The sequence below is a fragment of the Mesorhizobium sp. M0898 genome (genome assembly GCF_040319695.1).
GTDB lineage: Bacteria > Pseudomonadota > Alphaproteobacteria > Rhizobiales > Rhizobiaceae > Mesorhizobium.
The window spans coordinates 1-112307 of sequence record NZ_JAMYOE010000019.1; the positions used below are offsets into that span (position 1 = coordinate 1).

General features: G+C 63.0%; 101 protein-coding genes and 2 pseudogenes. 64 read left to right on the plus strand and 39 right to left on the minus strand.

Annotated features, from left to right (window positions below; genetic code table 11):
* From NKH90_RS19585 to NKH90_RS19605, 5 genes are all read left to right on the plus strand, one after another.
* The coding region (locus tag NKH90_RS19585) for a pseudouridine synthase (protein WP_352820469.1) at positions 1–1730 on the plus strand (1730 nt) is incomplete at its 5' end.
* Positions 1711–2265: a 16S rRNA (guanine(966)-N(2))-methyltransferase RsmD gene (gene rsmD / locus NKH90_RS19590; RefSeq protein WP_352820471.1), complete on the plus strand. Its 555-nt coding sequence runs from the start codon at positions 1711–1713 to the stop codon at positions 2263–2265. The genes NKH90_RS19585 and rsmD, both read left to right, overlap by 20 nt.
* A 97-nt stretch (positions 2266–2362) precedes the next feature.
* Positions 2363–3727: a M16 family metallopeptidase gene (locus NKH90_RS19595; RefSeq protein WP_352820472.1), complete on the plus strand. Its 1365-nt coding sequence runs from the start codon at positions 2363–2365 to the stop codon at positions 3725–3727.
* 190 nt (positions 3728–3917) lie between these two features.
* Positions 3918–5276 (plus strand): M16 family metallopeptidase, encoded by a 1359-nt coding sequence (locus NKH90_RS19600; RefSeq protein ID WP_352820543.1) that lies wholly within the window; start codon positions 3918–3920, stop codon positions 5274–5276.
* Complete coding sequence (locus NKH90_RS19605) at positions 5273–6136, plus strand: patatin-like phospholipase family protein (RefSeq protein ID WP_352820473.1); 864 nt, start codon at positions 5273–5275, stop codon at positions 6134–6136. The genes NKH90_RS19600 and NKH90_RS19605 overlap by 4 nt, the downstream gene beginning before the upstream one ends.
* 166 nt (positions 6137–6302) lie before the next feature.
* Here the strand turns inward: NKH90_RS19605 and NKH90_RS19610 are convergent, their stop codons facing one another.
* From NKH90_RS19610 to NKH90_RS19640, 7 genes are all read right to left on the minus strand, one after another.
* Positions 6303–6839, minus strand: coding sequence for a dihydrofolate reductase family protein (locus tag NKH90_RS19610; protein WP_352820475.1), 537 nt, complete (start codon positions 6837–6839; stop codon positions 6303–6305).
* A gap of 211 nt (positions 6840–7050) precedes the next feature.
* The gene (locus tag NKH90_RS19615) at positions 7051–8781 is read right to left on the minus strand and encodes an adenylate/guanylate cyclase domain-containing protein (protein ID WP_352820545.1); all 1731 of its coding nucleotides are present in this window, start codon (positions 8779–8781) and stop codon (positions 7051–7053) included.
* 107 nt (positions 8782–8888) lie between these two features.
* On the minus strand, positions 8889–9197 hold the full coding sequence (locus tag NKH90_RS19620; protein WP_352820476.1) for a dihydrofolate reductase family protein: 309 nt from the start codon (positions 9195–9197) through the stop codon (positions 8889–8891).
* Positions 9198–9392: 195 nt separating this feature from the next.
* Positions 9393–10475 (minus strand): hypothetical protein, encoded by a 1083-nt coding sequence (locus NKH90_RS19625; protein WP_352820477.1) that lies wholly within the window; start codon positions 10473–10475, stop codon positions 9393–9395.
* A 1-nt stretch (position 10476) separates the two neighbouring features.
* On the minus strand, positions 10477–12675 hold the full coding sequence (locus NKH90_RS19630) for a sensor histidine kinase (protein WP_352820478.1): 2199 nt from the start codon (positions 12673–12675) through the stop codon (positions 10477–10479).
* 57 nt (positions 12676–12732) lie between these two features.
* Positions 12733–13497, minus strand: a complete 765-nt coding sequence (locus tag NKH90_RS19635; protein WP_352820479.1) for a hypothetical protein — start codon at positions 13495–13497, stop codon at positions 12733–12735.
* 57 nt (positions 13498–13554) lie between these two features.
* On the minus strand, positions 13555–15165 hold the full coding sequence (locus NKH90_RS19640; protein WP_352820480.1) for a DNA cytosine methyltransferase: 1611 nt from the start codon (positions 15163–15165) through the stop codon (positions 13555–13557).
* 80 nt (positions 15166–15245) lie between these two features.
* On the opposite strand from NKH90_RS19640, the gene NKH90_RS19645 reads away from it, so the two are divergent.
* The 8 genes and pseudogenes from NKH90_RS19645 to NKH90_RS19680 all read left to right on the plus strand — a co-directional run bounded on the left by NKH90_RS19645 (position 15246) and on the right by NKH90_RS19680 (position 24674).
* Positions 15246–15704 (plus strand): very short patch repair endonuclease, encoded by a 459-nt coding sequence (locus NKH90_RS19645; protein WP_352820482.1) that lies wholly within the window; start codon positions 15246–15248, stop codon positions 15702–15704.
* Between the two features lie 176 nt (positions 15705–15880).
* Positions 15881–16057: pseudogene (locus NKH90_RS19650) on the plus strand (LacI family DNA-binding transcriptional regulator); the annotation flags it as partial.
* A 181-nt stretch (positions 16058–16238) separates the two neighbouring features.
* Complete coding sequence (locus NKH90_RS19655) at positions 16239–17681, plus strand: DUF6600 domain-containing protein (protein WP_352820483.1); 1443 nt, start codon at positions 16239–16241, stop codon at positions 17679–17681.
* A gap of 316 nt (positions 17682–17997) precedes the next feature.
* Positions 17998–19053 carry a LacI family DNA-binding transcriptional regulator gene (locus tag NKH90_RS19660; RefSeq protein WP_352820484.1) on the plus strand — a complete coding sequence of 352 codons (1056 nt, stop codon included), beginning with the start codon at positions 17998–18000 and terminating at the stop codon, positions 19051–19053.
* Between the two features lie 83 nt (positions 19054–19136).
* A complete protein-coding gene (locus NKH90_RS19665) occupies positions 19137–20390 on the plus strand; it encodes an ABC transporter substrate-binding protein (RefSeq protein WP_352820486.1) in 1254 nt (417 codons plus the stop codon).
* A gap of 483 nt (positions 20391–20873) precedes the next feature.
* Entirely contained in the window at positions 20874–21803 is a 930-nt protein-coding gene (locus NKH90_RS19670; RefSeq protein WP_352452309.1) for a carbohydrate ABC transporter permease, read from the plus strand.
* The gene (locus tag NKH90_RS19675) at positions 21803–22660 is read left to right on the plus strand and encodes a carbohydrate ABC transporter permease (protein WP_023674366.1); all 858 of its coding nucleotides are present in this window, start codon (positions 21803–21805) and stop codon (positions 22658–22660) included. Before NKH90_RS19670 ends, NKH90_RS19675 begins: the two co-directional genes overlap by 1 nt.
* A 28-nt stretch (positions 22661–22688) precedes the next feature.
* Positions 22689–24674 (plus strand): glycoside hydrolase family 127 protein, encoded by a 1986-nt coding sequence (locus NKH90_RS19680; RefSeq protein ID WP_352820488.1) that lies wholly within the window; start codon positions 22689–22691, stop codon positions 24672–24674.
* An 18-nt stretch (positions 24675–24692) separates the two neighbouring features.
* Here NKH90_RS19680 and NKH90_RS19685 read toward each other — a convergent pair whose 3' ends face one another.
* On the minus strand, positions 24693–25472 hold the full coding sequence (locus NKH90_RS19685) for a response regulator (protein ID WP_352820490.1): 780 nt from the start codon (positions 25470–25472) through the stop codon (positions 24693–24695).
* A gap of 233 nt (positions 25473–25705) precedes the next feature.
* Here NKH90_RS19685 and NKH90_RS19690 point away from each other — a divergent pair, with 233 nt between their 5' ends.
* The 5 genes from NKH90_RS19690 (at position 25706) to NKH90_RS19710 (ending at position 31950) form a co-directional block, all read left to right on the plus strand.
* Complete coding sequence (locus tag NKH90_RS19690) at positions 25706–26620, plus strand: cytochrome-c peroxidase (RefSeq protein WP_352820491.1); 915 nt, start codon at positions 25706–25708, stop codon at positions 26618–26620.
* Entirely contained in the window at positions 26617–29133 is a 2517-nt protein-coding gene (locus tag NKH90_RS19695; RefSeq protein ID WP_352820493.1) for a two-component system VirA-like sensor kinase, read from the plus strand. The genes NKH90_RS19690 and NKH90_RS19695 overlap by 4 nt, the downstream gene beginning before the upstream one ends.
* Positions 29134–29302: 169 nt before the next feature.
* Positions 29303–30352, plus strand: a complete 1050-nt coding sequence (locus NKH90_RS19700) for a methyltransferase (protein ID WP_352820494.1) — start codon at positions 29303–29305, stop codon at positions 30350–30352.
* A 14-nt stretch (positions 30353–30366) separates the two neighbouring features.
* Positions 30367–30873, plus strand: a complete 507-nt coding sequence (locus NKH90_RS19705) for a hypothetical protein (protein ID WP_352474406.1) — start codon at positions 30367–30369, stop codon at positions 30871–30873.
* 189 nt (positions 30874–31062) lie between these two features.
* Entirely contained in the window at positions 31063–31950 is an 888-nt protein-coding gene (locus tag NKH90_RS19710) for a class I SAM-dependent methyltransferase (RefSeq protein ID WP_352474404.1), read from the plus strand.
* A 114-nt stretch (positions 31951–32064) separates the two neighbouring features.
* On the opposite strand, the gene NKH90_RS19715 is transcribed toward NKH90_RS19710, so the two are convergent.
* The 5 genes from NKH90_RS19715 to NKH90_RS19735 all read right to left on the minus strand — a co-directional run bounded on the left by NKH90_RS19715 (position 32065) and on the right by NKH90_RS19735 (position 37270).
* Positions 32065–32802 carry a gamma-glutamylcyclotransferase gene (locus NKH90_RS19715; RefSeq protein ID WP_352817402.1) on the minus strand — a complete coding sequence of 246 codons (738 nt, stop codon included), beginning with the start codon at positions 32800–32802 and terminating at the stop codon, positions 32065–32067.
* Between the two features lie 113 nt (positions 32803–32915).
* Positions 32916–33950 (minus strand): hypothetical protein, encoded by a 1035-nt coding sequence (locus tag NKH90_RS19720; protein WP_352817400.1) that lies wholly within the window; start codon positions 33948–33950, stop codon positions 32916–32918.
* Complete coding sequence (locus tag NKH90_RS19725) at positions 33950–34930, minus strand: hypothetical protein (protein ID WP_023674370.1); 981 nt, start codon at positions 34928–34930, stop codon at positions 33950–33952. The genes NKH90_RS19720 and NKH90_RS19725 overlap by 1 nt, the downstream gene beginning before the upstream one ends.
* 142 nt (positions 34931–35072) lie before the next feature.
* On the minus strand, positions 35073–35225 hold the full coding sequence (locus NKH90_RS19730) for a hypothetical protein (RefSeq protein ID WP_352474399.1): 153 nt from the start codon (positions 35223–35225) through the stop codon (positions 35073–35075).
* 662 nt (positions 35226–35887) lie between these two features.
* Positions 35888–37270 carry an FAD-binding oxidoreductase gene (locus NKH90_RS19735; protein WP_352541563.1) on the minus strand — a complete coding sequence of 461 codons (1383 nt, stop codon included), beginning with the start codon at positions 37268–37270 and terminating at the stop codon, positions 35888–35890.
* A 226-nt stretch (positions 37271–37496) separates the two neighbouring features.
* On the opposite strand from NKH90_RS19735, the gene NKH90_RS19740 reads away from it, so the two are divergent.
* The gene (locus tag NKH90_RS19740; protein WP_352820496.1) at positions 37497–38504 is read left to right on the plus strand and encodes an AraC family transcriptional regulator; all 1008 of its coding nucleotides are present in this window, start codon (positions 37497–37499) and stop codon (positions 38502–38504) included.
* Positions 38505–38636: 132 nt separating this feature from the next.
* Here NKH90_RS19740 and efp read toward each other — a convergent pair whose 3' ends face one another.
* Positions 38637–39203, minus strand: coding sequence for an elongation factor P (gene efp / locus NKH90_RS19745; RefSeq protein WP_023674374.1), 567 nt, complete (start codon positions 39201–39203; stop codon positions 38637–38639).
* 114 nt (positions 39204–39317) lie between these two features.
* Between efp and epmA the strand changes: the two genes are divergently transcribed.
* The gene (epmA, locus tag NKH90_RS19750; RefSeq protein ID WP_352820497.1) at positions 39318–40364 is read left to right on the plus strand and encodes an EF-P lysine aminoacylase EpmA; all 1047 of its coding nucleotides are present in this window, start codon (positions 39318–39320) and stop codon (positions 40362–40364) included.
* 126 nt (positions 40365–40490) lie between these two features.
* Here the strand turns inward: epmA and NKH90_RS19755 are convergent, their stop codons facing one another.
* Positions 40491–40625, minus strand: a complete 135-nt coding sequence (locus tag NKH90_RS19755; RefSeq protein WP_352820498.1) for a hypothetical protein — start codon at positions 40623–40625, stop codon at positions 40491–40493.
* Between the two features lie 89 nt (positions 40626–40714).
* Here NKH90_RS19755 and NKH90_RS19760 point away from each other — a divergent pair, with 89 nt between their 5' ends.
* The 7 genes from NKH90_RS19760 to lpxK all read left to right on the plus strand — a co-directional run bounded on the left by NKH90_RS19760 (position 40715) and on the right by lpxK (position 47241).
* Positions 40715–41404, plus strand: a complete 690-nt coding sequence (locus tag NKH90_RS19760; protein WP_352685493.1) for a DUF8692 domain-containing protein — start codon at positions 40715–40717, stop codon at positions 41402–41404.
* Positions 41405–41657: 253 nt separating this feature from the next.
* Complete coding sequence (locus NKH90_RS19765; RefSeq protein ID WP_352685492.1) at positions 41658–43001, plus strand: TldD/PmbA family protein; 1344 nt, start codon at positions 41658–41660, stop codon at positions 42999–43001.
* Positions 42988–43806, plus strand: a complete 819-nt coding sequence (locus NKH90_RS19770; RefSeq protein WP_352820500.1) for a 3'(2'),5'-bisphosphate nucleotidase CysQ — start codon at positions 42988–42990, stop codon at positions 43804–43806. The genes NKH90_RS19765 and NKH90_RS19770 overlap by 14 nt, the downstream gene beginning before the upstream one ends.
* 61 nt (positions 43807–43867) lie before the next feature.
* A complete protein-coding gene (locus tag NKH90_RS19775; protein WP_023674378.1) occupies positions 43868–44113 on the plus strand; it encodes a DUF4170 domain-containing protein in 246 nt (81 codons plus the stop codon).
* Between the two features lie 5 nt (positions 44114–44118).
* Positions 44119–44898, plus strand: a complete 780-nt coding sequence (locus NKH90_RS19780; RefSeq protein WP_023717166.1) for a lysophospholipid acyltransferase family protein — start codon at positions 44119–44121, stop codon at positions 44896–44898.
* Complete coding sequence (gene waaA, locus NKH90_RS19785; protein WP_352474386.1) at positions 44895–46211, plus strand: lipid IV(A) 3-deoxy-D-manno-octulosonic acid transferase; 1317 nt, start codon at positions 44895–44897, stop codon at positions 46209–46211. Before NKH90_RS19780 ends, waaA begins: the two co-directional genes overlap by 4 nt.
* A gap of 1 nt (position 46212) precedes the next feature.
* A complete protein-coding gene (gene lpxK / locus NKH90_RS19790; RefSeq protein WP_352820501.1) occupies positions 46213–47241 on the plus strand; it encodes a tetraacyldisaccharide 4'-kinase in 1029 nt (342 codons plus the stop codon).
* Positions 47242–47483: 242 nt separating this feature from the next.
* Here the strand turns inward: lpxK and NKH90_RS19795 are convergent, their stop codons facing one another.
* Together NKH90_RS19795 and NKH90_RS19800 are read right to left on the minus strand one after the other, a co-directional pair.
* Positions 47484–47717: a DUF2093 domain-containing protein gene (locus NKH90_RS19795; RefSeq protein ID WP_031211156.1), complete on the minus strand. Its 234-nt coding sequence runs from the start codon at positions 47715–47717 to the stop codon at positions 47484–47486.
* A 223-nt stretch (positions 47718–47940) separates the two neighbouring features.
* Positions 47941–48867, minus strand: coding sequence for a LysR substrate-binding domain-containing protein (locus NKH90_RS19800; RefSeq protein WP_352820502.1), 927 nt, complete (start codon positions 48865–48867; stop codon positions 47941–47943).
* Positions 48868–48957: 90 nt separating this feature from the next.
* Here NKH90_RS19800 and NKH90_RS19805 point away from each other — a divergent pair, with 90 nt between their 5' ends.
* Positions 48958–49851 (plus strand): DMT family transporter, encoded by an 894-nt coding sequence (locus NKH90_RS19805; protein ID WP_352474383.1) that lies wholly within the window; start codon positions 48958–48960, stop codon positions 49849–49851.
* Positions 49852–50058: 207 nt separating this feature from the next.
* On the opposite strand, the gene mutL is transcribed toward NKH90_RS19805, so the two are convergent.
* Together mutL and NKH90_RS19815 are read right to left on the minus strand one after the other, a co-directional pair.
* On the minus strand, positions 50059–51909 hold the full coding sequence (gene mutL, locus NKH90_RS19810; protein WP_352820503.1) for a DNA mismatch repair endonuclease MutL: 1851 nt from the start codon (positions 51907–51909) through the stop codon (positions 50059–50061).
* Between the two features lie 88 nt (positions 51910–51997).
* Positions 51998–52900 (minus strand): LysR family transcriptional regulator, encoded by a 903-nt coding sequence (locus tag NKH90_RS19815; RefSeq protein ID WP_352820504.1) that lies wholly within the window; start codon positions 52898–52900, stop codon positions 51998–52000.
* A 102-nt stretch (positions 52901–53002) separates the two neighbouring features.
* Between NKH90_RS19815 and NKH90_RS19820 the strand changes: the two genes are divergently transcribed.
* A complete protein-coding gene (locus NKH90_RS19820) occupies positions 53003–53992 on the plus strand; it encodes a zinc-dependent alcohol dehydrogenase family protein (protein ID WP_352820505.1) in 990 nt (329 codons plus the stop codon).
* Between the two features lie 171 nt (positions 53993–54163).
* Here the strand turns inward: NKH90_RS19820 and NKH90_RS19825 are convergent, their stop codons facing one another.
* Positions 54164–54373 (minus strand): hypothetical protein, encoded by a 210-nt coding sequence (locus tag NKH90_RS19825; RefSeq protein WP_352820506.1) that lies wholly within the window; start codon positions 54371–54373, stop codon positions 54164–54166.
* A 128-nt stretch (positions 54374–54501) separates the two neighbouring features.
* Between NKH90_RS19825 and NKH90_RS19830 the strand changes: the two genes are divergently transcribed.
* Positions 54502–54915 carry a hypothetical protein gene (locus NKH90_RS19830; protein ID WP_352820508.1) on the plus strand — a complete coding sequence of 138 codons (414 nt, stop codon included), beginning with the start codon at positions 54502–54504 and terminating at the stop codon, positions 54913–54915.
* Between the two features lie 72 nt (positions 54916–54987).
* On the plus strand, positions 54988–55410 hold the full coding sequence (locus NKH90_RS19835) for an ImmA/IrrE family metallo-endopeptidase (RefSeq protein ID WP_352820509.1): 423 nt from the start codon (positions 54988–54990) through the stop codon (positions 55408–55410).
* Positions 55411–55486: 76 nt separating this feature from the next.
* Here the strand turns inward: NKH90_RS19835 and NKH90_RS19840 are convergent, their stop codons facing one another.
* Positions 55487–56389 carry a LysR substrate-binding domain-containing protein gene (locus NKH90_RS19840; protein ID WP_352820510.1) on the minus strand — a complete coding sequence of 301 codons (903 nt, stop codon included), beginning with the start codon at positions 56387–56389 and terminating at the stop codon, positions 55487–55489.
* A gap of 91 nt (positions 56390–56480) precedes the next feature.
* Between NKH90_RS19840 and NKH90_RS19845 the strand changes: the two genes are divergently transcribed.
* The 6 genes from NKH90_RS19845 to NKH90_RS19870 all read left to right on the plus strand — a co-directional run bounded on the left by NKH90_RS19845 (position 56481) and on the right by NKH90_RS19870 (position 62961).
* Positions 56481–58031, plus strand: coding sequence for a trimethylamine methyltransferase family protein (locus NKH90_RS19845; protein ID WP_352569798.1), 1551 nt, complete (start codon positions 56481–56483; stop codon positions 58029–58031).
* 41 nt (positions 58032–58072) lie between these two features.
* Positions 58073–59722, plus strand: a complete 1650-nt coding sequence (locus tag NKH90_RS19850; RefSeq protein WP_352820511.1) for an ABC transporter substrate-binding protein — start codon at positions 58073–58075, stop codon at positions 59720–59722.
* Between the two features lie 105 nt (positions 59723–59827).
* Positions 59828–60307 (plus strand): DUF3828 domain-containing protein, encoded by a 480-nt coding sequence (locus NKH90_RS19855; protein ID WP_352820512.1) that lies wholly within the window; start codon positions 59828–59830, stop codon positions 60305–60307.
* 4 nt (positions 60308–60311) lie between these two features.
* On the plus strand, positions 60312–60869 hold the full coding sequence (locus NKH90_RS19860) for a hypothetical protein (RefSeq protein WP_352820513.1): 558 nt from the start codon (positions 60312–60314) through the stop codon (positions 60867–60869).
* Between the two features lie 11 nt (positions 60870–60880).
* On the plus strand, positions 60881–62065 hold the full coding sequence (locus tag NKH90_RS19865) for a mandelate racemase/muconate lactonizing enzyme family protein (protein WP_352820514.1): 1185 nt from the start codon (positions 60881–60883) through the stop codon (positions 62063–62065).
* 41 nt (positions 62066–62106) lie between these two features.
* On the plus strand, positions 62107–62961 hold the full coding sequence (locus NKH90_RS19870) for an alpha/beta hydrolase (RefSeq protein WP_352820516.1): 855 nt from the start codon (positions 62107–62109) through the stop codon (positions 62959–62961).
* Positions 62962–62975: 14 nt separating this feature from the next.
* Here the strand turns inward: NKH90_RS19870 and queF are convergent, their stop codons facing one another.
* Positions 62976–63437 carry a preQ(1) synthase gene (queF, locus tag NKH90_RS19875; RefSeq protein WP_023674394.1) on the minus strand — a complete coding sequence of 154 codons (462 nt, stop codon included), beginning with the start codon at positions 63435–63437 and terminating at the stop codon, positions 62976–62978.
* 113 nt (positions 63438–63550) lie between these two features.
* On the opposite strand from queF, the gene NKH90_RS19880 reads away from it, so the two are divergent.
* Positions 63551–65596: an oxidoreductase gene (locus tag NKH90_RS19880; RefSeq protein WP_352473628.1), complete on the plus strand. Its 2046-nt coding sequence runs from the start codon at positions 63551–63553 to the stop codon at positions 65594–65596.
* A gap of 140 nt (positions 65597–65736) precedes the next feature.
* Here the strand turns inward: NKH90_RS19880 and NKH90_RS19885 are convergent, their stop codons facing one another.
* On the minus strand, positions 65737–66144 hold the full coding sequence (locus tag NKH90_RS19885; RefSeq protein WP_023674396.1) for a hypothetical protein: 408 nt from the start codon (positions 66142–66144) through the stop codon (positions 65737–65739).
* Between the two features lie 117 nt (positions 66145–66261).
* Between NKH90_RS19885 and NKH90_RS19890 the strand changes: the two genes are divergently transcribed.
* The 3 genes from NKH90_RS19890 to NKH90_RS19900 all read left to right on the plus strand — a co-directional run bounded on the left by NKH90_RS19890 (position 66262) and on the right by NKH90_RS19900 (position 67464).
* Positions 66262–66687 (plus strand): MarR family winged helix-turn-helix transcriptional regulator, encoded by a 426-nt coding sequence (locus tag NKH90_RS19890; RefSeq protein WP_352473629.1) that lies wholly within the window; start codon positions 66262–66264, stop codon positions 66685–66687.
* A 79-nt stretch (positions 66688–66766) separates the two neighbouring features.
* The gene (locus NKH90_RS19895; RefSeq protein ID WP_352473667.1) at positions 66767–67009 is read left to right on the plus strand and encodes a type II toxin-antitoxin system Phd/YefM family antitoxin; all 243 of its coding nucleotides are present in this window, start codon (positions 66767–66769) and stop codon (positions 67007–67009) included.
* Positions 67010–67026: 17 nt separating this feature from the next.
* Positions 67027–67464, plus strand: a complete 438-nt coding sequence (locus NKH90_RS19900; RefSeq protein ID WP_352473630.1) for a type II toxin-antitoxin system VapC family toxin — start codon at positions 67027–67029, stop codon at positions 67462–67464.
* An 11-nt stretch (positions 67465–67475) separates the two neighbouring features.
* Here the strand turns inward: NKH90_RS19900 and NKH90_RS19905 are convergent, their stop codons facing one another.
* Positions 67476–69548, minus strand: a complete 2073-nt coding sequence (locus NKH90_RS19905; RefSeq protein WP_352473631.1) for a putative bifunctional diguanylate cyclase/phosphodiesterase — start codon at positions 69546–69548, stop codon at positions 67476–67478.
* Between the two features lie 265 nt (positions 69549–69813).
* Here NKH90_RS19905 and NKH90_RS19910 point away from each other — a divergent pair, with 265 nt between their 5' ends.
* From NKH90_RS19910 to NKH90_RS19925, 4 genes are read left to right on the plus strand one after another with little or no spacing between them, the layout of a single operon-like run.
* On the plus strand, positions 69814–71001 hold the full coding sequence (locus NKH90_RS19910) for a glycine C-acetyltransferase (RefSeq protein ID WP_352820517.1): 1188 nt from the start codon (positions 69814–69816) through the stop codon (positions 70999–71001).
* Between the two features lie 48 nt (positions 71002–71049).
* Positions 71050–72084 carry an L-threonine 3-dehydrogenase gene (gene tdh / locus NKH90_RS19915; protein ID WP_352452270.1) on the plus strand — a complete coding sequence of 345 codons (1035 nt, stop codon included), beginning with the start codon at positions 71050–71052 and terminating at the stop codon, positions 72082–72084.
* Between the two features lie 18 nt (positions 72085–72102).
* A complete protein-coding gene (locus tag NKH90_RS19920; RefSeq protein WP_352820518.1) occupies positions 72103–72465 on the plus strand; it encodes a DUF4304 domain-containing protein in 363 nt (120 codons plus the stop codon).
* A complete protein-coding gene (locus tag NKH90_RS19925; protein WP_352820547.1) occupies positions 72384–72716 on the plus strand; it encodes a hypothetical protein in 333 nt (110 codons plus the stop codon). The genes NKH90_RS19920 and NKH90_RS19925 overlap by 82 nt, the downstream gene beginning before the upstream one ends.
* A 30-nt stretch (positions 72717–72746) precedes the next feature.
* Here the strand turns inward: NKH90_RS19925 and NKH90_RS19930 are convergent, their stop codons facing one another.
* Entirely contained in the window at positions 72747–73184 is a 438-nt protein-coding gene (locus NKH90_RS19930) for a MarR family winged helix-turn-helix transcriptional regulator (RefSeq protein WP_352473669.1), read from the minus strand.
* A 153-nt stretch (positions 73185–73337) separates the two neighbouring features.
* Here NKH90_RS19930 and hmgA point away from each other — a divergent pair, with 153 nt between their 5' ends.
* The 8 genes from hmgA to NKH90_RS19970 are packed head-to-tail and all read left to right on the plus strand — an operon-like array spanning position 73338 to position 78361.
* Positions 73338–74651 (plus strand): homogentisate 1,2-dioxygenase, encoded by a 1314-nt coding sequence (hmgA, locus tag NKH90_RS19935; RefSeq protein WP_352501450.1) that lies wholly within the window; start codon positions 73338–73340, stop codon positions 74649–74651.
* A 10-nt stretch (positions 74652–74661) separates the two neighbouring features.
* Positions 74662–75525, plus strand: a complete 864-nt coding sequence (locus NKH90_RS19940; protein WP_352820519.1) for an MBL fold metallo-hydrolase — start codon at positions 74662–74664, stop codon at positions 75523–75525.
* Positions 75522–75875 (plus strand): hypothetical protein, encoded by a 354-nt coding sequence (locus tag NKH90_RS19945; RefSeq protein ID WP_352682142.1) that lies wholly within the window; start codon positions 75522–75524, stop codon positions 75873–75875. The genes NKH90_RS19940 and NKH90_RS19945 overlap by 4 nt, the downstream gene beginning before the upstream one ends.
* A gap of 17 nt (positions 75876–75892) precedes the next feature.
* The gene (locus NKH90_RS19950; protein ID WP_352682140.1) at positions 75893–76915 is read left to right on the plus strand and encodes a fumarylacetoacetate hydrolase family protein; all 1023 of its coding nucleotides are present in this window, start codon (positions 75893–75895) and stop codon (positions 76913–76915) included.
* Positions 76912–77205, plus strand: coding sequence for a hypothetical protein (locus NKH90_RS19955; RefSeq protein WP_352682138.1), 294 nt, complete (start codon positions 76912–76914; stop codon positions 77203–77205). The genes NKH90_RS19950 and NKH90_RS19955 overlap by 4 nt, the downstream gene beginning before the upstream one ends.
* A 4-nt stretch (positions 77206–77209) precedes the next feature.
* Entirely contained in the window at positions 77210–77758 is a 549-nt protein-coding gene (locus NKH90_RS19960; RefSeq protein ID WP_352682136.1) for a DinB family protein, read from the plus strand.
* A 50-nt stretch (positions 77759–77808) separates the two neighbouring features.
* A complete protein-coding gene (locus tag NKH90_RS19965; RefSeq protein ID WP_352820521.1) occupies positions 77809–78063 on the plus strand; it encodes a BrnT family toxin in 255 nt (84 codons plus the stop codon).
* A complete protein-coding gene (locus tag NKH90_RS19970; protein WP_352457131.1) occupies positions 78050–78361 on the plus strand; it encodes a BrnA antitoxin family protein in 312 nt (103 codons plus the stop codon). Before NKH90_RS19965 ends, NKH90_RS19970 begins: the two co-directional genes overlap by 14 nt.
* 19 nt (positions 78362–78380) lie before the next feature.
* Here NKH90_RS19970 and NKH90_RS19975 read toward each other — a convergent pair whose 3' ends face one another.
* Together NKH90_RS19975 and hppD are read right to left on the minus strand one after the other, a co-directional pair.
* The gene (locus NKH90_RS19975; RefSeq protein WP_352820523.1) at positions 78381–78605 is read right to left on the minus strand and encodes a type II toxin-antitoxin system Phd/YefM family antitoxin; all 225 of its coding nucleotides are present in this window, start codon (positions 78603–78605) and stop codon (positions 78381–78383) included.
* 50 nt (positions 78606–78655) lie between these two features.
* Positions 78656–79768 (minus strand): 4-hydroxyphenylpyruvate dioxygenase, encoded by a 1113-nt coding sequence (gene hppD, locus NKH90_RS19980; protein WP_352682130.1) that lies wholly within the window; start codon positions 79766–79768, stop codon positions 78656–78658.
* A 141-nt stretch (positions 79769–79909) separates the two neighbouring features.
* On the opposite strand from hppD, the gene NKH90_RS19985 reads away from it, so the two are divergent.
* A complete protein-coding gene (locus tag NKH90_RS19985) occupies positions 79910–80377 on the plus strand; it encodes an Lrp/AsnC family transcriptional regulator (protein ID WP_352682128.1) in 468 nt (155 codons plus the stop codon).
* A 262-nt stretch (positions 80378–80639) separates the two neighbouring features.
* Here NKH90_RS19985 and NKH90_RS19990 read toward each other — a convergent pair whose 3' ends face one another.
* The 4 genes from NKH90_RS19990 to aztA all read right to left on the minus strand — a co-directional run bounded on the left by NKH90_RS19990 (position 80640) and on the right by aztA (position 83752).
* Entirely contained in the window at positions 80640–80978 is a 339-nt protein-coding gene (locus tag NKH90_RS19990) for a protein tyrosine phosphatase family protein (protein WP_352473646.1), read from the minus strand.
* 122 nt (positions 80979–81100) lie between these two features.
* The gene (gene aztC, locus NKH90_RS19995; RefSeq protein ID WP_352473647.1) at positions 81101–82042 is read right to left on the minus strand and encodes a zinc ABC transporter substrate-binding protein AztC; all 942 of its coding nucleotides are present in this window, start codon (positions 82040–82042) and stop codon (positions 81101–81103) included.
* 22 nt (positions 82043–82064) lie between these two features.
* Positions 82065–82940 carry a zinc ABC transporter permease AztB gene (gene aztB, locus NKH90_RS20000; RefSeq protein ID WP_352457155.1) on the minus strand — a complete coding sequence of 292 codons (876 nt, stop codon included), beginning with the start codon at positions 82938–82940 and terminating at the stop codon, positions 82065–82067.
* The gene (aztA, locus tag NKH90_RS20005) at positions 82940–83752 is read right to left on the minus strand and encodes a zinc ABC transporter ATP-binding protein AztA (protein WP_352820524.1); all 813 of its coding nucleotides are present in this window, start codon (positions 83750–83752) and stop codon (positions 82940–82942) included. The genes aztB and aztA overlap by 1 nt, the downstream gene beginning before the upstream one ends.
* A 211-nt stretch (positions 83753–83963) precedes the next feature.
* Between aztA and NKH90_RS20010 the strand changes: the two genes are divergently transcribed.
* Positions 83964–84308, plus strand: a complete 345-nt coding sequence (locus NKH90_RS20010) for a RidA family protein (protein ID WP_023674415.1) — start codon at positions 83964–83966, stop codon at positions 84306–84308.
* A 168-nt stretch (positions 84309–84476) separates the two neighbouring features.
* Here the strand turns inward: NKH90_RS20010 and hutC are convergent, their stop codons facing one another.
* Together hutC and NKH90_RS20020 are read right to left on the minus strand one after the other, a co-directional pair.
* The gene (hutC, locus tag NKH90_RS20015) at positions 84477–85238 is read right to left on the minus strand and encodes a histidine utilization transcriptional repressor HutC (protein WP_352820526.1); all 762 of its coding nucleotides are present in this window, start codon (positions 85236–85238) and stop codon (positions 84477–84479) included.
* Positions 85235–86587, minus strand: a complete 1353-nt coding sequence (locus tag NKH90_RS20020) for a formimidoylglutamate deiminase (protein ID WP_352820527.1) — start codon at positions 86585–86587, stop codon at positions 85235–85237. The genes hutC and NKH90_RS20020 overlap by 4 nt, the downstream gene beginning before the upstream one ends.
* Before the next feature lie 99 nt (positions 86588–86686).
* On the opposite strand from NKH90_RS20020, the gene hutI reads away from it, so the two are divergent.
* The 8 genes from hutI to NKH90_RS20060 all read left to right on the plus strand — a co-directional run bounded on the left by hutI (position 86687) and on the right by NKH90_RS20060 (position 104934).
* Complete coding sequence (gene hutI / locus NKH90_RS20025) at positions 86687–87937, plus strand: imidazolonepropionase (RefSeq protein WP_352820528.1); 1251 nt, start codon at positions 86687–86689, stop codon at positions 87935–87937.
* Positions 87934–89469, plus strand: coding sequence for a histidine ammonia-lyase (hutH, locus tag NKH90_RS20030; RefSeq protein WP_352473653.1), 1536 nt, complete (start codon positions 87934–87936; stop codon positions 89467–89469). Before hutI ends, hutH begins: the two co-directional genes overlap by 4 nt.
* A 385-nt stretch (positions 89470–89854) precedes the next feature.
* A complete protein-coding gene (gene hutG, locus NKH90_RS20035; protein WP_352771513.1) occupies positions 89855–90673 on the plus strand; it encodes an N-formylglutamate deformylase in 819 nt (272 codons plus the stop codon).
* 32 nt (positions 90674–90705) lie between these two features.
* Complete coding sequence (gene hutU / locus NKH90_RS20040) at positions 90706–92376, plus strand: urocanate hydratase (RefSeq protein WP_352820530.1); 1671 nt, start codon at positions 90706–90708, stop codon at positions 92374–92376.
* 8 nt (positions 92377–92384) lie between these two features.
* Positions 92385–92972, plus strand: coding sequence for a HutD/Ves family protein (locus NKH90_RS20045; protein WP_352820531.1), 588 nt, complete (start codon positions 92385–92387; stop codon positions 92970–92972).
* A 267-nt stretch (positions 92973–93239) separates the two neighbouring features.
* Positions 93240–101810: a glycoside hydrolase family 94 protein gene (locus tag NKH90_RS20050; RefSeq protein ID WP_352820533.1), complete on the plus strand. Its 8571-nt coding sequence runs from the start codon at positions 93240–93242 to the stop codon at positions 101808–101810.
* A 363-nt stretch (positions 101811–102173) separates the two neighbouring features.
* Complete coding sequence (locus NKH90_RS20055) at positions 102174–103943, plus strand: glucan ABC transporter ATP-binding protein/ permease (protein WP_352614164.1); 1770 nt, start codon at positions 102174–102176, stop codon at positions 103941–103943.
* Positions 103944–104181: 238 nt separating this feature from the next.
* On the plus strand, positions 104182–104934 hold the full coding sequence (locus tag NKH90_RS20060) for a heme ABC transporter permease (RefSeq protein ID WP_352820534.1): 753 nt from the start codon (positions 104182–104184) through the stop codon (positions 104932–104934).
* Between the two features lie 226 nt (positions 104935–105160).
* Here NKH90_RS20060 and NKH90_RS20065 read toward each other — a convergent pair whose 3' ends face one another.
* Positions 105161–106219: a D-TA family PLP-dependent enzyme gene (locus NKH90_RS20065; protein WP_352820536.1), complete on the minus strand. Its 1059-nt coding sequence runs from the start codon at positions 106217–106219 to the stop codon at positions 105161–105163.
* 245 nt (positions 106220–106464) lie between these two features.
* Here NKH90_RS20065 and NKH90_RS20070 point away from each other — a divergent pair, with 245 nt between their 5' ends.
* Positions 106465–107151: a D-lyxose/D-mannose family sugar isomerase gene (locus NKH90_RS20070; RefSeq protein ID WP_352820537.1), complete on the plus strand. Its 687-nt coding sequence runs from the start codon at positions 106465–106467 to the stop codon at positions 107149–107151.
* A 668-nt stretch (positions 107152–107819) separates the two neighbouring features.
* Here NKH90_RS20070 and NKH90_RS20075 read toward each other — a convergent pair.
* The 5 genes and pseudogenes from NKH90_RS20075 to NKH90_RS20095 form a co-directional block, all read right to left on the minus strand.
* Complete coding sequence (locus NKH90_RS20075; RefSeq protein WP_352490118.1) at positions 107820–108608, minus strand: RDD family protein; 789 nt, start codon at positions 108606–108608, stop codon at positions 107820–107822.
* Positions 108609–108672: 64 nt separating this feature from the next.
* Positions 108673–109704, minus strand: coding sequence for a stage II sporulation protein M (locus NKH90_RS20080; protein ID WP_352820539.1), 1032 nt, complete (start codon positions 109702–109704; stop codon positions 108673–108675).
* Positions 109701–110960, minus strand: coding sequence for a DUF58 domain-containing protein (locus NKH90_RS20085; protein WP_352820541.1), 1260 nt, complete (start codon positions 110958–110960; stop codon positions 109701–109703). The genes NKH90_RS20080 and NKH90_RS20085 overlap by 4 nt, the downstream gene beginning before the upstream one ends.
* Before the next feature lie 44 nt (positions 110961–111004).
* Entirely contained in the window at positions 111005–111961 is a 957-nt protein-coding gene (locus tag NKH90_RS20090) for an AAA family ATPase (RefSeq protein WP_352449246.1), read from the minus strand.
* Positions 111948–112307 (minus strand): annotated as a pseudogene (locus tag NKH90_RS20095) (DUF4350 domain-containing protein); the annotation flags it as partial. The gene NKH90_RS20090 and the pseudogene NKH90_RS20095, both read right to left, overlap by 14 nt.

Below are 112307 nucleotides of genomic sequence, written 5' to 3' on the forward strand. Positions count from 1 at the left end.
TCAAAGGCGGCGACCGGCCATTCAGCAAAGGGCCGCGTCCGGAAGGCAAGCCTTATGAACAGCGCTCGGGTCCACGCAAGCCTTATGCGCCGCGCGGCGACCGGCCGGCAGCTGCCGAAGGCGAGCGGCCGAAGCGCGACTTCAAAGGCGGCGACCGGCCATTCAGCAAAGGGCCGCGTCCGGAAGGCAAGCCTTATGAACAGCGCTCGGGTCCACGCAAGCCTTACACTCCGCGCGGCGACCGGCCGGCAGCTGTCGAAGGCGAGCGCGGCGAGAGGCGCTTCGACCGTCCCAAGCGTGATTTTGGCGGCGATCGACCCCATGGGGCACAAACGGCACAGGCCGCATCGGAAGGCGGCTTCAAGCCGCGCCCGCGTCGCGTCGAGGCAACGGAAGAAGCCGGCGAACGCATTGCCAAGCGGCTGGCGCGTGCCGGCCTGGCCTCGCGCCGCGACGCCGAGGAACTGATTGCGGCCGGCCGCGTCAAGGTCAATGGCAAGGTGTTGTCCTCGCCGGCCTTCAACGTCATGCCCGGCGACATCATCCATCTCGACGGCATGGAGATCCCGCCGATCGAGCGCACCAGGCTGTTCCTGTTCCACAAGCCGGCCGGCGTGGTCACGACAAACCGCGATCCCGAAGGCCGCAAGACCGTCTTCGATGTGCTGCCGCCCGGGCTGCCGCGGCTGATGACCATCGGCCGGCTCGACATCAACACCGAAGGCCTGCTGCTGCTCACCAATGATGGCGGCCTGTCGCGCGTGCTCGAACTGCCGGCGACCGGCTGGTTGCGACGCTACCGCGTGCGCGTTCACGGCAAGGTCGAGGAAAGCGCGCTTGCCGGGCTGCGCGAAGGCATTGCCGTCGACGGTGTCTTTTATGGCGCCATCGAGGCGACGCTCGACCGCGAGCAGGGTTCGAACGCCTGGCTGACACTCGGCCTGCGCGAAGGCAAGAACCGCGAGGTCAGGAACATCCTGGGCGCGCTCGGTCTCGACGTGACGCGGCTGATCCGCATTTCCTACGGGCCGTTTCAACTCGACGATTTGCCGGAAGGCCATGTGCTGGAGATCAAGGGCCGCGTGCTGCGCGACCAGCTCGGCGAGCGCCTGGTCGAAGAGTCCGGCGCCAATTTCGATGCCGATATCGCCAAGCCGTTTTCCAACAAGCCGGTCAGGCGTGAGCGCGAAGAGGAGCCCGAGCGGCCGAAATTCACCCGCGACGGCGAACGCCGGCCGATCGGCGAGGGCGGCCTGATCAAGAACCGCAAGCGCCGCGAAGGCAGCCGCGACGAAGCGCTCGGCAAGCTGTCGACAAGCCCTGACAGGACCTTTGGGCCAAAAAAGAGCTTTGGCGAGCGTGGCCCCAGACCTGAACGCAGCGACTTCGGGGACAAACCCCGCGGCGACAAGCCTCGTGGCGGCTTCGGTGGGAAAAAATCCGAACGCGAGCAGCGGCCGATCGAGCCGCCGGGCCAGCGCAAGGCCAATGTCTGGATGGCGCCGGGCGCACGGCCGATCGGCAAGGGCAGGGCGGAGGCAGACGCCGCCAAGGCGGCGGAAAACAAGGCGCGCAAGGCATCGTTCAAGCCGTCTTACGGCAAGCCCGGCGGCAAGCCGCAAGGCGGCGGTGCAAAGCCGTTCGGCAAACCGCGCGGCGAGCGCCCGGATGGCGGTGGCGACCGGCCGCGCGGCGGCCCGAAGGGAAGCAATGCGGATCGTCGGCGGTGAGTTTCGCGGGCGTCCGCTGGCGACGCCCCGCACCTTTGCCATCCGCCCGACCACCGACCGCACGCGTGAGGCGGTCTTCAACGTGCTGGCGCATCGCTTTCCTGAAAAACTGGACGGCGCGCGCGTGCTCGACCTGTTCGCCGGCACCGGCGCGCTCGGCCTCGAAGCGCTGTCGCGCGGCGCCTCCTACGCTGTCTTCATCGAAGAATCCGCCGAAGGGCGCGGCCTGATCCGCAGCAATGTCGAGGCCTTCGGCCTCACCGGCCGCACCAAGATATTCCGCCGCGACGCGACGGGCTTGGGCGAGGCGGGCACCATCGCCGCATTCGGCCTGGTCTTTGCCGATCCGCCCTATGGCAAAGGCCTTGGCGAACGCGCGTTGCGCTCGGCCAAGGCCGGCGGCTGGCTCGCCCCCGGCGCGCTCTGCGTCGTCGAGGAAGCCGCGGCGGCGCCGTTCGAGGCAGGGCCGGGCTTTTCGGTTGTCGACGAGCGCAACTATGGCGAGACGGTCATCCGGTTCATCGAGGCCGCCTGAGTTCGGCTTCCACGGTGGCGCCTTCAAAATGACGAACAATTCGCTTTGCCTCGACCAGCAACCCCGCCTATCGTCCCACCACAAACCGGAGCCATCTATGACATTTCAGGCTGAATGGCTGCGCGGAACGCTCTTGGGACTGGCTCTGGTGATGGCCGCGCCGGCTCTGGCGGATAACAATCCTGACGATGGCGTCGTGACCGATTTCCTGCTCGACAACGGCATGGAGGTCGTCGTCATCCCCGATCACCGCGCCCCCATCGTCACCCATATGGTCTGGTACAAGATCGGCAGCGCCGACGAGCCGCCGGGCAAGTCCGGCATCGCCCATTTCTTCGAGCATCTGATGTTCAAGGCGACCAGCAACCATGCGGCGGGCGAACTCGACCGTGCCGTCGCCGCCATCGGCGGCTCGGACAACGCCTTCACTTCCTACGACTACACCGCCTTTCACGAGACGGTGGTGCCGCAGGCGCTCGGTGAGATGATGGGCTTCGAGGCCGACCGCATGCGCAATCTCATCCTCAACGACGATGTCATCAAGACCGAGCGGGACGTCATCCTCGAGGAGCGCCGCTCGCGCATCGATAGCAATCCGCAGGCAGTGCTCGACGAGGAAATCGACGCCACGCTGTGGCAGAACCAGCCGTACCGCATTCCGGTCATCGGCTGGATGCAGGAGATGGAGAAGCTGAACCGCACCGACGCGCTGGCCTTCTACAACAAATATTATACACCCAATAACGCCGTGCTGGTGGTGGCCGGCGATGTCGAGCCCGAAACGGTCAAGGCGCTGGCCGAAAAGACCTATGGCAAGATCGCGCGCGGCCCGGACCTGCCGCCGCGCATCCGACCCGTCGAGCCCGAGCAGAACACCAGGCGCACGGTGACGCTGACCGACGGGCGCGTCAGCGTGCCGAGCTTTACCACGCAATGGGTGGTCCCGTCCTATCACACGGCAAAGCCCGGCGAAGCCGAAGCGCTCGACGTGCTGTCCGAAATCCTCGGCGGCGGCAACCGCAGCCGGCTCTACCAGGAGCTTGTCGTCAGGCAAGGCATCGCCGCCGAGGCCGGCGCCTTCTTCCAGGGCACCATGCTCGACGACACCAATTTCACCGTCTACGGCGCGCCGCGCGGCGATGCCAAGCTTGCCGACATCGAGGCCGCGGTCGACGCTGAGATCGCCCGCATCGCGAAAGACGGCGTCACCAGCGACGAGCTGGAAAAATCCAAGGACCGTTTCGTACGCTCGATGATCTTTGCCCGCGACAAGCAGGAGGACATGGCCAACATCTACGGCTCGACGCTCGCCACAGGCGGTAACGTCCAGAACGTCCAGCAATGGCCGGACCGCATCCGCAAGGTCACCGCCGACCAGGTCAAGGCGGTCGCTGCCCGCTATCTCAATCTCGACCACGCAACGACTGGTTATTTGCTTCCCGAAACGCAAGCTGGGAATTGATTTGATGATGAGCTTGAGAGTTGGCGCTGCCCCTCACCTGCCTGCCGGCATCCTCTCCCCGTATACGGACGGGGAGAGGGGCGCCGCCACCGACGGTTTCGCCAATCTTCAGCGTTTGCAGAGCGAGCGCCGGGACAGCGGCCAGCCCCTTCTCCCCGTCACTATACGGGGAGAAGTGCCCGGCAGGGCGATGAGGGGCGGCGCCGACCTTGGCAATTGGCGCGCCGGCCCTCTTCTAGCAACCCTGTTCCTCTCCCTTCTCTTTCTCCTCCTGCCGGCGCTTTCCGCTCGCGCCGCCGTGAATATCCAGGAGGTGACCTCGTCGAAGGGCATTGCCGCCTGGCTGGTGGAGGATTATTCGGTGCCGATCGTCGCCATCCGCTTCGTCTTCGATGGCGGCGCGACGCAGGATCCGCCCGGCAAGGAAGGGCTTGCCAATCTGATGAGCGGCCTGTTCGACGAAGGTGCCGGCAACCTCGACAGCGAGGCCTTCCAGATCAAGCTCGACGACGTCGGTGCAGAGATGAGCTTCGAGGCGCAGCGCGACGGCATCTACGGCTCGATGCGCATGCTGGCCGACCAGCGCGACGGCGCCTTCGACCTGTTGCGCGTGGCAGTCAACCAGCCGCGCTTCGACCAGGTGCCGATCGACCGCATCCGCGCGCAGATCCTGTCCGGCATCATCGCCAACGAGCGCGATCCCGATACGCTCGCCCAGCGCAAATGGCTGGAAGCGATCTATGGCAATCATCCCTATGCGCGGCCCGACCAGGGCACCAGGCAAAGCATCGCGACGATTACGCCGTCCGATCTCAGCACCTTCCACAAGGCGAATTTCGCCCGCGACGGCCTGCATGTCGCGGTGGTCGGCGCCATCGACGCCGAGACGCTGAAGCAGAAGCTCGACCTGGTGTTCGGCAGCCTGCCGGAAAAGCAGGCGCTGACGCCCGTTCCCGACATCGAGCTGAAGCTCGGCCAGCAGCTCGAGGTCGTTTACGACCAGCCGCAGGCCTCGCTGCAACTCGCCTATCCCGGCGTGAAGCGGAATGCGCCGGATTTTTTCGCCGCGGTGCTGATGAACGAGATCCTCGGCGGCGGCACCTTCACCTCGCGGCTGTTCGACGAGGTGCGCGAGAAGCGCGGTCTGGCCTACAGCGTCAGCTCCGACCTCGTCGACCACCAGCATTCCGAGGCGCTGTCCATCACCACCTCGACCCGCGCCGACAGGGCGGCCGAGACGCTGGCCGTGGTGCGCGACGTGGTCAAGCGCATGGCCGAGGAGGGGCCGACCGAAGCCGAGCTGGCGGCGACCAAGAAATACATGATCGGCGCCTATGCCATAAACAATCTGAATTCCTCCGGGGCGATCGCCTCAACGCTGGTCGAGATCCAGCTCGGCAAGCTCGGCATCGACTACATGCAGCGCCGCGCCGCCCTGATAAACGCGGTGACGCTGGACCAGGTGAAAGCGGTGGCGAAAAAGCTGCTCTCCGCCGAGCCGGCCGTCATGGTGGTCGGGCCGAAGCTCGGCGCGGCCAACAAGGGATGAGCCCTAGCTTCGGCATCGCCTTTGGCGGCGGCGGGGCGCGTGGGCTGGCGCATATCCATGTCATCGAGGCGCTGGACGAGCTGGGCATAAGGCCGGCGGCAATCGCCGGCTCGTCGATCGGCGCCATCATGGGCGCCGGCATGGCCTCGGGCATGACCGGCAAGGACATCCACGACTATACGCGCTCGATCCTCGGCCGTCGCGCCGAAGTGGCGACGCGCATGTGGCGGGCGCGGCCCGGCACTTTTGCCGAGGCGATGCAGGGCGGCCTGCGGGTCAGCCAGTTCAATGTCGAGCGCATCCTCAAGGCGTTCCTGCCCGACGCCATTCCCGAGACCTTCGCCGAATTGAAGATACCGCTGAAGGTGACGGCAACGGACTTTTATGGCCACAAGCTCGCCGTGTTCGACGAAGGCGAGCTGCATTCGGCGCTGGCCGCCTCGGCGGCGATCCCGGCGGTGTTCCGTCCGGTGATGCGCGACGGCAGGCTGCTGATCGACGGCGGCATCTACAATCCCGTGCCGTTCGACCTGATCGAGCTCGACGCCGACATCATCATCGCCGTCGACGTGGTCGGCGCGCCGACCGAGGCCGGCCGCAAATTCCCGACCTCCGTCGACCTGATGTTCGGCGCCACGCAGCTGATGATGCAGTCGATCATCGCCAGCAAGCTGAACCAGAGCCGGCCCGACATTCTGATCCGGCCGGCCGTTTCGAAATACCGGGTGCTCGATTTCATGAAGGTCGAGGCGCTGATGGCAGAGACGGTGGCGATCAAGGACGAGCTGAAGCGCGAGATCGAGAAGGCGCTGAGGGCGCGGGAAGACGCTGCGGTCGAGGGCAGGCAGCGGACGGTGTAGGGGCGCTGCCAATCTCCCTCCTTGAGGGGGAGCGCCGAAGGCGACAGAGGGGGTCGTCTCGCGTAATGCGCCAACCCCCCACTGCCGCAAGAGAGGAGCCGAGCCCGGTCGAACCGCCCCCTCTGCCCTGCCGGGCATCTCCCCCTCAAGGGGGGAGATTGGCTCATCACGCCATCCCAGCCGCATACTCCAGCGCCACCACGCCGTTGCTGAATTGCGTGGCCGAGATCAGCTCGAGCGGCAATTGCGCGCCGGGCGGGAACAGCAGCTTGCCCTGGCCGACGGCACCGGGGTAGCTGAGCAGGCGGATGCGGTCGACCAGGCCGTGGCGCAGCAATTCCTGCGCGACGCTGAGGCTGCCATGCACATAGATGTTGCCGCCGCTGCCTTGCTTCAGCCCTCTGACCGCTTCCGGCAACGCGCCCTGCAGCAGCTCGGCCGGCTGCCAGTCGAGCGCCTGCAAGCTGGTCGAGGCGACATATTTCGGCAGCGCGTTGAACCGGTCGGCGAAGTCTCCGGTCTCCCTGGGCCACGAGCCGGCAAAAATCTCATACGTCGTGCGCCCCAACAGCATGGCGCCGCTGTCGGCAAGCTCGTCGTCCTTGAACTTTTGCATCTCATCGTTCCAGGCCACGCTCGGCAGCTTCTCGACCTCGGCAATGCCATCGACGCTGATGAATTCGGTGATGATGAGTTTTCTCATGGCGGGTTCCTTTCTGGCAGGGCCGAATGGCGCGGGCCTTATGCGACATGGGCCGTCAACTAGCGCGGCGCTCTTTCAGGGGGAGGGTTTTCCCTGGTCGCTTCCAAAGACCGATACCGTGGGAAAAGCTTGTCCGACCTGCCCGTCGTTCGGTCATGCCACAAGGTCCGCATCGGGGGCCGATTGGATCTGGTTCGTAGCTACCGGCTGCCTACAGGTTGGCAATTCCGGCTTTCAGCAGTCCTTCGCGGACGTGCTGCACATCAGACTCCTGGGCATAGTGCAGGGTGGCGATGAATGAATCGAGGTCGAATTGGGGATCGAGCGTTCTGATCTTGCCTAGATGCGCCGCGGCCGCGATTTCGTCGCCGAGCCAGCCGTAGCAGGCAGCGGCGAAAGCGTGCTGAGCCGAGTCCATGGTTGACAGATGCATGAAAGCTTCGATCGCCTCGCCATACTGGCGCGCGGCGAAATGCGCTTTTCCCAGATGGCTCCAGAACCTCTCCGGGTGGTGCGGGTTCAACTGCATCGCCTTGCGGATCCATTCAATTCCCTCCTCCGGCCTCCCCAGCCACGTCAATAACTCGCCTTGCTGCACCACCACGAGGTCGTAATTGGGATTGAGGGCCAGCGCCCGCTCTTGATGGTAGCGCGCTGTGGTCAGCTCATTGTTGTTCACGTTCACGGCCGCGAGAATGCGATGGACATCGGCATCGTTGTTGTCCAGCGCCAGCGCCCTGTCCAGCGCTGCCATGATGTTGTTCCAGATGGCATCCCTGTCTTCGCACCAGTTATGGACCCAGGCCTGGCCAAGAATGCAGGCCCGCCAGGCATGGGCATGGGCATAATCGGGGTCGAGCGTGACGGCCCTTTCTATCAAGGTTTGCGCGCGTTCATTATCTGCAATCGTGCTTCGGTGATGCAGCACCTTGGCAGCAAGCACACATTCATACGCGGCCATGTTTGCAGGTTTCGCCCGCGCGAGCTGGTCCCGCTGAGCCGCCTCGACGCGACCGGGCAGCGTGGCTGCGATCGCCGCGGTCACCTCATCCTGAATCGCGAATATGTCGTCCAGCTTCCGGTCATACTTGTCTGCCCAAATATGAGCGTCGTTCGCCGTGTCGATGAGCTGAACCGTCACGCGCACCCTGTCGCCGATCTTGCGGACGCTTCCCTCCACCAGGTATTGGACGGTGAGTTTCTCGGCCACCTCGCGCACATTCACGGCGCGGTTCTTGTAGACGAAGCTGGAATTGCGCGAGATGACGAACAGCTCATGGTGGCGGGACAGTTCGGTGATGATGTCCTCGGTCAGTCCGTCCGCGAAAAATTCCTGCTCGGGGTCGCCGCTCATGTTGGTGAACGGCAGCACCACTATCGAAGGTTTCGAGATGGATCGCTTTGCCTCGACTTCTGGCAGGGCAGGACTGTCAAACCCGACGCGATAGAGGCGAACCGGGCGGCTGATGTTCTTTAACGTCTTCTCGCCCAGGTCCTCCATGGCAATTTCGAGACGGTCGGCAATTTGGGTCGCCACCGCTGCGGTCACGCAGATACCGCCGACGTCGGCGAGTTGCTCGATGCGCGAGGCAATATTGACGCCGTCGCCGAAAATGTCCTCATCGTCGAAAATGATGTCGCCGAGATTTATGCCGATCCTGAATTCGATGCGCCGTTCCTGCGGCACATCCGAATTGCGCCGTTTCATGCGCTGTTGAATTTCCACGGCGCATTTCACGGCATCGGTCACGCTCTGGAACTCAACGAGCATGCCGTCTCCGGTGGTCTTGATGATACGGCCCTTGTTCTTCGCGATGGCGGGATCGACCAGTTCTATGCGATGGGTCCGAAGGCGTGCGAGCGTGCCGGATTCGTCGGCCTCCATCAGCCGACTGTAGCCCGCCATATCGGCAGCCAGAATTGCGGCTAGTCTCTGTTCCATCGCTGAACCACAAACCAAGCTTATCCTTCCAGAGCTGCCAAATCCAGCAATTTGGGCTTGTGGCTGAATCAAGAAGTCTTCCTACCGCCGCAGCAAGAAAGGGCGGATCAGAACCTTCCGCCTGGTGGCTGCGAACTCGATCGCATCAATCGCGGGAGGGATCCGCGCGGCGTCAAGCTCGTCGAGGCGACATGTTTCGGCAGGGCGCTGAACCGGTCGGCAAAATCTCCGGTCTCCTTGGGCCACGAGCCGGCAAAGATCTCATAGGTCGTGCGCCCCAAAAGCATGGCGCCGCTGTCGGCAAGCTCGTCGTCCATGAATTTTTGCATCTCATCGTTCCAGGCAACGCCCGGCAGCTTCTCGACCTCGGCAATGCCATCGACGCTGATGAATTCGGTGATGATGAGGTTTGTCATGGCGGGCTCCTTCTGTCCGAGGACGGACGGCGCGGGCATTTTGCGACAGGCTGCGAAATAGTGTGGCGCGTTGTTGTTTTACCGCGGCCGGCTGGAACGCCGACTGCGGCGCCTGCTCGAAAAGGACGCGGCCAAACCGGACCTGATCAAGACGATTCTCGATGTGGGACTTGCCCCCTCGCCGACTCAGCCACCCTAGCTAAAGTGACTGATATCTATATTGGGTTGGCCGATCCGACTGACGTAGGAACCAAATCGCTGAGTAAGGTTGCTAAGGAAGGGAGATGCCACCGAGGCTATTCTTTTCGCCAGGCTTTTCTGAAGGTCGGCTAGTGGAATCGTCCGAAGCTTCTTGAATTGTACTACTAGGGGCTTCCCGTCCTCAAGTGGGGGGAGGAAGTGTTGGGCTGGCTCGAACTGATTGACAAGCTTCCTGAAATATTTCTCAGCACCATCCCTTTTTGATTTGCTCGAGGCGGGCTTTAATGACGCCGCATGCTGTTTCCAATCTTCAAGTAGCGCCTCTGTGTCACAGTAAGCGAGTAATATTGGGTCGGTTTTCTGAGTGGCCATGTCGCATTGAGGCGTCAAAACGATCCACAATCCATCCTCAAATCTGAATACGTCGCCGGTATGGGGTCGAATCTCCTGAAGCGCGGGTTGAATATAGTTCTCAAACGGGTGCCATTTTACGCTATCCTCAGAATCAATTCCCAAGATGTCCGCTATGTGACTAGCGTACTGCCTTGAAACGATGCCAACGAGTTGTTTGGCGCCTATCCCCGCTAACGCCTCATAAGAATTCCAACGCGGCCACACCCGGCCGTAGAAGACAGATGCACCGCGCGCCTGAATATTCCTTCGTGTGCCATCGAGCACTTCAATCATTGGGGAAAGATCGGCGAACCATTTGATAGCCTTATCGTACGCGTCTGCATCTCCTTTGTCGAAGACGGCCAGCATTTCATGCCCTTCCGCCTTTCGATCAAAATCTGCAGGGTGTCCGCTGATAATTGCTGCAGGAATGCCGTACTGAAGAACACATAAATCCGCCAAACGGCTTCCGGCCAGTTTATCCTCGCCGCCCTTCAGACGCAGATCGAGAAGGGCGGCATCAAGACGAAGTCGGCTGAGTTGAGCGAGCCCTTCTTCGTATGTAGTCGCGACCATCAGTTCAAAAGACACCTCTGGGTGCGCTTCGTTCCATTCCTTTATGGCATCTTCGAACAGCGAGAGCTGCGCTTTGTCATCCTCAACGAACAATAAGCGAATTGACATTCTAACCCCCCAAGCAAGGAAACCGTATCTCGAAACGAGTGCCGTTCGAAAAATGCATATGATAGTGCAGAGACGCAGTCGATCTGGACAGTGCTTCTTTGGCGATGTTCAGGCCAAGGCCCGTGCCATTGTCCTTGAGTGTGAAGCCGACGTCGAATATCTGCTCGGCGAACTCGTCCGGAACTCCTGGACCGTTGTCGTCGACGTAGATGATCGCTTCGCTCCCCTGCCAGCGGAATCGAATGTTGATCTGTGGGCTTTGCGTCTTGGACTGTTCAAGCCAGTGAATAGAATTGCCTACTAGATTGACCAAGGCGGTTTTCAGATCGTCCTTATACCCGAACAATCGTTTGGGGGTGCCCTCTTGTTCGACCTGCATTTCAACATTATGGCTGTCGAAGATTCCAAGCACTTCGTGAACAGCATCGACACCGTAAAAATCTTCCGGTGGCCCTCTACGTGCCCCCGAAAGTGGGCGAAGTGTCTCAAAGAGTTGTCTTAGTTTCTCCCCGTTTTCCCGGACCAACGCAAGCTTATCAGGAAATTCTCTCTTGGTTTCTTCCGTGTATTTGCTGTTGTCGAAAAGGAACTGATATCGCGTCTGGAGTCGTTTTCCAGTGTTCGCAAGGAAAGTAGCGCTGGGGGCGCCCTCGTGAAGAATTTCTCCGATTATCTGCCCGAGCGACGATTGTGCTTCCAGAATCCTCTGGCGCTCTTCGAGGGCTTCAATCCTATCGACTAGGAGAGCAGACTGTTTGGCTATGAGCCCTTGAGCTGAAACTCTCTTATCGGGGGAAATATCAGATATGAGATTCTGGAGGGGCCCCAATTCGGAAATCTTCTTGACATCCTCGAAAGTGGTCCGCTTTCGCCTTGCTATTCCTGCATCCTCACGGAATTTCTGTCGTCGCGGTTCTACGCGTTCTGCCAATAGGTCTGTGATAATTCGGTGAAGCCGACGGAATGCCGCATTCTGTTCAAAACCCTCTCGGCTGCTTCGTTCCACCAAGCCAGAAGCGTCTTGATGCTGAACTGTAACATATCCGGCGATCTGGTTGTGCCCAATTCGAAGGCTTGGATTCTGAACTCGACGCTTGTCCAGTGTTAGCCAGTCATTTTCAGGATCACCATAAGGGCGGATTCTGAACCCGTCCCTGTAAATTGCGATCCCGGCAACACTGTCCAGAATCTGACGGGCCTCGGCGGCGTTCATATCCCCCAGCCCAGCCTTTTTGACAGCCTCGCGAACAACTGCCGCCTCTCGATCGAACAGGAACAGTTGGACAGTGACTACGCCACAGGCCTGCTCCTCATCCCGCAGTGGAAGGACAAGATCGATCGACTGAGGTGCTTGCCCTGCACGACGAATCTGCATTGTGCCGTGGAAGCGCCCCTCCACATCGAAATGACCCGAGACCTCGTAGTCGCTACTTGTCAGGATTGGGAATGGCTGAACCTCGAAAGCCTTCTTGGGATCAAGTGTGTCATTCGCGCTGTCTGGGTCGTACGTTGTCCCAACCACGCTCCAGCCGTCGAAACCTGCTGTTTTCTTCGTGCAGGCCGACAGGTCGAGATAGATGGAGAATTTGTCTTGTTCGTTCTGCTGGAGCGGGGATATTAGCCGCCGAAGCTCAAGGTAGAGTCGAGAGAGCTTCGTTTCTGTCCAGTCTTCTGAAAGTTCGCTGATCTCAATGGTCGTCCCCGTGGGCAGGGTCGTTTCCTGGGTCAGGTAGTCGATCGAAACGTCTGATAGATACGTGTCACCATCGAACACGCTCCAGTTCAGCTCCGGGATCAGAACTTCGGCTCGCGATCCTGTTCGGTCGCTGACAGAGTTAAGCGCCATCCGGTTGCCAAGCTTGGCCGCAGCGAATCGCCCGATGCCTTTGGAGCCCATCATGTGACGCCTTCGTATCGGCGACAGCCGCGTTCCTGATTTGGCAGCTGTGGCTGGCTCCATCCATTTGTCTTGAATGTCAGACAACGTCATTCCGTGGCCATTATCAACAACAGCTATTCTGCCCTTGCCGACTTGAAGAGGTGGGACAAATTTGATCGATACGAACGACGCATCCGCGTCGTATGCATTCTTGACCAGTTCTATGACGGCTGCTTCGGGTCCGCTGATAAGCTGGTCGCCGATGGTGCGGATGATCCTGGCGCGCGGCCTAAATTGAAGTTTCTTCTCGGCACTTGGCATTATTTTCTTTTCCAGCGATTTAGAATCGGGCTTTCAGTGGGCCAATAGATGCTTCAATCAATGAACCAGCGTCCGGGTGACTGCTTCGACCGCATCGACAATAGCAGGGACTAATCCAAACACCTTTATGACGACCACCGGCGCTGCGGCCACAAGCGCTGCGTCGGTGAATTTTGTGAATCGCTCCCCCGCCCATGTGGCGAGGGCGGTTGCAAAGCGGACGAGGCGAGATTTGCTTTGCTCGACGCTCGTCTTATCTGGGCTTCTTGTTTTCAGTTCTCTCTGAATCGTGTCGATGTCGGATAGTGCCTGCCGAAAATGCTCCCGCCCGATCTCCTTTGGTGCAGCTGTGTCCGGAGGATTGTTGTGCCCTATCCATGGCAGCTCCTGCTCAAGGTCGGCGATGCGATCGCGCAAGATTTTGAGTGCAGTCAGCGCATCCTGCCGTTCTTCCTCCAGCGAACGAACTTCTGGGTTGAGCAAACGCCCGAAATCCAGATTCTCCAGTAGCATCGCGCGTATGCGTGGCCGAACGCCGCTGCCTACGCTCTCGGCGGCCGAGAAGTCGATCAGCGCGGGAGCTCCGAATTCTCGCACAACCGCAGAGATGTTACGCATGCGGTAGCGGATTGCCGCATCATTCCGTAGCGCAAGCGGACCGCGCAGCAGTGCCTGCGCGATCGGCTCCGACTTTTGATCCATTCCCTGGATCTGCAGGCGCAGGAGCAGCACGTATGCGTCGACCGATCGACGAAGCTCTTCCTCACTCCAACGTGCATTTGCGCTTGTGGATGAATCGCCTTGGCGTCTCGCTTTGGTCATGTGTGGAGGCGGCATAGCCTATCCCTTGAGTCCCGGCCGAGACTGGCAATGTGGTACTCAGGCAACATCGCGTAGTCTCGCGCGGGCCGGTTCTGCGTCATCGCGCATGTGCCGCGCGTTGAGGATCGACCACAGTGCCTCTCCGATCCAGCGCGCGAGCAACGGCGGGACGGCATTGCCGACTTGAACATACTGCTGAGTCCGGTTTCCCTTAAAAAGATAGTTGTCGGGGAACGTCTGAAGGCGTGCGGCCTCGCGGACCGACAGACTGCGGCACTGCATCGGATCTGGGTGGATGAAATAGTGACCGTCCTTCGAAATGTGGCTCGTAACGGTGGTGGAGGGGCCGCTCGCGATCTGAACCCGGAAGCGGTCGGCGAATTTTCCTGTCGACCAGTTCTGATGCCGGGGGGCGAGTTCCCCGGGAAAGTCGGATGCCTTGGGTGATCGACCCGTGACCTCAGCGAATGCAGCCGCAAAAAAATAGCGCGCGAGATCGCTTGTCATATGGCCGCGCGTCACATGATTTGGCAGCGTCTTGAGCCGTTGGTCGATCAGCCAATTGCGTAGGTCGGCGGGGCAGTCCCGGGCGATGCCTGTTCCTCTAGTCTCTCGCTCTGGCACGTCGCTCAGGTTCTCGAACGCGGCGAGATGCCTTGCAGCGCGCGTCGTGAATGTGAGGTGCTCAGCATCGGGCAGGTTCGTTTCAACACCGGCCACGAAGGACATTGCGCTAGTGATGACGCGTTTCCATTCCTTCCCGGTATCTAACCCTCGGCTGAGCCCGCTCCGTAGCTTCGGCATACCATCAAGAACATGGCCGACCGTTGCTTTAAGAGCGTGACGGACCATTACGTCAGCAAGCGCGGTGTCAGGCAGATCGGCTGCGACATCGGCTCGCAGTCCGACAACAATAACCCGATGACGCGCCTGCGGCACGCCGAAGTCCTCGGCGCGGATCACGAAATCGGCGGCTGTTGGCTGAAACCTTCCGAAGTTGAGCTGCCTTCGACGGCGAGGAGTCAACGCGATGAGTCGGTAGCGCTCGCGCCCACTCTCTGCACCCCGAAGGTCCTTCAGCACTTGGTCAAATATTAGATTTTCTCCGTCAACCGACGAAGATAGCATGCCCTTGACATTCTCCATCACGAAGGCTGCAGGACGAAGACGCTCCAGGATTCTGATGTACTCTTGGTAGAGGAAGTGCTTATCATCCTTACTGGCTACATATCCTTGGATGCCGGAATTCCGTGCTCGCCCAACAAGCGAATAGGCTTGGCAAGGTGGGCCGCCGATCAGAATGGAGTTGCCGCCACTTTCCTCTCGAATGGCATCGATACGGCCGTTCAATCGCTCAGCAGGATTCTCCTTTCCGAGTTCGAACTGCCAAGCCTCCAATTCGGCAGCCGCCCACTGCTCGGGGTAGAGCTCAGACCAATTGGGCTCTGTGGCCCCTTCATTGATATGATTGTAATAGGCATCCGGAAACTTGCCATCGAACTGGCGTAGAAAGGCTCGCAATCTCAGTGTGGAATGGGCAGCAGAATCCTTTTCGACAGAGAGGGCGATATGGAATGCCCGCTTCCCGTCAGCATTGCGGACGCTCGAAAATCCCTCAGCCAGTCCGCCTGGGCCGGCAAAAATATCTACGATCGAATATACTGGCAAGAATCACGCCTTCTGGAACCCGCCTGATAAACCCCATCACAGAATAACGAGTTGTTGCAAGAAATACAGGCCTCCATACTGTGGTTGATGTAGTCCGCACAGAAATAAGATCGCGCATGATGGCTGGGATCAAGGCCGGCAACACGAAGCCTGAAATCCGGCTGCGAAAGGCGCTGCATAGTGCCGGTCTTCGCTATCGTTTGCACGTTGCAGGGCTGCCGGGCAAACCCGATATCGTACTTCCATCAAGGCGCGCCACCATCTTTGTACATGGCTGCTTCTGGCATCGTCATGCCGGCTGTCACTGGTGCACAACGCCTGCCGACAACGCGGAGTTTTGGGCGAACAAGTTCGTCCGAAACATTGAGCGCGACAGGGAGGTGATAGAGATGCTCGCCAATTCGGGTTGGCGTACCGGCATTGTTTGGGAGTGCGGGCTTCGGGTGCCTTATATCTCCGCCACCATCGAGGCTGTACGCGACTGGATAGCATCGGATCGATCAAATTTTGAAAGCGGGGTAGTTCGGCCAAAGGGATAGGATCTCAAGCTCACTTCTGCCGTCGTCCCCTCTTGCCATACCCGAATTCTCATCCTAATCTCCCTCTGAGAAAACCTTTTCCCAAATCGCCCCGCATCCGCTGACCTCACCATTCAGCACCCCGCCGGGCCATAAGAGAAAAGCTTTTCCCACCTGGGAGGATCGATATCCGAATCATGGCGTCCGACGCACAGCCTGTCTCCGCCAAGACCCCCGTCACCCTCCGCGAGGTGGCCGCGCTCGCTGGCGTCAGCGTTGCCACGGCCTCAAAAGCGCTGAACGGGCAGGGGCGGATGACCGCCGAAACGCGGACCCGCATTCGCGGGACGGCGCAGCGGCTTGGCTTTCGCCCGATACCGTCGGCCTTTTGACCAACGACTTATCGCCGCGCCTTCGGCGCGCATTTGTGACGGTCACCGCCTTCATGAAGCAACTCTGATCCCAAATATCATCGTGCGATGCCGAGCCGCTGCGGGAGGCGATGCGGGTAACGTCAGCAAAGTGGAACAATCCGGCAGCCGGCGGGTTTGTACGATGAAGGGCGATTTGTTTCGGAGGAAGATTACGATGAAACGCGTCCTTGCCCAACATGCGGTGCGACTGATGCTCGGCGGCGTAACCGCCTGCCTGCTCACGGTCGTCGAGATTCCCAACCCAATTGCGCCATTGTCGCTTTTGTCCGAGGCAAGGGCTGCCACCACCGTTTCGATCAGCACGTTCTACGAAGACCTGTCTTCCTATGGTGATTGGGTCTCGTATCACGGAGCGACCGTTTTCGTGCCGGTTGATGTGCCTGACGATTGGCGTCCGTATACGCTTGGACACTGGGTCTATACCGAGCAGTATGGCTGGCTCTGGGTGTCCGACGAGCCATTCGGCTGGGCGACGTACCATTACGGCCGGTGGGGCTATGCCGACGATATCGGCTGGTACTGGGTTCCGGGCACTCGCTGGGCGCCAGCATGGGTGAGTTGGCGTCGTGACAGAGAGCACATCATTTGGGCGCCGCTGCCGCCCCGCCGCGATCCGGATTTGATTTCAATCGAGGTGACCTTCGACACGACGCCGGATTATTACTGGGTTGTGGTCCCCACCCGCGAATTCCTTGCCGCGGACATTTCTGTAGTCGTTATTCGTGATGAGCCGGAGTTTGTGCGCATTGTCGAGGCGGCCGAACCGGCCGGCGACGTGACGATCCAGAACAACGTGGTGATCAACAAAGTCATTGATGTCGATGTGATCGAAAAGGAGACGAACCAGAAGGTGACTGCCGTCAAGGTCAGCAAGACCGACGCGCCCGAGCAGTCCGGCAAACTGGAAAACGATACGGTCGCTGTCTTTGAGGGCGAGGTGAAAGCCGACCCTAAGGCCAAACCAGCTAAGCTCAAAGACATCGAAGAGGTGAAGCAGGTTCAGGCTGGCCGGAAATCGAAGCCGACCGAAGGCGCTGCAACGACCGAGCAGGCCAAGCCCGAAGAAACCGCCAAGCCTGAGAAGCCGAAGACCAAGGAGCAGCCGGCCACCGAGCAGCAGCAGGCCGAGCCCGGCAAGGCGGCCAAGCCTGTGAAGCCGAAGGGCGCGGAGCAGCCCGCCGCCAAGCAGCAGCAGGCCGAGCCGGAACAGGCGGCCAAGCCTGAGAAGCCGAAGACCAAGAAGCAGCCCGCCGCCGAGCAACAGCAGGCCGAGCCGGAACAGGCGGCCAAGCCTGAGAAACCGAAGATCAAGAAGCAGCCCGCCGCCGAGCAGCAGCAGGCCGAGCCCGAACAGACGGCCAAGCCTGAGAAGCGGAAGGCCAAGAAGCAGCCCGCTGCCGAGCAGCAGCAGGCTGAGCCGGAGCAGGCTGCCAAGCCTGAGAAGCGGAAGGCCAAGGAGCAGCCAGCGGCCGAGCAGCAGCAGGCCGAGCCCGAGCAGGCGGTCAAGCCCAAGCCACAGAAACAGAAAAACAAGGCGTGCGATCCACAGACTGAGAACTGCTAGCCGTGCGGGAAGACTGCGGCACCGCGATTATTTGATCGCGGTGCCCGCTGAACGGCAATGCACGCCAAAGCTGCTCGCCCTCTTTCCTTCGGGCCGCCATGGCAGATCCTGGACCCAGGGCAGCGAGTCGTAGTTGACTGCCGAACATGCCTGTAACCAGGCCATTCTCTCTTGCCATCCTTGCATCCTTCCCCTAATCTTCCTTTTGAGAAAACCTTTTCCCAACTCTGCCGGCATCCGCTGACTTCACCATTCAGCGCCTCGCAGGCCGGCAAGAGAAAAGCTTTTCTCAAATGGGAGGATCGATATCCAAATTATGGCGTCCGATGCGCAGCCAACGCCCGCCAAGCAGCCCGTCACCCTCCGCGAGGTGGCGGCGCTTGCCGGCGTCAGCGTCGCCACGGCATCGAAGGCGCTGAACGGGCAGGGGCGGATGACGGCCGAGACGCGGACGCGGATTCGCGAGACGGCGCAGCGGCTTGGGTTTCGCCCGAACAGCCTGGCGCAGAGCCTGCTCAGGCGGCGCTCCTTTACCGTCGGGCTGTTGACCAACGACACCTATGGCCGCTTTTCGCTGCCGCTGATGGCTGGCGTTTCCGATGCGCTGGTCGATGCCGGCGTCTCGGTGTTTTTGTGCAATGTCGAGGACGACCCGCGCCTTGCCCAGCTGCATGTCGATGCCATGCTCGACAAGCGCGTCGACGGCATAATCGCCACCGGCAAGCGCATCGACCGCCATCTGCCGGTCGATCTCGCCAATCTCGGCATTCCGGCGATCTATGCCTTCACCGAGCCGGATCCGGGCGCCATCGCTTTCGTGTCCGACGATGCCGGCGGGGCGCGGCTGGCGGTCGAGCATTTTTGCCGGCTCGGGCGGCGGCGCATCGCCCATGTCAGCGGTCCGGCGAGCTTTGCCGTGGTGCACGCCCGCGCCGAGGCCTATCGCGCGGTGCTGGCCGAGAACGGCCTGCCGGTCATGGAGCCGCTGCTCGGCCCGTGGTCGGAGGCCTGGGGCCACGAGGCGGTGGCAAAACTGTTCGACGGCGAGGGGTTCGACGGCACGCGCGAAAAGCCCGATGCGGTGTTTTGCGGCAACGACCAGATCGCGCGCGGCGTCATCGACGCCTTGCGCGAGCGCGGTATTTGCGTGCCGGACGAGGTCGGCGTCATCGGCTTCGACAACTGGCAGATCGTCGCCGAGGCGACCCGCCCGCCGCTGACCTCGGTCGACATGAACCTTTCAGCACTTGGCCGCGAGGCCGGCCTTGCCTTGCTTTCGCTCGTCGGCGGCGAACCCGCTCTGCCGGGCATCAGAAAACTGCCGTGCCGGCTGGTGGTGCGTCAGTCATGCGGCCGTCCGCCGGACGGCTGAACGAAACGGGCCGTGTCGATAGTCACCCGCTTGGGGGCGCGGCTAAATTAAAACGCTAAATTAAAACCATGTGGAGGAGAAGCATGAGAACCACCATTACCGGGCTCGCCATCGCCGCGAGCATTTTGGGCACGCTGGCAACAGTCGGCTCGGCCGCCGCCGACACTGCCAACATCTGGGTTCGCGCCGACGGCTCGAACTTCATGCCGCGCATCGTCGATGCCTTCAACAAGGGGCATCAGAACCAGATCAAGCTCGACATCATCCCGAATGCCGAGATCATCCCGAAATATGGTGCTGCCGCTGCCGGCGGCACGGCGCCCGACGCGCTGTCGCTCGACCTGATCTACACGCCGTCCTTCGCCGCCGCCAGCCAGCTCGAAGACATCACCGACTGGGCGAAATCGCTGCCTTATTTCGCCAGCCTGTCGCCGGCGCATGTCAAGACCGGCACCTATAAGGGCCGCATCTACGGGCTGCCGTTCTCGGCGGACTCCTCGGTGCTGATCTGGAACAAGAAGCTGTTCAAGCAGGCCGGCCTCGACCCGGAAAAGGGCCCGACCAACTGGGCCGAAATCGAAGCCGACGCCGAAAAGGTCAACGCGCTCGGCGGCGACATCAAGGGCTTCTACTTCTCCGGCAATTGCGGCGGCTGCAACATCTTCACCTTCACGCCGCTGATCTGGGCCTCGGGCGGCGACATCCTGACGGAGGACGGCTCCAAGGCGACGCTGGACACGCCGCAGATGCGCGGCGCCATCGACCTCTACCGTTCGATGGTCAAGAAGGATCTGGTGCCATCAGGCGCGCAGACCGACACCGGCTCCAACTTCTTTGCCGCCTTCGCCACCGGCAATATCGGCATCTCGCCGTCCGGCGCCTTCGCCATCGGCGCGCTGAACACGCAATATCCCGACATCGACTACGGCATCACCTTCCTGCCCGGCAAGGATGGCGGCTGGTCGTCGTTTGCCGGCGGCGACAATTTCGTCGTCACCAAGGGCACCACGAAGGTCGCGGTGGTCAAGGAGTTCCTCGACTTCGCCTATTCGCTCGAAGGCCAGACCATATTGGCGAAATACGGCAGCCTGCCGGTGCGCGGCGACATCGCCAATGAGGCGCTGAAAGACCTCGACCCGCGCTACAAGGTCGCCGCCGAAGCCATGGCCAAGGGCCGCACGCCCTATTCGGTGGTGTTCAACGACCTGATCAACTCGGCCAACGGTCCGTGGAACCAGATGATGAACGAGGTCTTCTTCGGCGAAGACGTCGACGGCGCCATCGCCAACGCGCAGGAAACGATGCAGTCGATCATCGATTCGGCGCCGCAGAAGTAGGCGCCGGCTCCACCTCCCCCTTGAGGGGAGGTCGGACCGAAGGTCCGGGTGGGGTCGTTGCGGCAGTGCTCGACATTTCTGTCGGCGCGCTTCGCGGAGGGCCCCACCCCCGCAGCCCCTTAACCTCCCCCTTGAGGGGAGGTCGGACCGCAGGTCCGGGCGGGGTCATCGCGGCAGTGCTCGACGCTCTTTTGATGTCGGCGCGCTTCGCGGAGGACCCCACCCCCGGCCTTCGACCGGACCCTCCCCTCAAGGGGGAGGGGGACGTCCCGCCAATGGAACAACAGGCATGAGCACCATCACAGTACGCCGTCGCAACGTTGGCTCCCCCTTCTCCCCTTGTGGGAGAAGGTGTCGCCGAAGGCGACGGATGAGGGGTGCTCCAGCTTGGCTCGGACGGCATTCCTTCCAACACCCCTCATCCGTCTCGGCGCTTCGCGCCGATCCACCTTCTCCCACAAGGGGAGAAGGAGAAGGCCAGCGATGACCACCATCACAGCAACCACCGCCGCGCCAGCGCGCGCATACAAACTGGTCGGCGCCGGCCGCCGGCAGTGGATCGGCCTGCTCTATGTCGCGCCCGCCGTTGCCCTGGTCGTCGTCTTCTTCATCGTGCCGCTTTGCATGACCGCCTGGATGTCGCTGCACAACTGGCCGCTGATGGGCGCGCATAGCTTTATCGGCCTCGACAATTACTGGGCGATCCTGCGCGACACCCGTTTCTGGAACGCGCTGAAGTTCACCGGCTACTACACGGTGGTGGTCACGATCGCGATCTTCGCCGTCGCCTTTCCGCTGGCGCTGTTCATCGAAAGGCCGCGGCAGCTGACCGGCTTCTACCGCACGTCCTTCTTCATGCCGGCGGTCATCGGCTTCGCCTCGGCGAGCCTTTTGTGGTCGTGGCTGCTCAATGTCGATTCCGGCCTGTTCAGCCCGGCCGCCTTCGAGCTTGGCCTGACCGAGAAGAAATTCAACCTGCTGGCGACCTTCCAGCCGGCCTTCTGGTCGATCATCGCCATGGTGGTGTGGAAGGTGGCGGGCTTCACCATGATCATCCTGATGACCGGCCTGCAGTCGATCCCGCCGGACCTGCAGGAGGCGGCGATGATCGACGGGGCAGGGCCATTCGCGCGGTTCCGGGCGATTACCTTGCCCTTGATGCGCCGCACGCTGGCGCTGGCGCTGATCCTGTCGGTCGCCGGCTCGATCCTCGCCTTCGACCAGTTCTACATCATCCTGCGCGGCGGCCCGCGCAACCAGACGCTGACCGCCGTCTACTGGATCTTCAACCAGTCCTTCGTGTCGTTCAAGCTCGGCTATGGCGCGGCACTTTCGATGGTCCTGCTGGTCATCCTGGTGGCGCTCAGCCTGATCCAGTTGCGGCTGCTGCGCAATCCGGAAGGGGTCGATTGATGGCGCAGGCTCGCACCCGCAAACGCCGCATCGGCATGCAGATCGCCGAGCACTCGACCGGCATCATCGCGTCCATACTGTTCCTGGCGCCGATCGCCTGGACGGTGCTTTCGGCCTTCAAGCCGGCGCAGGAGGCGCGCCAGCCACCGCTGCCGCCGTGGCCGACCAGCGGCATCTCGCTCGAGAACTACGCCACGCTCAACACCTTCGGCGACGGCCTCTGGCTGCCGGCGCAAAACAGCATCTACGTCTCGGTCATGACCGTGGTGCTGTCGGTGATCGTCAGCGTGCTCGCCGGCTACGGTTTCTCGCGCTTCCGTTTTCCGCTGAAGAACCTGCTGTTCGTCGTCATCCTGTCGACGATCATGATCCCGTTCCAGTCGATCCTGACGCCGATCTTCCTGGTGCTGACCAAGATCGGCCTGCACAACACGCTGACCGGGCTGGTCTGCGTCTACGTCACGCTGCAGCTGCCGTTCTCGATCTTCATGATGCGCAACGCCTTCGATGCGGTGCCGCGCGAGATCGAGGAGGCCGCGCGCATGGACGGCGCCAACAACGTCACCATGCTGTTGAGGGTGATGCTGCCGCTGGTCTGGCCGGGCATCGTCACCATCGCGCTGTTCGCCTTCCTCGGCGCCTGGAACGAGTTTCTGGCTGCGCTGGTGCTGATGACGGACCAGTCGAAATTCACGCTGCCGATCATGATGACGGCGCTGCAGTCCGGCCGCTTCGGCGCCATCGACTGGGGTGCCGTGCAGGCCGGCGTCACCGTCATGATGGTGCCGTGCCTGGTGCTCTTCCTGCTGCTGCAGCGCTTCTACATCCGCGGCCTGATGGCAGGGGCCGTGAAGTGACCACAAGAAATCGAACGGGAGTAAATTGATGACCGCATCGCAATCCGCCAGTCAGGGCGCCAAGCCGAAACTCGCCTTCCGCCCGCTGCCCGTGCCGCAGGTCGATGTGCGCGGCTTCTGGGGCGACCGCGTCGATGCCGTCGCCTCAAAGACCGCCGGCATCCTCTACGACCGCTGCGTCGAGGCGCGCATGCTCGAGCAGATCGACCCGGACCGGCCATCGCCCGGCGTCGTCATTCCGTTCCACTCACCGTCGCCGGACGAGGCGGCCACCGCCGGCAATGAGTTCACCGGATCGACGGTGACGACGCAGATGTTCTGGGACTCCGATTGGGGCAAGACCATCGAGACCGCCGCCTATTCGCTCTATCGCCGCCGCAACGACGAGCTCGAGAAGAAGATCGATGCCGTCATCGACATGTATGGAAAGCTGCAGCAGCCCGACGGCTATCTGTCGAGCTGGTACCAGCGCATCCAGCCCGGCCTGCGCTGGACCAATCTGCGCGATTGCCACGAGCTCTATTGCGCCGGCCACCTGATCGAAGGCGCCGTCGCCTACTACCAGGCCACGGGGAAACGCAAGCTGCTCGACATCATGTGCCGCTACGTCGATCATATCGCCGAGACGTTCGGTCCCGAGCCCGGCAAGAAGAAGGGCTATTGCGGCCATGAGGAGATCGAGCTGGCGCTGGTCAAACTGGCGCGGGTGACGGGCGAGCGCAAATACATGCAGCTTGCCAAATATTTCATCGATCAGCGCGGCCAGCAGCCGCATTATTTCGACGAGGAGGCGCGCGCCCGCGGCGCCGACCCCAAGGCCTATCATTTCAAAACTTACGAATACAACCAGTCGCACAAGCCCGTACGCGAGCAGGACAAGGTCGTCGGCCATGCGGTGCGGGCGATGTATCTCTATTCGGGCATGGCCGACATCGCCACCGAATATGGCGACGACACGCTGCGGGTGGCGCTCGACCGGCTGTGGGACGACCTCATGACCAAGAACCTCTACGTCACCGGCGGCCTCGGGCCGTCATCGCACAATGAGGGTTTCACCGCCGATTACGACCTGCCCAACGACACCGCCTATGCCGAGACCTGTGCTTCGGTCGGCCTGGTGTTCTGGGCAAGTCGCATGCTCGGCATGGGTCCAAATGCGCGCTACGCCGACATCATGGAGCGGGCGCTCTACAACGGCTCGATCTCGGGCCTGTCGCTCGACGGCTCGCTGTTCTTCTACGAAAATCCGCTCGAAAGCCGCGGCGCCCACCACCGCTGGAAATGGCACCGCTGCCCGTGCTGCCCGCCCAATGTCGGGCGCATGGTCGCCTCGATCGGCAGCTATTTCTACGGCCTGTCGGACGACGCACTCGCCGTCCATCTCTATGGAAACGGCACGGCTCGTTTCGATATTGCGGGCCGGCAGATAGAGCTCACCCAAACGAGCAATTATCCCTGGGACGGCGCGGTCTCGATCTCTGTCGAACCGGAAGCTCCGACCGCGTTCACTTTGCACCTGCGCCTGCCGGCCTGGTGCCGCAAGGCAGCGCTCAAGGTCAACGGCGCCGATGTCGATCTGGCTGCCATCAGCAGCGACGGCTATGCCGCGATCCGCCGCGAATGGCGCAAGGGCGACCGCGTCGAGCTCGACCTCGAAATGGCCGTCGACCGCCTCTACGCCAATCCGCAGGTGCGGCAGGATATCGGCCGCGTCGCACTGGCGCGCGGCCCGCTGATCTATTGCGTCGAGGAGACCGACAATTCCAGCCAGCTGCACCGCATCGCTCTGCCGCGCACGGCCGACATCGAGGCGCATCAGCAGCCGAACCTTCTGGGCGGCGTTGTGACACTTTCGGCGATTGCCAAAAAGGAGGCTTTCGAAAACTGGGAAGAGGGGCTCTACCGCACCGAACCGCCGGCGGTCGAGGACGCGAAAATCACCGCCGTGCCGTACTTTGCCTGGGACAACCGCGACCCCGGCGAGATGCTGGTCTGGCTCAGAAGCGCGGAGTAGGCTGGGCGCGGCAGCGGCTCAAAGTACCTCGACCGCAGTCGCGAATATGTAGCCGGCGCCACGCTCCGTAACAATGAGCTTCGGCTCGCTCGGATTGACCTCGAGCTTGCGGCGCAGCCGCAATATCTGCACGTCGATGCTGCGGTCGAACACCTCTTCGTCGTGCACGCGGCTGGCAGCGAGAAGCTGCTCGCGGCTCAGGATCTGCTGCGGCGATTTCAGGAAGGCTGCCAGCAGGTTGAACTCGCCGGCGGTCAGCGGCGTCGCCTCGCCCGCCGCCGACCTTAGGCGCCGCATCCGCATGTCGAGCTCCCAGCCGGCAAAACGATAGCGTATGGGTTTCTTGCCGCGCGGCTGCGGCTGCGTCGACCGCGATCGCCGCAGCACGGCGCGAATGCGCGCCAGCAGCTCCCTGAGGCCGAAGGGCTTGGTGATGTAGTCGTCGGCGCCGAGTTCCAGGCCGACGACGCGATCCACCTCGTCGCACCTGTGGCCGGTGATGATGATGATGGGCGCTTCCGGCGGACTGCCGAGTTGCCGCATGATGTCGAACCCGTCCTCATCGGCAAGCCGCATGTCGAGGATCATCAGGTCTACGGGCTTTTCATTGAGGACGCGCGACATGGCCTGGCTGTCGGCGACCGCGCTGACCCTGAAGTTTTGGCTCTCCAGGTAATTGGTGAGCATATCGCGAATTTCGGGGTCGTCGTCGACGACAAGGATATGCTTCGGCGCCGCTGGCTGCTCGGTACTGCCTTTCGACTGCTGTTCGTGGCGAATGTTTTGTTCGGCTGACATCTCGCACCGTCCGCAAGCATGGAACTCATGACCGAGCCGTTGCTTTATTAAACGTCGATTTTCGGCGATTTATTGGTGAACGCCGATGATCTACGTGATCGCACACCCTGCCGCAGGCTCGCTCGATGGCACATCAGCAGATTGGTAAGGTTCGGGCGGGGCTTTTTGTTCCGCTTTGCCTGGCAATGGCGGCACCTTTTGCGTTGGCCCAGAGCAATCAGCCGGCCCCGCCGATGGGCGAGCCGATTGCACCGATCACGGCCAGCGGCCCCTCCGACCGGGCGAAGATCGCGCTTGGCGAGAGCCTGTTCAACGATGCCCGCCTGTCGCATGGCGATGTCGTCGCCTGCAGTTCCTGTCACAGGCTCGATCTCAGCGGCGACGACGGTCTGGCCCGTTCCGTGGCGGCGGATGGCAAGCCGCTCGATTTCAACACGCCGACCGTCTTCAACGCGGCGCTCGATTTCCGGCTGAACTGGCGCGGCAATTTCCGCACGTTCGAGGAGCAGAACGAGGCAGCCCTGCTCGATGACAGGCTGATGAATACGAGTTGGGAGGAATTGCTGACCAAGCTTCGCTCGAATGCTGAGTATTCGCAGCGGTTCGCGAGGGTCTACGGCGCCATTCCCGACCGGACAAACGTGCTCGACGCGCTTGTTGTCTTTCAACGGTCGCTGATCACGCCCGATGCCCGTTTCGACCGCTATCTCAAGGGCGAACGCGACGCCATCACGACCGACGAAGAGCACGGCTATCAACGGTTCAAAGCGTATGGCTGCGTCGCCTGCCACCAGGGCGCCAACGTAGGCGGCAATCTGTTTCAGAAATTCGGCATCTTCCGGGATCCCTTCGCTCGCCAGAAGACCCTGACCAAGGCGGATCTCGGCCGCTTCGCCGTTACCGGCGCCGAGAGCGACCGCCATGTGTTCCGCGTTCCCAGCCTGCGCAACGTCGCGGTGACGGCGCCGTATTTTCACGATGGCCGCACCGCATCGCTCGCAGACGCGGTGAAGATCATGGCGCGCAACCAACTCGGCCGGGAGCTCGACCAGCGCGATGCCGATCTCATCGTCGAATTCCTCGGGACACTGACGGGCGAGTATCGCGGCCGGCCGTTGACCAGCGCAGCCGATCGTCTGCAGCAATGAAGTCGCTACGCATCCTGGCGCCGATCGTTGCCTGCCTGCTCATCGCCCTGACCTACCTCCTGGTGCAGGGCACGGCTCCCGATGCGGCGCGCCACGAGCGCACGCTCGATGCGCTCAGGACCGTCATCCTCTATAACGCCGCGCTGCAGCGCGATGTGTTGCGGGCACGCGCGGGGCTGCTGCGCAGCTACGATCCGCTTGTGCGGTCGATCGAGAACCTGGATGAGGCGACGCAGACGCTGCCGGCTGCCCGCGACGCAGCAAGCGGCGAAACACGGGCGGACATCGACAAGCGGATCGCCGAAGTCATCGCCGCGATCCGCGACGAGGAAGCGCTCGTCGAGAGGTTCAAGTCCGATAACGCGCTGCTGCAGAACTCGCTGAACTTTTTCAACTATATGAGCGGTCGTCTCACGAGCGAGGGTGACGGCCTTCGAGCGGTCGAGATAGGGGCCCTGATGGTCGCAATGTCGCGGTTTATCAGCGATCCCCAGCCGGACGCGGCAAAAGCCGTAACCGCCGCACTCGACCGGCTGGCAAGGCCCTCCGTCGATGCCGTGCCTGCAAGCGATGTACTCTCGCTCGTCTCCCACGGCCGGCTTATCGTCACCAGGCTTCCGGCGGTCGACGATCTCGTCGCCCGCCTGCAGACCGCGCCGACGAGCGAGCGGGCTCGCGCGCTGCAGGACGTCTATCTCGGTGCGCATGGGCGGGCCGCGGCGCGGGCCGAACTGTTCCAGACGCTGCTTTATGTCGCCGCGTTGGGCCTCGTCGGCTATGTCGCCTACCTGTTCGCCCGCCTGCGCCGCAACGCGCGGATCCTGCGCGAGCGGCTGGAATTCGAGGACCTGATCGCCTCGATCTCCACGCAGTTCATCAATCTGCCGCGTGACCGCATCCGCGCCGGCATCAGCAAGGGCCTCGCGCGCCTGGTCGAACATGCCGGGCTCGACGGCGCCCAGATTTTCGTCAGCCACATCGCCGATCCTTCCGGCGGCTACTTCTATCGCCGTCCGGGCGGGAGCAGGCCGCCCCATCTGTCGAAGGACATGATCGAGCTGGCTTCACGCTGGACGCTGGCCGACCACGAGCGGCAGGGCTGCATCGACGTTCCCCGCGTCGGCGAGCTTCCCGAGGGGCGGGAGAAGGCATCGCTGCAGGCACACCAGTTTCGATCGTGGCTGTGCATACCGATGTGGCATGCCGGCGAGCGGTTGGGTTTTCTGGCTCTCGATACCGTCACGCACGAAAAGCATTGGGCCGACGACGACATTGCACTGCTGCGCACCGCGGCCGAGATTTTCGCCAATGCCATCGTGCGCGAGCACAACGAACGCGAGCGTGAGGCACTGCAGGCGCGGCTCAATCAGTCGCAACGGCTGGAAGCGATCGGGACGCTCGCCGGCGGCATAGCGCACGAGTTCAACAACATCCTCGGTGCCGTCCTTGGTTACAGCGAGATGGCGCTGGCGGTGCTGCTGAAGGAGTCGCGCGCGCGGCGCTACGTCCAGCAGATCATGCAGGCCGGCAGGCGGGCGCAGGACGTCACCGAGCAGATCCTCGCCTTCGGCCGTCGTCACGAGCGGCAGCATCACGCGCTGCGGGCGGAAGCCGTGGTTGCCGAAGCGATCGACCTGCTGCGCGCCTCGTTCCCCGCCACGCTTTCAGTGCAGACGCGTCTTGCAGCCGCGGATGCGGCGATGATGGGCGATCCGACCGAGCTTCAGCAGGTGGTGATGAACCTCGGCACCAACGCGGCGCAGGCGATGAACAACCGCGGCGCATTGGAAATCGGTCTCGACACGACGGAATTCGTCGAGGCGCGGATGCTATCGCACGGCAACCTGCCTGCCGGGCGCTACCTCCGCCTTGCCGTCAGGGACACCGGCAGCGGCATGGATCAGGCGACGCTCGAGCGTATCTTCGAGCCGTTCTTCACGACCAAGCCGGCAGGGCAAGGCACCGGGCTCGGCCTGTCGACGGTGCACGGCATCGTCATAGCGCACAGAGGCGCGGTCGACGTGAACAGCAAGCCCGGCGAAGGCACGACCTTCGAGATCTATTTTCCGCGGATCGAGGCCGCCGAAGCAACCCAGAACGAGGACGAGAGCGACGCCGCCGAGGTGCCGGTCAAGCATGGCAACGGCGAGACGATCCTCGTCGTCGACGACGACACGCCGCTGATGCAACTTGCGGAGGAAATGCTCGCCGCGCTCGGCTACGAGCCGGTCGGGTTCGACCGCAGCCCCGCGGCTCTCAGCGCATTTCGCACCGATCCGGAACGCTTCGACCTGGTGCTGACGGACGAGGTCATGCCCGACATCACAGGGATCGAATTCTCCGGCCGGTTGCACAAGATCCGGCCCGACCTTCCGGTCGTGCTGATGACCGGTTACGGCCGTCAGCTGCGGTCGCGCCAACTGACGGCGGCCGGCATAAGCGAAGTCATCAAGAAGCCGCTGCTGTCGGCCGCCGTCGCACAATGTCTTGCCCGCCATCTGCATTCAGGCTGATCACGGCCGGCCGGATTTCTTCGTTACAACCGTAACCAAAATCCCACCTGGCTGAAATCGACCCGTAGCCGGGCCAGTCGATGGTCCTCCCGCGCCCAGACCATGATCCCGAAAAACCGGGAACCGGCTTTTTGGAAAGGTCATGGTCTCTTGAGGAAGGAGAAATCTTATGGACGCAACCATCACCGAGGTAACGAAACAGGCGAATGACGTCGCAGAACTGTCGCCCGAAAGCCTTATGCAACTCGGCCTCGGCTTCTGGGCATCGAAGACGTTGCTGAGCGCCGTCGAACTTGACCTTTTCACGGAGTTGGCGGCCGGACCCCTCGAAGGGGAAACGCTGAGAAACCGGCTCGGGCTGCATGAGCGGGGAGCGCAGGATTTCTTCGACGCACTGGTTGCGCTGCGCATGCTTGAGCGCGAGGGCAACGTCTACTGCAACACGCCCGTGACTGACCGCTACCTTGACCGCAACAAGTCGACCTATGTTGGCGGGATGCTCGCCAGGGCCGGTCAGCTGCTTTACGCGAACTGGGACTCGCTCACCGACGCGCTCAGGACGGGCAAACCGCAAAACGGCACCCAGGACGGCGAAGATCTGTTCGACATGCTGTTTTCGGACCCGGACAAGGTAAAGATGTTCGCGCAGGCGATGACCGGCGGCAGCCTTCAGGTGGCGGAGGCGCTCGCCCGGCATTTTCCCTGGGCGGACTATTGTACCTTCATCGATATCGGCACAGCCGAAGGCAGGCTTCCGGTCGAGGTCGGCCGCGCCCATCCGCATCTCACCGGCGGCGGTTTCGACCTGCCGCCGATGCGGCCGGTGTTCGAGGCCTATGTGGAGCGGCACGCACTTGCAGACCGGCTTCGGTTTTATCCCGGCGACTTCCTTGCCGAGCCGCTGCCTTCCGCCGACGTGCTGGTGATGGGTCATATCCTGCACGACTGGAACCTGGAGGTGAAGCGCGCGCTGCTGGCAAAGGCGCATTCCGCGCTGCCGAAGCAAGGCGTGCTCATCGTCTACGACCAGATCATCGATGACGAGCGACGGGACAACGCTGCGGGTCTGCTGATGAGCCTCAACATGCTGGTCAACACCAATGGCGGGTTCGACTACACGCGCGCCGACGGCATGGGCTGGATGCGGGAGGCGGGCTTTGCGGAGGTCCGCTGCGAGCATCTCGCCGGGCCTCACTCGATGATCGTCGGCATCAAATAGCAGCGGAGAAGCTGATGACACGAAGAGCTCTCATCGCAATTGCCGCCCTTGGCCTGGCCGCAGCATTCACCGCCGCAACGCTCAACCAGGGTGAGGTCGGCGCGGCGTCCGCGACCGCTTCGATCGAGCACGGTCGATACCTGGTGAAAATCGGCGGCTGCAACGACTGCCACACGCCAGGGTACCTGGAGAAGGCCGGCAACGTTCCGCAGGATCGATGGCTGATCGGCGATTCGCTCGGCTTCAACGGGCCGTGGGGTACGACTTACCCGACCAATCTTCGCCAATTTTTGCGGACCATGGATGAGGACGACTGGGTACAGTTCGCGCGCACGATCGAGACGCGCCCGCCCATGCCATGGTTCAACCTGCGTGCCATGAGCGAGCCCGACCTGCGCGCCATCCACCGATATGTGCTTTCGCTCCCGGCAGACGATACGCCGGTTCCGGACTATGTGCCGCCCGGTCGTCCGCCGAAGACGCCGCATATCGTGTTCGTTCCGCGGGCGCCGAAATCATAGTGGCGTCCGAACGCCGGGCGCAGGGTGGTTCTCCGCTTGCGTGGTACCCCAGGCACGGGCGCCTGTTTCAGTCGTAACGCAATTCCCGATTCCGGAAATCACGTTGTAGCACCGATCTCCGATGGTGACGGTCGGGCCCCGGGCGGTCATCAGGCTGCCCAGCGGTCACAAATCCCGGATAAATCGATCATGGAGTCAAACATGTACAATCTGCTTGCCGAACATGCGCCGAAGACCGGCCGTGATCAGAGCCCCATGGATCCGCGTCCCTATGCGTTGGGTTACACGCAAAGCGAATTCAAGCGCCTGGAGCTGCAGGGAGCGCTCATTCACGACCTTACCGAGCATGTCCTGCGCAGTGCGGGCATAGGACCCGGCATGCGCGTGCTCGACATTGGCTGCGGCGTAGGCGATGTCTCCTTGCTGGCCGGAAGGCTGGTCGGACCGGCGGGAAGCGTGCTTGGTGTCGATCGCTCGGCAGAGGCTGTGGACATTGCCGAGCGGCGCGCCACTGAATCCGGCCAGTGTTACTGGACACGTTTCACGACGGCCGAGCTTGATACATTCTCGCCCGACGGGAGCTTCGATGCGGTGATCGGCAGGCTTGTCCTGATGTATCTGCCCGACCCGGCCGCAACCCTGCGCAGGCTTGCCGGTTTCCTGCGGCCTGGCGGCATCGTCGCCGTCCAGGAAATGGCGATGCCGCTCACCCGCAGTTTTCCAGAGGCGCCGCTGTTCGGCAAATGCCGCGGCTGGATCATCGACACGATCGAGCGCGCGGGTTTCGAGGTCGACATGGGTGGCAGGCTGCCCATGGTGTTCGCCGGCGCAGGGCTGCCGGCGCCGCGGATGAACTCCGCCGGCCTCGCCGGCAGCGGACCCGACTCGCCGATCTACGACTATATTGCCGGCACGTTGCGCAGCCTGTTGCCGATGGCCGAGGCAGTCGGTACCGCAACCGCCGCCGAGGTGGAAGTCGATACCCTCGCCGAGCGGCTGCGCAACGAGGCTGTCGAGCAGCAGACGTGCATCATGCTGCCGCCCTTTGTCGGCGCATGGGCGAACACACTGGCATAGAACCGAAGGGAGGACACACGATGCTCGATACTGCCATCGGCGAGCGCGCGGGACATCTCGTCGACCTGCACAACATCGATTTCGCCTGGGAGCCCGACGAGATGCTGGTCTGACTCAGGGACGAATGAAGCCCGACCGCGCCCGACCGATCTCCTCGGCCACAAGTTGCTGCAACTGCCAGAGATTGCGGTCGCGGATGCCGCAGGCGTCGAGATGGCGGATGGTCTCGAACAGATATTCGGCGCCCGAACCCCAATGGCCGACGGCCGTGGCCAGGGTCGCCGCTATCGCTCGCTTTTCGAGCTTGCCAGCGTAGCGTGGATTGGCGGGATCGACAACGAAACCAAGCGCTTGGCCCGTGCCGCCGCCTGTCCTGACCTGCAGCCAGCGCGGCACGTTGACGGCCGGCAGGATGGTCATCTCGCGGCGCAGCAGCGTTTCGAGATTGGCCGCCACGGGCTCGGCGACCTCGAACACCATGCCCTGACACTGGCCGCCGCGGTCGAGCGCCATCATCAGGCCGGGCTGCTCGACGGTGCCCCTGAAGCGCTGCACCGTAAAACAGAACGAACGGTGCCAGCCCGTCGCCACGGCCCGTTCGCCACCCCTGACCTCGCCGGCCGGCTTCCACAGCAGCGAGCCATAGGCGAACAGCTTCACCGGCCCGCCCGGCGCGCCGGCCAGCACCTCGTCGCGAATGCGCACGTAATCGGCATCGGTCATGTAGACCATGCCCGGCGTCGGCCCGGCATCCTCGACCGCACGCAAGGTGCGGGCGACCAGCGCCTCGGTCAGCGCCATCGGTGTCTTGCGCGGCGAACGCCGTGATGCGGCGGAAATGACCTTGCTCATCCTCATGCTCTCAGCCTCGCCGCCATGTTGCCGAAGGCTGAAGGATTCTCAAGGGCCGAGTAAACCAGCGCGGTATCGGGATTCGAACTATCGTGTCCAACAGCCTGACTGGCTTAGTGCGGAGGCTGATCTGGCCGGACGGTGTCGTTGCAGCCGTCAACATAGGGATGGACCGACCACCGGGAGCGGGGCCGGGCCTGTTGCGCCTTGGTGAGCGGATCCTGAGACTGCGCGTAGCCGTCTTGGTAGCCCCGAACGATTTCGTCGATATCGTCGGGCCAGTCGCCGTCCCATGGCCGTCCCAGAATCTGGGCCTGCTGGACCGGATGCAGTTCGTTGTGGCCTTCATGAAAGCTGTCGTGGATGTGTCCGGCATCATAGACCCACCGGCCGGTCACCCCCAGGATTGTCGCTCCGGTTCCGTCGCCCTTGTTGGTCTCGATGCTCGGCAAGCCGGCATCGCTCGGACTGGCGGTGTCCGAACTGCTGAAGGCCGCGCCGAGCAGCGAGGCGAGCAAGGCGAGAAGCGCCAGCACGTAGGCAACGACCGCGCCGACGCCCGACATGCATACCGCCAGCGCAATCAATGCCGCGGCTAGGGCGAGGATGTTGACGGTCTGCAGGTCATGGATCGATGCCCCTTCTAACTCCACATGCAGCGCCTCTGACTTTACTCCGGTCACCTTGTCCTCCGCCGGGTTCCCCGTGAACAGAAAGCCGTGCGAGGAGGTGATTGCGTTTTCGGCCATCAGATAGCCGAACGGGGCACTGGCGGCGGCAACGGCCTGGGAGACGCCCACCGGGTTGTTCGGCAGCAGCAAATTGAGGCTGTAGTCGGAGTCCAGGCTTCCTGGCCAGGTCTTTTCCGACGGCGGCTCGATGCTGATGACCATGCCGACGATACTCACCGGCTCGCCCAGGCAAACCAGCCGTTTGTTGAGCCACCAGTCGCAATAAGCGAGAATCCACACAATCTCAGTCACCACCAGCGCGATCGGTATGCACCACGGCTCGCCCATCGCGACCACCACCACGACCATCACGGCTGCGAATATGCCGCTGGTAATCGCCGCGCTGATGTACTGGTTGACCGAAATCACCTCGTCGGCGGTCGTGCACTTGGTCCAGGATTTGTCGTCGGTGGCCATCACGGCTCCAAGCTGCTGAGGACGGTCAAGGTGACGCCGCCGCTGGCGCGGTCACCCTCGTCAAACGCATTCAGATTGAGGGCTTGCCGGCCGGTCCAGCCGTCCGGCGGCGTAGCGACCGCCGTGATCGTCACCTGTTCGCCCGGCGCCAGCGACGGCAGGTCAGGCGAAATCTCGACCTTCCAGCCCGGCGGCAGGGGATGAGCTGACGGCAAGTGTGCCGCCAGCCGGCGCTTTTGCTCCGCCTTGGCGGTCTCTTCCGTTGGCTGCCGGTCGTCGCGACAGGGGCCGAGCGGCGGAATTGTGTAGGCATCGACGGTGAACCGGTACCGATGCGGCCGACGGGTAGCGTTGCGCAACTCGAATTGAAATGTTGCTGGCGACTGGGCCAGTCCGACATCGGTATTTTCTTGCCCGAGATTGTTGGCGAAGTTGGCGTCATCGGCCGGGTCGAGCAAAGCTTGCAGGCAATAGTGACCTGCTTGCCGCGGCGTATGCCAGTCGAAGGAGACGAACCCAGGCTGGCTGGCGGATCCGATCACCCCGACCGAGACCGGCCTGGTGGCTATCGGATTCGACACGGTTCCGATGCCAAACGACAGATAGGACAGATGGACCGGCATCTTGACGACGACGGCATCCGGGGAGGCGTTCCAGACGCGAACCCGCACCTCGTAGTCGGTGTCCGCCTGCAACCTGCCGGCGGGAACGGGCACACCACCCTGGCGTAGCTCGATATCGGGATTATCCCAGGTGACCGCGAGACCAAGGCCGATCAGGTAATACTGATCGTAGATCAGCGGGTCAGGCCGGCAGAAAGCAGGGTGATCGATCGGTACGCAATGCGCCCGGGACCCTTTCTGGTCGACCCGGCGGTCGCCCCCTAGCCGCCACCGGCGACAGAAACGGCGAGCCATCTCGATCAGTGCCGGAATCCAGGCGGAGAACAGTGCTCGCAGGATTGCCGCTATTCCTCGCATCGACTTCCCCTCTGAAGCTAACGCAGGGCAACGCTCTGATAACAACGGGATTCGCGCGGCAACAGTGTATTGGAGTGTCAGACGACTGGTGCCGTTTGTACTCTGGTCAGACGAATAAAGCTGGGCTCGAACGGTACGCGGGCTATTTCCGCGCGAAGAAACCGCGCGCGAACTGCACGATGTGCTTGTGGAATGCGAGCGCCAATATTGCGACAACGGCAAGTATGTAGAGAGCTTCGGTCGATCCGTCGCCGCCGTCAGGGGAAATACCAAACCAACTCTCGATGAAATCCATGAACAGATTCCCTCCGCGCAAACTTGCGACCGATGTTCAGCATAGCTCTTCAGCTTGTCCCGGTGTCAAGTAGGGATGCATTGCCATCCACATAAATCCAGTAAAGACCGTTGTGTCGAATTGTCTGCTGCCGAATTGTCTGCTGTTTGTCGATAAACCTGAGAATTTGCCTAAAGATTGCTAAAAATTGTCGCGGCTTATTGATGCACAACTGAAGGAAAGCTTTGTATCTCGGTCATTTCCGGGTCATTTTGTCGATCATGTGCGAACGATCAAGTCAATGATGGTGTCGCCAAACAGGTCCGGACTTGTGCATGGACAGTACGCGGCCCACCACGATCAGAAACGCGGGGTAGCCTGAAAAGCAGCCGGCATGGCTCATTGGACGCCATTCGGCGGTCGTCTGGCCTGGTTTCAAATGTAGTCAGCTCTCGAACGTGCCCCGCGGCGTCGTCACGCTGTCGGCTGTTGACAGGAAAGAGGCGTTTGAAAAATCACCGGCGGTCGAGGCAGCAGAAGTCACCATGCCGTATTTCGCCCGGGACACCACGATTCCGGCGAGATGCTGGTCTGGATCAGAGCGTCCTGACCGGCAAGCTATCGTACCGGCCGAGCCTTAGCTGGGCCGGCCGGTACGCTTGCCGGCCTGACGAGAGCCGCCGTCAAGCAGCCGGTCGAATGTTTTGGTTCACCCGGAAGAGGTTGTTCGGGTCGTATTTCTTTTTCAGCGTAGCGAGGCGCTCATAGTTGTCGCCATAAGCCGCCTTGAGCCTTGCATCGCCCTCGTCATCCATCATGAAGTTCAGGTAGGCGCCACCCAGATCGAACGGATGCACGGCCTCCCAGTAGGCCTTGGTCCAGCGCGTCACCGGCCCCGCTTTCTGTGGGTCCGGATCGATCCCGGCGATGACCATCGACCAGGTCGCATCACGGTAATTCCAGGGTGTCTCGTCTTTGCCGACGCGATGGACCGCACCATCGATCGGGTAGAGATGCATGAGCGATAGCTCGCTCGGCGTCTTCGCCGCCTGCTCGAGATGGGCGTCGATCGCCTCGTCGGACAGCGTCTTGACGAAATCGCCCCGCCAGTACCATTGCATTCCCTTCGGGTAGAGCCCATCGAACATGCTCTGCACCGCGGGATAGGGCATCGTTCCCATCCAGTTGAACCAGGGCGCGGGCAGCGCATCGAGCAGCGGGGCCAGTGCCTCTCTGCCCTTTTCCTCCGGGCCGTTGTAGCAGCACATCAGCAGACACATCCGCTTTCCCCAAAACTCTTCCGGGAAGGGTGCGCTCGAGAGGACGGTCTTGAGCCCGAGAAAGATCCCGAGTTCTTCGGGCGCGTTCGGCAGGAACTCGCGATAATGCTGCATGATGGTGCGGGCGTGGCGCTGATCCCATGCGATCGGCCCCGCAAAGACCATGCTGACCCGGTGGAGCCTGAACACAAAGCTGGTGACGATGCCGAAATTGCCGCCGCCGCCGCGAAGCGCCCAGAACAGGTTGGGGTTCCGCTCCTTGCTGGCGGTGACGAAGCTTCCGTCGGCAAGCACGACATCGGCCTCGACCAGGTTATCGATGGTCAGGCCATATTTGCGCGTCAGATAGCCATGGCCGCCGCTCAGCGTCAGTCCGGCGACCCCGGTGGTCGAGATGATGCCCGCCGGTACGGCCAGGCCAAAGGCATGGGTGGCATGGTCGAGGTCGCCCTGAGTGCAGCCCGGACCTACCCGCGCCGTGCGGGCATCCGGATCGACGCGCACGCCGTTCATCGCCGACAGGTCGATCACCAGACCGTCGTCGCAGCTCCCCAATCCTGGTCCATTATGGCCGCCGCCACGTACCGCAACCAGCAAATTGTTGTCGCGGCCGAAATTCACCGCTGTGATTACGTCGGCGACGTCGACACAGCGGGCGATGATCAGCGGCCGCTTGTCGATCATGCCGTTGTAGAGCTTGCGGGCCTCGTCATAGCGGGCGTCGCCGGCGCGGATGACTTCGCCTCGCAGGCTTGCTGCGAATTTGGTGATGTCTTCATCGTTCATGACATTCCTCCCTGTTATTGGACCTGTCGGCCGGCCGATGAAACGCTAATCCCGTCCGCTGTTCCCGCAAATGTCACATCGTCCATTTCTGTTGCCCGATCGTTCAGAGTAGGATTAGGCCGGATGGATAGTTGCTCGGGCGGCCATATTGCCGGATAGTTCGAGATGCCTGGCGGAAAAACTCGTTGTCAAAGGGAGTAGCCGATCGTTTCCGGAGGTGTAGTGCATGGATGTCCTTTCCGATGTGCTCCGAGCCGTTCGCCTCACCGGTGCGATCTATTTCGACGTTGACGCCAGCTCTCCCTGGGTCGGCGAGTCGCCGGGCACGGCCGACATTGCCGCCGCCATCATGCCGGAGGCAGAGCACATCATTTCTTTTCATGCCGTGATGTCGGGCTCGTGCTGGGCCGCGCTGGGAGACGATTCGGTGCCGCCGGTGCTCGTGAACGCCGGTGATGTCGTTGTCTTCCCCGGTGGTGTTCCGAACGTGTTGAGCTCCTCGCCGGGGGCGCGGGGCGAACCCAATATGGCGATGTATTATCGGCCGATAGACGAGAGCCTGCCGTTCGCGGTGATCCATGGTGGCGGCGGAGACGAGCGGACCCGGTTCATTTGCGGGTATCTTGGCTGCGATGCGCGTCCCTTCAATCCTCTCCTGGCCGCATTGCCGGCCATCCTGTGTGCCCGCAAGCCCGCCGATGGAAGCAGCTGGGTTATCGACCTTTTTCGGCTGGCGCTGGTCGAAGGTGGCAGTGGGCGGGCGGGCTGTGAAACGATACTCGCCAAGCTGAGCGAGCTGATGTTTGTCGAGATCATCCGCCGCCATCTCGAGACCCTCCCCGACGATTCGCGCGGCTGGCTGTCAGGCCTACGGGATCCACATGTCGGCGAGGCGCTCCGGCTCATCCACGCTCGCCCCAGGGAGGAATGGACATTGGACCGGCTCGCCCGCGAAGTAGGGCTCTCGCGCACGGCGTTTGCGAGCCGCTTTACCCACTATGTCGAGGTCTCGCCCATGCACTATCTTGCTCGCTGGCGTCTGCAACTGGCAGGACGCTTGCTCGAACGCCCTGAAATGAGCATCGCGCAAGCGGGTGCCGAGGTCGGCTACGAGTCGGAAGCCGCCTTCAATCGCGCCTTCAAAAAGTTCGTCGGCATTCCACCTGGCACCTGGCGAAAGGGACGGTCGGCGTTGCTCGAGGCTCAGAGATTGCCCGCTGGCGTCGTGCAATAGGAAAGAACTGGGCAGGGCGTTGACGCTTCGGTCCGCGTGCAGCGTCCCAATGCTCGAAAGCCCCTGGCACAAAGCGGTAGACGATGACCGGCCGCCGCGACGCCTTCGGCGAGGCGTGTCAGACTTCGCGCCTTAATCTTTCGCGCGCTCGACATAGGCGCCATCGGCGGTCATCACCACCACGCGGGTGCCGGCGCTGATGTGTGGCGGCACTAGGGTACGCACGCCGTTGGACAGCGTTGCCGGCTTGTAGGACGAGGACGCCGTCTGGCCCTTGGTCACCGGCTCGGTCTCGACCACCTCGAAAGTGGCGCGCTGCGGCAGTACCAGCGAGATGGCGATGTTGTTGTATTGCGAGATCTGCACCGGCATGCCTTCCACCAGATAGGGCGCCATGTCGCCGACCACGCTTTCCGGCACCGCGACCTGGTCGTAAGTCTCCGGATTCATGAAGTGAAAGCCTTCGCCGTCACGGTAGAGGAACGTGTGCTCGCGCTCCTCGACATAGGCGCGCTCGACCTGCTCGGTGGTGCGGTAACGCTCGGAAACCTTTACCCCGTCGGAGATACGCCGCATGTCGAGCTGGGTGACCGGCGTACCCTTGCCAGGATGAATGTTTTCGGCAAAGAGGATCACGTAAAGCTTGCCGTCCTTTTCGACGACGTTGCCTTTGCGTAAGGAGCTGGCGATGACCTTCACGGGTTTCCATCCTGATAAAATTTGTTGGCGCAAATCGGCTGGAGAGGCCGTTGCGTGCGGCCTAGCGCATCTTGGCCGCAATCGCCAGCCCTCTGTGCAATTCCCCTGAAGCCGATGACCGCCGCCTCGCCGTGGTGGACGCCGCATGTCCACGCCGACCGCCGGCCGCGGCTGATCCTGCGCAATGCCATTGCCGCCGGGATGCGCGACTGGTTCGCCCGCCGCGACTTCGTCGAGGTGGATACATCGGCCCTGCAGGTCTCGCCCGGCAATGAAGCGCACCTGTCGGCCTTTGCCACCGAGGCGATCGGGCCGGACGGGCAGCGCCAGCCGCTCTACCTCCACACGTCGCCGGAATTCGCCTGCAAGAAGCTGCTTGCCGCCGGCGAGGAGCGCATCTTCAGCCTCGGGGCTGTCTGGCGCAACCGCGAGCGCGGCCCCTTGCACCATCCTGAGTTCACCATGCTCGAATGGTACCGCGTCGGCGAGACCTATGAGAGCCTGATGCGCGATTGCGCCGAGCTCGTAGCGCTGGCGGCCGAACGGGTCGGAGCGAAGTGTTTTAGCTTCCGCGGCCGCGAGGCCGATCCGTTCGCCGGGCCGGAACGGTTGAGCGTCGCCGAAGCCTTCATGCGCCATGCCGGCATCGATCTGCTGGCGACGGTTGCAGCCGATGGCAGCACCGACCGCGCGGGGTTGCATGCCGCCCTGGTCCAGGCCGGATTGCGGACCGCGCCCGACGACAATTGGGCCGACCTGTTCAGCCGGGTGATGGTCGAAAAAATCGAGCCAGCGCTGGGGCAGGGGTGCGCTACCATTCTTTTCGGATATCCGATCTCGGAGGCGGCACTGGCCAGGCCGAGCGCCGACGATCCACGCACCGCCGAGCGCTTCGAGCTCTATTGCTGCGGCGTCGAGCTCGCCAACGCCTTTGGCGAATTGACCGATCCGGCCGAGCAGCGCCGGCGCTTTGCCGCCGAAATGGATGAGAAGCAGCGCGTCTATGGCGAACGCTACCCGATCGACGAGGATTTCCTCGCCGCGCTCGCCATCATGCCGCAGGCGAGCGGCGCGGCGCTCGGCTTCGACCGGCTGGTGATGCTCGCCACCGGCGCGCTCAGGATCGACGACGTGATCTGGACGCCGGTGGCTGGTCCCTGAGGAAGGTTGGACAAGCCGATCTCGCCCGGCTTGAAAGCCAGGATCAGATGGTCGGTCCAGGCCGCCGCCGGCTCCGTCGAGCCAGAAGATTGGCGACGACCAGGAGGATTATCGACAGCTCCATCATCAGCGTGGCGGCGGCGCTATTGCCGGGGAGAGCTTTTCGCGCAAGCCGATGAACATTTCGAGCGGCATGGTGCGTTGGTTGGCGCTGGCCAGGAACTGCACCGCGACGACCTTGTCATGTGCGAGACGCTGCAACCGTTCCGTGTGTTGCCACGATCATGGTGGGCCGGCATAGTGCTGGCGGGGTTCTCGGCGCCGCGGAGCTATCGGCCGTCGTACTCAGAATGGCCTTCGGCACAATGCCAGACAAAAACGCGCTGAACGCAAAACATAGCAGCGAATGGACAATGTCCTGGCGCCTGGTCATACTTGCGGCCGTGGCGATTAATGTTGTGATGCTCTTGGCCGCGCTGTTCGTCGCGCAAACTCTTGGTCTGGACGCTACAATCTTCTATCGAGATCCATCTGCAGCCGCGGATGTCGGCTTCTATACGGGGTGGATTTCGTCCCTAGGTGCTTCACTGTGGATCGGCACCGGCGCGGCGACCCTGTTTGCCGGTCTGCTCACGCACCGATGGGATTGCACGTTTCTCGGCGGCCTTACCTTGGTCATGGGCCTCGATGACCTGTTGTTGATCCATGAGGACGTGCTGCCGTTTGTCGCGATACCAGAGATTGTTACGATGATTGCCTACGCCGTCGCCGGGTTGTTCTGGTTCTTTCGGCTGCGACGGAAGACATTCGACGGCTCGATCGTATTTGTGGCCGCAGGCTTCCTACTCGCGATGTCAGCAGCGATCGACCAGCTGGGAGAGCTGTTTCCTAGCCCGGGTTCGGCGGTCGACATCGCCGAAGACGCTGTCAAAGAGCTTGGCATCTTCCTTTGGGCGGCAGGTGCCGTCGGGTACGCGGCGATGGTGACACGGTTGGGCCGCCCGTGGGTGGATCCAGCCGATCCCAACTCTACAGGCTGACGGTCGCACGCGCCGCATCTTCGACTCGTCGCCGGCAGCGGTGCCGCCGTCGCGGCTTTCGGTCACGGCCACCTCGGATCTAAGCCGTCCTTTGTGCGTCTGGAAGGACGCACCATCTCTGGATCGGTCGCGCCGACCTGGGGCTAGATGCCTCCTGATTGTCCGCTTCTCCCATTGCAGAAGCGGCATCGGGACAATAGATGGTGCAGCAGCGGCTGCCCTTCAGCCGGCCGGAAATAACAGGATCATGCGCATGACCGATACGCTCGACGCAGCGAAACTGACCGATCGCGTCGCGGCCCTGGTCGAGGCTGCCAAACGGGCCGGCGCCGATGCCGCCGATGCCGTTGCGGTACGTGGCCGCTCGACCGGCGTGTCGGTGCGGCTTGGCAAGGTCGAAGGCACAGAGGCGTCCGAGAGCGAGGACGTCTCGCTGCGCGTCTTCGTCGGCAAGCGGGTAGCCAGCGTTTCGGCAACAGCGGCATCCGACCCCAATATGCTGGCCGAGCGCGCGGTCGCCATGGCCAAGGTGTCCCCCGAGGATCCCTATCAGGGCCTCGCCGACTCGGCCTTGCTGGTCAAGAAACCGCGCGACCTCGATCTGTTCGACGCCACCGAGGTGTCGGCGGACCAGTTGAAGGAAGCAGCGCTTGCCGCCGAAGCGGCGGCGCTTGCCGTCAAGGGCGTCACCAATTCGGCCGGCAGTGGCGCCAGTGCCGGGCTTGGCGGCCTGGTGCTCGCCACCTCGCACGGCTTCGTCGGCCATTACGTCGCCTCGCGTTTTTCGCGCTCGACCAGCGTGATCGCCGGCGAGGGCACCGGCATGGAGCGCGACTACGAATTCTCCTCGCGCCAGCATTTTTCCGATCTCGACGCGCCGGAAGACATCGGCCGCAAGGCCGGTGAGCGCGCTGTACGCCGCATTGGCGCGCGCAAGGCGGCGACCGGGCCTGTCGACGTGGTGTTCGATCCGCGTGTGGCGCGCGGCATTGCCGGCCACCTTGCCGGTGCCATCAATGGCGCCGCGGTGGCGCGCAAGACCAGCTTTCTCCGCGACATGATGGGCAAGAAGGTGGCTTCGGCCGCAATCACCGTCACCGACGAGCCGCTCCGGCGCCGTGGACAGGCCTCGCGCCCGTTCGACGGCGAAGGCGTCGAGGGCGAAAAACTGTTCATGGTCGACAAGGGCGTGCTCAACCACTGGTTCCTGTCGACTTCGGCGGCTCGGGAACTTGGCCTCGTCACCAATGGGCGCGGCTCGCGCAGCGGCTCGTCGGTCTCGCCGTCGTCGACCAATCTCGCCATCGAGCCCGGGGAAAATACGCCGGAAGAGCTGATCAAGTCGCTCAAGACCGGCTTCTACGTCACCGAAGTGTTCGGCCAGGGCGTCGACATGGTGACGGGCGAATATAGCCGCGGCGCTTCCGGCTTCTGGATCGAAAATGGCGAGCTGGCCTATCCCGTCGCCGAGGTGACCATCGCCTCCAATCTGAAGACGATGTTCCTCAACATGGTTCCGGCGAGCGATCTCGACCGCAATTTCGGCACCGCCGCGCCCACGCTTTTGATCGAAGGAATGACCCTTGCCGGAGCTTGACCCGGCCGTCTCGGCCGGCGCTACTGAAGACCTGCAGCTGTTGCGCGATGCCGCCCGCGAGGCGGGGCTCATCGCCATGCAATACTTCAACAACAATCCGCAAGTGTGGATGAAGGGCGGCACCTCGCCGGTCAGCGAAGCCGATCACGCCGCCGACAAATATCTGCGCGAGACCTTGCTGGCGGCCCGGCCGGATTATGGCTGGCTGTCGGAGGAAACCGTCGACGACCCGGTAAGGCTTGTCGCGCGCCGCACTTTCGTCGTCGATCCGATCGACGGCACGCGCGGCTTCCTCGAGGGCCTGCCCACATGGTGCGTCAGCGTCGCGGTGGTCGAGAACGGTCGAACGCTTGCCGGTGTACTCGACTGCCCGGCGAAGGGCGAAATCTATTGGGCGCTGCCGGGCGAGGGCGCATTCCTGAACGGCAGGCGCATCAGCGTGCGTCCGCCGGCGGAAACGGCCGAAATCGCCGGACCGAAGGCGATGATCGACCTGATGCCGGCGAAATGGCACAAACGGCTGAAGCGCGGGCCCTATATTCCTTCGCTCGCCTACCGGCTGGCGATGATCGCCGGCGGCCAGCTCGATGCCACCTTCGTCAAGGCCAACGCACATGACTGGGACATCGCCGCGGCCGATCTCATCCTGCGCGAGGCAGGCGGCGCCTTGCTCGATCGGCATGGCCGCGCGCCGCTCTATGCCGGCGAAGTGATCCGTCACGGACCGCTCGCCGCCGGCAGCGGCGAACTCCTCGCCGTGCTCGCCGGCGTCATCGCCGGGCTGACAATTGACCACTATCAATAGTTCCAAAGTCGGCGGCTTTGGTCTAGACCTGTCCCAAACTCACGATATGTGAAGGATCGACATGGCCGCTGAAGACGGAAAGAAGCAGCTTTTGCACCTGGTGTTCGGCGGCGAACTCAAGAAGCTGGGCGGCACCGAATTCCGCGATCTCGACGCGCTCGATATTGTCGGCATCTATCCGGACTACCAATCGGCGCACGCCGTCTGGAAGGCCAAGGCGCAAGCTAGCGTCGACAACGCCCATATGCGCTATTTCGTCGTTCACCTGCACCGCCTCCTCGACCCCGAAAACAAGGCTGTCGGTTGACATCGATGAACCATGAAGCGGTCAAGCGATCAGCCCCGCGGTCGGCGGTCAGACGTCGCAAGCCGAAGACGTTCTGGCGCAAGATCCGCGAACCGCTGGCGCAGTCGCGATTCGTCAAGAATGCGCTTGCCGCGCTGTTTGCGTATTTCGTCCGCCTTGTCCGCTTGACCAACCGCATGGTTGACGGATCGGCCAAGTTTTCCGGCGGCGCCTATGCGCAGCTCGAGCCTGGCATCATCGCGCTCTGGCACGGCCAGCACCTGCTGACCCCGGCCTACTATCCCAAGGGACGGCCGCTGGTTGCCATGGTATCGCGCAGCGCCGATGCCGAGCTCAACGCGTTGATGGTCGAGAAATTCGGCATCGAGGCGGTGCGCGGCTCTGGCGGGCGCGAAAGCGCAAGGCATCTCGACAAGGGCGGGGCCAAGGCGCTCATCGCCCTCAAAAAGTCGCTCGCCACCGGCAAGAATGTCGCCATGATTGCTGATATTCCCCACGGCACGCCGCGCGATGCGGGGCTCGGCGTCGTCCTTCTGGCGCGGCTGTCCGGCCGGCCGATCCTGCCTGCCGCGATAGCCACCAGCCGCCGCAAGGTGATCGAGGGCAGCTGGGACAAGACGACGATCAACCTGCCCTTCGGCCGCTCCTCGATCGTCGTCGGCACGCCTGTCTTCGTGCCGGCCAACGCCGACGCCGCCGAAATGGAACGCAAGCGCCAGGAGGTCACGGCCTCGCTTAATGCCGCGACCGCCGAGGCCTATCGCCTTGTGGACGGTTCGAAATGAGTGTGCGCTGGGCGCGCGCCTTCCTGACCGCATACCGTTTCGCGGGGGCGGCCGCCTACCCGTTGGCCGGGCCTTATGTCGCCTGGCGCACTTCCAGAGGCAAGGAGGATCGCATTCGCCGGCGCGAACGCTACGGCGTCGCCGGACGCGAGCGCCCCGAAGGCCCGGTGATCTGGATCCATGCAGCCAGCGTCGGCGAGACCATCGCCGTCGTGCCGCTGGTCGAGAGCATTCTCGATTACGGCGTCAACATCGTGCTGACGACGGGCACGGTCACCTCGGCGCAGGTCGCCGAAGAACGGCTGGGCGACCGCATCATCCACCAATATGTGCCGCTCGACCTCAAGCCGGCGGTCAGCCGCTTCCTCGACCATTGGCAGCCGGACCTGGCGATCATCGCCGAATCGGAGATCTGGCCGATGACCATCCTGGAACTCGGCGCCCGCCGCGTGCCGCAGGTTCTGGTCAACGGCAGGCTGTCCGACCGCTCCTTCAAGTCCTGGAAGAAGCGCGCCAACATTGCCGAAGCATTGTTCGAAAATCTCGCCCATGTCGTTGCCCAGTCGGACCTCGATGGCGAGCGCTTCCTTTCGCTCGGCGCCAGGCCGGTCACTGTATCCGGCAATCTCAAGGTCGACACCGCGCCGCCGCCGGCCGACGAGCGGGCACTGGCGGCGCTGAAACGCCAGATCGGCGGCCGCCCGACCTGGGCGGCGATCTCGACCCATGACGGCGAAGAGGCGGTCGCCGCCGAAGTTCACGCCATGCTGCACAAGCGCCACCACGGGCTTTTAACGATCATCGTGCCGCGCCATCCCGATCGCGCCGGGCAACTGGCCGCCCAGATTTCCGGCATGGGCCTGAAGCTGGCGCAGCGCAGCAAGGGCGACAGGATCACCGCCGACACCGATATTCTGCTCGGCGACACGATCGGCGAGATGGGGCTTTATCTAAGGCTGACGGAAATCGCCTTTGTCGGCCGTTCGCTGACTTCCGAGGGCGGCCAGAACCCGCTGGAACCAGCCATGCTGGAGACAGCGGTGCTTGCCGGCCGCAACGTCCAGAATTTTCGCGAGGCCTATCAGCGCCTGCTCGATAGCGGCGGCGCCAAGCTGGTGCGCGACCGCGATATGCTGGCCGGCGCCGTTAATTTCCTTTTGACCAACGAGGCGGCCCGCCATGAGATGATGGCGGCGGGTGCGGCGACGGTCGACGAGATGCGCGGTGCGCTGGCGCATACGCTCAGGTCGCTCGAGCCCTATATCCAGCCGCTGGTCGTCAAGTCGCGCCTGAAGGGCGCGAACGGGCGCTGACGTGACCTCGGAAGCGCCGCCCTTCTGGTGGGAAGAGCCGGACTGGCGGGTCACGGCGCTGTCGCCGCTCTCCGCCGTCTATGCGCTTGTCGCCGGTCGCCGCATGCGGCACGCGCCGCGTGAAAAGGTCGAGGCGCCGGTGCTCTGCGTCGGCAACTTCACCGTCGGCGGCACCGGCAAGACGCCGGTGGCGATCGCGCTGGCCGAGCAGGCCAGGCGCATGCAGCTTAATCCGGGTTTCCTGTCGCGCGGCCATGGCGGCTCCTTCGCGCAGCCGCATATCGTCGATCCGCACCACGATGCCGCCAAGCATGTCGGCGACGAGCCGCTGCTTCTGGCCGAACACGCCCCGGTCGCGGTGACGCCGAACCGGGCCGCCGGCGCCAGGCTTCTGCTGGAGAAGCTCGGCTGCGATTTCCTGATCATGGATGACGGTTTTCAGAGCGCGCGCATCCACATCGACTATGCGCTCGTCGTCGTCGACGCGCGACATGGCATCGGCAATGGCCGCGTCATCCCCGGCGGGCCGCTGCGGGCAAAGATCGTCGACCAATTGGTCTTCACCAGCGCCTTGCTGAAGATGGGCGAGGGCACCGCGGCCGATACGGTCGTGCGCCAGGCAGCGCGCGCCGGCAGGCCGATCTTCGAGGCGCACACTGCCCCGAGCAGCAAGGTGACGCTGGCCGGCAGGCGGTTCCTGGCGTTCGCCGGCATTGGCCATCCCGACAGGTTTTTCGACACCGTAGCCGAGGCCGGCGGCGAGCTTGCGCTGACCCGACCGTTTCCTGACCATCATTTCTACAGTGCGGACGAGCTTGCCGAATTGGCGGCGACAGCACGTAAAGCCGGGCTTGGTCTCATTACCACCGCCAAGGACGCTGCCCGCCTGCGTCACGGCGCGGCACCGCCGGAATTCCTCGAGGGGCTCGATGTGCTGGAGATCGACACCGTCTTCGAGCTCGACCATGTGCCGCAACGCATCATCGACGAGACGCTGGATGCCTGGCGGCAGCGCCGGCTTAAAGGCTGACCAGAAGCGTGAGCACCGAGGCAATGCGGGACTGGAATTTGCAGCTATCCGCCGGTCGAGCGTATTTTGTTCTTGCTTTGTGCCGGCAGCTATGCTAGTAATTTGGGTATGGTGATGATTCGCCGGTGGCCCGCCCTCGAGCTTGAGGCGGGTTTTTTATTTTCATGGCCTCTAAGGTTGCCGGCCTGACGCCGCGGCAGAGGGCGCAGGATCGCAACGGGGCGGCTTACATTTGCGCTGGACTAGCGTCGGCGGCGCAGTTCCGGATGCGCTTCGATCTCGCGGCGCAGCGAGGCGGCGGCGTTCACATAGGGTTCCTGCCTGGCGACACTCCAGTATTTGAGCTCGTCGAGCGGGATGCTCTCGCCGGTCACCGCACAGCGCACGAAGGCGCCGGGGCTGGTCACCTGGAAGTCGCCGTCGAGATAGCGGATGCGGGCTTCCTTGCCGCCGGGTCCTTCGAAACGGTTCATCATGGGGTGGTGCCGAAATTCATGACGATGTCATCGCCACAAATTGCGGCGAGGTCAAGCTCGGTTGGCCTCGCCTGGTTCTGTTTCTGGTGACACTTGCTCGAACAAGCCGGCAAAGCGGATGCCAATGCATGTCGCGCAAAAGTGTGCAGCGGTTTTGCGCGACATGCATAAACACAAGAACCTGAAGCGCGTCGCATGAGGCCGGTCGAACGCGACGCGCTTCTCATTCCTCGGCGGTGATAAACTGGTCGATCTTCTTCGCTGGCAGCCCGGCCTGGACGGCGATGCGCCGGGCGAGTTCGGCGGCGGCGGCGCGCGGGCGCCCCAGCGGCCGGTCGAGCCAGTAGGATATCGGGCTCAGCGCACTGCGTTCGTCGACGGCGACGATGCGGCCCGATTTCAATTGGTCCACCGTCAACGGCGGACGTGCCAGCGCAATACCGAGCCCGTGCGCGGCGGCGTCGAGCACCAGATTGTAGTCCTCGAAACGGCGGTCGTGCGGCCGCGGCCGATAGTCCATCTCCTGCGCCGCAAACCAGGCGCGCCAGGCCGAAGCGTCGGAATCGTTGATCAGCGGAAATTCGAGCAGCCGGGCAGGATCTCCGCGGCCGATCTCCCTGGCCAATTCCGGCGAGGCGACCGGGAACACATATTCTTCGAAAAGCTGCACCGAGATCCGGCCCGGAATGCGACCGCGCCCGCAGCGGATCGACAGGTCGATGCCCTCGTCGGCAAGATCGCCTTGGCGGATGTCGACGTCGAGCACTATACGCAGCTTGGACGGGTGGTTCTCCAGCGCCGCCATACGCGGCATCAGCCACAGCCCGCTGACCGAAGGGATCGAGGTCAGCCGCACCACCGCCGTGCCGCGCGGCTCGACCCAGCGATCCGAATTGCTGGCGATCAGGGCAAAGGCTTCGGTGGTGCGCAGATGCAGCCGGTTGCCCTCGATGGTCAGCGAGACGCCGCGCGCGCCGCGATCGAAGACTTTCAGCCCGAGCCAACCCTCGAGCTTGGCGATCTGCCGGCTGACGGCGCCGTGAGTGATGTTGAGCTTCTCGGCCGCCGCCGAAAAGCTGCCGGTCCGAGCCGCGGCGTCGAAGGCGCGCAGCGTTTCGAGCGGCAGCATCGGGTCTAAGCTGTGATCCATAGTCACAGGTGATCCTCGATTTGTTCGTTTGTCAACCGACCCGCAATAGCGTTTCTCTACTTCATGGCATTGGATCGCGAGGACACCCAGATGAGCGCTTACACCGGCACGTTGAATACGACACAGCGCATGGATGCCACGGCTGCCATCGCGGTGGCGCTGACGGTGGTCGGCTGGGCCTCCGCCTTTCCGGCGATCCGCGCCGGCCTTGCCGCTTTCGGGCCGCTGGAACTTGGCGCGCTGCGCTTTGCCATCGCCGCGGTTCCGGCGGCGATCTTCCTCGCGGTCAAGCGGCCGGCGCTGCCCAGGCTCGATGAACTCTGGCGCTTTGTCTTCGGTGGTGCCGTCTTCGTCGCGCTCTACACGGTGATGCTCAATTTCGGCGAGCTGACCGTTTCGGCCGGTGCGGCCGGCTTCATCATCAATGTCAGCCCGATCTTCACCGCCATCATGGCCATGGCGCTGCTCGGCGAACGCTTCTCGGGCCTGGCCTGGGCCGGCACATTCCTGTCCTTCGCCGGTATCGGGATCATCGCCATGGGCGAGGGGCAAGGGCTGCATTTCAACAATGGTGCGCTGCTTGTCCTCGGCTCGGCGCTGTGCTCGGCCGTCAACACCATCGTCCAGAAGCCGCTGTTTGCCCACCATCACCCGCTGACGATCTCGGCCTCGAACATGGTGCTTGGCGCGCTCTGCCTGTCGCCGTTCCTGCCGAGCGGTCTGGCGCAGGCGGCGGTCGCCGACACCGCCGGGCTCGGCGCCGTCATCTTTCTCGGCATCGTACCCAGCCTGATCGCCTACGCTGCCTGGGCAACAGCGCTTTCCCGCCTGCCCGCGGCGCGTGCCTCGAACTTCCTCTATCTGGTGTCGCCGATGGCGACGCTGATCGGCTTCTTCTGGCTGGGCGAGGTGCCGACGCTGCTTGGCATCTTCGGCGGCGCGCTGGCGCTGGGCGGCGTCATCGTGGTGAATTTGAAGAGGTGAGCAAAGGGTTTGGGGCTGTGCCTGACTCGAAAAGAGCCGCTGTACAGCGGCTCTTTTCGTACCCCCCACCCCGCTGCTTCGCAGCGACTCTCCCCACAAGGGGGAGGGTAAGCTCCTCGCGAGGCGTCGGCGGGTAGGGCTCCCTACCTCCCCCTTGTGGGGAGGTCGGACCGAAGGTCCGGGTGGGGGCTGCGCCCTGCGAGTTTCTTATCGCCGCCCGAACAATCTCTCGATATCCGCCAGCTTGAGTTCGATATAGGTCGGGCGGCCGTGGTTGCAGGTGCCGGAGCCGGGCGTCGCCTCCATCTGGCGCAGCAGCGCGTTCATCTCTTCCGGTTTGAGCAGGCGGCCGGAACGTACCGAGCCGTGGCAGGCCATGGTCGCGGCTATTCTGTCCAGCCGCTCCTTCAGCGTGTCGACCGTGTCGTTGTCGGCGATCTCGTCGGCGAGATCGCGCACCAGCTGCTGGACGTTGGTCTCCCCGAGCATCGATGGCGTCTCGCGCACCGCGACGGCACCGGGGCCGAAGCGCTCGATGCCGAGGCCGAAGCGGGCCAGCGTCTCGGAATGCCTGGCAAGCCGCTCGGCATCCTCTTCCGACAGATCGACAATCTCGGGCAACAGCAGCATCTGCGACGGCACCGCGCGTGAGTGGAGGGCGTTCTTCAAGGCCTCGTAGACCAGCCGCTCATGCGCCGCATGCTGGTCGACGATGACAAGAGAATCCCTGGTCTGGGCGACGATATAATTCTCGTGCACTTGCGCGCGCGCCGCGCCCAGCGCCGTGCCGAGCAGCGTTTCCGCCGCTTCGTTTTGCCCGGCGCGCGCATCGGCGCTGTGCAGCGGCCCGGCGTCGAAGGCCGCCTGCTCGTCCTCGCCGAACCCGTCGCCCATATCGAGCGGCCGCTGTGGCGAACGGCCAGGATCGAACCCGGCAAAGCCTGAGGCCCGGTAAGCGGCCCCGTAGCTGCGGTGACCGTTGGCCGGCCCGCCATGCGCATAGGATGCCGCGCCTGGCCGGAACGCCGCCATCATGCCGGCGGCCCCTGTGGTGGCGGGGCGGATGCCGGCATTGGCCAGCGCTTCGCGAATGGCGCCGACGATCAGCCCGCGCACCAGCCCCGGGTCGCGGAAGCGCACGTCTGCCTTGGCCGGATGGACGTTGACGTCGACGATCGCCGGATCGAGCGTCAGGAACAGCACGGTGACGGCATGGCGGTCGCGCGGCAGCACGTCGGCGAAGGCGCCACGAATGGCGCCGGCGATCAGTTTGTCACGCACCGGACGGCCGTTGACATAGGCGTATTGCTGCAGCGCGTTGGCGCGGGTGAAGGAGGGGACCGAGACATGGCCGGCGAGATGCACGCCGTCCCGCATCGCGTCGATGGCGATCGCATTGTCCGGAAAGTCGGCGCCCATCACCTGCGCCACCCGGCGCAGCCGGCCTTCCGGGCTGTCGTCGGTCGCCGGCAGTTCCAGCGTCGAGCGGTCCGGGCCGGCCAGGGTGAAGCGCACGGCGGGAAAGGCGATGGCGATGCGCTTGACCACGTCGCCGATGGCCGTGCTTTCGGCGCGCTCGCCCTTCATGAATTTGAGCCTTGCGGGCGTGGCGAAGAACAGGTCGCGCACCTCGACCGTGGTTCCGCGATTGGCCGCCGCCGGCCTGACCGCGGAGACGCGGCCGCCGTCGATGCCGATCTCGGCGGCGTTTTCACTGGACGCGGTGCGCGAGCGGATCGACAGCCGCGCCACCGAGCCGATCGACGGCAAAGCCTCGCCGCGAAAGCCGAGCGAGCGGATGTCGTGAATGTCGTCGGCGAGCTTGGAGGTGCAATGGCGCGCAATCGCCAGCGCCAGTTCCTTTTCCGGAATGCCCGAGCCGTCGTCACTGACGCGGATCAGGTTCAGCCCGCCGCCGGCGGTGACGATCTCGACTCTCGCAGCACCGGCATCGAGCGCGTTCTCGACCAGTTCCTTGACCACGCTTGCCGGACGCTCGATGACTTCGCCGGCGGCGATCTGGTTGATCATCGTTTCGGAAAGCTGGCGGATCGGCATGGGGCACTATAGGCGGATTCGTGGTCGATGCGGGAGGGCGGAATTGAGGAAATCCACGCAGCTGATCGCGACTGGCCGCTCGTGCACTTCAACTCATGAGCTTGGGCAGCGCTGCCGACAGTGCATCGACGGCAAGGCGGACTTTCATCGGCAGATGAGGCGTCTGCAACCACAGGGCATGAACGTCGTAGAGAAACCAGGATTGTTCCGACAACAGCGGGACAAGTGCGCCCGCCTGGATGCGCTGGCAAACCAGCCAGTATGGCAGCCAGGCGAGCCCCATGCCGGCGGCCGCGGCATCGGCGATGGCATCGAGGTCGTCGAGCCGCAATCTGCTGACTGGTCTGATCTCAATCGCGGGGTGGCCATTGCGCGGAAACAGCCACGGCTGAACGGCACGCCCGGAACGGCGGTAGATGATCGCGTGACGGCTGCCGAGGTCATCTATTTCCTGCGGCTGGCCGTGCCGGTCGAGATAGGACGGCGACGCGCAGACGACCATGTGCTGGCGCGCGATGCGACGCGCCATCACCCCGGCCTGGTCCTCCAGGTCGCCCGTTCTAATGGCAAGATCGCAGCCGTCCTCGGCGAGGTCGGCGATGGCATCGCTGAACGACAGGTCAAGTTCCAGCGCCGGATATTGCTGCGCAAACCCGAACAGGATCGGGGCAACGCAGCGCCGGCCGAAATGCACCGGCATGAGGACACGCAGCTTTCCGCGCGGTTCGGCAAGCTGGTCGGCGGCGAGTGCATCCGCGGCCTCCGCTTCGGCAAGCACCAGCCGGCAGCGTTCATAATAGGCGCGCCCGAAATCGGTCAGGCTTTGGCGGCGCGTCGTCCGGTTGATGAGGCGCACGCTCAGGCGCTCCTCGAGAAACCGGACATGCTTGCCGACCATCGGCCCGGACAGATCGAGAGCCGCCGCCGCGGCTGCGAACGAGCCCAGGTCGACGGCTTTGACGAACACGGCCATGCTCGTAAGGCGATCCATATTCAAAACCTGCAGTTTCTGCTGATCTACTCAAGCGGCTATTTATCCGCCTGATGAGCGCTGGCATAGCTGATTCAGTTCAAATATTTTGGAGTTTGACCGATGGCACGTGTCGTTCGCTTTCATGAGCTCGGTGGTCCCGAGGTCCTGCGCATCGAGAATGTTGACACGCCTGCGCCCGCGAGCGGTGAGATTCAGATCCGCGTCAAGGCGTTGGGTATAAACCGCGCCGAGGCGCTGCTGCGTTCGGGGACCTACATCCAGACCGCGCCATTGCCTTCCGGTCTTGGGCTCGAGGCCGCGGGTATAGTCGAGATGGTCGGCGAAGGCGTGGACGGGTTTGCGCCTGGCGATGCCGTCAGCATCGTGCCGCCATTATCGATGGCCCGCTGGCCTGCCTATGGTGAGATTGCCACATATCCCGCCGAGCTCGTCGTCAAGCATCCACCATCGCTGAGCTGGGAAGAAGCCGCCGCAGCGTGGATGCAATATCTCACGGCCTACGGTGCGCTGATCGACATTGCCAAACTTGGCAGGCAGAACGTTGTCGTCATCATTGCGGCCTCGAGCAGCGTCGGACTTGCCGCGATCCAGATCGCCAACATGGTTGGCGCGACCCCGATCGCGGTCACACGGACATCCGCCAAGAAGCGGGCTTTGCTTGAGTTCGGCGCGGCCCACGTCATCGCCTCGGCAGAGGAGGACCTGGAAGCCGGGCTGAAGCGGATCGCCGGCCCGGACGGCGTGCGCGTGGTGTTCGATGCCGTCGGCGGCCCGATCTTCGAGCCACTGACGGCGGCGATGGCACCGGGTGGCATTCTCATCGAATATGGCGGCTTGAGCCTCGACCCGACACCCTTTCCACTACCTGCAGTGCTGGCAAAGACACTGACGCTGCGCGGTTATCTCGTCCATGAGATCGTGCGCGATCCGGTCCGGCTGCAGGCCGCCAAGGCGTTCATCCTTGACGGACTGAGCTCGGGTTCGCTGAAGCCGGCAATCGCCAGAACCTTTCCGTTCGACCAGATCGTCGAGGCGCACCGCTATCTCGAATCGAACGAGCAATTCGGCAAGATCGTCGTGACGGTTTGACGACCATTATTGCGGATGTACATGTAAGACTGGTGCCAACATGCTAGTGCATGAATCAGAACGATTTCGACACGCGCACGGCATCCGAGATGGCTGGAATGTCCCCGGCCGGTTGTACGGCATCTGAGGCGGCTGGACTGGCTCCGGCCTCTTGCACCGCTTCTGAGGCTGCTAGCGCCTTTGCGCCATCATCTTATAGAAACCATCGAAAAGGCTCACCAAGCGTTCGATATTGTGATCGATTGCTGAGAGCGATACAGCGATGTGCTCGATAGCTTCCGTTTGCCGTTGGTCGGTTGATAGCTTGGTGGCGACTTCGAGCGAAGGTCTAAATGGCCTCACTACATCTTGCGGTCCGGATTCCTTGATATCTATCGTCATTTCATGCCCCTCCGCTGGTTAACTCAGAAAATACTAACCTGAGTCGCCGGTTTCCCTGCCTCTATTCCCATCTGTTCACAATTTGTAGATAATGGGCGTAAGTGACACCACATGAGTCGGGAGGCAACGTGTCGGATTGGTCGTTTATTTCGATCACCGTGCCGTCCGATCGGATCGATGACGCGATTGCCCATCCCGATGCATTACAGATCGCATATGACGTCGGCGTTCTGGAACTTCTCGGGATAGCGCTTTCAATTCTAGGCGTGGCCTTAGTCTTGATTGGATTTGGCGCGTACTTTTCTATCCGGCGATCTGCTCAGCAGGCCGCCAGGGATGTGGCGCACAAGAACGTCCCTGAGTCCGTCCAAGAACACATTCGAAAGGATGGCTTCGCCGTTATAAAGGAGGTTCTGAAGGATCCGCAGGCGTTGGCTGCTCTTCAGGCTCAGATGGAAAGACTTGGACTTACAGACGTTACGGATGCAGGCGATGTGGAAGGGAACATTTTGGACGCGTACAATGGCAAACCCAGTCGATAAACTCGATACCTACATTGACGAGGTTCCGGTGCGCATCGAGGATGCCATCCGGGACCTGGGATCAAGCTTGTCATGAATGCTGCGCTGCCGCCCGATGTCTCGGGTCAGATTAAGCTCCTTGATGACGGTACATATGAGATTTCGTCCGCTGCGGGAGAGCCTATCACCCGCCAGCGCTTTACGATTGCGCATGAACTTGGGCATTACATATTGCACAAGGGGATGCTGGGTAAGGGTGTGAATGACGACACAAAATATCGAACGCTGCGCGACAGCAATCTTTATAACAGCCAAATCGATGATGTTCACGAACGTCAAGCTAACAGCTTCGCGGCAAATATCTTAATCCCCGAAGCGACGATAAGGCACAACATTGGCTGGTATAAGTTCGTTTCGGAGGCTGCCCGAGTCTACAACGTCTCCAAATCCTCCATGCGATGGAGGCTGAACAATCTGGGGCTACTAAATTCGAAAGTTATTGATGACACGACATGATGGGGTGCGGAGCATCGCTTCGACCGATTTCTCTAAAGAGATGGCTACCAAGCCCGCACTTATTGTTGGGATAGCCTCACGCCTGCGCCGCCAGCCAGTCCCGCACCTTGCGGGCGTTGTCGCTGAGTTCGCGGTTCTTCGACCAGATGACATGAAAGCCCTTGCCGGTCGTCATCGCGTGGCCGGTGACGCGCACCAGCAGCCCTGATGCCAGCAGCCGCTCGGCGAGGTGACCCCAGCCGAGCGCGATGCCTTGCCCTTCCATGACTGCCTGGATCACCAGCGCATAGTCGTTGATGCGCAAGCCGCGTCCGGCATCGGCGATGTCGACACCGGCCGAGGCGAACCATTCGTCCCAGCTCGCGGCCTCGCGAAACGGCTCTTCGAGATGGATGAGGCGGTGCGATTGAAGGTCCGCGACACCCTCCGGCAGCCCGAACCGTGCCACATAACTAACGCCGGCAACGGGGAATATCACCTCATCGGCCAGCGGCAGCGAATGATAATCCGGCCATTCCCTGGGCTCGCCGCCGCGGACGCCGAGCGGGATGTCTTCGGCGATGATGTCAAGATCGCGGTCGGCGGTCTGGATGCGCAGGTCGATGCCCGGCAATTCGTCGCGAAACTGCTGCAGGCGCGGCATCATCCAGAACGAGGCAAAGGCGGTCGAGGCGGCGAGTGTCACATGCGCGCCGACGGCGATCTGGCGCAGATCCTCCGCCGACTTGCGAATGTGCGACAGGCCGAGCGAGACGTCGGCATGGAAGCGGTCGCCGGCCTCGGTCAGGCTGACTTGCCGGTGGCGGCGCTGGAAGAGTTTGGCGCCGAGCTGCTCTTCGAGCCCACGGATCGCATATGAGACGGCAGCCTGCGTCATGCCGAGCTCCCGCCCGGCGGCGGTAAAGCTCGACAGCCGCCCGGCGGCCTCGAAAACGATCAGGCTGCCGGCCGACGGCAGCAGGTGGCGCAAGCTTCGCATAAGCTGAGCTTATACAAGAGATCAGGATTTTCCAGCGTCACAGCCGCATTTTGTCTGGCTAGATTGGTCGAGACTGGAATATGGAGCCTTCATGAACGCACCGGCCGTTGAAGTGAGCGAACACACCAACCGCCGCAGCGGCGGCCGCCTGGGGCGCAAGGCGCTGCGGGGCGCACCCATAGCGTCGTTTCCAACCCTGGTCCGCCAGATTCCCGTCTATCAGATGGTTCCGGACGAGGCGGTTGAGCTGATCCACCAGGAGTCGCTCTCCATCCTCGAAGAAGTCGGATGCGAGTTCCGCGACGACGAGGCGATCGCAATGTGGAAGGCGGCGGGCGCCGATGTCTCGGAGACAAGGGTCCGGATCGACCGCGCCCTGCTGATGGAGCTCATCTCGAAGGTCCCGTCGGAGTTCACGCTCAATGCGAGGAATCCCCAGCGTTCCGTACGTGTGGGTGGAAACAACTCCATCTTCGTGCCGATGTACGGGGCGCCTTACGTGCGCGACCTCGACAACAACCGGCGCTACGGCACACTCGCCGACCTCAACAATTTCCACAAGCTCGCCTACATGGCGCCGGCGCTGCATTCGTCGAGCTCGATCATCTGCGAGCCGATGGAAATCGCGGTGCCGAAACGTCACCTCCACATCATCCATTCGGCGCTGAAGCACTCGGACAAGCCGTTCATGGGCATCGTGACCTCCAGGGATCGAGCCGAAGACACGATGGCGATGGCAGGCATCGTGTTCGGCGAGGATTTTGTCCGCGACAACCCGGTCCTGGTGTCGATCACCAACTGCAATTCGCCGCTGGTGTGGGACGCCACCATGCTGGACGCGATGAAAGTCTATGCGCGCCACAACCAGCCGCTGATTCTCGCCCCCTTCGCCCTTTGCGGCGCCTCGACTTCGGCCTCTGCCGTCGGTGCGGTCGCGCAGGTCAATGCCGAAGCGCTGGCGGGCGTCGCGTTCACACAGCTCCTGCGTCCGGGTTCGCCGCAGATCTACGGACAGTTCATGGTGACGGTCGACATGAAGACCGGCGCTCCCATGGGCGGCACGCCGGAGGCGGCCCAGATGATGTATCTCATGGGCGCGCTGGCGCGGAAGTATCGTCTGCCGTGGCGCACGTCCGGTTTCCATGTCGGCTCGAAGCTGAACGACGCCCAGGCGGGCTACGAGGCGAACATGCTGATGCATGCCGCCATCCTTGCCGGCGCCAACTACATCTGGCACTCTGCCGGTTGGCTCGAGGCCGGCCTGACCTGCGGCTATTCGAAATTTGCCACCGACTGCGAGCAGCTTGTCGGCTGGTACAAATATGCTGGCGGGCTGCCATTCGACGATTTCAAGGAGGCTATGGCGGCTATCCGCGAGGTCGGACCGCAGGGCCATTTCCTCGGCACCCAGCACACGCTTGAACATTTCGAGTCCGCCTTCTTCATACCGAGCATCATGGACTTCAATTCATTCGAACAGTGGAAGGCGGAAGGAGCAAAGGACCACGACACCCGCGGCCGCGAGAAAGCGCGCAACATGCTCGCCGATTATGAGGAGCCGAAGCTCGATGAGGGCATCGCCGATGGTCTCAAAGATTTGATTGCGCGGCGCGAGGAGAAACTGCCGGACAGCGTTAGTTGATCACGGGCGAAGACCCGATGCGAACCATAAGGGAGGAAAAAATGACACTCTTCAGAAGCAACGGCGATAGCGTACCGAGCGCCATCGAAGCAATGGCCAGCGAGGCGCGCGCCGGTCGCGTCGACCGGCGGGAGTTTCTGGCCCTGGCAAGCGCTTTCGGCGCATCGACGGCCCTTGCCTACGGCATGATTGGACTTGCCGTGCCGGAGCGGGCTTTGGCTGAAGAGCCGAAGAAAGGCGGAACGCTGCACGTTTCGATGTCGGTGAAGGCGCAAAAGGACACGCGCACCTACGACTGGGTGGAACTTGCGAACATTTCACGCTGCTGGCTCGAGCCGCTCGTACGCTACACCCGCCAGTTCACATTCGAGCCGGTTCTGCTCGAAAGCTGGGAGGTCAACGACGACGCCACCGAATACGTGCTGCATGTGCGCAAGGGCATCGCCTGGAACAACGGCGATGCTTTCAACGCCGATGACGTGGCCTACAATCTGACGCGCTGGTGCGAGAAGGCTGCCGCCGGCAATTCGATGGCCGCGCGCGTCGGTGCGCTGATCGATGCAAAGACCGGCAAGGCCAGGGAAGGGGCGATCACCAAGGTCGACGACAACACGGTGAAGCTGAAGCTGAACGAGCCGGACGTCTCGCTGATCCCGAACTTCACCGACTATCCGGCGCTGGTGGTCCATCGCAACTTCGACGCCGACGGCACCAATCCGATCGAGAAGCCGATTGGCACCGGGCCGTTCGAACTGGTGTCTTATGCGGTCGGCCAGAAAGCGGTCGTCAAGCGTCGTGAGAATGGCAAATGGTGGGGCGGTGAAGCGCTTCTCGACGGCGTCGAATTCATCGACTACGGAAGCGATTTCAACGCCTCGATAAATGCATTCGACTCCGGCGAAATCGACCTCAATTTCGAGACGCCGGCCGACTTCATAGACATTCTCGACAAGATGGGGCTGGTCAAATCGGAGGTTGCGACAGCGACCACGCTCGTCGCCCGGACCAACATCACGAACAAGCCCTATGACGACAAGCGGGTTCGCAACGCCCTCCAGATGGCCGTCGACAACAAAGCGGTGCTCGAACTTGGCTACGCCGGGCGAGGCACTGTTGGTGAAAACCACCACGTCAGTCCGATTCATCCGGAATACTACGCGCTGCCCAAGAAGACACGCGACGCCGCGGGCGCCAGGAAGCTTATGGCCGATGCCGGGCAGGACGACTTCGAGCATGAACTGATCACCGTCGAGGACGATTGGCAGAAGAACACCGGCGACGCTATTGCCGGCCAGCTGCGCGATGCCGGGATCAAGGTGAAGCGCACCGTGCTGCCGGGATCGACATTCTGGAACGACTGGACGAAATACCCCTATTCGATGACCATCTGGTACATGCGCCCGCTTGGCGTACAGGTGCTGGCGCTCGGCTATCGCACCGGCGAGGCCTGGAACGAAACCGGCTACTCGAACCCTGATTTCGACGCCAAGCTCAAGCAGGCTCTTTCGCTCATCGACGTGGAAAAGCGCCGCGAGGTCATGAAGGACATCGAGCAGATCCTGCAAGATTCGGGCGTCATCATTCAGCCGTTTTGGCAGAAGCTGTTCAGCCACATGAACGAGAAGGTGAAGAACTACGGTGTCCACCAAACCTTCGAGATGGATCTCCAGAACGTCTGGCTGAACGCCTGAGTTGCCAGCAGAGGACGCGTTGCAGGATTTCATGGACCGCAAGAAGGCCGACGGGCAAGATGCGTGGTACTGATAGCTTCCGTCAGTGAACAATCGGGGACACCCATGAAACTGCCACTTTTTGTTGCCGCGCTTTCGATGGCCGTGCCGGCGGCCGCGTTTGCCGGCCCTGCTGCCAACGCCGTGAAGTTCTTTTATGTCCCGTCGGTCAAGTTCGAGGCCGATGCGCAATATCGCGACCGCTTCACCGAACCGGTGACGAAACTGTTCGAACTGAACGACAATGCGGCAAAGAACCATCCGGATGAAGTTCCCTGCATCGACTTCGCCCCTGGTCTCGATGCGCAGGACTATGACGAGAAGACCGTGGCCAAGACGCTGACGCTGGCCGAAACGCTGGATGGCGACAGCGCCGAGGTGACGGCGACGTTCAACCTTTTTCCGGAAGGCGATGGTTCCAAACGCGAAATGGTCTGGTCGTTGAAGAAGATCGACGGCCAGTGGAAGGTCGCCGACATTACCTCGAAGACCAGCGGCTGGACCCTGAGTGCGCTCGAATGCCTGGCCGGGCAGTCGCCGGAGTGATGCCGTGCTTCGCTGCCGTCCCTGGATTTTGGCGACTGCGTGCCTGCTGGCCGGATTGAGCAGCGCCGCCGCTCAGGACCTGTTCGGCGCGCCGCCCGCAAACGCGCCGGCCGACAGTGCGGCACCTCCGCCGGCAGTTTCGCCGCCGGCAGAAAACGCGCCGGCCGCAGCCGTGCAGCCGGGCTCGCCGACCGCGGTGGTGAAGCCGTTCTACGAGCATGCCGGGCTCGAGGTCGATCCGGCTCAGCGGGGCCATTTCACCGACCCGGCAAAGTCGGTGCTGGACAAGAGCGACGCGCTGCGGAAGTCGGGGCAGGGCGAGTGCCTCGATCCCAACATGGCGCTCGACAATTCCGAATACGACAAGGCGGAGATCGACAAGAGCCTGAAGACCATCGAAGCGATCAAGGGCGACGAGGCCAAGGTCGTCGTCGCTTTTGTCGTCGCCGGCAATCCGCACCGGCTGGAATGGAAGTTCAAAAAGATCGATGGCGACTGGAAGATATCGGACCTGCTCTCGGTGACCGGCGAATGGGCGCTAAGCCAATACCAGTGTGAGTGAGAACGGAACCGATGAAGATCACCAACATCCGCGTCACCCACGTCAACGTCCCGCTCGATGCTCCGTTCTGGTGGACGGCTGGTCTCTACGGCGGCGCCTCGAAATCGATCATCGAGGTCGAGACGGACGAAGGCGTGGTCGGACTGGGCGAGGCGCCATGGTGGCATTTCGGCGAGGTGATCAAGGCCGAGATCGCGCCGGCGCTGATTGGCGCCGATCCCCTCGACATCGCCGACTGCGAGGCGCGCTGCGTGCCGCCCTGGCAGATTACCGCCAACACCGGCGAGAATGCAGCCACGGTGGCGTTCGGCGCCGTCGAACTGGCGCTGTGGGATATAAGAGGCAAGGTCTTCGGCATGCCGCTCTACAAGCTGCTCGGCGGCGCGGTGCGCAAGGACATTCCGTTTTCGGAATATTTCGCCTTTCGCCCCGCTCACGGCGGAGCCGGCGGCGAGATGACCGCCGAAGCGATCGTCGACTACTGTCTCGGCATGCGAGAACAGCACGGCTCGACGATTTTCGAGGGCAAGCTGATCATGGGCGATCCCGAGCACGAGATCAGGACAGTGCGCATGCTGCGCGAGGCGCTTGGCGATAAAGCGCAGATCAAACTCGATTCCAACATGCAGTGGTCGCTGACCACAGCGCGCTGGGTGCTGCGCGAGATCGAGCCGTTCAACATCCGCAACTACGAGGATCCGGTCGCGACCTTCGAGGAGATGGCTGCGCTGCGCCAGCATTCGCGCATTCCGTTCTCGACGCACATCCCGGATCTCAGACGGGCAGTCGCGCTCGGTGCGCCGGATTACTTCGTCTGCAATTTCGCAGCACTCGGCGGATTGTCGAAAACTCTGAAATTCATCGCCGCCTGTGAGGCGATGGGCAAGGGGTTCTGGTGCTATTCGAACGATCTCGGCATCATGACATCGGCTTATCTGCACGTCGTGGCGGCGACACCGTGGATCACCGAGGCGTCGCAGTCGTTGTTTCGCTGGCAGATCGGCGATGTCATCAAGGACGGTCCTTTCCGCCAGACGGGCAATACGGTGCGCGTGCCGGAGGGTGACGGGCTGGGCGTCGAACTCGATCCGGCGGCAATGAAACGCTGGTCAGCGCACTTTGCCGAACACGGGCCGATGCACCATTTCAGCGACCCGAACAGCCCCAGCCGCTACCGGCGGCTGCCGCTCAACTGATGCGAAGTGCACGTGACCGATCGATGAGAAGAGGTCCTGTCGTGGTTGCTTTATTCGCGGCGGTTTGCGTCCTGGCCTGCGCTGTCACCTGGGAGGCAGGAAGCCACGCGGTGGCCCGCGTCCCTCAGCAAAGCTTCACGCTGCCTGTGGGGTTACCGGTGGAGCGCATCGTTCTGAAGCGGGAGGGCGCGCCCGACCTTGCCGGTTGGGTGGCGGATCGGCAGGACAGTTGCGGAACAATCGTGCTGTTACACGGACGTGGTTCAAACAAGCTGGCCATGGTTCCACGAGCGAAGCTGCTTTTCGAAAGCGGCTACTCGATCGTGCTGTTCGATCTGTCGGGACATGGCGAAAGCGGCGGCGATATCAGAGGCTTTGGTTACATCGAACGGCAGGACGCCAGCCGCATCCTCGCCTTTGCCCGGCAACGCTTCGCCGGTCGCAAGGTGGCGGCCATCGGCTCGTCGCTCGGTGCGGCTGCTTTTGTATTTGGCGCTCAGCAGGAGCATGCCGACGCCTATGTCCTGGAGCAGCTCTACGCGACTTTGCTGGAAACCACGGCGTTGCGAGCGCCCTTGCCTATGTTGCGCGACGTACAGGCGACCATCCTCTTGGCGCAGATGCAGCTCCGCCTTGGCTTCGGGGTAGATGATGTCAGGCCGGTCGATCGCATCGGCGCGATTGATCGGCCGATTTTGCTGCTAGCAGGCAATTCGGATCCGTTTGTCGCTCGCAGCCAGACACTGGCGTTGAAAGATGCGGCAGGCGCTGACGCAAAGCTGGTCTGGTTCGACGGCGCGCGGCATGTTGATCTCTATCGCTATGACCAACAGCGGTACCGCGACGCGGTGATGCCTTTCCTGGAGACCAACCTGTGCCGGACCGGGATCAGGTGAGCCGCTCCGTCCGATCAGCCGCGCCCGCGATAGGGGGCGACGCCGGTGTCGGGCAGCCACACACCTTCCGGCGGCGCGCCGGTTTGCCAGAACACGTCGATCGGAATGCCGCCGCGCGGATACCAGTAGCCGCCGATGCGCAACCACAATGGCTTGGTCGCGGCGATGATGCGGCGGCCGATCATGACGGTGCATTCTTCGTGGAAGGCGCCATGGTTGCGAAACGAGGTCATGAACAGCTTGAGCGACTTCGATTCCACCAGCAGCGCATCGGGTGCGTAGTCGATGACGATATGGGCGAAGTCCGGCTGGCCGGTGACCGGGCAGAGCGAAGTGAATTCCGGGCAGGTGAAGCGAACGATGGCCGGCGGGCCGTCGCCGCGCGAAAACGGCACGGTTTCCAGGACTGCCGCTTCAGGGCTCTGTGGCGCCTCGACGTTGGTGCCGAGCTGGGTGAGGTTTTTCGTATCGGTCATGAGCAGGTTCCTTGCTGCATGTCGCCCAAAACTGCGCAGCGATTTTGGGACAGCGACATGCGTAAAAACAAAATTTGCCGCTCATTAGCACAATTTGAAACAGCAGGAAGACGATGACCAGCAACGACCCGCTTCTCCAGCCCTATCAGCTCAAGCATCTGATGCTGAAGAACCGGGTGATGTCGACCAGCCATGAGCCGGCCTATTCCGAGGACGGCATGCCGAAGGAACGCTACCGGCTCTACCATGCCGAAAAGGCCAAGGGCGGCATGGCGCTGACCATGACCGCCGGTTCGGCGATCGTCTCGCGCGACAGCCCGGCCGCTTTTGGCAATCTGCATGTCTATGACGACCGCATCGTGCCGTGGCTCGCCGAGCTTACCGATGCCTGCCACGAGCACGATTGCAAGGTGATGATACAGATCACCCATCTCGGCCGCCGCACCGGTTGGAACAAGGCCGACTGGCTGCCCGTGCTGTCGGCTTCGCCGGTGCGCGAACCGGCCCATCGCGCCTTTCCCAAGACTATCGAGGACTGGGATATCGAGCGCATCGTAGCCGACTATGCGGCGGCCGCGCAGCGCTGCCAGGCTGCCGGCCTCGACGGCATCGAGTTCGAAGCCTACGGCCATCTGATGGACGGTTTCTGGTCGCCGGCCACCAACCAGCGCGACGACGATTTCGGCGGCTCGCTCGACAACCGGCTGCGCTTCACCGGAATGGTGCTCGACGCGGTGCGTGCCGCGGTCGGCGAAAAGTTCGTCGTCGGCATCCGCATGGTCGCCGACGAGGATTTCGAGAAAGGCCTGTCGAAACAGGAGGGCGTCGAAATCGCCAGGCGGCTGGCCGGCTCCGGCAAGGTCGATTTCCTCAACATCATCCGTGGCTCGATCGAGACCGATGCGGCGCTGACCAAGGTCATCCCGGTGACCGGCATGCGGTCGTCGCCGCATCTCGACTTTGCCGGCGAGATCAGGGCAGCGACGAAATTCCCGACCTTCCATGCGGCGCGGATTTCCGACGTCGCCACCGCGCGTCACGCCATCGCCACCGGCAAGCTGGACATGGTCGGCATGACGCGCGCCCACATTGCCGACCCGCATATCGTCAAAAAAGTGATGGAGGGCCGCGAGCACGAGATCCGCCCTTGCGTCGGCGCCACCTATTGCCTCGACCGCATCTATGAGGGCGGCGAGGCGCTGTGCATCCACAATGCGGCGACGGGCCGCGAGGCTGATATCCCCCATATTATTCCGAAAACCGAGGGACCGAAGCGGAAGGTGGTCGTCGTCGGTGCCGGCGCCGGCGGGCTGGAGGCGGCGCGCGTCGCCGCCGAGCGCGGGCACCAGGTGACGGTGCTGGAAGCATCGAGCCAGGCCGGCGGCCAGGTGCGGCTGGCAACGCAAAACCCGCGCCGCAAGGAATTGATCGGCATCATCGACTGGCGCCTGGCCGAACTCGACCGGCTGGGCGTCGAGATCCGCTACGACAAATGGGCGGAGACGGACGACGTGCTGGCGCTGTCGCCGGACGTGGTGGTGGTCGCCACCGGCGGCCTGCCGCAGAACCCGCCTCTGACGGCGGGCGACGATCTCGTCACCTCGAGCTGGGACATCATGGCCGGCAGCGTCAAGCCGGCCGAGAACGTGCTGCTCTATGACGACAATGGCGGCCATCAGGGCATGGGTGCCGCCGAACTGATCGCCAATAGCGGCGCCAGGCTGGAGCTGGTTTCACCAGAGCGCTTCTTCGCCCCGGAAATGGGCGGCATGAATCATGTGCCCTACATGCGCGCCTTCCAGGAAAAGGGTGTCACGGTGACCATCAACACACGGCTACGTTCTGTGCGGCGTGAAGGCAACCAGCTGATCGCCGAGCTCGCCTCCGACTTCGCCGATGGCTGGCGCGGCGAGCGGCGGGTCGACCAGGTGGTGGTCGAGCACGGCACGCTGCCGCTCGACGATCTCTACCTGGCGCTGAAGCCGCTGTCGAAGAACGCCGGCGCGATCGATTACGAAAAACTGATCAATGGCGGCGACATCTTTCCTGCGCGCAATCCGCAAGGCGGTTTCGTCGTCTTTCGCATCGGCGACGCGGTAGCTTCACGCAATATCCACGCTGCGATCTATGACGGCATCAGGTTCGGCTTGCGAATCTGAGGAATATTTTGGATTGATTGGTGGCGCGCAGCCGAACCTCCGTACGGAGAGCCACCACGGTACGTCGGTCCGGTCTGCGCGCCGCGCACGCCGCCGGCCATCGCCGGGCACCGTACGATCTTGCGATTGCGGCAGGACGTTCAAAACATCCTGGCGGTGGCCATGCAGAACACGGTGATGACCAGCAGGCCGCCGGCGATGCGTTCGCCCTTTGTCATCTTGGCGCGCAACTGGGTTTGCTTCGCCGCATCAGCGCCGGCCAACTGCCTGCTGGCGGAACCCACCAGCGCGCCCTGAACCCCGGCGGCGATTAACGCCGTCAAGATGCCGAGCGCCAAGACCTTCTCCATCGAGCCGAAAGAGCCGTTGTGGAAGAAATACCACAGCAGCAAGCCGGTGAGGAAAACCACGCCGGCTGCGCCCATTTGCGGCCGGAAGAAACGTTCCGCCCTGATCTCCGGTTCGCGGGCGACCGCGATGGTGGTGCCGGCCCAGAACACGCCCGCCATGACGTGAAGGCCGAGGACGATGATGTAGACATATTGCATGACCGCATTTCCTCTCTTGCCCACCGCCAGGCATATCGATAGATATCAAATGATTAGATGTCAACGCATAAGCTCGAGCCGGTTCCATAGGCTTTGCCCTTGTTCTAGTGTCGGATCATGACGCCCTTTGACCGCCCGCCGATCGGGATGAATCTCGCGCGCACCGCCAAGCTGGTTGCGCAGGCTTTCGACGCTGCCTTGGTCGAGGCAGGCGGCACGCTGCCGGTCTGGGTCACGTTGCTGTCGGTCAAGTCGCGGGAGCTGGCCAATCAACGCGAGCTCGCCGGCATGATCGGCATCCGGGGCGCAACGCTGACCCACCACCTCAACGCCATGGAGACGCAAGGCCTGCTGATGCGCCGCCGCGATCCCGAGAACCGCCGGGTTCACCAGGTGGAGCTGACCCAAGCCGGAGAAGCGCTGTTCCTGCAATTGCGCACCGCCGCGTTAGCCTTCGACAAGCGGCTGCGGAAAGGACTGTCCGACGACAGGCTGGCAGAGTTTGCACAGGTGCTGGCCGCGTTGCGGGCCAATGTCAGTTGATACCGATTGGACCGCAACCCTTGTTCCAAGCCGTCTGCAATGTTATATGACCATGGTAGTCATATGCGAGGGTGGCAACATGCGCGAAATTCAGTTGAAAGACGCCAAGGCGACGCTTTCGGCAGTCGTCGATCAGGCAGTTGCAGGAGAGCCTGCCATTATCACACGCCACGGTCGGAAGCAGGCCGTCATCCTGTCGTTCGAAGATTATCAGCGGCTGTCTCGGGTGCCGAGCTTCGGGCGGCTGCTGGCGGCTTTTCCCGGGGACAAGGACGACATTCCGCCTCGTTCCCGTAAGCCGGCTCGCAAGGTTGCGTTGTAGCGCGGCGACCAGCCCTGATGTTTCTGCTGGACACCAACATCATCTCGGCAATGGCTCCAGCCAGGAAGGTTGATCGGGCGGCGCTGATGGCATGGCTCGATATGGCGAGCGAATACCTGTTCCTATCCGTTGTGACTGCGTCCGAAATCGCGGCGGGGATAGCGAAGGCGGAGCGCGACGGCGCGACCACAAAGGCCGCGCTGCTACGCGACTGGTGGCAGGCAGTCGAGCACCTTTACGGGGCAAGGATTCTGCCCTTCGATTTGCGAGCCGCGCATGCCGCGGGTTCTATTCTTGATCGCGCAAGGGCTCATCGGCCGGGATTTGAAGATATAGCGATTGCTGCTACGGCCGAGGTTCACGGCCTGGTGATACTGACGGATAACGAGCGTCATTTCGCACCACTTGGGGTGCCGATGCTCAATCCGCTGAGAAACCTGCCGCCATTGCAGTAGTTCCGACTTTCCTACGCCCGGCAGCCCTGCAGCACCGTCAGCCTGGCCTTCTTGGGCGTTCGCGCCACCAGCCATTCGCGCACGCTGTCCGGCGGCATCGGGAAAGCGATGGAATAGCCTTGCACCTGGTCGCAGCCGATCGCCATCAGCGAGTCGAGCTCGGCTTCGGTTTCGGCGCCCTCGGCAACGATCGAGATGCCGAGACCGCGGGCGAGCTCGGTGAGGGCACGCACGATCTTGGTGTTGCCGCTGTTCTCGTTGATGTTCTGGACGAACCGGCGGTCGATCTTCAGCCGATCGATCTCGTTTGGATTGACATGGCTGAGCGATGCGTAGCCGGTGCCAAAATCATCGAGCTCGAGATGGATACCGGCGGCGCGAATGTGCCGCAGCTTTGCCGCGATACCGGTCTTCTCGTCGTCGAGGATGACGGATTCGACGATCTCCAGCGACAGTTTGTGCGCTGGCAGGCCAGCCCTCTCCAGCATGTCGAACAGGAAGACTTCGAAATCTGTCTCGCGCAGCTCCGAGCCGGATACATTGACGGCGATCCGTCCGAAGGCGATGCCTGCGCGGTTCCATTCGGCTGCTTCGTCGATCGCCTTGGCGATGACGATGCGGCCGATCTCGGGCATGAGACCGCATTTTTCCGCGATCGGAATGAACTCGCCCGGCGCGATCATGCCGCGCTCGGCATGTCTCCAGCGAACCAGAGCCTCGATGCCGCTGATGGCGCCGTCCGACAGCGAGACTTGCGGCTGGAAATAGACTTCGAACGCCTTCTCCGAGATAGCGGTCCTGATATCGAGCTCGAGCTGCTTGCGATAATCGAGTTCGTGCCTCAGCTCCTCGGAGAAGAACGACAAGCTGCCGCCGCCCTGCTTCTTGGCGGAATACAGCGCCAGATCGGCATGGACGAGCAGATCCTGCGCATTGTCGGCGTCGACAGGGTAGACCGCAATCCCGGCACTTACGCCCGGATGGATTGTCGTGCCTCGAAAGACGATCGGCTTGTTGAGCTTGGTCAGGATGCGCCGGGCGACGGTATCGATGTCCTCGGTGCTGCCGGCACCGTTGAGAATCATGACGAATTCATCGCCGCCGAGCCGCACGTTGAGATCCGACGTACGGCACGAATCACGCATGCGCTGCGCAGCCGCCACCAGCACATAATCGCCGGCGGCGTGGCCGAACGTGTCGTTGATCTGCTTGAACCGGTCGAGATCGAACTGCACCACGGCAACCCGTTCACGCCGTCGCCGCGCGGCATTGATCAGCGTATCGAAATGCTCGGTCAAAAAGGTGCGGTTGTGCAGGCCGGTCAGCCCGTCATGCACGGCGATAAAGGCCATGGAATTGCGCGCATCGACCAGCTCGCGCGTCCTGCGCAGGATGGCATTCGACATTGGCCTGAAAATGAAAAGCGCCACCAGCACGATAACGCCGATGGTCGAGTAGAACAATGTGCGGTTAAGATCGAGAAGTGTTTCGGATCGCTGGTCTGCAAAGGCACTGATGCGCTGGCCAAGTGCGGCATAGCCCGACAATGTTGCGTTGGCAACGGAAGCGTTCAGGTTGACGCGCTCCTCTCCGCCTTTGTAGCCACCATTGCCGGCCATGTTGAGCCGCGATTCGAATGACGAGATCAGGCGTTCGCCGTTGGCGATAAGCCCGACCGAGAAATAGTCGAGATGGTACGGCTTGGCGAAAAGTACGCTCTCGATCGATCTCGGATCGAACCTTGCCGGCGACGCCGGATCGGCGGCGGTCCGTTCGAGCAGCAGATCGTAGTTCTCCTCGAACTCCACCGTCGCTTGCTTGAGCGCGCTAACCAGGGCCGGCTGCTGGTCGCGTGAGGCGGTACCGGTGGCGCCGGCAAGGAAGACGATGCGCTGCGATAGGGCTTTTTGTGTGCTGACCACATCGAGCAGTGCCTGGTTGTGCTGCTGGGCCGCCATCATCTGCTGCAGCAGGATGAAGGAGGCCACGACCATGGCGGCGATGATCAGCAGAGCCAGCCAGTAGCCGGATTTGATCAGGAGTATGAGCCTGCCCGAAACGGCGTGCACCGGCTGCTGTGACATTTTCTGAGGCGGCCCTCTCGCCAACGAATTCTTGTGCGACAACCTTTGGCTTCAAAGTGTTAACAGGTTTGGGACGGCAGCATGCCGGCGGCGGCGACCGTGGCGAGAAACCCGCAAAGTGGTTATTGCAATCTTTCGCGGCGCCTCCGCATTTGAACATCGTGGCCTCTGCCGTGCCATTGCCGCCACCGAAGCGGTCGCTTTTGCGATGGATTTTTCGTCCGCGCGGCGCGACAGTCCTCATCGATCTCAACAGGGCCTGATCATGACCGAAGCATTCCTTTCCCACATCGACAGCGAGCTTGAAGGACTGAAATCGGCCGGCCTTTACAAATCCGAACGGGTGATAACCTCGACCCAATCGGCCGAGATCGAGGTCGGCGGCGAGAAGGTGCTGAATTTCTGCGCCAACAATTATCTCGGCCTCGCCGACAGCGCCGAACTGCGCGAGGCGGCCAAGCAGGCGCTCGACCGGTACGGCTACGGCATGGCATCGGTGCGCTTCATCTGCGGCACGCAGGAAGAACACAAGCAGCTCGAGGCGACCATTTCTGACTTCCTCGGCATGGAGGACACCATCCTCTACGGCTCCTGCTTCGACGCCAATGGCGGCCTGTTCGAGACGCTGCTCGGCGAGGAGGATGCGGTCATCTCCGATGCGCTGAACCACGCCTCGATCATCGACGGGGTACGGCTGTCGAAGGCAAAGCGCTTCCGCTACGCCAACAACGACATGGCCGATCTGGAAGCGCGGTTGAAAGAGGCGCGCGACTGTCGGTTCCGGCTGATCGCCACCGACGGCGTGTTCTCGATGGATGGCATCATCGCCAATCTGAAAGGCGTCTGCGACCTCGCCGACAAATACGATGCGATGGTCATGGTCGACGACAGCCATGCTGTTGGCTTCGTCGGCAGGAACGGCCGTGGCTCGGCCGAACATTGCGGCGTCGAGGGCAGGGTGGACATCATCACCGGTACGCTGGGCAAGGCATTGGGTGGCGCGTCGGGCGGCTACACGTCGGGCAGGAAGCAGGTGGTCGACTGGCTGCGCCAGCGCTCGCGGCCCTATCTGTTTTCCAATACGCTGATGCCGGCGATCGCTGGCGCTTCGATCCGGGTTTTCGAGATGATCCGCAATGGCGATGCGTTGCGTCAGCGCCTATATGCCAATGCAGCGCGGTTTCGCTCCGAGATGGGCAGGCTCGGCTTTACACTGGCCGGCGCCGACCATCCGATCATCCCGGTGATGCTGGGCGACGCGACGCTGGCGCAGGAAGTGGCGGCGCGGATGCTGAAGCGCGGTATCTATGTCATCGGCTTCTCGTTCCCGGTGGTGCCGAAGGGCCAGGCGCGCATCCGCACGCAGATGTCGGCCGCCCATTCCGGCGCCGACATCGAACGCGCGGTTGAGGCGTTCGCCGCAGTTGGTCGCGAACTCGGCGTGATTTCCTGAGCGGCCGGATCAAGAGATTCAAGCGACTAAGGTTCTGGGGACAAAAGAATGTCGAACATGATGAAGGCGCTGGTCAAGGCCAAGGCCGAGCCGGGCATCTGGATGGAAGAAGTGCCGGTGCCGGAAATCGGTCCGAACGACGTGCTGATCAAGATCAGGAAGACGGCGATCTGCGGCACCGACGTACACATCTACAATTGGGACCAGTGGGCGCAAAAGACCGTGCCGGTGCCGATGGTAACCGGCCACGAATTCGTCGGAACCGTCGCCGATTTCGGCACGGCGGTGACCGAGTACAAACTCGGCCAGCGGGTTTCCGGAGAAGGCCATATCGTCTGCGGCCATTGCCGCAACTGCCGGGCGGGCAGGGGGCATCTGTGCCGCAACACGCTCGGCGTCGGCGTCAACCGGCCGGGCGCCTTTGGCGAATACCTTGCGATCCCGCAGCACAATGTCGTGCCCATCCCCGACGATGTGCCGGACGAGATCGCCGCCATCTTCGATCCCCTGGGCAATGCCGTCCACACGGCCTTGTCTTTCGATCTGGTCGGCGAGGACGTGCTGGTCACCGGCGCCGGGCCGATCGGCATCATGGGTGCACTGGTGGCGCAGTGCGTCGGCGCGCGAAAAGTGGTCATCACCGACATCAACCCGGTGCGCCTGGCACTGGCGAAAAAGCTCGGCGTCCAGCATGTCGTCGATGCGTCGAAGGAAAAGCTGCGCGACGTCATGCCGGCGCTCGGCATGACCGAGGGTTTTGACGTCGGCCTCGAAATGTCGGGTGCCGCACCTGCCTTCCGCGACATGATCGACACCATGAACAATGGCGGCAAGATTGCCATTCTCGGCATCGCGCCGACCGGCTTCGAGATCGACTGGAACAAGGTCATCTTCAAGATGCTGCATCTGAAAGGCATCTACGGCCGCGAGATGTTCGAGACCTGGTACAAGATGATCGCGCTGGTGCAGGGTCCTCTCGATGTCAGCGGCCTGATCACCCACCGCATCGGCATCGACGACTATATTTCGGGATTTGAGGCGATGAAGAGTGGCAATTCCGGCAAGGTGGTGATGGATTGGTGAGGCATATAGGGGTGCAAGATGGCGGATAGTGAGCACGGTCGCATCATTGCCTCGCAGGCAAAGATCGTACTGAAGCCCGCCGGATTTCAACGCAAAGGGAAGTCTCGAATCTGGATCGCCGATCGCGGCTTCTGGCTAAGTGTAGTCGAGTTCCAGCCCAGCTCTTGGTCCAAAGGCACTTACCTTAACGTAGCAGTCCACTGGCTCTGGGGTTCGCTCCCTGAAACAGTCGTCCTCAGCGCATTGGACAGTTCGTTCCGTTCGAGAGCCCGGCACAGTTTCTGCTCGCGGTTGATCAAATGGCCAAGAAGGCCGTCGAAATCGATCGGGTTCACCGATCAATGTTCCCTTCCGTGCAGGCGACAGCGACAATCCTCGTGAATGAATTGCAGCCGGGCGCCTACGGCGAGTGGGCGGCCTTCCACGCCGGGGTGGCGGCCGGTTTGGCTGGTGATTTTGAAACGGCAAGGCAGCTGTTTGAAAGCGCTCAGAGACATGCGGCTTCGCAGGCGCAGCTTCTCTTGGGCTACATCGATGATCCGATAGCATTTCGAAGCCGTGTCAGAGGCTTCATTGTAGCCGAACGCGCCTACTACGGTCTAGGAGCGTTACCTGCCGCAATAGCGATCTGATTTCTACGACGGTCAAACCCATGGAGGATTTCAACCCACTGTGAGTTTTGCCTCCAGCGCCGCTACCCCACTGACAATCGCCGCCCGCTCTTCCGCACCAAGCCTCTCCAGCAGCTCCCGCTCGAACTCCTTCGCCAGCGGCACCATTTCGCGATAGGCGGCAAGCCCCGCTTTGGTCAGCGTCAGATGCTCGACGCGACGGTCTTTCTCGTCTGGCGTGCGGGTCAGCCAGCGGCGCCGCTCGAGTTCGGCGACCGCGCGCGAAACCTTGGTCTTGTGCATGGCCGATTGCTCGCCGAGCGCCGTCGCCGTCATCGTGCCGTGCTGTCCAAGTCCCGCAAGCGTGCGCCATTCGGGCCGGGTCAGGCCGTGGCGGTCCTTGTATATCCTTGAGAATTCGCGGCTGACGGCATCGGCAAGCCGATAGAGCCGGTAAGGCAGGAAGGATTCCAGCTCGAGGATTTCCATGGTTGGCCCTGACTGGCATGCTGGCGGCTCATGCCGAAATCACCGTTGATGGTTACATTTTCAATGGTTACAAATGAAACCGGTATGGTCAACTCGGAGCATCCTTGCGGATGCGCAAACGATGCTCCGAGACCATGAATTCGGGAGGATTCCATGGCCTATTCCTACATGCCGGGTTTCGGCAACGACTTCGAGACCGAGACTCTGCCGGGCTCGCTGCCGCAAGGGCGAAACTCGCCGCAGCGGCCGGCCTACGGCCTCTATGCCGAGCAGCTTTCGGGCTCTCCTTTCACCGCGCCGCGCGGCACCAATGAGCGCTCCTGGCTTTATCGGATAAGGCCGAGCGTCAGGCACACCGGTCGCTTCAAAGCGGCGAATTATCCGCTTTGGAAAAGCGCGCCGAACGTCGGCGACCATCAGCTCGCACTCGGCCAGTATCGCTGGAGCCCCGTGCCGATGCCGAAGGAACCGACCGATTTCATCGCCGGCATGCGCTCGATCACCACCGCCGGCGACGTGCTCGGCCAGACCGGCATGGCGGCACACGTCTATGTCGCCAATCGCTCGATGGTCGACGATCATTTCTTCAACGCCGACGGCGAGTTGCTGGTCGTGCCCCAGGTTGGAGCCTTGCGCTTCGTCACCGAGATGGGTGTTATCGAACTCAGGCCGGGCGAGATTGCCGTGCTGCCGCGCGGCCTGGTGTTCAAGGTCGAACTGGTCGATCCGCAAGTGCGCGGCTATGTCTGCGAAAATTACGGCGCCAAGCTGACGCTGCCGGATCGCGGCCCGATCGGCGCCAATTGCCTGGCCAATCCGCGCGATTTCAAGACGCCCTGCGCCTGGTTCGAGGACAAGGACACGCCCTGTCGGCTGATCGCGAAATGGTGTGGCCAGTTCCATGTCACCGAAATCGACCATTCGCCGCTGGATGTGGTGGCGTGGCACGGCAATTATTCGCCCTACAAATATGATCTTGCGACCTTTTCGCCGGTCGGTGCGATCCTGTTCGACCACCCCGATCCGTCGATCTTCACCGTGCTGACCGCGCCGAGCGGCGAGGAAGGCACCGCCAATATCGATTTCGTCATCTTCCCGCCGCGCTGGCTTGTGGCGGAAAACACTTTCCGCCCGCCCTGGTATCACCGCAACATCATGAGCGAGTTCATGGGCCTGATTCATGGTCAGTACGATGCCAAGGAGGAGGGCTTCGTGCCCGGCGGCATCAGCCTGCACAACATGATGCTGGCTCACGGACCCGATGCGTCTGGCTTCGAAAAAGCCTCGCGAGCGGAGCTGAAACCGGTCAAGCTCGACAACACCATGGCCTTCATGTTCGAGACACGCTTTCCGCAGATGGTGACCCGCTATGGCGCCGAGCTCGAAACCCGGCAGGACAATTACATCGACTGCTGGGCCGGCCTGAAGAAGCGCTTCAACGGCACGCCAGAGGGCGACTGGTCTTGAGCGCCGTCGCGTGACGGATCGTCTGGTGCTTCTGGGTTCGAAGGGTGGCCCGGCGCTGCGACCCGGCGGCCCGTGGCCGAGTTCGTCGCTGCTGGAGATTGGCGGCCGCACCATCGTCGTCGATTGCGGGCTGGGCGTAACGCGCGGGCTGACCGATGCCGGCATCAGCCTGAAGGCGCTCGACCTGATCTTCATCACGCATTTGCACTCCGACCATGTTCTGGAACTCGGACCTCTCATCCACACCGCCTGGACCGCCGGCCTGGCGGCGCCCGTCACTTTGTTCGGCCCGCCCGGCATCGGCCATTATTGGCAGCGCTTTTGCCAGGCGATGGAGTTCGACATCGAGATCCGCATCGCCGATGAAGGCAGGCCGGATCTCCGCGACCTGGTCTCGATCGTCGAGTTTGGTGAAGGCCAGGTGGCCGAAGAGCGCGGTCTCAAAATATCGGCGCTGCGTGTCGACCACCCGCCGGTGACGGACTGCTTTGCGCTGCGCTTCGATCATGCGGGGCAAGGCATCGTCTTTTCGTCGGATACGGCGTTCTTTCCGCCATTGGCGGATTTCGCCGAGGGCGCCGACATTCTGGTCCACGAGGCCATGCTGGAAGAAGGCATCGAGCGGCTGGTCGCGAAGACCGGCAACGGCGCAAGGCTGAGGGAACACCTGCTTGCCAGCCATAGCTTTGCCGAAGAGGCGGGCCGCATTGCTAGTGATGCCAAAGTCAAAAGGCTAGTCGTCAACCACCTCATTCCGGCCGACGATCCCGAGATCGGCGAGGCCGACTGGATTGCCGCCGTCAGGAAAACATGGGCCGGCGACTTGACGATCGCCCGCGACGGCCTTGTTGTGGGGCTTGGGAGTGAGACGTGACCAAAGACAAGCTTTGGGAAGAGGTGGGCAAATCCGAGGAGACATCCTGGGCGCAGCTCTCCTTGTTTCTCGACAGAGTGGAAGACTTGCCGTCTTTTGTCCGGTTCCTCGATGCGTTGAGGAGGGATCGGGAAGACGCCGACCGCAAGGAGACTGCGATGCCGGGACCATCCGATCCCGGCTGGAACGGTTGGTACAACGGCTCGATCAGCACCTTTCTCGAATCGGCAGTCGCCTGGGCCGTCACCTGGACCGAAGACAGTCGGCGCGGCGACCCGGCGTTGCTGGCAAATGACAATCCCTGGAGAGCCGCGGCCAGAATTATCTATGCCGGCAAATACTACGAATAAACGCATAGGGAGGACGCATGAAGCTTGCCACATTGAAGGACGGGACGCGCGATGGAAAGCTCGTCGTCGTCTCGCGCGACCTGACGCGGTTTACCGATGCTTCGTTCCTGGTGCGCACGCTGCAGGCCGCGCTCGACGACTGGCATCGCATCGCCCCGCATCTCGCTGCCATGGCGGAATCGTTGGAAAACAATGCGGTACCGTCCGCCCGCTTTCACGAGCACGACGCCCATTCGCCGCTGCCGCGCGCCTACCAATGGGCCGACGGCTCGGCCTATGTGAACCATGTCGAGCTGGTGCGAAAGGCGCGCGGTGCCGAGATGCCGGCAAGCTTCTGGACCGATCCGCTGATCTACCAGGGCGGCTCGGACGCTTTCCTCGCACCGCGCGACCCGATCCGCATGGTCGACGACACCCTTGGCATCGACATGGAAGGAGAGGTCGCCGTCATCGTCGACGATGTGCCGATGGGCGCAAGCCTCGATGAGGCGCGGGCGGCGATCCGGCTGGTCATGCTGGTCAACGATGTAACGCTGCGCGGCCTGACCGGACCCGAGCTCGCCAAGGGGTTCGGCTTCTACCAGTCGAAACCGTCATCTGCCTTTTCGCCGGTTGCGGTGACGCCGGACGAGCTGGGCGATGCCTGGGACGGCGGCAAGGTCAGCCTGCCGCTGCTGGTCGATCTCAACGGCAAGCCGTTCGGCCGGGCGAACGCCGGCATCGACATGACCTTCGACTTTCCGGCGCTGATTGTTCACGCCGCAAAAACGCGGCCGCTGGCCACCGGCACCATCGTCGGTTCGGGCACCGTCTCCAACAAGCTCGACGGCGGGCCGGGCAAGCCTGTCTCGGCGGGCGGCGCCGGCTATTCCTGCGTCGCCGAGCTGCGTATGATCGAGACCATCGAAACCGGCGAACCGAAAACGCCGTTCCTGCGCTTTGGCGATAGCGTGCGCATCGAGATGAAGGACAGGGGTGGGCATTCGATCTTCGGCGCCATCGAGCAGAGGGTCGAGAAGTACGAGGGGGCAAGAGAATGACGGGCGAGACATTCTATCTGCTGTGCGGTGTCTGGGCCCTTGTCATGCTGGCGATCTTCATCCAGGCGATCCGCCTGAGCTATCGCATCGAGGCGCGCTCGCCCGGCCTGACCAACCGCAGCGGCCTGCCGCGCAAGGCGATGATGTTTCACACCGTCACCAACACGAATGTCGCGCTGGACCAGGAAACGCAAGCCATGCGGCGGCACATGATCGGGCTGCTGCTGATTGTTTTGGCTGGGTTTGCGCTTCTATGGGCGGGTGTGTCGCTATTCCGGGTCGCGCCGTGAAGTCATGGACCTGCTGAACCATTTCCGCCGCATGGCAGCCAACAATCTGTGGTCGAACGACCGGCTCTACCGCGCCGTGCTGCAGCTTGAGCCCGGCGAATTCGAAGCCGAACGGACGAGCTTCTTTCCGTCGATCAAGGCAACGCTGAACCACATCCTGGCGGTCGATCACCTCTATCTCGATTTTCTCGAAGAGGGCGGCGTCGGCGCCGCCGCCCATGACGATTTTGTGCCGTTCAATGATGCCAAGGCGCTTTTTGTTGCACAGGCGGAGGCCGATCGGCGGCTGATCGCCTTTTGCGGCCGCCTGTCGGCGGACGATCTCGAGCGCCGCGTTCTCACCGACCGGCGCGAGGACGGCATGATACCGGAACGGATCGGTGACCTGCTCGCCCATCTCTTCATCCACGACATCCATCATCGCGGCCAGGTGCACGCGATGCAGTCCGGCACCTCGGTGAAACCGCCGCAACTCGACGAGTTTTTCCTCGATTATGATCTGACACTCAGGAAAGCCGAGGTCGAGAGGTTGGTGCTCGAAGGTCGCAATTAGTTGTAGTTACGAAAATTATTGACTTAATTATTGTAGGTACATAAATTCTGATGAAGATCGTTTGGAACGAACCAAAACGGTTGGCCAACATTGACAGGCACGGCTTGGATTTTGCGGCGCTTGGTGACGAGTTTTTTCTTGCCTCGACAATCCGCACTGCCAAGGCCGGACGTCTCATGGCAATTGGCGGGATCATCGATGGCATCGTTGCGGTGGTTGCCCGGCTCGGTTCCGAGGGCATCTCGATAATTTCGGTGCGCCCGGCAAGTCCCGCGGAAAGGAGATTGTTCAATGGCAAAGCGTAAGGTGCGCACCGAGTTCGAAGCTGGTCGCGGCTACAGCAAAGAAGATTGGGAAGCCGTTTCGGAGAATCCGGAATGGACAGAGGAGGATTTTCGAAACGCTCGTCCTTTCGCCGAAGCGTTCCCTGAGCTTGCCGAAAGCATTCGCCGTTCGCGCGGCCGGCCGGCTCTCGATAATCCGAAGAAGCAGGTAACACTCCGTCTCGACAGTGACGTAGTCGCCCGCTTTCGTGCCGGCGGCCCCGGCTGGCAGAGCCGCATCAACGAGATTCTGCGCAAAGCCGCCGGCCTCGCCAAATAGACGTTTGCCTGTGATAGCGTCATTTGGCATACCCGTCCCATTCGGGACCGAGTTCGTCAAAATCGTCGGCAATCCTGATTTTGCCGTTCATGGCGCCGATACGAGGGAGGGACTCGGGCACGGCCGGCGGCACGAGGCGAGCCGCGACTTTGCCGTAACGGGTAATCACAATCTCTTCGCCAGCTTCCGCGCGGCTGACGAGTTCCGACAATCTTGCCTTGGCCTCTGCGATAGGAATGTTCATGGCCAGAGTCTGAGCTACTACTGACCGAATCGCAAGAAATCTGGTGCAGCCTACTCCGCCGCCTGCACCTTCAGCACGCCGCGCTTGATCTGGTCCTGCTCGATCGATTCGAACAAAGCGCGGAAATTGCCCTCGCCAAAACCTTCGTCGCCCTTCCTCTGGATGAACTCGAAGAAGATCGGGCCGATCACCGTCTTGGAAAAGATCTGCAGCAGGATCTTGGTGGTGCCGCCGTCGACGACGCCTTCGCCGTCGATCAGGATGCCGTGCTTTTTCATACGTTCGATCGGCTCTTCATGGCCGTTCACGCGGGCATAAGACATGTCGTAATAGGTCTCCGGCGGGCCCGGCATGAACTTCAGGCCGTTGGCGGCCAGCCTGTCGGTGGCGCCGTAGATGTCGTCGGTGCCGACGGCGATGTGCTGGATGCCCTCGCCATTATACTTCTTCAGATATTCGGCGATCTGGCTGGTCTCGTCCTTGGACTCGTTGAGCGGAATGCGGATCTTGCCGCACGGCGAGGTGATGGCGCGGCTGACCAGGCCGGTGATCTTGCCGTCGATGTCGAAGAAATGGATCTGTTTGAAGCCGAACAGGTCGCGATAGAAATCCCACCATTTGTCCATCTGGCCGCGATAGACATTGTGGGTGAGGTGGTCGAGGTAATAGAAGCCGACGCCTTCCGGCTTCGGGTCACGCTCGCCCAGCCAGTCGAACTCGGCATCATAGGCCGAGCCCTTCTCGCCGTAGGTTTCGATGAAATAGAGCAGAGACCCGCCGATACCGACGATCGCCGGCACATCGAGCGTCTTGTCGTTGCCTTCATAGGGCGTCGCGCCCTTGGCCACCGCGTGATCGAAGGCATGCCTTGCATCGACCACCCGCCACGCCATCGAGGCGGCGCAAGGGCCGTGCTTGTCGACGAATTTCATGGCATGCGAGCCGGGTTCGGCATTGACGACATAGTTGATGTCGCCCTGCCGCCAGACGGTGATGTCCTTGCTGCGGTGCTTGGCCACCGGCACATAGCCCATGCGGGTGAACAACTCGGCGAGCTTTTCCGGCTTGGCATGCGCGAATTCGACGAACTCGAAGCCGTCGGTACCGGCGGGATTGGTTTTGCTGATCGTGGCGGGCGGTGCGTCGTGCGGGAAGGGACCCATGGCAGTATCCTCCAAAGCTGTTGTTGGCCGGGAAAAGCCATCTCAACACAATGATAACGCGGACGCGGTGCATGGTGCTTGCATTCAAACGCTTGAAATGATCAGATAATGCGTGAATTGTGCATATGTTTGGAAAAATCCATGGATGACGCGCGCATCGACCGGTTTGACCGCAAGATAATGGCTCTGCTGCAGGGCGATGCACGGCTGACCAACAACGATCTGTCGGAACGGGTGAACCTGTCGGCGTCGCAATGCTCGCGCCGTCGCCAGCGGCTGGAGGAGGACGGTTATATCAAGGGCTACCGGGCGGTGCTCGACCGCGACAAGCTCGGCTTTTCCCTGGTCAACGTCATTTCGGTGACGCTCGCCACCCACAACCGCGACAATGCGCGGCGTTTCGGCGAATTGGTGGCGCGGCTGCCGCAAGTGCAGGAAGCGCACGCGCTGACCGGCGAGATGGATTATATATTGAAAGTGGTGACGCCCGATCTCAAATCATTGTCGGAGTTCGTCAACGGCGTGCTGCTGCCGCACGAATCGGTGCAGCATGTGAAGACGGCGATCGTGCTTGAGACATTGAAGGAAACCGGCGCGCTGCCGATTTAGCCCAGACGGCTTTTCGTTAGATATGGCGGAGGGACAGCACCCAGGACAGCACCCCCCTCTGGCCTGCCGGCCATCTCCCCCTCAAGTGGGGAGATTGGCAGCTCTGACCTCGCTGCCCACTCCGCAACGCTGAAAATTGGCGAAAGCCAACGCGACATCCAATCTCCCCACTTGAGGGGGAGATGTCCGGCAGGACAGAGGGGGGTGTGAAGGATCGCCACAGTGCGGAACTTGACTTCCTCCGCTCGGAACGTGAGGCCTCTCACCCCTTCGACTGCTTGATCAGCCCATAGAGATTGGTGCAGCGGGCGCCGGAGCGGCAATAGGCGAAGACCGGGCTTTCGAGTTCGTCAAGCGCCTCGGCCTGGTCTTCGACATTCTCGGCCGTGATCTGGCCGCTGATGACAGGGATGTAGCGGAAGGCGAGCCCGGCGCCCTCGACCGCCGCTTTGACGGTGTCGGCCGATGGCTGGCCGGGCTGCTCGTCGTCCGGCCGGTTGCAGATCACGCTCTTGAAGCCGGCGGCCTTGATGGTCGCGACATCTTCGGGCTGGATCTGGCCGGAGACCGAATAGTCCTCGCTGATCTGACGGTATTCCATGGCGGTGTCCTCGCAATCTGGCTAGCGGCAGTCTTGCCACTCCCGGACCCGGTCGGCAACCGCCGTTAGATAGAAATCCGGCCGGGCAATTTCAGCCCGACCGGATGGAGTGACTAGACAGCTCAGCTGCCGAGGATCGCGCCTTTGATCTGGGCGATGTTATTGTGCATCAGGTCGATATAGGTCGCGGCCGGGCCGTCGGGCTGCGACAGCGCATCGGAATAGAGCGTGCCGCCCACCTTGATGCCGGTCTCGCTGGCGATCTGCTCGATCAGCCGCGGGTTGGTGATGTTCTCGACGAAGATCGCCGCCGCCTTGTCCTGCTTCACCTGGCTGACCAGCTTGGCGACGTCGGCGGCGGAGGGCTCCGACTCGGTCGACACGCCTTCCGGGGCCAGGAACGTCAAGCCGTAGGCCTGCTCGAAATAGCCGAAGGCGTCATGCGAGGTGATGACGACGCGCTTCTCCTGCGGGATCGACTGGATCGCCGCCTGCACTTCGCCCTCAAGCGCCTCGAGCTTTTGCGTATAGGCGGCTGCATTGGCCTTGTAGCTGTCGCAACCCGCAGCGTCGGCCGTGCAAAAGGCGTCGGCGATGTTCTTCACATAGATCTTGGCATTGGCGATCGACTGGAAGGCATGCGGATCGGTGACCGTCTTGCCGCCATCGGTTTCTGCGCCTTCGGCGGCATCGGCCTCGGCGAATTCGGGTTTGAAATTGATCGGCGTGACCCCCTTGGTCAGCACGGCAATCGAAGCCTTGGTGGCGCTGGCGTCGACCAGGCGCTGCAGAAAACCTTCGAAATGCAGGCCGTTGACCAGCACGATGTCGGCCTTGGCCATCGTCACAGCATCGGCGGGGCTCGGCTCGTAGACGTGGGCGTCGCCGTCAGGCCCGACGATGGTGGTCAGATCGATGCGGTCGCCGCCGACATTCTTGGCGAAATCGGCGATGATCGTGAAGCTGGCGACCACCTTCAAAGGCTCTGCGAAGGCCGAAGATGCGCCAAAGGCGGTTAATGTTATAACGCTCACGGCCAAAGCGGCGCGGATCGATTTCAGCATGGACAGTTTCTCCTTGTTGGGATCAGGCAGTTCTGTGGCGGTGATGGACGATGCGGGCGCGCAGGATGCCGCGCGTGCCGAACAGGATCGAGGCGAAATAGACGACGCCGGCGGACAGGATGATGGCCGGGCCGGACGGCAATGACGCATGGTAGGACAACAGCAGCCCGGCAATACAGGAGGCAAAGCCGATTACTGTGGCCAGCACGCACATCGGCTCGACGCGCGAGGTCCAGAAGCGGGCCGCCGCTGCCGGCAGCATCATCAGCCCGACCGACAGCAAGGTGCCGAGCGCCTGGAAGCCGCCGACGAGGTTGAGCACGACGAGGCCGAGAAAGATGAAATGCACCGGGCTGCCCATCCGGCTGACCGAGCGCAGGAACAAAGGGTCGAGGCATTCGGCGACCAGCGCCCGCCAGAAGATGGCGAGGCTGACCAGCGTCACCACAACGATGCCGCCGATCAGCGTCAGCGCCTCGTTGTTGAGCGCCAGCACGGTGCCGAACAGCACATGCATGAGATCGACGCTGGAGCCGCGGATCGACACCATGAGCACGCCGATGGCCAGCGAAATCAGATAGAAGGCCGCCATGGAGGCGTCTTCGCGCTGGATGGTGAAGCGCGAGACGGCGCCGGCGCCGAGCGCCACGATGATGCCGGCGATCAGTCCGCCGATGGTCATCGGCAGGATCTCCAGGCCATAGAACAGGAAGCCGGCGGCGGCACCCGGCAGGATGGCATGCGCCATGGCGTCGCCGGACAGGCTCATGCGCCGCAGCATCAGGAACACGCCGACCGGGCAGGCGCCGAGCGACAGCATCATCGAACCGGCAAGCGCCCGCTGCATGAAGGCGTAGTCGGCGAAAGGAGCGACGAACAGACCGTAAAGCACCTCCATCATGCCGCCCTCGGCCCGGAGCCGTGATAATGGTCGTGGTCATGGCCGTGCTCGTGGCCACCGTGCTCGTGATCATGCTCGCCGGGCTCACACCATGGCGCGTTGTCCTCCCAGGCTTCGTGGAAGCGGCGCGCGCGCAACAGATTCTCCGGCTGCAGCGTCTCCCTGGTCTCGCCCCAGGCGATCGGCTGGCGCGCCAGGAGCAGTGTTTCGGGGAAATTCTGCCGCACCAGATCGAGATCGTGGACCACAACCATGATCGTGCGTTCCTCGCCGTGCCAGCGCTTGATCAGCGCGATCAGGTCGCCGACCGTCTTGGCATCGACAGCGTTGAACGGCTCGTCGAGCAGGATGAGCTCGGCATCCTGCAACAGCACGCGGGCAAACAGCGTGCGCTGCAGCTGGCCGCCCGACAGTGTGTCGATCGGGCGCTTCTCGAAGCCGCCGAGGCCGACGGCCATCAGCGCCTTGCTGACCGAGTCGCGGTCTTCCCTCGTATAACGGCCGAGCATGCCGCGCCGCGGCCACAGGCCAAGCGAAACCAGGTCGACGACCCGGGCCGGAAAGGAGCGGTCGAGCTCCGATTGCTGCGGCAGATAGGCGGCGCGTACGCCGGGCGCCCGGATCACCGCGCCGGCCATCGGCTTCAGGACGCCGACAATGCCCTTCATCAGCGTCGACTTGCCGGAGCCGTTGGCGCCGACGACCGCCGTCAGCGATCCCTTGCGGATCGTACCATTGAGGTGGTGGACCGCAGGATGGCTATTGTAGCCCAGCGTCAGGTCGCGGAAGGTCAGGCAGGTTTGGCTCATGTGACGATCCATGGGGCGATGATCGGTACTGCAGGGGCGGATTCGATATGTGATGTTATTACATTAGTCAACAAGCCAATCGGGCGGAATTGCGGCCGGGCCGTCTTGTTGTGTGCTTTGGCTTGGCTCAAGAAGTTCCGCTCGAGCGGCCTTGCCCCCGGCGAACCCGGCCCCTAAACAGGCGCAGCGACAAGAGGAGAAGGAATATCCAATGAGCATTCGTCGTATCGATGTAGGCCCGCGCATGAGCCAGATCGTCATCCACGGCAACACCGTCTATCTGGCCGGTCAGGTCGGCAAGCCGGGCGGAAACGTCGGTGCCCAGACCAGGGACATTCTGGCGGCGATCGACGAATTGCTGGCCAAGGCCGGCACCGACAAGACCAAGATCCTGCAGGCGATCATCTGGCTGGCCGACATGAGCACCTTTGCCGAGATGAACGCGGAGTGGGACAAATGGGTACCGCAAGGCAACACGCCGGCCCGCGCCACCGGCGAAGCCAAGCTTGCCGGACCGGAATATCTGGTCGAGATTATTGTTACCGCGGCGATTTGAGAGACGGCTCCTAACCCTCCCCCTCGAGGGGAGGGTCGGCGAGTGGTCGGAGCGAAGCGGAGACTGCGAGACGGGGTGGCGTCGGCGAGGTTGCACCGACCCCACCCCGCGTCACAAAATGCCGCCATGCGGCAATTTGCTCCGCGACCCTCCCCTCGAGGGGGAGGGTTACCCCCTTGACGGCGTGAACCGCGCCACCAGCGTGTGGTTCTCTGCCGCATAGGTGAAGCGGACATGGGTGACGGGGTGCTCGGCGCTCCATGTCCGCCGCTCGATCACCAGGCACGGCGCACCGGTCTGGATGTCGAGCGCCGCCGCGATGTGCTTTTCGGCGGCAACCGCGCGAATGCGATGCTCGGCGGCACTCCACGGCACGCGCCCGATCAGCCACGGACCGGGCGCCGTGTCGAAAAACGCCTCTTCGGCAGCCTCCGGCACGGCGGCCAGGTTGATCAGCCGCTGCTCGTGGGCGAACGGCCGCTTGCCGGCGAAATGCCGGCATTCCAGCACCAGCACCGGCCCGGCGACGTCGAGTTCCAGCAGGGCGCGGTCGTCGGCGCTGCTGCGCCTTCTGTTTCGCGCCATGCGCTCGTAGCGGTAGGGCAGGCCAAGTGCCTCGACCTCGATCCGGATGTCGTGGATTTCGAGAACGGCTGCCTGCGACTGCGGCTGGCGGACAAAACTGCCGGAGCGACGCCGGCGCTCGATCAGCCCGGCCTTGGCCAGTTGCGACAGTGCCTTGTTCACTGTCATGCGCGAACATCTGTATTCGGCCGTCAGTTCATGCTCGAACGGGATGCGGTGGCCGGGCGCCCAGGCACCCGACAGGATCCGTTCGCTGATGTCCGACAGGATGCGCTGGTGCAGCGAAAGAACCTCGCCGCCGTCCGCGCTTCCGGAATCCGCGCTTATTGTCCCGATTATGCTCATGCCGAAAGCGCCGTCATCACCTTGCGGAAGCGCTCGGCGATGGCATCGCGCCTGGCATGCATGCCGCCGCTGACCAGTTTCTTGCCATGCACCCAGACGCAATCGACCTTGGTGCCGTTGGCAAAAATCCAGGCATCAAGGATTGCATCGCCCGTCTTGCCGGCCAGCGATGGATGCTTGCCGTCGAGCGAGACGAAATCGGCCGAGGCACCTGCTGCGATCTGCGAGAGGCCGGCGCCCAGCGCGGCACTGCCACCATCGAGCGCGGCATCGAACAAAGCACGGCCGGTCGAGCCGCCGGCCACCGCCAGCACGTTGCGGGCGCGGTGGGCGAGGCGCTGCGAATATTCGAGCTGCCGCAACTCGTCCGGCAGGCCGATCAGTACGTTTGAATCCGAGCCGATGCCGAAGCGGCCGCCATGCTGCATGAACAAGGACGCGGCAAAGGTGCCGTCGCCGAGATTGGCCTCGGTGATCGGACAGAGGCCGGCAACGGCGCCGCTTTTCGCCAAATCGGTCGTCTCGGTCTCGGTCATGTGGGTGGCGTGGATGAGGCACCAGCGCTGGTCGACCTTGGCGTTGGCAAGCAGCCATTCGACCGGCCGCGCGCCGGACCAGGCAAGGCAGTCCTCGACCTCCTTCATCTGCTCGGCGATGTGGATGTGGATCGGCCCCTCCGGCACCATCACCGTGATGTTTTCCAGTTCCTCCGGTGTCACGGCACGCAGGCTGTGCGGGGCGACGCCGACGACGCCTTGATTCAGCGCGCGAATGGAGTCTCGGCATTTGTCAACAAGCCGCGAGAACTGGTTCACATCGTTGATGAACCGGCGCTGGCCTTCATTTGGCGCAGCGCCGCCGAAAGAGGAATGCGCGTAGGACACGGGCAGCAAAGTCAGCCCGATGCCTGTCTCGGACGCTGCGGCAACAATGCGCTGCGCCATCTCGGCGATGTCAGCATAGGGCCGGCCATCACGGTCGTGGTGGAGATAGTGAAACTCGCCGACGCGCGAGAACCCGGCCTCCAGCAACTCGACATAAAGCTGGGCCGCGACCGCCTCGACCTGGTCCGGCGTCATCGACAGCGCGAAACGGTACATCACCTCGCGCCAGCTCCAGAAACTGTCGGCGGAAGGGCCGCGCAATTCAGCAAGGCCGGCCATGCCGCGCTGGAAGGCATGGCTGTGCAGGTTCGGCATGCCGGACAAAAGGATGGCACGGCGCTCGTCGCCGGGCAGGAGCGAGGTATTCGCCTCGACCGTGGCGATCCTGCCGTCGGAGATGACGATCCGCACATTGCTGTGCCAGCCGTCGGGCAGAAGCGCCTGTTCTGCAAAGATTGCTGTCACGTTTTTCTCCAAATCCCGGTCTGCCGTGCGATGATAGCGCTTGCAGTGCCTTTTTCATATGTATATACATAATCGTCACCTATTGAAACGGAAAAGATGATGGCTGCAGAGAGCAAAAGCCGGGCAGGGGAGGTTCGCCTCTGGCGCAATGCGCGCCTCGCGACCATGGCCGAAAGCAGCCCCGGGTCAGGCGTTGTCGAGCACGGTGCAATCGCCGTGCGCAATGGCCGGATCGTCTATGCCGGGCCGGAAGCCGACATGCCGGCAGCGCTCCGCCCCAGAGCACTTGGCAAAGACGCCGAGGCGACCGACTGCGAAGGCCGCTGGATTACGCCCGGCCTGATCGACTGCCACACCCATCTGGTTCACGCCGACAACCGTGCCAATGAATTCGAGATGCGGCTGGCCGGCGCTACCTATGAAGAGGTTGCCAAGGCCGGCGGCGGCATCGTTTCCTCGGTCAAGGCACTGCGCGCCGCCGGCGAGGACGAGCTGGTCGCCCAGTCGCTGCCGCGCCTCGATGCGCTGATCGCCGAAGGCGTCACCACCGTCGAGATCAAATCCGGCTACGGTCTCGACCTCGAAAACGAGAAGAAGTCGCTGCGCGCCGCACGACGGCTCGGCGGTGAGCGGCCGGTGACGGTCAGGACCACTTTCCTCGGTGCTCATGCACTGCCGCCCGAAGCAAAAGGCGACAAGGACGCCTTTATCGATCTTGTCGCCAACGAGATTTTGCCGGCCGTCGCTGCCGAGGGCCTGGCCGATGCCGTCGACGGTTTTTGCGAAGGCATTGCCTTTTGGCCGGAGCAGATCGCCCGCGTGTTCGATGCCGCGAAGGCGGCGGGCCTGCCGGTCAAGCTTCATGCGGACCAGCTGTCCAATCTGCACGGCGCCGAACTTGCGGCGCGCTATGGTGCGCTATCGGCCGACCACCTCGAATACACCGACGAGGCCGGTGCGGCGGCGATGGCGAAGGCCGGAACCGTGGCGACCATCCTGCCCGGCGCCTACTACTTCATCCGCGAGAGCAAGAAGCCGCCGATCGCCTTGTTTCGCCAGCATGGCGTCAGGATGGCCGTTGCCACCGACAACAATCCCGGCACGTCGCCGCTGACCTCGCTGCTGCTGACCATGAACATGGCCGCGACATTGTTTGGCCTGACCGTCGATGAATGCCTTGCCGGCGTTACCCGCGAGGCTGCCCGCGCGCTCGGGCTGCTTGGACAGACCGGCACGCTGGAGGCCGGAAAATCGGCCGATCTGGCGATCTGGAACGTCGAGCGCCCGGCCGAACTCGTCTACCGCATGGGCTTCAACCCGCTGCATGCCCGCATCTGGAGGGGACAATGACCGAACTCAAGCTAAGGCCGGGCAATGCCACGCTGGCCGATTGGCGCGCCATCTATCGCGGCGCCGCACTGAGGCTCGACGATGCCTGCCGGCCGAAGATCAAGGCCAGCGCCGAGGCCGTCGCCAGGATCGTTGCCAAGGGCGAGCCGGTCTATGGCATCAATACCGGCTTCGGCAAGCTGGCCAGCGTCCGCATCCCCGCCGCCGACCTGGAAACGTTGCAGCGAAACATCGTGCTGTCCCATGCCGCCGGCGTCGGCGAGCCGATGCCCGTCGCAATCTGCCGGCTGATGATGGCGCTGAAGCTGGCCAGCCTGGCACAGGGCGCCTCCGGCGTGCGGCCGCGGACGATCGAACTGCTCGAGGCGATGCTGGCCAACGACGTTATCCCCGTGGTGCCGGCGCAAGGCTCGGTCGGCGCTTCCGGCGACCTTGCGCCGCTGTCGCACATGACCGCCGTGATGATCGGCGTCGGCGAGTGCTTTACCCCGCATGGCCGCTTTCCCGCCAAGGTCGCCTTCGTTTCGCACGGCCTGGAGCCGGTGACACTGGGTGCCAAGGAAGGCCTGGCGCTGCTCAACGGCACCCAGTTTTCGACCGCCTATGCGCTTGCCGCTTTGTTCGAGGCGGAAGTGCTCTACCAGTCGGCACTGGTCGCCGGCGCGCTGTCGACCGATGCCGCCAAGGGCTCCGACGCTCCGTTCGATCCACGCATCCATCTGCTCAGGAAACATCGCGGCCAGATCGAGACGGCCGAGGCGTTGCGCAATTTGATGGCCGGCAGCGCCATCCGTGAATCGCACCGCGTCGGCGACGAGCGTGTGCAGGATCCGTATTGCCTGCGCTGCCAGCCGCAGGTGATGGGCGCAGCGCTCGACGTGCTCCGCAAGGCCGCCGAGACGCTCGGCACCGAGGCCAACGGCGTCACCGACAATCCGCTGATCTTTGCCGAGGACGACTCCGCACTTTCGGGCGGCAATTTCCATGCCGAGCCGGTCGCCTTCGCCGCCGACATGATCGCACTCGCCGTCTGCGAGATCGGCTCGCTGTCGGAGCGGCGCATCGCTATGCTGGTCGATCCGGCGCTGTCGGGCATGCCGGCCTTTCTCACGCCCAAGCCGGGTCTGAATTCCGGTTTCATGATCCCTCAGGTCACGGCGGCAGCACTGGTTTCTGAAAACAAGCAAAAGGCCTATCCGGCCAGCGTCGATTCGATCCCGACCTCGGCCAACCAGGAAGACCACGTCTCGATGGCGGCGCATGGCGCGCGCCGCCTCATCGGCATGGTCGAGAATGCGACGGCCGTCATCGGCATCGAATTGCTGGCCGCCGCGCAAGGCTGCGATTTCCACGCACCGCTGGCCTCGAGCGCGGCACTGGAGGCGGTGCGCCGGCTGGTCAGGGCAGAGGTGCCGCATCTCGACAACGACCGGCACTTCCACCCCGACATGGAGAAGGCCATCGCCATGATACGCAGCGGCGCGGCGGTGAAGGCCGCGGGTGCGGTGAAACTGCCGGGCGTTGCGTCATGAGGCGGTGTACCGTCACAGGCCGCGTTCTGTCGCGCCCCCCTCTGTCCTGCCGGACATCTCCCCCACAAGGGGGGAGATTGGCCATCATCGAGTCTTTCGCCAATCTCCAACGTTGCAGGATTGAGCGAAGCGGCGAAGCTACCGATCTCCCCCCTCGTGGGGGAGATGTCCGGCAGGACAGAGTGGGGCGCTGTCCCGCCAACCTCAGCCCGGCAACAAAAAACCCGCCTCAAAGGCGGGTCGTCGGGCCGAATCAGCACCATACCGAATTTAGTAGCATAGCTGCCGGCACAAAGCAAGAACAAAATGCGTTGCGAGCGATAAAAACCGAAGTCGGTGTTCAAGGACGATTGCAAAGTCGCGTTCCTTCGCGCGGAGACTTCCGATGACCTCACCCTCCTGGCTCACCGTCACCCAAGGCACAGCACCCCTGCTGGTTTCGATCCCGCATACCGGCATCGATCTCGCCGGCCTCGACAGCCGGCTGGTCTCGCCCTGGCTCGGCCGCCGTGACGCCGACTGGTGGATCGACAAGCTTTATGACTTCGCCGAGAGCCTCGGCGCGACGGTCGTGCATACGGCGATTTCGCGCACCGTTATCGACGTCAACCGTGATCCGTCCGGCGTTTCGCTCTATCCCGGCCAGACGACGACCGGGCTCTGCCCGACAGAGACCTTTGACGGCGATCAGCTCTACCGCAAGGGTGAAGAGCCGGGGCCGTCTGAGATCGACGAGCGCCGCGAGAAGTTCTTCGTACCCTATCATGCCGCCCTGCAGGCTGAGATCGACAGGCTGCACGCTTTGCATGGGAAGGTCGTCGTCTATGACTGCCATTCGATCCGCTCGGTGCTGCCGCGCCTTTTCGAAGGCAAATTGCCGGTCTTCAATCTCGGCACCAATGACGGCAAGAGCGCCGATCCGACGCTGCAAGCGACGGTTGGCCAGATCCTCGCCGAAACCGGCGAGAGCTACGTCGTCAACGGCCGCTTCAAGGGCGGCTGGATCACACGCCATTTCGGCCAGCCGCAAGCCGGCGTCCACGCGCTGCAGATGGAACTCTCCAACCGCGGCTATATGCGCGAGCCCGAAGGCAAGGGCGAACCGGCTAACTGGCCGGTGCCTTACGAGGCCGAATTCGCGGCGCCGATCCGCGTCACGCTGAAGAAGATCCTGGAAACCGCGATCGCCTGGGCCGAACGCTGACGCGCGGTGCACCTCACTCGAAAGGAACAATCATGACCGATCCTCGCCACAACATCCGTGAAGTGCGCAGCCCGCGCGGCAGCGAGCTCAACGCCCGCACCTGGCTGACGGAAGCGCCGTTGCGCATGCTGATGAACAATCTCGACCCAGACGTCGCCGAAAACCCCAACGAGTTGGTGGTCTATGGCGGCATCGGCCGGGCGGCGCGCACCTGGAACGATTTCGACCGCATCGTTGCCTCGCTGAAGACGCTTGGCGACGACGAGACGCTGTTGGTGCAATCGGGCAAGCCGGTCGGCGTGTTCCGCACGCATCCTGACGCCCCGCGTGTGCTGATCGCCAACTCGAATCTCGTGCCGCACTGGGCGACATGGGAGAAATTCAACGAGCTCGATAAAAAGGGCCTGATGATGTACGGCCAGATGACGGCCGGCTCGTGGATCTACATCGGCACGCAAGGCATCGTGCAGGGCACCTACGAGACCTTCGTCGAGGCCGGCCGCCAGCATTATGGCGCCAATCTCAGGGGCAAATGGATCCTGACCGGCGGCCTCGGCGGCATGGGCGGTGCCCAGCCACTCGCCGCGGTGATGGCCGGCGCCTGCTGCCTGGCCGTCGAATGCGATCCCGATCGCATCGATTTCCGGTTGCGCACCCGCTATGTCGATGAGCGCGCCGACACCCTTGACGAGGCGCTCGAAAAGATCGAGCGCTGGACCAAAGCCGGTGAAGCGAAATCGGTTGGCCTGGTCGGCAACACCGCCGACATCCTGCCGGAACTGGTGCGGCGCGGCGTGCGCCCCGACATCGTCACCGATCAGACCTCGGCGCATGACCCGCTCAATGGCTATCTGCCCAAGGGCTGGTCGCTGGCCGATTGGCGCGAGAAACGCACCTCCGACCCGAAGGCCGTCGAAAAAGCTGCCCGCGCGTCGATGCGCGAGCATGTCGAGGCGATGGTGGCGTTCTGGAATGCCGGCGTGCCGACGCTCGACTACGGCAACAACATCCGCCAGGTGGCGAAGGAGGAGGGGTTCGAGAATGCTTTTGCCTTCCCGGGTTTCGTGCCGGCTTACATCCGTCCGCTGTTTTGCCGCGGCATCGGCCCGTTCCGCTGGGCAGCGCTTTCCGGCGATCCCGAGGATATCTACAAGACCGACGCCAAGGTGCGCGAGCTGACCCCCGGCAACACCCATCTGCACAACTGGCTCGACATGGCGCGTGAGCGCATCGCCTTCCAGGGCCTGCCGGCGCGCATCTGCTGGGTTGGGCTTGGCGATCGCCACCGGCTCGGCCTCGCCTTCAACGAGATGGTCGCCAGGGGCGAACTGAAAGCGCCGGTGGTCATCGGCCGCGATCACCTCGATTCCGGCTCGGTCGCCTCGCCGAACCGCGAGACGGAGGCGATGAAGGACGGCTCCGATGCCGTCTCCGACTGGCCGTTGCTCAACGCCTTGCTCAACACCGCGTCCGGCGCCACCTGGGTGTCGCTGCACCACGGCGGCGGCGTCGGCATGGGCTTTTCGCAGCATGCCGGCATGGTCATCGTCGCCGACGGCACGCCCGAGGCGGCCAAGCGCCTGGAGCGGGTTCTGTGGAACGATCCGGCGACCGGCGTCATGCGCCACGCCGATGCCGGCTATGACATCGCGATCGAGTGCGCCCGGGAGAACCAGCTCAACCTGCCCGGCATTTTGGGCTGAGCCGCGCCTTGCACATCCTTCGGGCAGCCGAATACCGGTCGATGCCGTGGAAGAACGGCGGCGGGGTGACGACGGAGATTGCCGTCTCGCCGCCAGGTGCCGGGCTCGACGATTTCGACTGGCGCGTCTCGATGGCGCTGGTCGAGGGCGGCGGCCCATTTTCCGGATTTGCCGGCGTCGACCGGACCTTGGCGTTGCTGGAAGGCGAGGGCATGATCCTCGACATCGCCGGCCGGCTACCGGTTGAAATCACCAAGGCTTCCGCACCGCTTGCCTTTCCGGCCGACGTGCCGACGCAAGCCACGCTGATCGCCGGTCCGATCACCGACCTCAACGTCATGACCCGCCGCGCCCGGGCGATCCACACGGTCGAGCGCCTGCTGATTTCGGCTCCGACGGAGATCCAGGCCGAAGCCGATGAAACACTCATCCTGTGCGTCGACGGCGAACTCAGCGTGGCCGGCGCGGCGCCCATGCAACTTGGGCCGCTCGACGCGCTGTTGCTCGGGGCGCAAGCGCCGGAACTGCGCCTGGATCCGGTCCGGCCGGCCATGCTGTTCGTGATCCGCATCGACCGCATTGCCGGCAACGATTAACGTCTGTTTCCAAACATGATCGTGACGCCGGCCAAATATCGCGTAAGCTGGTCGCTGCATCACGAAAAAGCCTGAATCTTCCGCCGATCAGAAGCCGAAACGATGCTCATAGTGCTCGCCTGGAAGTTGTCGAAAGACGGCATCTTGTCGTGGTGCGGAAACAAACTTTCGGCCAAGTGTTGCGATGCAACCAATTGCATTTGGACCGGTTTTAGGGACATTGCCGTGGCGGTGACGCCGCACTGCGTCCCCAACACGGAACCTTAGATGAATATCCAGACCAATCTCGCACAGATCGAAAAGACGAGCGCCAGCTTCCCGGCTGTCACCGACGAGCCGATACGCTCCAATTTCCTGCCGGAAGATCGGCTGCGCGCTTTGGGCGCAGCCCTTGCCAATGGCGATGCCAAGGACTTGTTCGGTCTGACGCCTTTCGATTTTCAGGCCCGCATCCGCGACAGCGCCAGGAAAATTCTCGATGTCTACCGTTCCACCAACGCTGCCCAGGCGAGGGGCGAAACGATCACGCCCGCGGCGCAGTGGCTGCTCGACAACAACTACCTGGTCGAGGAGACCATTTTTCAGGTCAAGCGCGACCTGCCGCGCCGCTTCTACCGTCAGTTGCCGACGCTGAAACTGTCCGACGGATCCAGCGTGCCGCGCGCACTGGCGGTCGCGTGGACCTATGTCGCGCATTCCGACAGTTCCGTCTCGTCGGCCATGTTCAAGGCGATTGTCGAAGGCTTCCAGTCCGTCGAGCCGCTGAAGATCGGCGAATTATGGGCGCTGCCGTCGCTGCTGCGCTTCGTCCTGATCGAGAACCTTCGCCGGATCGCGGTCCGCGTCAATCGCACGCGGGAACTGCGCCAGATCGCCAACGAGGTCGCCGACCGTGTGCTGGCGACGGACGACAGCGCCGACCGGCAGGCGATACTTTCCCACTACAGCGCCCATGCGCAGGACACCACCTTCGCCACCCAGTTGCTCTACCGGCTGCGTGACGGCTCGCAAAATGCCGGCAGGGCGCTGGAATGGCTGGAGGGCGAGCTGGAACGGACCGGCTCCGACGCCGAGGAGATCATCCTCAGCGAGCACCACACGCTGTCCAGCGGCAACGTGACCACCGGCAACATCATCCGCGGCCTGCGCCTGATCAACGACATCGACTGGACGGTGTGGTTCGAGGGCGTCAGCCGCATCGACACCTTGCTGCGCGAACGCACCGATTTCGCCGCGCTCGATTTCTTTTCGCGCGACCAGTACCGGACTGCGATCGAGGAGCTGGCGCGCCGTTCCGATCTCTCCGAATTTCGCGTTGCCGAAAGGGCGATCGAGCTCGCCGGCCATGCTGCCGCTGCACCGGGCTCCGAAACCGGTCCGATCGCTCACACCGACGTCGGCTTCTTTCTGGTCGGCCCGCGCCGGCAGGAGCTCGAGCGGTCGATCGGCTACCGGCCGACCATCGGCAAGACGCTCAACCGGACCTTCCGCAAGACCGGATGGCTGGGCATTGTCGTGCCGGTGTTTGCGCTGACGGTCCTGCTTCTGGTCGTTTCCGGCAATGCGCTTGCCAATCTCGGCCTGTCGGTGCCGTCGATCGTCCTGATGCTGGCCCTGTTCGCGGTGCCGGCCAGCGAAGGCGCGCTCGCGTTCTTCAACACCGTCGTCTCGCTGTTTTTGAAGCCGACGCGTCTCATCGGCTATGATTTCAGGCACGGTGTGCCGCCCGAGGCGCGCACGCTGGTGGTGGTGCCGTCGCTGATCGGCTCGCGCGACGATGTCGAGGAGAACATCCGCAACATCGAGGTGCATCACCTCGCCAACACGGCGGGCGAAGTCTATTTCGCGCTGCTTTCCGACTGGCCGGACTCCAAGACCGAGATCGATACGGCGGATGTCGAAATCCTCGAATTCGCCCGCGCCGAAATCGCCAGGCTGAACGCCCGCTATCCCTCGGAAGGGGCGCCGCGCTTTTATCTGCTGCATCGGCGCCGGCTCTACAACGCGTCGCAAGGCGTCTGGATGGGCTGGGAGCGCAAGCGCGGCAAGCTGCACGAATTGAACCTTCTGCTGCGCGGAGACAGCGACACCACCTTCCTGCCGTTGGAAGTGCCATTGCCGGAGAGCGTCGTCCACGTGATGACGCTGGACGCCGACACCCGCACCACCCGCGACGCCGTCGCTGCGCTGGCCGGCAAGCTTTGCCACCCGCTCAACCGTCCGCATTTCGATGTCGCACGGCGCGAGGTTACGGCAGGTTATTCCATCCTGCAGCCGCGCATCACCGCGTCGCTGACCAGTGGCGACGAGGCGTCGTTCTTTCAGCGTGTCTTTTCCGCCAATCGCGGGCTCGATCCGTACGTCTTTGCCGTGTCGGACCTCTACCAGGACATCTTCGGCGACGGTTCCTTCACCGGCAAGGGTCTTTACCATGTCGACGCCTTCGAGGCGGCGCTGAAGGGTCGCATCGAGGAAAACACCATCCTCAGCCATGATCTGCTCGAAGGCGCCCTGGCGCGCTCGGCCTTGGTCACCGACGTCGAACTGGTCGAGGACTATCCGACCCGCTATTCGGTCGATGCGTCGCGCCACCATCGCTGGGCACGCGGCGACTGGCAGCTTCTGGGCTTCATCCTTGGCCCACGCTCAAACGTGCCGGCGCTGTCGCGCTGGAAGATGGTGGACAATCTGCGCCGCTCGGTGACGCCGATCTTCTGGGTGATGGCCGCGATCGCCGGCTGGACGTTGCTGCCCTTCACGCAGGCCGCGCAATGGCAGGCGCTGCTGATCCTTACGCTGTTCATGGCGCCCACTTTCGACATCGTCAACGCCATCCTGCCGAAGAGCGGCGATCAGACGCCGCGCGGCCATTTCTCGGCACTGGCACGCGACGTTGCCTTCGGCACCGCTCTGGTGGCGCTGAAGATCGTGCTGATGGCGCATCTTGCCTGGATGATGGGCGACGCGATCATCCGCACGCTCTACCGCCTGTTCGTCAGCCGCCAGAACCTGCTCGAATGGCGCACCGCCTCGCAGGCACACAAGGGCGGCGACAACGATCTCGGCTCCTACTACAGCATCATGTACGGCGCGGTGATCATCGGCGTCGTCGGCCTCGCTGTCCCGGTGCTGGCCGATTCCACCGGCGCCTTCGTCGCCTTCTTCTTTGCCTTGTTCTGGATCGGCTCGCCCGCCATCGCCTGCTGGATCAGCCGTTCGGCCGAAACCGAGGACCGCCTGCGCATATCGGCCGCCGACATCCACGCGCTGCGCACCGTGGCGCGGCGTACATGGCACTATTTCGAGACCTTCGTGACGGCCGAGCATCACCATCTGCCGCCGGATAATTTCCAGGAAAGCCCGGCCCCCGTGGTGGCGCCCCGCACCTCGCCGACCAATATCGGCGTCTACCTGCTGTCGGTGATTTCGGCACGCGATTTCGGCTGGATCAGCCTCTCCGACGCCGTCAACCGCATCGACGCGACCATGTCGACTATCGAGAGCATGCCGCGCGACCGCGGCCATCTCTTCAACTGGTACGACACGACGACCCTGAAGCCTCTCTACCCGCTGTACATTTCGGCGGTCGACAGCGGCAATCTCGCCGGCCATCTGGTGGCCGTGGCCGCTGCCTGCGCCGAATGGGCCGAAGCGCCGTCGGTGCATGTGCAGGGCGACTTCGAAGGCATCCTCGACACCGTCACCATCCTCGACGAAAGCCTTGAGGAACTGCCCGACGACCGGCGTCAATTGCGGCCCTTGCGCCAGCGGCTCGCCGACCGTCTCGACGGCATGCGGCGGGCGGTCGAATTGATCAAGGCGCAGCCGGAGATGGCGTCGATCCGTACCATCAACCTGGCCGTCCTGGCCGGCGAGATACGCAAGCTCGCGACAGCCATCCACACCGAGGCCGCGTCGACCCAGAGCGACACCATCGCCGATTGGGCGGCCAGGCTCGAAGCCACCTGCGAGGCGCATGTGCACGACGCGCACAGCGACGAAAACGCGGTCGCGGCGTTGCGGGCCAAGCTTCTGACCTTGCGCGAGCGCACGCGCCGCTTCGCCTTCGAGATGGATTTCTCGTTCCTGATGCGGCCCGAGCGCAAGCTCCTGTCGATCGGTTACCGGGTCGAGGAGCATCAGCTCGACGAAAGCTGCTACGACCTTTTGGCGTCCGAGGCGCGGCTGACCAGCCTGTTCGCCATCGCCAAGGGCGATTTGCCGACCGAGCACTGGTTCCGGCTCGGCCGGCCGATCGTCGAGATCGGCTTCCAGGGCGCACTGATGTCCTGGTCCGGCTCGATGTTCGAATATCTGATGCCGCCGCTGGTGATGAAGGAGCCGCAAGGCAGCATTCTTAACCAGACCAGCAAGCTCATCATCAAGCGCCAGATCCAGTATGGCCGTTCGAAGAACGTTCCCTGGGGGATTTCGGAAGCGGCCTACAACGCCCGCGACCGTGAACTGACCTACCAGTACACCAATTTCGGCGTGCCCGGGCTCGGCCTGAAGCGCGGCCTTGGCCAAAACACGGTGATCGCGCCTTACGCGACCGTGCTGGCAGCGCAGTTCACGCCGCATGAATCCGTGCAGAACCTGGCCAGGCTGAGGCGGCTGGGCGCACTGGGCCGGCACGGTTTTTACGATGCGGTGGATTTCACGCCGCAACGCGTCCCCGAGGGCACCGACCACGCCGTCGTGCTCAACTACATGGCCCACCACTCCGGCATGTCGATTGCCGCAGTTGCCGATGCGATCTTCGAAGGGCGCCTGCGCGACCGCTTCCACAGCGATCCGGTGATCGAGTCGGCCGAATTGCTGCTGCAGGAAAGGGCGCCGCGCGACATCCCGACTGCGACCGTCAGGACCGAGGCCGACGAGCGCTCGAAGGACGAGACCGAGCTGGAAAGCCCGGATACCCGCATCGTGCTCGATCCGCTCAGGGCGCTCCGCTCGACCAGTGTCATGTCCAATGGCCGCTATTCGGTCATGGTGACCGCCACCGGCTCCGGGTACAGCCGCTGGGGCGAACTTGCCGTCACGCGCTGGCAGCCGGATCCGACCGAGGACCGCCTTGGTTCCTATATTTTCCTGCGCGACGCCAGCAACGGCGACTGGTGGTCGGCCACCGCCGAGCCGAAGCGCGCCGCCGGCGAGCGTGCGCAGACGCTGTTCTCCGACGACAAGGCGAGCTTCGTCAAATCGATTGGATCGCTGCGTTCGGAAGTCGAGTGCATCGTCATCTCGGAAGGCAATGGTGAGGGCCGACGGGTGACGCTCCACAATGATGGCCCCGCCGACCGGCATATCGAAGTAACCTCGTTTGCCGAACTGGTGCTGGGCTCCGAGCCCTCGGATAATGCCCATCCGGCTTTTTCGAAGATGTTCGTGGAAACCGAGATCGCGCCGAACAACGGCGCGATCTTCGCCACCAGGCGCAAGCGCGAAAAGGACGAACCCGACGTTACCATAGTGCATTTCGTCACCGACCCGTCTGGATCGGCGCGAGATGCCGAGGCGGAAACCGACAGGCGCGCCTTCATCGGCCGCGGCCGCACCATCACCGAAGCGGCTGCCTTTGATCCCGGCGCCAAGCTTGGCGGCCATTCCGGCTTCACCCTGGATCCGATCGCATCGCTTCGCCGGCAGGTGCGCGTGCCGGCCAACAAGAAGATTTCGCTGACGTTCTGGACCGTCGTCGGTACTCATCGCGCCGAATTGGATGCCGCCATCGCACGGCTCGACCATCCCGAAAGCTTCGCCCGCCAGGCGATGCTCGCCTGGACGCGCTCGCAGGTGCAGACCCGGCACCTTGGCCTCAGCCTGTCCGACGCCGCCAATGTGCAGAAGCTGGCGCGCTATCTGATCTATCCCGATCCGTTCCTGCGCCTTCCGGGCGAATCCATCGTCTCCGGGCTCGGCAGGCAGTCCAGCCTGTGGCCGACCAGCATATCCGGCGATTTTCCGATTTTCCTGGTCAGGATCGCCGATGTCGCCGATCTGGAGATCGTCGCCCAGGCGCTTCGCTTCCAGGAATACATGCGCGCCCGCGGCATGATGATTGATTTTGTCGTCGTCAACGAGCAGGCGTCATCCTACGTGCAGGACCTGCAGCGCGCGGTGGAGACGCTGTGCGAAAACAGCCGGTTGCGCGGCAAGGAACTCGGACCCCGCCAGCACATCTTCGCAGTGCGCCGCGATCTGATGGAGGAAACGACCTACAGGACCTTGCTCGCCGTCGCTCGGGTGGTGCTGCATACGCGCAACGGCACCATCTTCGACCAGATCGAGCGCGCCGAGGCCGCGGCACTGCAGGCGCGGGACGCCGCCCTCCAGCCGGCAGACCTTGCAGCGCTTCGCGAGCCGTCCTTGCCTGTGCCGACGTCGCAAGCATCGGCCGCCCAGGCACTGATCGAGGGCCGCGTCGACGGCAGCGGGCTCGAGCAATGGAACGGTTTCGGCGGCTTCGACGGCGACGGACGCCACTACGTCGTGCGTCTTGCCGGCCGGCGCACAACGCCGCAGCCGTGGATCAACGTCATCTCCAACCCATCGTTCGGGTTCCATATTTCGGCTGAAGGCGCTGCCTTCACCTGGAGCCGCAACAGCCGCGACTATCAGTTGACGCCATGGTCGAACGATCCGGTCACCAACCGGCCGGGCGAGGGCATCTACATCTACGATCACGCCAGTGGCAGGGCGTTCTCGCCAATGGCTGCCGTGGTGCGTGATCCGACAATGACCTACGAAACCTGGCACGGGCAGGGTTTTTCGACGTTCCGCTCAAAACGCGGGCCGCTGTCGATGGACCTGACCCATGTCGTCGATCCCGTCGATCCGGTGAAGATATCGCGGCTGCGCATCCAGAATTCGGGTTCGGTGCCGATGCGGCTGCGCGTCTACGCCTATGCGGAATGGGTTCTTGGCGGCCATCGCTCGCGCACCGCTGCAAGCATCGTTCCGTCGAGGGATGCCGCAACCGGCGCATTGCTGGCGCAAAATCCCTATGGGCTCGATTTCGGCGAGCGGATCGCCTTTCTGGCCGCCGACGGTGCTGTGCATTCGGTCACCGCCGATCGCGGCGAGTTCATCGGCAGGCAAGGCACGAGCGAGTTTCCGCATGCCGTGCTGAGCGGCGCCGGCCTGTCCGGCCGTATCGAGGCCGGCGACGATCCCTGCGCGGCCATCGCACGCGACATCGACATCGCTGCCGGCGGCGACGTCACGCTGCTCTGGCTGCTCGGCGACGCGGCCTCGCCCGAGGCGGCCAGCGCGCTGGTGCAGACCCATCGCTCAAGGGATTTCGATCAGCGGCTGGCCGACAACGAGCGCACATGGCGCGGCTTTCTCGACACCATCCAGGTCGAGACGCCGGACAAGGCACTCGACGCTATGGTCAATCACTGGCTGCCCTATCAGAGCCTGGCCTGCCGCATCCGTGCCCGCTCTGCGTTCTATCAGGCGAGCGGTGCCTTCGGCTTCCGCGATCAGCTGCAGGATACCTTGGCCTTGCTGGCGCATGACCCCAAGCTGGCGCGTGATCAGATCCTCAACGCGGCGCGGCGGCAATTTCCCGAAGGCGACGTGCAGCATTGGTGGCTGCCGCGCACCGAGGCCGGCGTCCGCACCATGATCTCGGACGACGTGGTCTGGCTGGCCCACGCCACGGCCCGTTACCTGCTGGTGACCGGCGACACCGCGATCCTAAAGGAGCAACTGCCCTTCATCGAAGGGCAGGCGCTGGGCGAAGGCGAGCACGATGCTTTCTTCATCCCGGAAATCTCGAAGAAGACAGCCTCGCTCTACGACCATTGCGCGCGGGCGCTCGATCTTGCCGTCAAGCGCAGCAGCCCAGCCGGGCTGCCGCTGATCCTCGGCGGCGACTGGAACGACGGCATGAACCGCGTCGGCGAGCACGGCAAGGGCGAGAGCGTGTGGCTGGGCTGGTTCCTGCTGAAGACGCTGGGCGACTTTGCCGCTGTCGCCAAGGCTGAGCGCGATGCCAAGCGCGTGCAGGCCTGGACGAAGCACGCCGAGGTGCTGAAACGGGCGCTGGAAAGCACCGCCTGGGATGGCGAGTGGTATCGGCGCGGCAGTTTCGACGACGGCACGCCGCTCGGCTCGCGCAAGTCGGACGAGTGCAAGATCGACTCGATCGCCCAGTCCTGGAGCGTGCTTTCGGGCGAGGGCGACCCGGCGCGGTCGACCACGGCAATGGCGCAGGCGATGAAAGCGCTCGTCGACGACGACCTCAACATCGTCAAACTGTTCACCCCGCCCTTCTCGAAGACGGAAAAGGACCCGGGCTACATCAAGAGCTATCCGCCGGGGGTCCGTGAAAACGGCGGCCAATACACGCACGCGGCAACATGGTTCGTCATTGCGCTCGCCGAAATGGGCCGCACCGACGATGCCTACCGCTGCCTTTCAATGCTCAATCCGGTCTACCATGCGCGCGATGAAGCCGCGGCAGAGCGCTACCGCGTGGAACCTTATGTCGTCGCGGCCGATGTTTATTCCGGGCAAGACAAGGGCGGCCGCGGCGGCTGGACCTGGTATACCGGGTCGGCGGGCTGGCTTTATCGCGCCGCGGTCGAGAGCATTCTCGGCATAGAGCGCCGCGGACAGCGCCTCCAGTTCACGCCGAGGCTTCCTAGCCATTGGGACGGCTATTCGGCAACTCTGAAGATGCTGGGCGCCGAGATCAAGGTACGCGTCGTCCGCGACAAAAAGGCCCGGGCCATCTCACTTGAAGTGAATGGCACGAAGACCAAATCTTCGTCCTTCGAGCCAAAAGCCGGAGATAGTGCCGAGGTGGTCGTCAGAATACCGGCCTAGATTCAAGGGCTTGGAGCGTCGCTTAGCGTTCCCAGGGCACGCACGGGCGCTCCAAGTGCCTCTACCGGTTATATTTGCGTTTGACCTTGCTGAATGCCTGCACACGACTTTAGACGTCGTGCCCAGGGTCTTGCTGATTAAAATTGTGGCAGTGCTTTCGAGCTGCCATGATTTTGCCGCAACGCTGACATTTCACCTTTTATCTCAAACTGTTAGACGATCACGGCAAATTTCGAAGCGTCGTCATCTTTTGTTCGCGGAATGGGAACGGAAGAGCTAGACGAGCATTGTTTTGCGACGCGTCAACCGATACGAGTCAAAAAATGACGCACTGCACCATAAATAATTGGCGGAGTAGCTGAAGTGTCACTTCTGCAAATCTACTGGCGAGCCCTTGGTTATCTCGCTGCCGACAGGAAACGCGTTGCGTTTATCTGCGGGGCGAATGTCGCGCTTGCCATTATCGCCATTCTCGAGCCGATCATGTTCGGCCGGGTGATCGATGCCATTTCGGACCGCGGCTCGGTATTCGCGACACTCGCAATGTGGGCCGGCCTCGGCGCGTTCAACATCATCGCCTTCGTGCTGGTGGCGCGCGGCGCCGACCGCTTTGCCCACCAGCGGCGCAGCGAGGTTCTTTGCCAGTCGTTCGAGCGCGTGATCACCATGCCGCTTGCCTGGCATCATCAGCGCGGCACCTCCAATTCCCTGCACACGCTCCTGCGCGCGGTCGAGACCTTGTTCAGCCTCTGGCTGGAATTCATGCGGCAGCATCTGTCGACGGCGGTTGCGTTGGTCCTGCTGGTGCCCACCGCGCTCAGCATGGATATCCGCATGTCGATGGTGCTGCTGGCGCTTGGCGCGCTCTATGTCGGCATCGGACGGCTGGTGATGCGGCGCACCAAGGAAGGCCAGGCGGCCGTGGAGCGGCACTACCACAAGGTATTTGCGCATGTGACCGACTCGGTCAGCAACGTCGCCGTCCTGCAGAGCTACAACCGCATCGGCCATGAGACCGAGGCGCTGAAGTGCTACGTCAAGAACCTGCTCGACGCACAGAATCCGGTGCTCGACTGGTGGGCGATGGCCAACGCGCTGCACCGCCTGTCGTCGACGATTTCGATGATGGTGGTGCTCTTGATCGGCGCCTATCTGGTGACGCACGGCCAGTTGCGCATCGGCGACGTCATCGCCTTTACCGGCTTTGCCACGCTGCTGATTGCCCGGCTCGACCAGATGTCGGCCTTCGCCAACCAGATTTCCGAGGCGCGCGCCAAGCTCGAGGAATTCTATCATCTCGAGGACTCTGCATCCGACGCCGCCGAGCCCGATGGGCTGCGCGATCTCGTCAACGTCACCGGTCATGTGCGTTTCGAGAATGTCTGCTTCGAGTTCGGCAATTCCGGGCAGGGCGTCGACGACGCGTCGTTCGAGGTCCAAGCCGGCCAGACCGTCGCCATCGTCGGCCCGACGGGCGCCGGCAAGACGACGCTCATCAACCTTCTGCAGCGCGTCTTCACCCCGTCCAGCGGCCGTATCCTGATCGACGGCATCGACACCCGCACGGTGACCCGCAAGTCGCTGCGCCATTCGATCGCGACCGTCTTCCAGGATGCCGGCCTGCTCAACCGCTCGATCGAGGACAACATCCGCGTCGGCCGCGCGGAGGCGACCTATGACGAGGTTCATGCCGCGGCCAATGCCGCCGCCGCGCAGGATTTCATCCTGTCGAAGAGCGAGGGCTACGACACGGTCGTCGGCGAACGCGGCGGACAGCTGTCCGGCGGCGAGCGCCAGCGCATCGCGATCGCCCGCGCCGTGCTGAAGGACGCGCCCATCCTGGTTCTCGACGAGGCGACCAGCGCGCTCGACGTCGAGACGGAAGACCGCGTCAAGGACGCCATCGACGAATTGCGGCGCGGCCGCACCACCTTCATCATCGCCCACCGCCTGACCACCGTTCGCGATGCCGATCTGGTCGTGTTCATGGACAAGGGCCGGGTGGTCGAGATGGGCGGGTTCACCGAACTGTCGCTGCGCAACGGTCGCTTCGCCAGTCTGCTGCGCGCCGGCGGCCTGCTCAACGACGAGGAGGTCCGCCGCCTCAGCCGTCCGGTGAACGAAGCCGCTTGAACGCTTCCCTTCTCCCCTTGTGGGAGAAGGTGGATCGGCGCGCAGCGCCGAGCCGGATGAGGGGTGTTGGAAGAAACTCCACGCGCCAGAATTCCAGCGCCCCATTCTGTCCAGCACCCCTCATCCGACCGAGCTTCGCTCGGCCACCTTCTCCCGCAAGGGGAGAGGGAAAGAGGAACTGCCCCCGACCTCGCCGCTGCGGTTGCCGCAACTCCGCCGGCGGTCTATGTAAGGCGGCATGAGCGACACGACTTCACGCCTCTCCGGCTGGATGGACCTTGCCAACCCGACGCGGTTCGTCGGGCTGGCCGACAAGGTCGTGCCGTGGCTGGCGAGCGTTGCCGCCATCATCCTCGCTGTCGGCCTCTACATGAGCTTCACGGCGCCCGAGGACTTCCAGCAAGGCATCACCGTTCGCATCATGTATATCCACGTGCCTTTCGCCTGGCTCGCCATGATGTGCTACACGCTGATGGCGGTCTCGGCACTGGGCACGCTGGTCTGGCGCCATCCGCTGGCCGACGTGGCGCTGAAATCGGCGGCACCCATCGGCGCCGTCTTCACCGCCCTTGCACTGATCACCGGTTCGATCTGGGGCAAGCCGATGTGGGGCACCTGGTGGGTATGGGACGCGCGGTTGACCTCGGTCTTCATCCTGTTCCTGATGTATCTCGGCATCATCGCGCTGACCCGCGCGCTCGACGATGCCGGGCGCGCCGCGTGGGCCGCCGCCATCATCACCCTGGTCGGCTTCATCAACATTCCGATCATCAAATTTTCGGTCGACTGGTGGAACACGCTGCATCAGCCGGCGTCGGTGTTCCGGCTCGGTGGCCCGACCATCGACCCAAGCCTGTTGTGGCCATTGCTGGTGATGGCACTCGGCTTCACCGTGCTTTTCTTCGCGCTGCACCTAGCGGCGATGCGCACGGAAATCCTCCGCCGCCGAGTCATTTCGATGCGCCGCGTCGCGGCAAGGCAGGCTAACTGACCGCCGTCGAGTTCCTTCGCGCCCCCCTCTGTCCTGCCGGACATCTCCCCCTCAAGGGGGGAGATTGAATGTCACGTATCGTTTCGCCAATCGCGAATGTTGAAAGAGAGGCGAAGCTACCGATCTCCCCCCTTGAGGGGGAGATGGCCGGCAGGCCAGAGGGGGGGCGCTGTCCCTCCAGCGTTTGAAGGATTTTGTACCTGAAGCGCACGCGCTCCAGCTTGGTTCACCCCATCCGTCCTCGCGCCTTGACCTGGAGCGTCTCGATCACCGTCTCGCCTTCGACCAGATGCACCTCGTCGAACAGGTTGGTAACGACGCAGCAATGATCGGGCACGACGCGCACGCGCTCGCCGATGCGAAGCTCGGCGCCGCCTGACAGCGTGACATTGCCGTGCTCTTCGCTGAGGCTGGTCACCCTTGCGCTTGAAATACCCAGCAGCTCGCCGAAATCGGCGAGCCCCAGCGTGTCGCTGGACAGGGCCTTGCTGCCGGCGTCGAGGATGGCGCGTGTCGGCGTTGGATGGCTGACCACCGTCGACAGCACCGTCAGTGCGCAATCGTCGAGGCTGCCGACGCCTTTGGCGACCTGATAGCGGTCGAGATAGATGTAGGTGCCGGGCCGGTATTCGGTAATGACGCTATGCTCGCCGGAACGCCACATATCGGGTGTGCCGCCGCTGGAGATGCGCTCGCAAGCAAGGCCGGATGCGGCAAGTGCTTGCTGCGCATCGGCGAGCCACGCCTCGGTCTCGGCGGCGCGGCCAGCCCCCGGGTAGGTCATCAAGCCGCCGAAGACGAGCCCCCGGACCTTGTCGATCTCGCTCGCCAACGCGACTGCCTCGCCGACCGACTGCACACCGCAGCGGCCCATGCCGGTGTCGCATTCGACCAGCACCGGCAGGCGGTGGCCGGGATCGGTAAAGGTGGCGGCAAGTCCCATCAGCGTGTCCATGCTGTCCGTTGTCACCGAGAGGGTTACGCGGCCGTGCAGCGCCTTGAGGCGCTCCAGCTTGGCCCGCCCGACGATATTGTAGGGCAGAAAGATGTCGGTCAGTCCGGCGTCGGCCATGACCTCGGCCTCGCCGATCTTCTGGCAGGTGATGCCGACGGCGCCCGCCGCGATCTGCTTCTTTGCCCAGTAGGGCAGCTTGTGGGTCTTGATGTGCGGCCTGAGCTTCAGCCCGTGCCGGTTGGCATGGGCCTGCGCCCGCGCGATATTGGCTTCGGCGCGGCCGGCATCGATCAGGATCGCCGGCGTATCGAGGTCGTCTATGCTGCGCATGGTCTCACCATCGGAAAATTGGTTGACCTTATGGCCCTGATCGGACCCCATGTCATGGGGCCAGCGACAGCAGTTTGCATCGACACCGGATGGACGTTCGGCTATTGCGGTTTGAGCAATTCCAGGAAAAGTGTGAAACGGTTTTCCGTCCGGAATTGCGTCCAAAAAAAGATAGAGCGGTTCGGCGTTCCGTGAAACGATGAATCGTTCTAGCGCTCGCAAAGCGACGGGAAGGAACCACGACCATGAAACGCTCCGCCATCAACGACATCATCCGCGACGCCGACGCCTTCATCCGCTCGTTCGGCTACATCATGCCGCCCTTCGCCTACTGGTCGCCGGAAGAGATGAAGGCGCGCCGGCAGGATTCGTCGGCAATCTTCTCGTCGCGGCTTGGCTGGGACATCACCGACTACGGTCAGGAGAAATTCGACGAGCTCGGCCTGTTCCTGTTCACCGTTCGCAACGGCCGCTACGAGGACATGAAGAAGGGCATGGGCATGCTTTATGCCGAAAAGATCATGATCTCGCGCAAGGATCAGCTGTCGCCGATGCACCGCCACAACATCAAGGCCGAGGACATTATCAACCGTGGCGGCGGCAAGCTGGTGCTGGAGCTGTTCATGCATGATCGCGATGGCGGCATCGATCCGAAGGCCGAGGTATCGGTGCCTGTCGACGGAACCATCCACAGACTACCTGCGGGTGGGCTGCTGAAGCTCGACCCAGGCCAGAGCGTCACTTTGCTGCCGGGTATCTGGCATGCCTTCTGGGCCGAGGGCAAGGACGTGCTGATCGGCGAGGTCTCGACCGTCAACGACGATCTCACCGACAATGTCTTTCGCGAACCAATCGGCCGCTTCGCGGACATCGACGAGGACACGGCACCGCTGCATCTGCTGGTGTCCGATTATGAGAAGTGGGTGGGGTAAGAAGCGACGGGCGGTCTGGCCGGTTGGCAAAGTTTGCGCTATCTTTGGTCAGTGGACCCTCCGCCTAATCAACGTGGGAACGTCGCCTGGTCGAAAAAACATTGAGGACTCGCCTGTTACGGCGAGTGCAGTTCTCAATTCGTCGGACAAAACTATATGATTTAACTGCTGCTCATCTCTAGCCAGATGAATAGTACCTAAGCAGTGCTCAAAGTGTACGTAAAAATTACAAGAAATTATATGTAAGACGTTACCTCCTTCCACCGCGCTGGCAACATCAGATCGTTCTGGATCTATGCAGCGAACCCGGCTGAGTGGCAGAACCCAAGAAAACTTGTTAGTCGTTCCGTCGCGGGTCACTAAGGTTATTGGATAAAATTGAACAAACTCTTGGGGCACGAATTTCAAAATTATTTCCTGCCACGTATCATCAACAGCCGGAGGGTTGCCAGTTGGTGGGCAGTGAAGGCTTTCAAAATTGATTAAATTGGATCTGGCACGAAGCACCGGCCGACCACGAGATTCCTCGATTGGTACGGAGGTCATCGCATCAACGGGGGTTACTGGAGAACCGTAGTCAAAAGTCGCCGGCTGAAACGACGTATCCAATCGATCGTACCAAACCCAAGCCATCGTAGTTCTCCAATAGAAGGGCTGCGAAAGCGAACCTACCGCTGATGCTTATCGGCCCTGCGGTTGCCCAGCAGCAGCTTGCGCTCGAGATGCGCCCGCAATTCCCCGTAATACGCCGTCAGGAACGCGCGTGCGTCATGGGCTTGGGGTGCCGCGCCGATCTTGCGTCCGATCGTTTCGGCCACCGTCCGCAGGGCGAAATAGTCGTCGCGGCGCAGCACCTCTTCCAGCTTGTGGAGTTCGGCAATCCCGTAGGCATCGAGCTGGGCGTGGCTGAACCGGAAGGCGCCGGCCGCCGGATCCTGCCGTGCCGACAGGTCTTCAAGCAAGGCGCGCTTCGGCGCCTCTACCACCCAGGTCCCCGCCAACAGATCACCGATCCGCATGCGGTCGCGATTGAACAGCGGGAACAAGGCAAACAGCAGCGTCCACACCAGTCCGAACACCGTCGTCAACGTGTCGGCGAGGTCGGTCCCGCTGCGTCCAACGATGATCGACAGCGGCAGGAACACCTCGATCTCGCGCATCAGGTTGCGGGCGATGACCTGGTCGATCGACAGGCCGTCTCCGCTGCGCGACGCGACCCGGATGCCGACGATCCGCTTGCCGGGCGTAGCCGCGCGCCGGCCCGCTTCGAAGACGATGAAGTAGGCGTTGCGCAGAAAGAAGATCAGGATGATCCAGACGACGAAGAGCGGCTGAAATCCCTCGCTGCCAAGGCCTCCCACCCCGAACAGCGCGACGATCGTGATCACGATTGCAGCCACGGCGATGAACACGATGTCGAGCAGGAAGGCGGAGGCCCGCGTGCCGGCGTCGGCCAACTTTATCCGGAGATCGACGCCTTCGGGCGTGATCAGCGGCCGTACAGCCGCGAAGGCGGCGCGTTTAACGATCGCCATGCCGCACCGCCCGGAACAGGTAGAAATAACCGATCCACAGCACCAGCATGCCCCCGCCAATGCCGTAGCGCGTGACGTCGCTGGTGATGGTCTGCCTGCCAATGCCCTCGAGCAGCCCGGCAAACAGCAGCATGACCGAGACCCCGACCATGGCGTTCGCAGCGATGCGTCCGGCGCGAGCCGCTGCCGCCATGCGTGTCAATTCGCCGGGAAAGGCGATGCTGGTGCCGATGCGCATGCCCGCCGCGCCGGCCAAAGAGATTGCGAACAATTCGGTTGTGCCGTGGATGGCCAGCCAGCCGCCGAGCTCCATGCCAAGCCCCTTGGACCAATAGACTTGGAACAACGCCCCGATCATGCAGCCGTTGTACAGCATCAGCAGCACCGTCGGCACCGCGAAGGCGAAGCCAAGGGCGAAGGCCAGGATTGCGACCTGGACGTTGTGCGTGAACAGATAGGCGGCAAAGCCTGAGAGAAAGCCATTGTCGCCATCATAAAGCATGCCTCGCAGCAGTTCGGCCGAGGTGTCGGGGCCGCGGCCTCCTGCGAGGCCGGGCGGGATGATCGCGTCGAACCAGCTCTTGTCGGATGCCACCAGCCAGGCGCCTGCACCAATGCCGATCACCATCAGCGCGACCGACGCCAATGTCTCGCGCCACAGGTCGCGAATGGCTTCGGGCCAGTCATGCAGGAAGAAATCGGCGAGGCGCTGCCGCAGCCCGCGGCGCGCGCCGTAGAGATAGAAATAACCGCGCAGCGACAGCGCTTCGAGATAGCCGACCAGCGCATTGTCGAGCGATGTCGCGCGCGCCACCGACAGGGAAGACAGCGCCGATCGATAGAGCAGCGGCAGCGACAGCAGCTCCTCTTCGGAAAGCGTCCGCGGCGCACGCTTCTCGACACGCGCCAGCAGCGCCTCGAATGCCTTCCAGTCGGCCTCGCGCTCGCGGCGGAAGCTGGCCAGCGACTGGCGTACCGCGTCGCCGCGCACCGCATTGCCGCGTACCGGCGCCGTCACAGCAAATCCTCCTGCTTGAACTGCAGATAGCGCTCGACCAGCGCCGGGCCGAGCCGGTTGTGGTCGGCTTCGATCACATGCGCCCCGAGCAGGCGCAGCCGGCCGATGACGACCTGCCTTTCGCGCAAGAGCCCTCCGGCAACGACCGCGCGGGCAACATCCTCGCCGGAGCGTGGCGGCAGGTCGGCCAGGCCCTCCAGTTCGGTGTCCTTCATCATCATGAACAGCACGAGATGCCGTTCGGTGAGCCGGCCCACGGTGCGCAGCATCAATTCCGCGCTGATCGGATCGACGAAATCGGTGAAGATGATGACCAGCGAGCGGCGGTCGAGCCGCGCCGCCAGCGTCGTCAATGCCAGCGTGAAATTGGTCTCCTCGCTGGAGTAGTCGATCTCGGCGGCCCGTTTCTGGATCATCGCAAAGCTGGCGGGGCCGCGCACCGCGCCGCTCGAAACGCGCGGCCTTGCATCGAAGCCGAACAGGCTGACCATGTCACCGCCCTTCAGCGCGATGAATGCCGACAGCAGGGCGGCCGTCACCGCCCGGTCCACCTTCGGCACCCCGTCGACCGGTTCGCACATCAGGCGTCCGCTGTCGATGGCCAGCACGATGTTGTTGTTCTCCTCGATGCGGAACTCGCGCGCCAACAGCTTGCCGTGGCGGGCGCTGCGCTTCCAGTCGATCATCCGCCGGCCCATGCCCGGCTGGTAGTCCTTGAGCGCGTCGAACTCGCGGCCTTGACCGGCGCGGCGCTGCGCATGGCCTTCGGCAAGCGCCGCATGTTGCAGCAGCGTGATCGCCTCGCCGCGGGCGCTGCTGACGTCGGGCAGCACCGCAACCTTGCTTTCCACCGGCAGCACGACCTGGTTCCAGACCAGCCCGAACGGCCCGCGCCAGCGCACCCAGAGACGGTCGAAGCTGGCGACGCCGCGCCGCAGCGCCTGGAAGCGGAGGTTGAGCGAGCCGCCTCCGGCGGTTGGCAGCAAGGCGCCGCCGCTGCCGTCCACCGGCGCCAGACGCGCATCGTGGCCGACGCGGGCCTCCGCGGCGCGCGGCCCCGAGTGACGGGCGGCGACGTGCACGCTGAACTCGCCGCCGACACCGACCTGCTGCGGCGCATCGATGCTGGCATTCAGCGATGCCCGTCCGCGTCCGGCCGCGGCATCCACCGCCAGGAAGGCAAGCAGCAGGCAACTCCACAGCAATCCCAGATACCAGAACGACGGCAGCGCCAGCGCGACCAGGAAGGCCGGCACCGCGCCGGCCGCAGCTGCCCATACCGCTCGGCCGCTGGGATAGATCAACGTGGTGCTTCCGTCTGGTCGACCAGGTCGGAGACGATCTGCTCGACCAGCCGGCCATCGATCTGTGCGGCAGGCGAAAGGATGACGCGATGACGCAGCGCCGGCACCGCCAGCGCCTTGACGTCGTCGGGGATCACATAGGCGCGTCCGTCCAGCGCCGCCCGCGCACGCGCCGCCCGCGCCAGCATGGCGCCGGCGCGCGGACTGGCCCCGACCTCCAGATCGGCATTTTCGCGCGTAGCCCGAACCAGCGCCGCTATGTAGCCGACGACATCGTCGACAAGGGTGACGGAGCCGACGACTTCAAGGGCCTCCTGCAGCGTCTCGCGGTCCGTCTGCGCTTCGATGCCATATTGCGCGATGTCGTGCGAGGCGGAGCCGCCGCCGTGATGGACGATGATGGCTCGTTCTTCCTCGGGGCCGGGATAGCTGACGCGGTGCTTGAACAGGAAGCGGTCGAGCTGCGCCTCCGGCAGCGGATAGACGCCCTGGTGCTCGATCGGATTCTGGGTCGCGACGACCATGAAATTGCGGCCGAGCGAATGCGTGGTGCCGTCGAAGGTGACCGCATGCTCCTGCATCGCCTCGAGCAGTGCGGCCTGCGTCTTGGGCGGCGTGCGGTTGATTTCGTCGGCAAGCAGGAGATCGCAGAAGATCGGGCCGCGCGTCAGCGTGAACTGCCCGGTCTGGAAGTTGTAGATGTTCGACCCGACGATATCGCCGGGCATCAGGTCCGGCGTGAACTGGATCCGCCCGTAGGCGATCCCAAGCGCCTGGGCGAAGCAGCGCGCGGTCATGGTCTTGGCCGTGCCCGGAGGACCTTCCAGCAGGATATGCCCGCCCGCAAACAAGGCGGTCAGCATCAGGTCGACCGTATCGTGCTGCCCGGTGATCGCCTTGGCCACTTCTTCCCTGATCCGTGTCGCCAGGGCCTTCACATCATCGACGTTCACCGAGCCTCCTTGCCGTCCAGTCATGCAGCCGTTCTGCTGCCTGTTGCATCTGCGTCAGATTCTTCGCCTCGCCGGCCGCTTGCGAGCGCGTCGTGAAGCCGCCGGCTTGCTCCTTATCGCGAGAGTCGAGCCAGTGGTCGAGCGCTTTGCCTTGCAACCCTTGCGGTGCGCCGAGCAGCGCGCCGGCGCGCACCCGCATCAAGGCCGCATAGCGGCCTCCCAGCTCGTCCAGCCGGCCGGCACGCCGCATGAGCATCGCCGTCGTATAGACCACCGCACGCTGTTCCGATGCGGGAGCCGCGCGGTGGATTACGCGGGGGGCCGCACCCCCACCTCCCAGACAGAA

Coding starts and splice junctions, on each gene's coding strand:
- rsmD (WP_352820471.1), top strand. CDS start 1,711: ATGCGGATCGTCGGCGGTGAGTTTCGCGGGCGTCCGCTGGCGACGCCC.
- NKH90_RS19595 (WP_352820472.1), top strand. CDS start 2,363: ATGACATTTCAGGCTGAATGGCTGCGCGGAACGCTCTTGGGACTGGCT.
- NKH90_RS19600 (WP_352820543.1), top strand. CDS start 3,918: ATGAGGGGCGGCGCCGACCTTGGCAATTGGCGCGCCGGCCCTCTTCTA.
- NKH90_RS19605 (WP_352820473.1), top strand. CDS start 5,273: ATGAGCCCTAGCTTCGGCATCGCCTTTGGCGGCGGCGGGGCGCGTGGG.
- NKH90_RS19610 (WP_352820475.1), bottom strand. CDS start 6,839: ATGAGAAAACTCATCATCACCGAATTCATCAGCGTCGATGGCATTGCC.
- NKH90_RS19615 (WP_352820545.1), bottom strand. CDS start 8,781: ATGGAACAGAGACTAGCCGCAATTCTGGCTGCCGATATGGCGGGCTAC.
- NKH90_RS19620 (WP_352820476.1), bottom strand. CDS start 9,197: ATGACAAACCTCATCATCACCGAATTCATCAGCGTCGATGGCATTGCC.
- NKH90_RS19625 (WP_352820477.1), bottom strand. CDS start 10,475: ATGTCAATTCGCTTATTGTTCGTTGAGGATGACAAAGCGCAGCTCTCG.
- NKH90_RS19630 (WP_352820478.1), bottom strand. CDS start 12,675: ATGCCAAGTGCCGAGAAGAAACTTCAATTTAGGCCGCGCGCCAGGATC.
- NKH90_RS19635 (WP_352820479.1), bottom strand. CDS start 13,497: ATGACCAAAGCGAGACGCCAAGGCGATTCATCCACAAGCGCAAATGCA.
- NKH90_RS19655 (WP_352820483.1), top strand. CDS start 16,239: ATGAAGGGCGATTTGTTTCGGAGGAAGATTACGATGAAACGCGTCCTT.
- NKH90_RS19660 (WP_352820484.1), top strand. CDS start 17,998: ATGGCGTCCGATGCGCAGCCAACGCCCGCCAAGCAGCCCGTCACCCTC.
- NKH90_RS19665 (WP_352820486.1), top strand. CDS start 19,137: ATGAGAACCACCATTACCGGGCTCGCCATCGCCGCGAGCATTTTGGGC.
- NKH90_RS19670 (WP_352452309.1), top strand. CDS start 20,874: ATGACCACCATCACAGCAACCACCGCCGCGCCAGCGCGCGCATACAAA.
- NKH90_RS19675 (WP_023674366.1), top strand. CDS start 21,803: ATGGCGCAGGCTCGCACCCGCAAACGCCGCATCGGCATGCAGATCGCC.
- NKH90_RS19680 (WP_352820488.1), top strand. CDS start 22,689: ATGACCGCATCGCAATCCGCCAGTCAGGGCGCCAAGCCGAAACTCGCC.
- NKH90_RS19685 (WP_352820490.1), bottom strand. CDS start 25,472: ATGTCAGCCGAACAAAACATTCGCCACGAACAGCAGTCGAAAGGCAGT.
- NKH90_RS19690 (WP_352820491.1), top strand. CDS start 25,706: ATGGGCGAGCCGATTGCACCGATCACGGCCAGCGGCCCCTCCGACCGG.
- NKH90_RS19695 (WP_352820493.1), top strand. CDS start 26,617: ATGAAGTCGCTACGCATCCTGGCGCCGATCGTTGCCTGCCTGCTCATC.
- NKH90_RS19700 (WP_352820494.1), top strand. CDS start 29,303: ATGGACGCAACCATCACCGAGGTAACGAAACAGGCGAATGACGTCGCA.
- NKH90_RS19705 (WP_352474406.1), top strand. CDS start 30,367: ATGACACGAAGAGCTCTCATCGCAATTGCCGCCCTTGGCCTGGCCGCA.
- NKH90_RS19710 (WP_352474404.1), top strand. CDS start 31,063: ATGGAGTCAAACATGTACAATCTGCTTGCCGAACATGCGCCGAAGACC.
- NKH90_RS19715 (WP_352817402.1), bottom strand. CDS start 32,802: ATGAGCAAGGTCATTTCCGCCGCATCACGGCGTTCGCCGCGCAAGACA.
- NKH90_RS19720 (WP_352817400.1), bottom strand. CDS start 33,950: ATGGCCACCGACGACAAATCCTGGACCAAGTGCACGACCGCCGACGAG.
- NKH90_RS19725 (WP_023674370.1), bottom strand. CDS start 34,930: ATGCGAGGAATAGCGGCAATCCTGCGAGCACTGTTCTCCGCCTGGATT.
- NKH90_RS19730 (WP_352474399.1), bottom strand. CDS start 35,225: ATGGATTTCATCGAGAGTTGGTTTGGTATTTCCCCTGACGGCGGCGAC.
- NKH90_RS19735 (WP_352541563.1), bottom strand. CDS start 37,270: ATGAACGATGAAGACATCACCAAATTCGCAGCAAGCCTGCGAGGCGAA.
- NKH90_RS19740 (WP_352820496.1), top strand. CDS start 37,497: ATGGATGTCCTTTCCGATGTGCTCCGAGCCGTTCGCCTCACCGGTGCG.
- epmA (WP_352820497.1), top strand. CDS start 39,318: ATGACCGCCGCCTCGCCGTGGTGGACGCCGCATGTCCACGCCGACCGC.
- NKH90_RS19760 (WP_352685493.1), top strand. CDS start 40,715: ATGGCCTTCGGCACAATGCCAGACAAAAACGCGCTGAACGCAAAACAT.
- NKH90_RS19765 (WP_352685492.1), top strand. CDS start 41,658: ATGACCGATACGCTCGACGCAGCGAAACTGACCGATCGCGTCGCGGCC.
- NKH90_RS19775 (WP_023674378.1), top strand. CDS start 43,868: ATGGCCGCTGAAGACGGAAAGAAGCAGCTTTTGCACCTGGTGTTCGGC.
- NKH90_RS19780 (WP_023717166.1), top strand. CDS start 44,119: ATGAACCATGAAGCGGTCAAGCGATCAGCCCCGCGGTCGGCGGTCAGA.
- waaA (WP_352474386.1), top strand. CDS start 44,895: ATGAGTGTGCGCTGGGCGCGCGCCTTCCTGACCGCATACCGTTTCGCG.
- NKH90_RS19795 (WP_031211156.1), bottom strand. CDS start 47,717: ATGATGAACCGTTTCGAAGGACCCGGCGGCAAGGAAGCCCGCATCCGC.
- NKH90_RS19800 (WP_352820502.1), bottom strand. CDS start 48,867: ATGGATCACAGCTTAGACCCGATGCTGCCGCTCGAAACGCTGCGCGCC.
- NKH90_RS19805 (WP_352474383.1), top strand. CDS start 48,958: ATGAGCGCTTACACCGGCACGTTGAATACGACACAGCGCATGGATGCC.
- mutL (WP_352820503.1), bottom strand. CDS start 51,909: ATGCCGATCCGCCAGCTTTCCGAAACGATGATCAACCAGATCGCCGCC.
- NKH90_RS19815 (WP_352820504.1), bottom strand. CDS start 52,900: ATGGATCGCCTTACGAGCATGGCCGTGTTCGTCAAAGCCGTCGACCTG.
- NKH90_RS19820 (WP_352820505.1), top strand. CDS start 53,003: ATGGCACGTGTCGTTCGCTTTCATGAGCTCGGTGGTCCCGAGGTCCTG.
- NKH90_RS19825 (WP_352820506.1), bottom strand. CDS start 54,373: ATGACGATAGATATCAAGGAATCCGGACCGCAAGATGTAGTGAGGCCA.
- NKH90_RS19835 (WP_352820509.1), top strand. CDS start 54,988: ATGAATGCTGCGCTGCCGCCCGATGTCTCGGGTCAGATTAAGCTCCTT.
- NKH90_RS19840 (WP_352820510.1), bottom strand. CDS start 56,389: ATGCGAAGCTTGCGCCACCTGCTGCCGTCGGCCGGCAGCCTGATCGTT.
- NKH90_RS19845 (WP_352569798.1), top strand. CDS start 56,481: ATGAACGCACCGGCCGTTGAAGTGAGCGAACACACCAACCGCCGCAGC.
- NKH90_RS19850 (WP_352820511.1), top strand. CDS start 58,073: ATGACACTCTTCAGAAGCAACGGCGATAGCGTACCGAGCGCCATCGAA.
- NKH90_RS19855 (WP_352820512.1), top strand. CDS start 59,828: ATGAAACTGCCACTTTTTGTTGCCGCGCTTTCGATGGCCGTGCCGGCG.
- NKH90_RS19865 (WP_352820514.1), top strand. CDS start 60,881: ATGAAGATCACCAACATCCGCGTCACCCACGTCAACGTCCCGCTCGAT.
- queF (WP_023674394.1), bottom strand. CDS start 63,437: ATGACCGATACGAAAAACCTCACCCAGCTCGGCACCAACGTCGAGGCG.
- NKH90_RS19880 (WP_352473628.1), top strand. CDS start 63,551: ATGACCAGCAACGACCCGCTTCTCCAGCCCTATCAGCTCAAGCATCTG.
- NKH90_RS19885 (WP_023674396.1), bottom strand. CDS start 66,144: ATGCAATATGTCTACATCATCGTCCTCGGCCTTCACGTCATGGCGGGC.
- NKH90_RS19890 (WP_352473629.1), top strand. CDS start 66,262: ATGACGCCCTTTGACCGCCCGCCGATCGGGATGAATCTCGCGCGCACC.
- NKH90_RS19895 (WP_352473667.1), top strand. CDS start 66,767: ATGCGCGAAATTCAGTTGAAAGACGCCAAGGCGACGCTTTCGGCAGTC.
- NKH90_RS19900 (WP_352473630.1), top strand. CDS start 67,027: ATGTTTCTGCTGGACACCAACATCATCTCGGCAATGGCTCCAGCCAGG.
- NKH90_RS19905 (WP_352473631.1), bottom strand. CDS start 69,548: ATGTCACAGCAGCCGGTGCACGCCGTTTCGGGCAGGCTCATACTCCTG.
- NKH90_RS19910 (WP_352820517.1), top strand. CDS start 69,814: ATGACCGAAGCATTCCTTTCCCACATCGACAGCGAGCTTGAAGGACTG.
- tdh (WP_352452270.1), top strand. CDS start 71,050: ATGTCGAACATGATGAAGGCGCTGGTCAAGGCCAAGGCCGAGCCGGGC.
- NKH90_RS19920 (WP_352820518.1), top strand. CDS start 72,103: ATGGCGGATAGTGAGCACGGTCGCATCATTGCCTCGCAGGCAAAGATC.
- NKH90_RS19925 (WP_352820547.1), top strand. CDS start 72,384: ATGGCCAAGAAGGCCGTCGAAATCGATCGGGTTCACCGATCAATGTTC.
- NKH90_RS19930 (WP_352473669.1), bottom strand. CDS start 73,184: ATGGAAATCCTCGAGCTGGAATCCTTCCTGCCTTACCGGCTCTATCGG.
- hmgA (WP_352501450.1), top strand. CDS start 73,338: ATGGCCTATTCCTACATGCCGGGTTTCGGCAACGACTTCGAGACCGAG.
- NKH90_RS19950 (WP_352682140.1), top strand. CDS start 75,893: ATGAAGCTTGCCACATTGAAGGACGGGACGCGCGATGGAAAGCTCGTC.
- NKH90_RS19955 (WP_352682138.1), top strand. CDS start 76,912: ATGACGGGCGAGACATTCTATCTGCTGTGCGGTGTCTGGGCCCTTGTC.
- NKH90_RS19960 (WP_352682136.1), top strand. CDS start 77,210: ATGGACCTGCTGAACCATTTCCGCCGCATGGCAGCCAACAATCTGTGG.
- NKH90_RS19965 (WP_352820521.1), top strand. CDS start 77,809: ATGAAGATCGTTTGGAACGAACCAAAACGGTTGGCCAACATTGACAGG.
- NKH90_RS19970 (WP_352457131.1), top strand. CDS start 78,050: ATGGCAAAGCGTAAGGTGCGCACCGAGTTCGAAGCTGGTCGCGGCTAC.
- NKH90_RS19975 (WP_352820523.1), bottom strand. CDS start 78,605: ATGAACATTCCTATCGCAGAGGCCAAGGCAAGATTGTCGGAACTCGTC.
- hppD (WP_352682130.1), bottom strand. CDS start 79,768: ATGGGTCCCTTCCCGCACGACGCACCGCCCGCCACGATCAGCAAAACC.
- NKH90_RS19985 (WP_352682128.1), top strand. CDS start 79,910: ATGGATGACGCGCGCATCGACCGGTTTGACCGCAAGATAATGGCTCTG.
- NKH90_RS19990 (WP_352473646.1), bottom strand. CDS start 80,978: ATGGAATACCGTCAGATCAGCGAGGACTATTCGGTCTCCGGCCAGATC.
- aztC (WP_352473647.1), bottom strand. CDS start 82,042: ATGCTGAAATCGATCCGCGCCGCTTTGGCCGTGAGCGTTATAACATTA.
- aztB (WP_352457155.1), bottom strand. CDS start 82,940: ATGGAGGTGCTTTACGGTCTGTTCGTCGCTCCTTTCGCCGACTACGCC.
- aztA (WP_352820524.1), bottom strand. CDS start 83,752: ATGAGCCAAACCTGCCTGACCTTCCGCGACCTGACGCTGGGCTACAAT.
- NKH90_RS20010 (WP_023674415.1), top strand. CDS start 83,964: ATGAGCATTCGTCGTATCGATGTAGGCCCGCGCATGAGCCAGATCGTC.
- hutC (WP_352820526.1), bottom strand. CDS start 85,238: ATGAGCATAATCGGGACAATAAGCGCGGATTCCGGAAGCGCGGACGGC.
- hutI (WP_352820528.1), top strand. CDS start 86,687: ATGGCTGCAGAGAGCAAAAGCCGGGCAGGGGAGGTTCGCCTCTGGCGC.
- hutH (WP_352473653.1), top strand. CDS start 87,934: ATGACCGAACTCAAGCTAAGGCCGGGCAATGCCACGCTGGCCGATTGG.
- hutG (WP_352771513.1), top strand. CDS start 89,855: ATGACCTCACCCTCCTGGCTCACCGTCACCCAAGGCACAGCACCCCTG.
- hutU (WP_352820530.1), top strand. CDS start 90,706: ATGACCGATCCTCGCCACAACATCCGTGAAGTGCGCAGCCCGCGCGGC.
- NKH90_RS20050 (WP_352820533.1), top strand. CDS start 93,240: ATGAATATCCAGACCAATCTCGCACAGATCGAAAAGACGAGCGCCAGC.
- NKH90_RS20060 (WP_352820534.1), top strand. CDS start 104,182: ATGAGCGACACGACTTCACGCCTCTCCGGCTGGATGGACCTTGCCAAC.
- NKH90_RS20065 (WP_352820536.1), bottom strand. CDS start 106,219: ATGCGCAGCATAGACGACCTCGATACGCCGGCGATCCTGATCGATGCC.
- NKH90_RS20070 (WP_352820537.1), top strand. CDS start 106,465: ATGAAACGCTCCGCCATCAACGACATCATCCGCGACGCCGACGCCTTC.